Origin of the sequence: Kitasatospora sp. NPDC088264 (assembly GCF_040685715.1) — a bacterium.
In the GTDB taxonomy this organism is placed as follows: domain Bacteria; phylum Actinomycetota; class Actinomycetes; order Streptomycetales; family Streptomycetaceae; genus Kitasatospora.
The window spans coordinates 1-103,984 of the sequence record NZ_JBFBIR010000028.1 but is presented as its reverse complement, the minus strand read 5'-3'; the positions used below and the strand labels follow the sequence as shown (position 1 = coordinate 103,984).

Sequence of the window (103,984 nt, the reverse complement as noted above, 5' to 3'; positions counted from 1 at the left end):
CGCAGCAACTCGGCACGCTCGTCCTCAGACAGCGAGATCACCACGGCAGAAGGCCCAGGATGCGACACCATAAAAGGGTATCAACTTACCCTCATAATTTGTGGCGCATCACACTAGAGGACTTCGGTCTGCTGTGGGGCCACGCAGTGGGATTCCTCGCCGACCTGCACGACGTAGCCCTTCGGCGGCTCCAGGGACGTCGTCCACCAGATCCCGGTGACCTCCCCGACAGCGTCCGTCGTCGTGCCCGGCGTGTCCGACTCCGTGCGGATCCGGGCGCGGGTTCCTTCGGGCAGGTCGCTGCGGTAGCGCGGAGGCATGCCGGGGTGGAGTCCTCCTCGGGAGGCCAGGAACTCCGGCCGTAGCCGCCAGGGGCTGCCGTCCTCGGTCTCCACCGTGTAGAGAGGTCCGACGTGGTCATCGCGCTCGTCCTGCTCGACGACACACGCGACGATCACCCCGCGGGTGCCCACGATCTCCGGCCCGAGCCGGCCCAGTTCCGGAAGGGGCGGGTGCGGCGTCGCCAGTTCCACCAGCTCGCCGTAGGCCAGCGTGGCCTGCTCGGGCCAGGGAGTCTCGTCCACCGGCCACCGATGCCCGACCGTCATGAGGCCCTCCTGTCCATGGCCTCCGTGGACCCACCACACCATAACCGCGAGGCGGTCGGCCGACCCCGCCCGGCCGGCCCCGACCTGACCACGTACGACCTGGAACTGTCCGGCCGATCACTCTGCAGCAGCTGCATGAGGCCGGCCATCGCTGGCCGCCCGGCACCGGGCGGGCTCCGTTCGAGATCGAGATCGAGACCGAGGCTGAGACCGAGGTCGAGGCTGAGGCGGAGCCCGTGAACGAGGGCGTCGATTCCTGACCGCCACCGGCGGATGGCGCCGGGGCGGTGTCGCCCGTTCAGCCGATGTGGTGCTGGTTGAGCCAGGTGAGGGTGTGGTCGGCGAGTTCGGTCCAGCCGTGGTCGACGGTGAGGGAGTGGCCGCGGTCGTCGAAGCGGTGGTAGTCGGTGACGGCGGGGGACTTGCGGTACTGCTTGTGGGTGGAGCGGGTGAGGATGTCGGGCACGGTGTGGTCGAGTTTGCCGGAGAGGAGGAGGAGCGGTCCGCGGTTCTGGTTGTGGGTGTCGACCTTGGCGGGGGAGTGTGGGGCGAAGTTGCTCAGGGCGAGTTGGAAGAGGGGGCGGGCGGGGCTGGGGATGGTCCATTCGTCGAAGAGCTGGTCGGATTCCTGCTGGGAGACGGCGTTGGCGAACGCGTAGCGGAACTGGGCGGGGTTGAGTGAGACGGCGCGCTTGGTGTTGCCGGGGTTGCGCAGGAAGGCGAAGGCGGACTTGGCCTGGGCGGGGCCGACGGCTTTGACGCCCTTGATCTGGCCGGGGCAGATCGCGACGGCGGCCTGGGCGAGGTTCTGGCCGAGGAGGTGTTGGGCGATGAAGCCGCCGACGGAGTGGCCGACGAGGACGGGCGGGGTGTCGAGGTCGCGGATGATCCGGGCGTGGTGGGCGGAGATCTCGGCGAGGCCGATTCCGCCCTGGGGGTCGGGGTTCCTGCGGGCCTGGGCGATGGTGGCGGGGACGCCGGGCCATTCGGGGAGGATCGGTTCGTAGCCGGCGTCGCGGAACCGGTCGGCCCAGCCCTGCCAGCTCGTGGAGTGCAGCCAGAGGCCGTGGATGAACATGACCGGGGTGCGGTTGCTGGGCATGGCGGGGTCTCTCCTGGTGCGTGAGGGCTGGGGATCGGATCGGCGGCCGGTCGGGGCGCGGTCGTTCGATCCAAGAAGTAGAAAGAGCGTTCTCTCTACTCCTCCAAGGTAGAACGATCCTTCTGCTAGCGTCAAGCCATGACGACGAGAGATTCCGCGCCACCGCGCGCTCGCATCCTGGCCGCGGCGATGCGGCTCTTCTACGCGCAGGGCGTGCGCGGGGTGGGCATCGACCAGCTGATCCGCGAGTCGGCGGTCGCCAACGCGACCTTCTACCGGCACTTCCCGTCCAAGGACGACGTCGTGCTCGCCTATGTCCGCGAGCACGACCGCCTCTTCCGCGCGGCCGCCGCCACAGTGGCGGACCTTCCTCCGCGCGAGGCCGTGGCGGCCCTGTTCACCGGCATCGCCGACGAGTTCTGCGCACCCGGCTTCCGCGGTTGCCCGTTCATCAACGCCGCCGCCGACTACCCCGACCCGCACCATCCCGTCAGCCAGGCCATCCAGGAACACATGGACTGGTTCCGCGCCCTGCTGACCGGCCTGCTCGCCGACGCCGGCCACCCCGACCCCGACCGGGCGGCCGACACCCTGCTGATCCTGCGGCACGGCGCGATGAACCAGAGCCGCTTCACCGCCCCCGCGGCGGTGCGCGAGGCGCTGACGGCCGCCGTGGACGCCGTCCTCGGCTAGAAAGCAGGCAGAGTGCGCCACCGGTGGTGGCGCACTCTGCCCTCCCGGCCGCTACGCCCGGCGTGCGTGCCGTGTGCGTTGCGCGCGTCGCCGGGGCCGGCCCGGGTGGTGGAGGGTGGTCACTCTCCCGAGCGGTCCTGGCGCAGGCGGGCCGAGGCGAAGGCGGCGATGAGCCAGCCGAGGCCCAGCAGCGCGCCGCCGCCGAGGCCGACCGTGGCCACCGGGGCTCCGGCGCTCGCGAGCATCAGGGCGGGTTCCTGCACGGCGGGTTCCTGCACGGCGGTGTCGCGCGGGGGAACGGGCGCGGGGTGGGTGCCGGCGGGGTGTTCGGCGGCCGACGTGTCACCGGGGGCGGTGCCGTCGGGGTGGTTGTCCCACTGGCCGGGCCCGGGGTGGTGGTCGCCCCAGCCGCCGTGGCCGCCGGAGTTGTGGCCGTCGCAGCCGCCGTGGTCCTGGTCCTCGCAGGGGGTGCAGGCGACGATGGTGACGGTGTTGCTGGTCGCCGTCACCGGGGTGCCGTCGGGGGTGGTGCCGGTGACGGTAGAGGTGTCGGTGATCTTCCCGGCCTGCACGTCGGACTCGGCGGTGGAGTACGTCGCGGTGCAGGTCGTGGACGCGCCCGGGGCCAGGGTGGTCACCGGGCAGGAGACGGCCGGCGTGCCCGGGCCGGAGTCCGTCACGGCGAGCGAACTGATCGTCGTGTCACCGGTGTTGGTGACGGTGAAGGTGTAGTGCAGGGCCTGTCCGGCGGCGGAGAACGAGGTCTCCTGGACGGCCTTGACGATCTTCAGCCCGGCGTAGGGGACGGTCACCTTGTTGCTGGTGGAGGTGATGTTCTGGCCACTGGGGGTGGTGCCGGTGACCTGGGCGGTGTCGACGACCTTGCCCGCGGCGACGTCGGCGTCGGTGGTGACGTAGGTCGCGGTGCAGTTCTCCGAGGCGCCCGGCGCGAGCGGCCCGGTGGGGCAGGTGACGGTCGGCGTGCCGGGGCCGTTGTCGACCACGCCGATGTTGGTCAGCGGCTGGGCGCCGGTGTTGGTGACCGTGTAGGTGTAGTGGATGGTCTGCCCGGCGGCGGTGTACTGCGCCTCGGCGGCCTTCTTCACCACGCTGATGGCGACCAGGGGGGTGTTGACCTTGTTGCTGGTCGTGGTGACGGTCTGGCCGCCGGTGTCGGTGCCGGTGACCTGGCCCTGGTCGGGCACGTTCTGGGCGGCGACGTCGGCGGCGGTGGTGACGTACGTGGCCTGGCAGGTGGTGGACTGGCCGGGCGCGAGCTGGTTGGTTCCGCAGCCGGAGACGGTGACGCCGGGCGTCAGGTCGGTCACCGTCACGTTGGTCAGTGCGATCTGGCCGGTGTTGGTGACGGTGTACGTGTAGTTGAGGGTCTCGCCCGGGGCTGTGAAGTCCGGCTGGACGGCGGACTTGGTGATGGTCAGCGCCCGTAGCGGCACGACGACCTGGTTGCTCGTCCCGGTCACCGTCTGGGTGCCGACGGTGGCGGTGAGGTTCGCCGTGTCGGTGATCGTGCCCGTCGTCGCGTCGGCGGCGGTCGCGGTGTAGGTGGCGGTGCAGTTCTCCGTGGCGCCGGCCGCGAGCGGGCCGGGCGGGCAGGTGACCGTCGGGGTGCCGGGGCCGGTGTCGGTGACCGCGACGTTCGTCAGCGCCACCGGGGCGTTGTTGGTCACCGTGTAGGTGTAGTGGATGGTCTGCCCCGCGACGAACGAGGCCTCGGTCGCCGCCTTGGTGATCGTGGGGGCGGGGACGTTGACCAGCACGGTGGTGGTGCAGCCGCCGGTGGTGGCGCAGGTGCCGCCGGCGATGGTCGGTGCGAGGTTGTTGGTCAGGGCGAAGTTGCCGGTGTCGGGGTTGTTGACCTTGACCTGGTACGTCACCGTCACGGTGGAGCCGGCGGCGGGCGGCGCCGTCAGCGTGCCCGACCAGGTCAGGGTGTTCCCGGTGACGGCGGCCGTTCCGGAGCTGGCGGTGACGGAGCCCGGCACCAGCGTGCCGTCCGTCAGTACGGCGGAGAGGTCGTCACTGAAACCCGCGAAGGTGGCCGGGTTGGTGCCGGTGTTGGTGACGGTCTCGGTGTAGGTGAGGGTGTCGCCCTGGTCCACCGGGCCGGTCGGGGAGACCGACTTCGCGACGGTGTAGGAGGTGCCGGCCGGCAGGTTGCAGTTCCCGCTGTCCTGGGTGGCGGAGGCGCCGTAGAAGCGGTGCCCGGTGTTGGCGATGACGGTGGTGGGCAGCGTCGCGGTCGAGCTGGCGGTCGGCACCGAGTTCAGCTCCTCGATGGTGCCGTTCGCGCGGAAGATGTAGACGTTGCCGCCGGACTGCGCCAGACCGTAGATGGAGTTCGGGGTGGTGCCGATCTCGGTGATCGTGTTGTCCGGGTGGATGCGGAAGTAGCTGGTGGGGTTCTGGAAGAACGAATCGAACGCGACCCCGAGGATGTCGCCGTCGGACAGGGTGACGAAGTCGCCCGAGGAGACGAGCGTGGCGGGGTAGGCGACGGGGAACAGCGTGCTCACCCCGGTGGCCGGGTTGATCGTCCAGATCTGGTTCGAGAAGAACGACGCGACCAGCAGGGTGCCGTCCGGGCGGGCGCTCAACGCGTTGAAGTCGAATCCGTCGACCGCGGCCGGACCGGTGATCACCACCGAGCTGGTCTCCGCGCCGGTGGCTGGGTTGATCGTGTACAGCGTCGCCGGGGTTTCCTGCCAGGACACCCCGTACAGCGTCGTGCCGTCCGCACTCCACGCGATGTCCCCGTAGTCCCGCACCAGCGGCACGTCGGACAACTGCGTACCGGTCGGGCTGTACGAGTACAGCTGGTCACCGCCACCGCCGGTGTTCACCCACAGCGGCGTCGGCGGACAGGTCAGCGCCCGGGTCCCTGACTTCCCGTCCGCGCCGTTCGCGCGGTCTGCGCCGTCCGGGGACTTCCTGTCGGCGTCGTCCCCCGGCGAGGCGACGGCAGGGCTGACGGACGTCGCACCTCGTGCCGGGAAGGCGTGCGCCGGGAAGGCCTGCGCCGAACCGCCTCCCCAACCCGCCGTCATGCCGATGACCGCCAGCCCGATCGCCGCGGCGAGCCTGCCGCGCGACCGGCCGCGTCTGATCCCTGCCATACCGTCTCCGTTCCAGTCGGGCGTGATCACCACAGGGCCCCACGCCACAGAATTTTGATAACACGAAGTGTTTTTGTGAACACTTTGAGTAACTTGACATGGGTTGGCCCGGCCCGCCATCCGTACCCGAACTGGCTGCGTCCGCCGGATGTCGGCCACCTGGCCGCATCGCGGCCCCTCGCGCGGCGCCCCGGCTGCCGACGATCCTTCGGTCCGCGCCGAGGAATCCCCGACCTACCGTCGATTCCCGTGAACACCATGACGCCTGACAGCACACGCACTGACGCGCTCACTGACGCGCTCACTGACGCGCTCACTGACGCGCTCACTGACGCGCTCACTGACGCGCTCACCGATGGCTCGGTGAGCGCGGACCACGTGGCCATCGCGCCGAGCATCCTCTACTTCGGCACGCCCGTCGTCCTGCTCTCAACGGAGAACGGGGACGGCACCCCCAACCTCGCGCCGATGTCCTCGGCCTGGGCCCTTGGCCAGGTGATCGTCCTCGGCATGGGGGCCGAGGCGCAGACCGCGCACAACCTCCGCAGCCGACCCGAGCTGGTGATCAACCTGCCCGAGCCGACCCAGTGGCCGGCGGTCGAACGACTCGCGCCGCTCACCGGGCGCACCCCCGTACCCGCGAACAAGCAGGACACCTTCCGGTTCGAGCGGGACAAGTTCGCGGCCGCAGGCCTGCGGGCCGAGCCCTCCGAACTCGTCCGGCCGCCCCGGGTCGCCGAATGCCCCCTGCAACTGGAGGCCCGTGCCGCCCGGATCCAGCCCGACGCCTCCGGCGGGTTCCTCATCGTCGAAGCCCACGTGCTCAAGGTCCACGCCGATCCGGGCATCGTCGTCCCCGGCTCCCAGCACGTCGACCCGGCCCGGTGGAGCCCGCTGATCTACAACTTCCGCCACTACTACGGACTCGGCCCCGAGCTCGGCCACAGCTTCCGCACCCAGACGCCCCGTTGAAGCGGCTGAAGCCGTCCTGCTGTTTGCGCGAGAGAGTGTCAGTCCCGGCTGTCAGGGTGACGGGCATGGACCTCGACACCTTCTGGCAGATCATCGACGACACCCGCGCCGGCGCCGCCGACGAGAGCGAACACGCCGACGCGCTCACCGAACACCTCGCTGGTCTGGCGCCCGACCAGATCGCCGACTTCGACCGGCACTACGCGCAGCAGAAGGCCCGCTCCTGCACCTGGCTGCTCTGGGGCGCGGGCTACCTCATCAACGACGGATGCAGCGACGACGGCTTCGACTACTTCCGCGACTGGCTGATAGGCGCCGGCCGCACCCTCTTCGAACAGGCCCTCGCCGACCCGGACAGCCTCGCCGGACTCCTAGCCCCCGACCAGGAGGATCTGGAGGCCGAAGACCTCGCCTACGCGGCCACCCATGCATACCGCCAACTCACCGGCAACGACCTCCCCGACAACGGCATCGCCTCCGGCCCCCCGACCGGCGAACCCTGGGAGGACGAAGACCTCCCCACCCTCCTCCCCCACCTGTCAGCCCGCTTCGCCGACTAGTCCCCCGCCCGCCTCCCCACGCCCGGCGCCGTTTCCGCCTCAGAGAATTATGTAGACCGACCGTCATATTCCTAGCCCCGGCCCATCTGGGGCGCTGCGCAGGAGGTCGGCCCGGCCGACTTCCTGCGCGCAGGGGGGCTCGCGCCTGCCGTGAGCCGAATATGTAGACCGACCGTCACCGAAGGTGGTCGGCGGACGGCACGGGGGAGAGAATTCTGCGGGCCGTCCTGGCCGACGCCGATGCCGAGAGCCGAATCGACTGGGGCATGGTCAGCGTCGATTCCACGACTTGCCGCGCTCATCGGCACGCGGCTGGCGCCTTCACCCCCCCCGAGGGTTCCGGGTCAGCGGAAGGAGGCCGGCACGTCACCGTTCTGATGAGGACCTAGGGTGCTCGCGAGGCGGTCTCACCTGCAAGATTCACCTTGCTGGGGAGGGTGGGTGTCGCCCGCTCGGATTTGTGATCACGCCCGGCCAGGGGCGCCGCAGATGATTCCCGTGCACCCGGATAGTGGCGGCGAAGTTCGCCGAGTACGCGCTCGTCGACAGCCCTGACGTCCCACAGCGAGCTGTCTACTTCGGTCAGGGCGATCATCACCCCGTCCCCGGCGAACCCAAGTGCTTCGGCGTCGATCAGTTGGAGGAAGGGGGTCGTCAGCGACAACAGCGTCAACGTGTCCATGCCGCCGTCGGCAGACCGTCTCTCCATCTCGGCGCAACGAGGATCGACGATTTCGTCGAACTCGACGCGCCACTTCAGGTCCAGGCCGAAGCTGCCCAGGCGGACCAGTAGCTCAGCCAGCGTCACGTAGTGCTCTCCGTACCAGGCAGGAAACGTGATCCCCTTCATCCCCGCCTCTGCTTCGGCTGTATTGCGTGACAAGCGACCCCCTTCGTTCAACTGCAAACACTAGATCGCGGCCCTGACCAGCTCACACGACCCATCGGACAGGCCCTCGCCCCCGCCCGCTGGACGTCACACGCCGCCCCGCCCGCCTCCCCATGCCCGGCGCCGTTTCCGCCTCAGAGAATTATGTAGACCGACCGTCATATTCCTAGCCCCGGCCCACCTGGGGCGCTGCGCAGGAGGTCGGCCCGGCCGACTTCCTGCGCGCAGGGGGGCTCGCGCCTGCCGTGAGCCGAATATGTAGACCGACCGTCATATCCTGCGCTGCCCACGGTGGATTCCGCACAGGAAGTCGATCAGGCCGACTTCCTGTGCGCACCGGAGGTAGAGGCCGCGCTCGCCGGGCGCGTAGCTATGTAGACCGGTCTTCATATTCTCCGGCCCCCAGTCCGGGCTTGGGGTGCTGCGCAGGAAGTCGGCCAGATCGACTTCCTGTGCGCGAGCGGGGGGTGCTCATGCTTGCCGCGAGCCCAACTAGATAGACCGGTCGTCATATTTGGTTCGCTGCTGGGTGGGTGTCGCGCAGGAAGTCGGCCTGGCCGACTTCCTGCGCGAGGTGGGGTGGGTGGGCAGCGTGCGAGGGTGGGGATCAGTAGACCGGTCTGCATAATTTCCCGCGGGCGGTGCGCGGGCGGGGCCTGGTCAGTGGGTGTGGTGGTAGGTGGCGACGGTGGTGAAGGCGGCCTTGGGGTCCCAGGGGAGGTCGGGGTAGGTGGTGCCGGGGCGGTCCTCGTAGACCTTGACGATGCCGTAGCTGGCGAGGTCGAGGTCGTCGCGGGGGTCGGCGTCGGGGCGGTGCACGTGGTCGTAGAGGGCGAAGGTGAAGACGAAGGTGGCGTCGATGCCGCCGGCGTCGAAGGCCTCCAGCAGTTCGCGCAGGTAGGCGGCCTGGCCGGCCTCGTCGCGCTCGTGCGCGGCCTTCAGGCGGACGGGGCCCTCGGCGTCGTACTCGACGATGTCCAGGCCGAGCGCGCCCCGGTCGCCCGCGCCGCGGTAGCCGGCGGAGCCGAACTCGGTGATGGCGACGGGCTTTCCCTGCGAGGCCAGGCCGTGGACGCCGTCGGCGAACCGGTCGGCGGTCTCGGCGGAGCGGTAGAGGTCGAGGGAGATGAGGTCGAAGGGCGTCCAGTCGACGCGCTCCAGTGGTACGGCGGCGTAGGTGACGCGTCCGCCGAAGTGTTCGCGGACGGTGGTCACGGCCTGGTCGAGGAACGCGTTGACCCGGCCGCTGACCGGTCCGAGGTGTTCGCGGACTAGCTCGGGTCGGCTGAGCAGGGCGATGCGTTCGTCCGTGGTGTCGCCGGGCAGGAACCCCGGGTTCATCAGGCTGAGTTCGGCCCCGGTGACGAACACCACCTCGGCCCCGCGCCGCCGCAGCCGTTCCGCGCGCTCGGCGCAGTCGGCGAACAGGGCCAGGAGTTCGTCGGCGGCGAGTTCCAGCGGGTACGGGGAGTACCAGACCTCCAGTCCGAGGTCGGCGGCGAGTCCGGCGGCGAGTTCGATCCGGTCGGGGTCGCCGCCCATGATGCGGACCGCGTTGCAGTGCAGGTCGTCGCGGATGATGCGCAGTTCGCGTTCGACCTCCTTCGGGTCGAACCGGCTGCGGGAGTACGACCCGTTCCTGACGAATCCGGTGTCGTAGCTGATGCCTTTGGCGCGCACGGTGTCCTGCCTTCCTGGGGGTGGGACGGGGAGCAGGCAAATACGGTACGGCCAGTACCCTAGTTGGTGTGGGACGGAGAGGACAAGAAGGATGGGAGGGTAGGGGGCGGTATCGACGGCGGTACCGGCGACGGGGCCGGACTGGATCGGACGGGACGAGGGCCATGGCCGGGCAGACACGGCGGCGCGGGGCAGCGCTGGAGGAGGCGATCCTCCGGGCGGCGGTGGCGGAGCTCACCGAGTCCGGATTCGCCGGGCTGACCATGGACAAGGTCGCCGCCCGCGCCGGCACCAACAAGAACGCCCTCTATCGCCGCTGGCCCAACCGCCTGGCCCTCGGCATCGCCGCCTACAAGCAGCTGGCCACCGCCGCCGTGCCTCCCGACACCGGTGAACTACGTGGGGACGCCCTGGAGTTGCTCCGCCAGGCGAACCGGCACTGGAGCTCCCCGCTCGGCGCGATCCTGCGCGAACTCCTGGCCGCCGCCGGTGGCGCGGCGGAGTTTCTGGCGCAGCTCCAGGACCAGTCCGGCGAGGCCGCGGCCGCCCCCTGGCTCACCGTCCTGGGGCGCGCGGTCGCCCGCGGCGAAGCGGCCCCCGAGGCGCTCCACCCCAGGGTCGCCACGGTGGCGGTGGTGCTGCTGCGCAACGAGTTCGTGGTGCGGGGCGTGCCGACCGCGCCCGACGACGTCCTGATCGAGATCGTGGACGAGGTCTACCTGCCGCTGATCCGGCGCCGCGGGCCGTCGGACGTCTGAACGGACACGGCCCTGGAGCGGCGCCCAGCGGGACTCGTCGGTCGGGCTGAGGGCGGGCCGAGGGCGGGCGCGGGCCTCCGGGTTCAGGAACCGCCGAGGTGGCGGGCCTCCAGGTACACCGTCCGCTCGGTCTGCCCGGGGTCGGCCAGCACGCTGAAGCGGCTTCCGGTGGAGGTCGTGAAGTCGACGAAGAGGTCGTAGGTCACGTTCTTGTCGAAGGACCAGCCGAAGGTCCGGGTCTCGGTGTCGGAGTCGAAGCCCGTCCCGGCCCCCTGCCCGGGGCTCCAGGGGACGGGGCGGGCCAGGTCCACCGAGTGGTCGGCGAGGAAGCGGTCCACGCAGTCCTTCGGTGCCCGGAAGCTCAGGTTCAGGACCTCCCCGGGGTACTTCGCCGATCCGTGGAACCCGACGCCCTGAAGGTCGCACGCGGGCAGGTCCAGCCCGAACGCCTTCGTCACCTTTTCGAGGGTCTGCCCCTTCGGGCTGCCCGGGTACGCCCTCGGATCCGGATCCGGGTCCCCGGCCGCGCAGCCGGCCGCCAGGGCGACGGCGGCGGTCGCGGCCGCGACCAGCGCGGCCGAGCGTCGCGCCGGGCGGGATGTGAACGGCCTTGCTGCGCCTCGCCCTTGCATGAATGTCCCCTCCCCGGACGGGTGCCGTCCCGCAGGGAGGGCCCCACGGGACGGTACCGAAGGCGGATCGGATGATCAACCGGCGTGGGCGCCCGGCAGGATCCGCCGGAGGGGGCCTAACTGTTCCCGGCGACCAGGGAGTTGGTGAGCCGGTCGGCGACGGTGGCGTCGAGGGGGGCGTGGCCGAGGATGAAGCGGTACCAGAAGACGCCGTAGACCTGGTCGACGATCAGGTCGAGGTCGGTGTCGTCGGCGAGTTCGCCGCGTTCGCGGCCGCGGGCGAGGAGGTCGCGCAGGGTGGTGCGGCGGGTGGCGGTGAAGGTCTGCATGAGGTCGGCGAGGTGGGGGTCGCGGGCGGCTTCGCGGACGAGGGTGCGCAGGGCGGGGGCGGTGGTGTCGCGCTGGGAGCCGTCGAAGGTGGTGGCGATGAAGGCGCGGAGGTCGGTGCGCAGGGTGCCGGTGTCGGGGCCGGGGACGTCCTGGTCGGCGCGGTCGGTGAGGGCGTCGAGCAGGACGGCGCCCTTGGAAGGCCACCAGCGGTAGACGGTCTGCTTGCCGACGCCGGCGCTGCGGGCGATGGCGTCGATGGTGACGGGGGTGCCGTCGGACTCGGCGAGCAGGTGCAGGGCCGCATCGAGGATCGCCTGGTGGGCGGCCTCGTTGCGGCGGCGTCCGGTGTGCGGGCGGGCTTCGGTCATGGGGTTCCCTTTCTTCTTCCCCCGCTTGACAAGACTAGCAGTCTCGATAACATTATTGACGGAACTAGCGGTCTCGACAATATGAAGGACACGCCACCATGAGCACCACGTCAAACCTCTTCACCGGACAGCGCGTCGTCGTGATGGGCGGCAGCTCGGGCATCGGCGAGGCCGCGGCCACCGCCTTCGCCGCGGACGGCGCCGAGGTCGTGATCACCGGCCGCGGCCGGGACCGGCTGGACGCCGCCGTCGCCCGGATCGGCGGCAGGGCCACCGGCCACCAGCTGGACGCGGCCGACCCCGAGGCCGTCGCGGCCTTCTTCGCCCAGTCCGGCACCGTCGACCACCTGGTCGTCGCGGTCAGCGGCGCGGCCGGCAGCGGTCCGTTCGCCCAGCTCGACCTGGCCGACCTCGCCACCGGGTTCGACGCCAAGTTCTGGCCGCAGGTCCGCGTTCTCCAGGCGGCGCTGCCGCACCTGCGGTCGGACGGATCCGTCACGCTGATCACCGCGGCCTCCGCCCGCGCCGCGTTCCCCGGCACCGCCGGACTCGCCGCCATCAACGGCGCGCTGGAGGCGATGGTCCCGCCGCTGGCCGTCGAACTCGCCCCGCTGCGGATCAACGCCGTCTCGCCCGGCGTCATCGACACCCCGTGGTGGGACCGCGTCCCGGCCGGGCAGCGGACGGCGCTGTTCGACGGTCTCGCCGCCACCACCCCGGTCGGCCGCGTCGGCCGGGCCGAGGACGTCGCGCAGGCGATCCACCTGCTGGCCGCCAACACCTTCGTGACGGGCGTGGTGTTCGACTGCACGGGAGGGGCCAACCTGCCCACCGGGCGCTGAACGAACCGTCGGCCGACCGGGCCCGGCCCGTAGCCGGCTCCGGCCCGCAGCAGTGCCCGGCCCGGAGCCGTCTCCGGGCCGGGGGTTGTCACAGCTCAGCCGTACGGTTCGGTCATGAGCGTTCCCGACCTGATCCCCATCCGGTACGAGCCCGACTACCGCACCCGCACCATCGGCCGGTGCGAGGGCGGCCAGTTCCTCGCCTCCGTCACGGCGGCCTTCCCGGAGGTCGGGGCCGACGTCGAGAACTGGCAGGCGCAGAAGCGCTGGTTCGCGGTGCTCCACCGCTTCGACGACGCCGGCCGGCACCTCGACTCGCGCATCCACTCGACCGGCACGACGGCGGACGGCGAGAAGGCGGCCGTCGAGGCCGCCCGCGTACTCCTCGCCGACTGGCTCGACGCCCTCCCCGGCCGCGCGTACGGGGACATCGCCATCGCGCCGTTCGCCGTCCGGGTCGAGGGGTCGCTGTTCGGGCTGGTCATCGAGACGGACGAGGAGGACGAGACGGACGAGGAGGACGAGGACAAGGAAGAAGAGGGCGAGGACGGCGAGGGCGGGGTCTGGGCCGAGCTCTACCCCGACGGCCTCGGCTTCCACGCCCCGTGGGACGGCTGCTACGACACCTGAGCCGCGGCCACCGTCACCGCTTCGCCTCCTGGCGGCCCTTGAGGAACACCCCTGGCACCGGGCCGACCCCTGCCGAGGCGGGGGTCGGCCCGTGAGGTGCGGTCAGCCCGCGTACTGGGCGAAGATCTTCGCGAACTCGTACGGCTGCTGCGCGATGTTGGTGCACTTGGAGAGCGAGCCGCCGGTGCAGGCGTTGGCGTCGCGGGTGGCGTCCCAGAAGGCCAGCAGGCCGAGGTGGTTCTGCCGGGCGAAGGTCACCAACTGCTGGGCGGCGGCCTGGTTGTAGATCTGGTGGTCGTCGTTCTCGCCGATCATCGGGGTGACGCCGACCATGGCCCACAGCTGGGCGTCGGTCTTCGCCGGGTAGAGCGCCTTGAGCTGGCCGAACAGGGCCTGGGCGGCCTGCACGGCGGCGTTGCCGTAGTCGGTGCCGGTCCGGTAGTAGTCCATCGCCATGATGTTCACCAGGTCGACGGCGACCCCGGCGTCGCGGGCGGACTTGACGATGGCGACGCCTTCGGTGGTCAGGCCCTCGGGCAGGACGGGCAGGGTGAAGGAGACCTTGAGGCCGGGGTGGGCCTGCTGGAGCTTGGCGAGCGCGGCGGAGCGGCGGTCGTTGGAGGCGGTGTCGGCGATGGCCGCGCCCTCGATGTCGAAGTCGACGTAGCGCAGGTTGTAGGCGTTGACCACGGCGTCGTACTCGGCGAACAGCGAGTCCACGGTGGTGCAGGCGGCGGCGAGTTCGGTGCCGCTGGCGCCGCCGAAGGAGAGCTTGACGTCGCCGCCGGCCGCGCGCAGCGCGTCGATCTGGTCCTTGGCCCAGCCGGTGCGCGGGTCGTAGGCGTTGAACCAGCTGGCCTTGCAGCCGACGCCGGTGACGAAGCCCATGGTGTAGGCCTTGAGGTTGCCGGACTTGGCCATGTCGGGCATGGACGGGGTGGGCCAGGCGCCCATGTCGATGTAGGGCGCGACGGGGACGGCGACGTTCGGCGGCGGGGTGCTCGGGCCGCCGGTGGGCGTGCCGGTGGGGCCGCCGGTCGGGGTGCCCGAAGTGGGCGGCGGGGTGGTGGGGTTGCCGCCGCCGGGGCCGGTGAGCGTGATGTCGTCGGCGAGGTAGGCGCCCTGCCCGTACCAGCCGTGCAGGTAGACGGTGACGCTGGTGGTGGCCGGGCCGGTGGTGAAACTGGTGGACAGCTGCTGCCAGTTGGCGCCGCCCGGCGTCCAGATGGCCGGGTCGGTGACGCCGCTGCCGGTGGCACCCAGGTAGACGTACTGGCCCTGCACCCAGGCGCTGAGGTTGTACGTGGTGTTGGGCTGGACGGTGACGGTCTGGCCGCACTGTGCGGTGTCGCTCGCGCCGACCGTCCCCTTCAGTGCGTAGCTGCCGCTGTGCGCACCGGAGTTGACGACGCTGCCGGTCCCGCCGGAACAGCTCCACGGGCTGAGCGTGCCGCTCTCCAGGCCGGGGTTGGCCAGCAGGTTGCCGTCGGCGGCGCCGGCGTTCCCGGCGAGCGTGGCGAGGCCGCCGGCGGCGAGCGCGGTGGCGGCGGCGAGGCTCAGCAGCTTGGTGCGACCGGCGGTGCGGCGGTGCGTGGGGGCGGGCTGGGGCGCGCTGGGCATGGGGGTGCCTCTCGGGACGTGGGGCCGCCCGCGCCGCGAAGGGGGATACGCGGGGCGGGCGGCAGCATGGGGGCTGGTCCGGTGCGGGGGAGGAGCGCGGTGCTGAGCATCAAACTGGACTAGACCAGCTGTGCACGTCAAGCACTTCCGGGGCATCGGAAGCCCGCTGTGGGAAGGTTTTAGGAACGGTTTAAGGCTCTGGGATCCCGCTCCTGGAACACCGCTCCGCGCCCTCGGACGGCACCCCTGTCGACCTCCGGCGCCCTGGCAGGAGGATTTTCGGCTCCCGGCAGGAGGCGGCCGCGAAAGCGACGGCGGTGAAGGCCGGGCCGCGGAGTCGACCCGACGAACTTCGTGCCGCCCACGATTCCGTTGCCGCCGATGGCACTTGCCGTGATGGCGCCCGCGCCGATGGTCCGGGTCAGCGAACCCTGAGCGTCCCATTCGGCTTCGGCGTAGCTCTTCCGGTAACTGACCCTGTCAGGGCTCGTCGTGCGGGGTGAAGCACTTTAAGCGAGGGGGAAACAACGGTCGGCAAGGAGGAGAAGGCCCGCCCGCTGGTCTCGAACCGGCGGGCGGGCGGGCGGTTCAGTGGATCACCCGCAGCACGGCTTGCACTCCTTGACCTGGACGTCGTCCACGACCGGGCCGGCCGAGCCCGCGTTGGTGCTGGCGAAGGTCAGCGTGGTGGAGGCGTTCCGCGCGACGAAGCTGAACTGGCGCCCCACGTAACCCATGTTGGTCGGCGTCTTGCCGGTGATGTCGAAGGAGAAGTCCTGGAAGTCCTGGCCGTCGACGAGCACCCGGCCGGTCTTCACGGTCGGTGCGGCCGACGTGTTGCCGGCCAGCGCGTACGTCACGGAGTAGGTGGCGCCCGGGACGGTGGTGAAGGACTGGGCGACGGCGCCGGTGGTGGCGCCGTTGAGGTCCACCGACTGGTCGCCCTCGGCGGCCTGCCAGAACCCGGCGCCGATCAGGTCGACGCTGCCGGTGGTGACCGTCCACGGGCCGATGGTCTGTCCGGCGCTGAACTCGGCGAAGCTGTTCGCCGGGGCCTTGGGCGACTCGAAGCTACCGTCGTCGAAGCGGCTGAGGGCGCGGTGGCCGCCGGCGGCCTGCGCCGGGACGGTCACGGCGGTGGCGGCGGCCACGATCACGGCGACGGCGGCGAGGCGGGTGCGCGAGAACGTCATGGGTTCCTCCCCAACGGGATACGACTGGATGAGCCGATGATCGGCTGTGCCCAGAGGGTCCGCCGTCGCCGTGAGCCCTGCCAAGACCGGGCGGATGGCGCCCGGTGGTGCGGAGGTTCCGCCGACGGGCTCCCGCGCGCCGGTTTGACGGGTGATCACCTGGTGTCGGCCGGGCGGCCGGCCTGCGCCCGCCCGGCGGCGGGCCGTGGTGCGAACGCACGGTTCGGATGGTCGTGTCCGCTCGCATGGTGGTGAAGTCCGTCGCACGCGCTCCGCCTGCGCCTCGGGCGCATCGCACCCCCGGGTGAGCCGAGGGCCGCTCATATGATCAACGGCCCCTCTGGCGGTCGGCGGATCGGAAGTGGATCCGAGGCGGATCCGAGGCGCGTCCGGACGGGCTTGACCTTGAGTGCACTCCAAGGTGAAAGCTGGACGCGTTGATCCACCGCAGCACCCCGCGAGCGGCCAAGCACACCACCACGATCGGAGCACCGTCATGCGCAACGCCACGTTCGGTACCAACGGCCCGGAGACCGGCGTCATCGGCCTCGGCTGCATGGGGATGACCTGGGCCTACGACGTGCAGAACCGGGACGACGAGAACTCCGTCCGGGTGATCCGGCAGGCGCTGGACCTCGGTGTCACCCTGATCGACACCGCCGACATGTACGGCCCCTACACCAACGAGGAGGTGGTCGGCGCCGCGCTGGCCGGCCCGTACCGGGAACGCGCCTTCCTCGCCACCAAGGTCGGCATCGTCCCGGGCGGGTCCGGCCAGTCGGCCCGCGACGGCAGCCCCGAGCACGTGCGCCGCTCGATCGACGACAGCCTGCGCCGCCTCGGCACCGACCACGTCGACCTCTACCAGCTGCACCGGGTCGACCCGGCCGTCCCGATCGAGGAGACCTGGGGCGCCCTCGCCGAGACCGTCGCGGCCGGCAAGGCCCGCCGGATCGGGCTCTCCGAGGTGACCGTCGAGGAGATCAAGCGGGCCCAGTCGGTGCACCCGGTGGCGTCCGTGCAGTCCGAGCTCTCGCTCTGGACCCGGGACGTGCTGGCCGAGGTGCTGCCGTACACCGAGGAGCAGGGCATCGCCTTCCTGCCGTTCTCGCCGCTCGGCCGGGGCTTCCTGACCGGCAGCATCGCCTCCTTCGACGAACTGCCCGCCGACGACTTCCGCCGCCGGCTGCCGCGCTTCCAGCAGGACGCGCTGAAGGAGAACCTGGCACTGGTCGGCAGGGTCAAGGAGGTCGCCGAGCGGATCGGCGCGACGCCCGCGCAGGTCGCGCTGGCCTGGGTGCTGGCGCAGGGCCGGTACGTCTTCCCGATCCCGGGTACCAAGACGCCGCGCTACCTGGTGGACAACGCGGGCGCGGCCGAGGTCGTGCTCTCGGCTGCGGACCTGGCCGACCTGGACGCGCTGCCGACTCCGACCGGCGAGCGGTACTGAGCTGAGCGGCGAGCGGTACTGAACGGCGAGCGGTGTTGAGCGGCGAGCGGTACCGAGCGGCATGGGCCGTCCGGGTGGCCGGCCCCGCCTCGGAACGCCGTCAGGCCTCCCGGACCCAGATCAGCTGCCGCCCGGTCTCGGCGGGAGCCCGGACGGCGGCCTCGGCGACCCGGTCGAGCCGGTAGCCGAGCTTGCGCGGGACGGCCGCGCTGGCGCCGTTCGCCTCGTCGCAGTGGATCTCCACCCGCGCGATGCCGGGCAGCGCCAGGGCGGCCTCGGTCAGCGCCCCGGCCGTGGTGGTGGCGATGCCGCGGCCGGCGTGCCGGGCGGCGACCCAGTAGCCGATCTCCAGTGCGCCGGGGCCGATCCGGCCGTGCAGGCCGAGGGCGCCGACCACGCCGCCGGGTTCGGCGTCCAGGCCGACCAGGTACATGAAGTCGGTGCCGGCCTCCCAGGCGAGGGAGCCGGCCCGGGCCAGCTCGGCGGTCTGCGCCCGGGTGGGGGGCTCGGCCGCCCACTCCATCCAGGGCCGCAGGTGGTCCAGGTTGGCGCGGACGGCCTTGTTGAGCGCCACCGCGTGCGTGCTGCGGCGGCGCAGCAGCGAGATCCCGCCGGGCAGCCGCAGTTCCTCGGGCGGCCGCCCGGCGGTGACGGCGGCGGGAGCGGGCACGTGGAGCGGGGCGGGCGGGTACTTGCAGGACCGTGACTGCGGGTGGCTCATGGCCGCGATTATGTCCTTGGCCGGGACCTGTCACCAATGAATTCCAGACGGCCTCCCACCAGGCCTCTCACCGGTCCCCGCCACACCCCGGCGCGCCCGGCCGCACCCCCGGCGCACCGGGGCGCGCACACGCCCGGCGGTCAGAGCCGGATCAGCACCTCGTCCAGCTCCTTGCGCCGCAGATCCGGCACCCGCGCCCCCTCGGCCGGGTAGCCGACCGGGATGACGTACGCGGCGCGCTCCTCCAGCGGACGCTCGCAGACCTCGTTGAGGAACTTCATCGGGCTCGGCGTGTGGGTCAGCGTCGCCAGCCCGGCCTGGTGCAGCGAGGCCAGCAGCAGTCCGACCGCGATCCCCACCGACTCCTTGGTGTAGTAAGGCCGCGGCGAATCGGGCCCCTTGTGCACCTCGAACACCACGATCACCGCCGGCGCGTCCTCCAGGAACGGCTTGCGCCAGTCGGTGCCGATCGGCGCCAGCGCGGCCAGCCACTCCTCCGACGCCCGGTGCGCGTAGAACTCGCGCTCCTCGGCCTCGGCGGCCTCGCGCAGACGCCGCTTGCGCTCCGGGTCGGTGATCACCACGAACCGCCAGGGCTGGACGTGCGCACCGCTGGGCGCGGTGTTGGCGGTCCGGATCGCCCACTCGACGACCCCGTCCGGGATCGGGTGGGTCGCGTAGTCGCGGACGGTCCGGCGCTGCGCCATCACGTCGTGGAAGGACCTGCTGCGGGCCTCGGCCTCGTGGGCCGGCACCGTCATCGGGGTGAGGGGGACGGTCGGATAGGGCGTCCCTGCCACTGCACTGTCAACCATGGCCGACAGCACAGCACATGACGGCCGCGCCGGGAAGAGGTCGAGACCAATCCGCAGATCAGGTCCATCCGGCAGGGCTGCCCGGCACGCCCATCCGGCACGCCCATCCGGCAGGGCCGCCCGGCGGGGCCGCCCGGCCGGGCGGGACTACAGCTCGTGCACCCGCCCGTCCCGGACCTCGATCCGCCGGTTCACCGTGACGGTGTCCAGCATCCGCCGGTCGTGGGTGACCAGCAGCAGGGTCCCGGTGTACGAGCCGAGCGCCGCCTCCAACTGCTCGATCGCGGGCAGGTCCAGGTGGTTGGTGGGCTCGTCCAGCACCAGCAGGTTGACCCCGCGCGCCTGGAGCAGCGCCAGCGCGGCCCTGGTGCGCTCGCCGGGGGAGAGGGTGCCGGCCGGGCGCTTCACGTGCACCGCCTTGAGGCCGAACTTGGCCAGCAGGGTGCGCACCTCCTCCGGCGTGAACTCCGGGACGGCGGCGGCGAAGGCGTCCGCCAGCGGCTCGCCGCCGAGGAACAGCCCGCGCGCCTGGTCCACCTCGCCGACCACCACGCCGGAGCCCAACGAGGCGCTGCCGCCGTCGAGTTCGAGCCGGCCGAGCAGGGCGGCCAGCAGCGTCGACTTGCCCGCGCCGTTGGCGCCGGTGATGGCGACCCGGTCCGCCCAGTCGATCTGGAGGTCCACCGGGCCGAAGGCGAAGTCGCCGCGGCGGGCGACGGCCGCGCGCAGGGTGGCGACCACCGAGCCGGAGCGCGGCGCGGTGGCGATCTCCATCCGCAGCTCCCACTCCTTGCGCGGCTCCTCGACCACGTCCAGCCGCTCGATCATCCGCTGGGTCTGCCGGGCCTTGGAGGCCTGCTTCTCGGTGGACTCGGCGCGCTGCGCCTTTCCGATCTTGTCGTTGTCGGAGGACTTGCGGCGGGCGTTGCGCACGCCGTGCTCCATCCAGCCGCGCTGCATCCGGGCCCGGGCCTCCAGCCCGGCCTTGGTGTCGGCGTACTCGTCGTACTCCTCGCGGGCGTGCCGGCGGGCCACCGCGCGCTCCTCCAGGTACGCCTCGTAGCCGCCGCCGTACAGGTTGACCTGCTGCTGGTGCAGGTCCAGCTCCAGTACCTTGGTGACGGTGCGGGCCAGGAACTCGCGGTCGTGGCTGATCAGCACGGTGCCCGCGCGCAGGCCCTTGACGAAGGCCTCCAGCCGCTCCAGGCCGTCGAGGTCGAGGTCGTTGGTGGGCTCGTCCAGCAGGAAGACGTCGTAGCGGGAGAGCAGCAGCGAGGCGAGGCCGGCCCGGGCGGCCTGGCCGCCGGACAGCGCCGTCATCGGCAGGTCGAGCGAGACCTTCAGGCCGAGCGAGTCGGCGACCTCCTCGGCGCGCTCCTCCAGGTCGGCGCCGCCCAGCTCCAGCCAGCGGTCCAGGCTCGCCGCGTACGCGTCGTCGGCGCCCGGGCGGCCCTCGACCAGGCCCTCGGTGGCCTCGTCCAGCGCGGTCTGCGCGGCCGCCACGCCGGTGCGACGGGCCAGGAAGCCGCGCACCGACTCGCCCTCGCGCCGCTCCGGCTCCTGTGGCAGGTGGCCGATGTTGGCGGTCGCCGGGCTGAGCCGCAGCGAACCGCCCTCGGGGGTGTCCAGCCCGGCCAGCAGCCGCAGCAGCGTCGACTTGCCGGCGCCGTTCACGCCGACCAGGCCGATCACGTCACCGGGGGCGACGACCAGGTCCAGGCCGGAGAAGAGGGTGCGTTCGCCGTGACCGGCGGCGAGGTCCTTGACTACGAGTGTGGCGCTCATGATGAGCCCGATTGTAGGAGGAGCGGGCCGGGTGGCGGAAAAGCCCGGGGCCGCGGCGCGGCTGCCGCGACCCCGGGGACCGGCCGCGCGGGCCGGTCAGGAGGTCACTTGGACTTCTTCGAGAAGTAGTCGAACATCCGGGCCGCCACGTCGTCCAGGTACGGGCCGGCCTCCCAGGTGCTGGCGCCGTTGCCGATCGAGGTGTCGCTGACCAGGGCCGGCTTGCCGTCCTTGGCGGCGACCCAGCCGCCGCCGCTGCTGCCGCCGGTCATGTTGCAGCCGATCATCAGCATCGCCGGGCGGCTCGGGTCGCCGGTCTTCTTCACCGGCTTCCCGCTGTCGCAGTGGTCCAGCTCGACGCCGTCGAACGGCTTGCCGGCCGGGTAGCCGTAGGCGCTGACGCTGCTGAGCTGCTCACGCGGGGCGTTGAACCAGATCGGCACGGAGCCGCCGACGGTCTCCTCCAGCGACTTGCCGTCGCCGCTCGGGTTGGCGACCTTGATGATCCCGAAGTCGTACTGGCTCCACGGGCCGCCGTGCTCCGGGTCGGCCTCGGCCGACCACTGCGGCGAGACCATGCCGGCGGTCGCGCCCCACTCGCCGTACGGCTCGGCGGCGGTCTCGTTGGCCTGCTTGCCGCCGCTCAGCAGGCCGTTGCTGTTGTAGGCCGGGGCGAAGGAGATGTTGGTGTAGTACGTGCCGCCCTTGCCGCCGTTCAGGCAGTGGCTGGCGGTCCAGACCAGGTTGCTCTTGCCGGGGTTGGCCGGGTCGGAGACGACGGTGCCGGAGCACACGTAGTCCTCGTTCCCGTCCTTGAAGAAGAGCTTGCCATTGACGTGCAGGTTCTTCGCGAACGGGTGCTGGGTCGGCTTGGCCTCGATGACGGTGGGCAGTGCGTCGCCGGTGCTCGGGGGCTGGGCGGTGGTGGGCTGCGCCGGGGCCGGGGCGGCCGGCTTCGAGGTCGGCTGTGCCGGGGCCGCGCCGGTCGGCTGGGCGGGCGGCTGCGTCGGGTCGGGCTGCGGCTGCGGCATCGGCTTGGGCTTGGCGTTCAGGATCCGCTGCAGGGTCCAGTAGCCCTTGACCGCCGGAGTGATCACGTTCTGCTGGGCCCACTTGTCCCAGTCCTCGAACTTCCAGGTCTTCAGCTCTTCGGCGGTCGGCAGCTTGATCGGCGCCGCGCCCGGCTTGCCGGTGGCGCCGGCCGCGGCCGTCGGAGCCGTGGTCCGGGCCGTGACCGGGTCGCTGTTGTCCGGGCCGCACGCGGTCGCGGCCAGCACGGTCAGCGCGGCGACGGAGGCGCCCAGGACGGCACGGTTCGGCCGGTACATCGGTGACATGAGTTCAGATCCCCCTGTGAATAACCGCCACGCGACCCCTTCCTCGGGTACGGCTCCGGGGAGCCGCAGGCGTAGCAGGGGAGGAGTCTGCCATGCGGATAAAGGCCCCTTACGCACACCCCCGGACTGGGGCGGGGCCGTCACCGGATCGGCACCGGACCGGCACCCGCCCTCCTCCGGGCGCCCGGAATCCGGTCGGGCGAGCCGCTTCCCGACGCGTGTCCAGGGGTGCTTCCCGGTGCGCCGAAATTCGGTTGCCCGGGTCCGGCGCCGTGCGTAGCGTGGACGGAGTCACCCGCCAGACAAGGAGAAGGCCGTTGCTCTACTGAGGTCCCGAGACACCGCCCCCGCCGCGCAGGCCCTTCGCCGCGCGGTGTGCGAGTGTGCGACCTCAGTCACGGCCCCGTGGCGAGCCCGATCCGGCTGATCCGGATCCGCCCCGTCCTCCCCCGGCCGTACCGGCCCGCACCCGCGGTGTCTCCCCGTGTTGCTCATCGTTCCCTTCGGCAACCACCCGGGAGGCCCTCCATGGCACAACCCACCACCGCCGTCCTCTGCACCGATCTCACCTTCGAGTGGCCCGACGGCAAGCCCGTCCTGGACGGCTTCCACCTCGCCGTCGGCCCCGGCCGCACCGGCCTGATCGGGCTCAACGGCGCCGGCAAGTCCACCCTGCTGCGGCTGATCGCCGGCGAGCTGACCCCGACCGGCGGCACCGTCCGGGTCGACGGCGAACTCGGCTACCTGCCCCAGGGGTTGACGCTGGACACCACCGTGCGGGTGGACGAGGCGCTCGGCATCCGGGCCACCCGTGAGGCCCTGCACGCCATCGAGTCCGGGGACTCCGACCAGCGCCACTTCGACGCCGTCGGCGACGACTGGGACGTCGAGGAGCGCGCCCGCGCCACCCTCGACCGGCTCGGCCTGCACCGCCTCGGCCTCGACCGCACCACCGGGGAGCTCTCCGGCGGCGAGGCCGTCCTGCTGCGCCTCGCCGCCCTGCTGCTGCGCCGCCCCGACGTCCTGCTGCTCGACGAGCCCACCAACAACCTGGACCGGACGGCCCGGGAGCGGCTCTACGAGACGGTCGCAGGCTGGCACGGCGTCATGCTGATCGTCAGCCACGACCGCGAACTGCTCCAGCACGTCGACCAGATCGCCGACCTGCGGGACGGCGCGGTCACCTGGTACGGCGGCAACTTCGCCGAGTACGAGCGCACCCTCGCCGCCCAGCAGGAGACCGCCGAGCGGCTGCTGCGCAACGCCGAGGCCGACGTCGAGCGCCAGAAACGGGACTTGACCGAGGCCCGCACCCGGCTGGACCGCAGCGCCAGCTACGGCAAGAAGCGCTCGGTCACCCGCAACGACCCGCACATCTTCGCGGGCAAGCTCAAACGCCAGGGCCAGGAGACGGCCGGGCGGCTCCAGGGCATGCACACCGAGCGGCTGGAGGAGGCCCGGCAGCGGCTCACCGCCGCCGAGGAGGCGGTGCGCGACGACGCCGAGATCCGGATCGACCTGCCGCGCACGGCCGTCCCGGTCGGGCGCACCGTGCTCACCCTGCAGAAGGTCCGGCTGCCCTACGGCACCACCGCCGACCTCGACCTGCGCGGCCCCGAGCGGATCGCCCTGGTCGGCCGCAACGGCTCCGGCAAGACCACCCTGCTGCGCACCATCGCGGGCGAACTCGCCCCGCTGGAGGGCGAGGTCAGCACGCCGGTGCCGTTGCGCCACCTGCCGCAGCGGCTCGACCTGCTGGACGACAAGCTGACCGTGGCGGAGAACGTCAAGCTGTTCGCCCCCGCCGCCGGGGACAACGCGATCCGTGCCCGGCTGGCCCGCTTCCTGTTCCGCGGCGGCCGGGCCGACCAGCCCGCCGCCACCCTCTCCGGCGGCGAGCGGTTCCGGGCCACCCTGGCCGCGCTGCTGCTGGCCGACCCGCCGCCGCAGTTGCTGCTGCTCGACGAGCCGACCAACAATCTGGACCTCGCCAGCGTCCGCCAGCTCACCCAGGCGCTCGCCGCCTACCAGGGCGCGCTGATCGTGGCCAGCCACGACGTGCCGTTCCTGCGCGGCCTGGGCCTCACCCGGTGGCTGGAGCTGGACGGCGAACTGCGGGGGGTGGATCCGATGTAGGGGGACCGGTGCGGCGCGGGCGGCCCCGCCCGCGACGCGGCCGCTACTGCTCGCCGAGGACGCGGCGGGCCGTGCTCAGGGCGGAGTCCTTGAGCCCGGCCAACTCCTCATCGGTGAACACCGGTGTGCGGACGTCCGGCGGGATGCCGGGGCCGTCGAAGGTGCTGCCGTCGGGCGTGAGGTACTTCTCGTTCGGCAGCACCACCATGAAGTCCGGCGAGAGGGTCTTGATCAGCACGTCGGAGAAGACGCCCTGGGTGTTCTCGCCGATCCGGACGACGTGCGGGGAGCGGCCCATCAGGGTCTGGGTGAAGGTCTCGGCGGCGCTGATCGACAGCGAGGAGGTGAGCAGGGCGACGGGGCCGGTGAAGTGCTCGGTGCACGCGGGCCGCACCACGACCGGCTGCGGCCGGGTGAACTTCGTGGGGTCGGCCGGGTCGTCGCGGGCCACCTTGCGGTAGGCGACGTACGGGCGGTCGGTGAGCCGGGCGGCGATCTGCTGCCCGAGCGCGTCCGAGCCGCCGCCGTTCAGCCGGACGTCGATCACCAGGCCGTTGAGCCGGTCGGGGTCGGCGAGCAGGGCGTCCAGGGCCCGGTCGAGCTCCTTGGCCTGGGCGGCGAATCCGCCGGTCGCGTAACCGTCGAAGCCGCTCACCCGCAGGTAGCCGACGCCGTCCGGGAGCCGGCCCACGCCCAGCCGACTCGCCCCCTGCGCGTTGACGGCGAACTCCTTTTCGGGGCCGGTCAGTTGTGCGTCGACGGCCCTGCGGGCCGCGTCCCGCAGGGCGGGCGTCGACTTCAGCGAGCCGTCGCGCCGGCCGGAGTAGACGCCGGTCGGGCCGGTGCCGGTCACCCGGGCCAGACTGGTGTGCGCGTCCTTGAGCGGGGTCAGCAGGTCGATGAAGATCTGCTGGAGCTGGTCGGTGGTGGTCGCCGGAGTGATCTTCGCGCGCTGCTCGTCGCGGGCCGCGTGCCAGTCGATCCCCTTGGCGGCGAAGAAGGGGTAGTTCTCCTCGAAGGTCTCCCAGAACCGGTCGAAGACCGCGAGCGGGTCGTTGGGGGCGGGCCGGGTGCACAGCGCCGGCAGCGCGTCCAGGCGGCGCAGTGTCTTGGTGCCCGTCCCGCCCTCCTCGACGTCGATCGCCCGGCGCCCGCCCGGCTGCGGGGTGAGGGTGAGGGCGTTGTCGCCCAGGACGTACCGGACGGTGCCGTCCCGGCCGGGGGCGCCGTCCTGCGTCCCGGTGACCCACCCCGGCACGCAGCTGTGCGTCGTCACGTCGTAGGTGGCCAGGCTGCTCCCGGAGACCACGGCCACCAGGCCGTACCCGTCCATCTGCCAGACCCCCTGGAGGGACCCGCCCCGCCTGTCCTGGCCGTCGGCCTGCGTCGCGGCCACCCCCGGCGCCGCCACCACGACCGTCATCGCGAGCGCCACCGCCGTGGCCGCCACCGCCCTGCCGACCGCCGCCCTGCCCACGGCCGCCCCGCTCGCCGTCGTCCTGCTCGCTGCGGCCCTGCCCACTGCCCTGCGCGTCATCTCCGGCCTCCGTCGAACCGCCCGGCCTCCCCCGCGGAACCGCTCCGCCGCCTTGCCCCCGACGCTACGGCGGCCCCCACCGCCCCGGCGTCATCCCGCGCGCCCGACCCCCGCCCGACTTCGGGGCTACCCGCGGCTCCGCCGAAACCACTCCGTGGGGGTATCGACAGCAAACCCTTTTGACGGTGGGTGAAAATCCTCCGTCGGTGGTCCCAACTCCGGTGCGCTCCAGTACCATCGGCGCCATGCCTGCGCTCAACATCGAGTACACGGAGCACGAGCTCGCCGCGATCCGCGAGGCCGCCGCCGCGGACGGCAAGAGCATCAAGGCGTACATCCACGACCTGAGCGTGCGGGAGCAGCAGCGGCGGGTGTTCGTGGACCACGCGGTGGCGTTCTGGAAGTCGCACCGGGCGGAGTTCGACGCCGCGTTCCCGGAGGACGCGCCGGCGGCGTGAACGGCGCGGCGGGGGTGCGGGGATGATGCTGCTCCACGTCGACCTGCGCTGGCTGCTCGACGTGCAGGAGCTGGCCTCGCCGGAGGACCTCAGCGTGCGGGACTACTCCGCGCTCCAGGCCGCCGTCGCCCGGCACCGGGTGAACACCGCGCAACTCGGCCACGACGCCGACGCCGCCTGGTGCGCGGCCACCCTGATGCACACCATCGTGCTGCTGCGCCCCTTGCCGGTGCGCAACAACCTGTACGCCTGCGTGACGACGGCCGCGTACATGCACGCGGCCAAGGAGGGCATCGACCCGCCGTACGGGGCGCTGGTCGAGCTGGCCCGCGACATCGCGGCGGGCGGGGCGGACGTGTTCGCGGCGGCCGACCGGATCCGCTCCTGGCGGATCTGAGGCCGGCCGCCGCGCGGACGGTCACCCGGGAAGGGAGCCCCCGGGAGAGGGCGACCCCGGGAAGGGCGCCATCTGCGCCCGGGCATTCAGGACTTGGCGGACCTCAGCTTGCCCGCGACCAGCGTTCCCAGCCGGTCCAGGCCGACCACGGCGGCGGCCAGCACCACGAACTCGACCGTCAGCAGGGCTATCTGGCCCCAGACGTAGCCGTAGCCCTTGGTGGTGGGGTCGAAGAAGAAGTAGGGGTAGGGCGTCGGGTAGTCGTCGAACAGCGCGTTCCGGGCGAGCACGATCGCCGCGTAGCCGAGCGGGAAGGCCAGCCAGAGCGGGATGTCCTTCCAGGCCGCCGCGTTGCGCGGCTTCAGCACCAGCCAGTCGGCGATCACCATCACCGGCGTCACGTAGTGCAGGAAGAACGACGACCAGTGCGCGAGCTTGTCCGGCCCGCTGACCAGCCCGGGCAGCGGGTTGGCGCCGTGCTGGAGCAGGACGTGCGAGACCAGCCCGGTGATCAGTATGTACAGGGTGGCGGCGCCGCGCAGCCGGGGCGCGGGCGCGTCCACGGTGTCGCGCTTGAGCATCCAGTACACGGCGCCGATGAAGTAGCCGAGCACGATGACGTTGCTCTGCACGGTGAAGAACACCAGCGGCGCGGTTCCGAGGGTCAGGCCGAGGCCCGCCGAGAGCACGATGCCCATGCGCCACCACAGCGCGGGGCGGGTCCGGACTGTCATGCGGCCACCAGTTCGTTTCAGGCGATACGGGAGGTATCGGACGGCTAAGGGGGAACGCCGCACTCTACTCGCAGGTAGCGGGGGGACGGAAGAAACGGTCCTGCTCGGGACTGGACCCGCCGGACTCCGCAGCCCGGCTGGACTCCAACGGCCCCGTCGGCCTCTGAGGCCCCCTCGGCTCAACCCGGCAGGACGAAGCCCGACTCGTACGCCGCGATCACCACGCGGATCCCGTCGCGGGCCCCGTCGCGGCTTTCGCCGTGCACGCTTTCGCCGTGCGCGCTCCCGCCGTGGTCGTCCTCGTTCATCGTGTCCCTCCCACCGGCAGCCAGACGGCCAGCCGCCACGTCGTCCCGCACTCGCTCGGCCCCGCCGTGCTCCCGCCGCACAGGGCGGTCACGCGCTCCCCGATCCCGCGCAGCCCGCGCCCGCCGCCAGGGCGGCTCGGGCGGGCGGGGCCCAGCGGGTTGGTGAGTTCGATCTCCAACCGGCCCCCGGCCAGGACGACCCGCAGTCCGGCCGGCGCGGGCCCGGCGTGCCGCAGCACGTTGGTCAGGCCCTCCTGCACGATCCGGTACGCCTCCCGGGAGACCCTGGCGGGCAGCCGGGCCAGGCCCGGGGCCAGCTCGGCGTTCACCGTCACACCGGTGCGGGCGAGTTGGCGCAGCAGGTCGTCCAGCCCGCCGAGCGTCGGCCCGGCGGGCCGGTCGGCGTCGGCCTCCTCCTCGCGCAACAGCCCGAGCACGGCGTCCAGTTCGGCGACGGCCGCTCGCGTGGTCCGCTCGATCGCCTGGAGTGCCTCGGCGGCGAAGTCCGGGTCGGTGCGCAGCACCCGGGCGGCCGCCGAGGCCTGGATGCCGACCGCGCTGAGCGCGTGCCCGACCGAGTCGTGCAGTTCGCGGGCCAGCCGGTTGCGCTGGGCGAGCACGGTGGTCCGGCGTTCGGCGGCGGCCAGCCGCTCCTCCGGGGTCGGGCCGAGCAGGGCCGGCGCCCAGCGGGCCAGCAGGGCGCCGCAGCCGGCGCTGGTGGCGACGATCAGCAGCAGGAGGGCGAGGCCCAGCGCCGGGCCGGTGAGCATCCAGCCGGGGAAGCGGCCCTCCCAGTACCTCGCGAGATCCTCGGTGCCGGTGAAGGAGAACAGCAGCACCACCGCGAACGGCGTCCCGCCGAGCGTCATCCCGGCCACCACGCCGCCGAAGAAGAGGTGCAGCACGTACCAGAGCGCGGTGCGTCGGCGCGCCGCCCACGAGCGGGCCGGCCCAGCGGCCAGTTCCTCGGGCCGCTGCGCCGCGCACAGCGCCCGGGCCGCGGCCCCCTCCAGCGCCCGTACGGTCGGCACCAGCGCGGTGGCGGCGGCCATCGGCAGGGAGGTGAACAGCGCGGTGAGCTGTAGGAGCGTCTGGCGCAGTTGCCCCTGGTCCGGGTCGAGCGCCCCGAGCATCACCACCGAGAGCAGCCAGTACGGCATCAGCAGCGCGCCGCCCAGCACCAGGTGCACCCAGCGCAGCCGGGCCCACCGCCCCAGCAGCGCCCCCGCCGCCCGCCGCATCCGGCCGCCCGCCCCCGTGTTCACCCGGGTGACCCTGCGTCAGCGGGTGCGCGGCCCGCGGCCGCCCGTCCGGCCGGCGCCACCGCGCCCGCCGACGGGGCCGGCAGTAGCCCGGGCCGGCGCCGCGCGTCCTCCCTGGTCCTCATGCCGTCCACGGTCCCGCCGCCCCCCCCCGGGCCGACGCGTCAACCCGGCGAACGGTCCCCCTCCCCCTCCAGGGGGATCTTGCCCTGCGACCCTCCTCCCGGGCCGGGGGAGCGTCGTTGACCCGGACACACGCCTCACGAGACACGCAGGTGGACGGGAGAGGACACCGCCATGGCCGAACCGTCCGTACCGGTACCGCCGCCTCGGTACCCGCACCCGCACCCGCCCCTGCCACCGGTCGCCCCGACGGTGCCCGACCCGCTGCAGCAGCTCATCCAGGCCCAGACCGGCGCGCCGCGCGGCGACGCCACCGCCTACCTGCGGGCGGGGGCGCACCTCGACCCGGCCTTCCGGGACGCGGTGATCGAGGAACTCGCCGAACACCCGTACCGGGTACCGCCGCCGACCCCCGGGGTCGACCTGGCGGCGGTGCTCAAGGAGTGCTACGCGGCCCGGCGGCAGGCGGTGGGGCGGGCGGTGCTGGTCCTGCTGGCCGCGGCCGTGCTGCCCGTGCTCGCGGTGTGCGGCGCCGTCTCCCTCATGGCGTCCGGTCAGGCCGACGTGCCGCACGCGCTCGATGTGCTGCTGCGGTTCTGGCTGCTGCAACTGACCGTCCCCCTGGTGTTCGTGGCGGCCTGGCTGATCCGGTCCGACCGGCCCCGGCGCCGCCGGACCGGCAACTGGCTGGCCGTCGGCTGCCTGCTCGGCGCGGTCGGGGTGCTCGGGTGGCACTGGATCGCCGCCCTGCTGGCCGTCTGGTTCGCGGTGTCCCTGGCCGGTCGGCGGCGGCTCGAACAGACGCTGTACGAGCTCGGCACCGGCCGGGCCGCCGCCCCCGAGGACCCCCTCCGCAAGGACCTGTACCGGCGGCTCGCGCGGCAGCAGGCCGACCCCGACGTCGTCTACAGCGACTACGCGCCCTTCGTCGGCGCCGGGATCGAGATCGACCACTGGTCCTTCGCCGACGACCTGCTGCCCGACGGCCCGCTGCCCGAGGACCAGGCCGAACCGGCGGCCACCGCACAGGCGTTGACCGTCCCGGCCGTCCACGCCCGGCTGCGCACCGAACTCGCCCGCCTCGGCGCCGCCGACACACCCGCCTACCCGGGCGACCGCCTGCACGGGATCGCCGTGCACGACCTCGTGTTCAAGAGCGGCAAGCGCCTCGGCCCCGCCGCCGACTGGTGCGGCCACGGCCCCGGCACCGCGTTCGCCGCCCTCGCCCCGTACGCGGCCCACTGCGCCGCCGCGCTGAACGGGGGCGGGCCGGACCCGGAGCACTGGTGGGTGGAGAGCGTCGACCTCGCCGCCGAGGAACGGCTGCGGCACTACCTGGCGGTGCGGGTCGCGGGCTGGCGCGAGGAGATCGTCGTCACCGTGTTCGTGCGGGCCCAACTCCAGGGCGGGCAGCTGTTCCTGGAGAGCAGGGCCTTCGTGCTGCCGCCGATCGCGCGTGCCTACCACGCGATCGACACCGCGGCCCCGCCCGCCGATCTCGGCGACTGGCTCGGCCTCTGCGCGGCGTCCCTCGCGGCGCTGCCCGCTCTGGTGGCGGGCTCGGTCGGCGTGCTGCGCCGCGCCGCGTGCAGCCGGCGCGCCGTCGGGCGCAACGCGCTCCGCTACGCCCGGATGTGCCGGGAGAACCGGCTGGTCGACCACGGCCCCACGCTGTCCGTCCGGGAGCTGGGAGCGGAGCGCGCGTACCAGCAACTGTTCCAGGAGATGGACGTCCAGCGGTACGTGAAGTGCGTCAGGGCCCGGATCGTGTCGGCCGTCCGCGACTGCCTGCGGGACCACGGCTACCGGACGGACGGGGCGGAGCAGTTGCAGCACGTGGTGATCAACAACGGCGTGCAGGTGCACGGCGACGTCCACGGCGTCGTGCAGACCGGGGACGCGGCCAACGCCTCGTACCGGACGCTCACCACCCCGGCGCCGCGCGTCGGCGGCACCCGGCAGGACTGAACGGCACCAGGAACAGGGGAACAGCGTGAACGACGACGGCCAGGGGATCAGCATCACCGGGAACGTCACGGGCATCGTGCAGAGCGGCAGCCACGCCCGCGCCGAGTACACCCACCAGCAGACCGCCCCCACCCCGGGCGAGGCACCCGAACTGCGCGCCCTGCTCGCGGCGGCGGACGCGCTGCGCGAGCGGCTGCGGGCGCTCGCCCCGGACGAACTGCCGCCCGCCGCCGCGGAGGTGGCCGGGCAGGCGCTCGACGAGCTGGCGGCGGCCGCCCCCGAGGGCCGGCAGCCGGACGGCGGCCGAGTCGGGCGCGCCGTCTTCACGCTCACCGGCGCCCTCGGGGCCGCGACGGCCCTCACCGAGGGCCTGCGGGCCCTGACCTCGGCCGCCGCCCCCTGGTTCTGAGGGCCGCCCTCTGGCCTCTCGCTCGCCCGCTCGCCCGGCCCCCCGGCCTCCCGGCCCGGCCCCTGGGCTCAGGCCGTCCGGTGGATCAGCCGGTCCTCGTCGTCGGTGCGGCCGTCCGGGTCCGGCAGCAGCCCGAGCCGCTCGGCGAGCCGGCGGGACGGCACGTTGTCCGGGTGGATCAGGGCGACCACCGGCACGCCGGGGAAGCGCGGCAGCGCCTCCGCCATCGCCGCCCGGGCCGCCTCGGCGGCGTAGCCCAGGCCCCAGGCGGACGGCCGGAAGCGGTAGTAGAGGTTGAACACCCGCTCGCCGTCCAGCGTGTGCAGGTAGAGCCCGGCGAACCCGATGACCGCCTCCGGCTCCTCCCGGGTGGACACGGTGCAGTACCCCACCCCGTCCCGCGCCCAGTCGGCGACGAAGCCGTCCAGCATCTCCCGGCTCGCCGCCCGGTCGCGGTGGGGTCCGTTGGGGTTGTAGCGGTTGGTCTCCGGATCCCCGTGGATCGCGAACACCGCCTCCACGTCCCCCTCCTGGGGCCGGCCGAGGACCAGCCGCTCGGAGGCGGTGACGATCGTGCGGGTGGCGGGTCCGGTGGCGGGTCCGGTGGTGGTCATGGCGCTTCCCCCGTGTCGTGCGTAATAGGTCTACCGCACCATAGGCCATTACCCCGACAGTCGCCCGACCATTTCCGCCCACCCGCCCCGGCTACAGGATCGGTTCACACCCGATCGCCTTGCCCCCGGCGGTGAGGAACTGGCGCACCAGGTCCTTCTGATCGGGGAACAGGAAGGGCCTTTCGAGGCTGTGCTCGTACCCGCCGTTGACGGTGAAGAAGACGTCCTTGCCCTGACAGGTGGCGACGAGTGTCCCGCCGGCGACCCAGCTGGCTCGCCCGAACTCGGACGGCTCCTTGCCGTCCTTCTGGGCTAGGGCGGTGACCCGCGGCTCGGTGGTGATCGTGAATTCCTGTGACCGACTGTCGTGCCTCGGGTCCTCGCCGATCGTGCAGGACCAGATCGGGTTGGACGCGGTGGTGACCTGCTGCGGCATGGGCCACTGGGCCTCGGGGTTCTTCGCGGGTGCGAACCCGGGCAGGCCGCAGAGGTTGGTCCAGTCCGGTTCCGTCTGGGCCGCCTTCGCCGACAGGCTCTTCGGTCCTGAAAGTGTCCGGTTCGCGCACGAGCGGGCCTTGGCCACACTGTTGGCGAAGGCCACGGCCAGGCGGGCCCTGGCCTCGTCATGGCCCGCCTCGCTGGTGCTCACCTCGGCACGTACGCCCTTCTGGCACGCCTCGGGGAGCACGGCCCACGCGGCGCCCGGGGTGACCGAGCCGGCCGATTCGCCGGAGAACAGCCGGGCATCCGACGCGGCCAATGCGCCCGGGCCGTCAGCGGTGTTGAGGACGATGGTGAACCGCACGACCTTCTTGGAGGTCTCGAACAAGCCGGAGCTGACCGTGGCGGAGCAGCTGTTCCCGGTGGAGTTCTTCGTCGCCGAGTAGCCCTTCTTGTTCTCACTCATCGGTCCGGACCCCAGCAGGTCGTGCACCTGCTCCGCTGTGGCCGCTCCGTCGCACACGCTGTCGGGCCCGCCGATGTTCGTCAGCCGGTACAGCGCGAAGCCCGCCGCCCCTGCCAGGGCGAGGGAGAATGCCAACAGCACCGCCGTCAACCGCACCCGCAGGGCGCGCGTGGTGAACCCGCGCCGATTGAGTGCCGCGTCGACCCTGCCGGCCAGCCCTACGGCGTCGTCGGGACGCCCGCTCTTGCTCTTGCTCTTGGTCTCCATAGTCCTCACGCCCTGCCGAACACGGTGCGATAGGTGGTGTCGATTCCGTTGTTGTAGGCGGATCCCGCGGTCCTCTGGAGCTGCTGTGGCACGCCCCCGTCGAGGTCCATGGTCTGATGGTCGACTCCGGACATGATCAGCTTGTAGTCGATCATCGCCTTCAGCTGCTGCTGTCCTGCCGAGAAGTGGGAGCTCAGGTTGTCCTGGAGCTTGCTGTCGATCTTGGCCTTGGCGGCGTCGGCGTAGGTGGCCGTCCCGATATCGGCGTAGCGCTGCGCGATGTCGCCCACACCCGGAATCAAGTTCAGGGGTGTGCCGAGCAGGTGGTAATTCATCTTCGCCTGCCAGTCCTGGGCAGACTTGGCGGAGTCCGCGTGGTCGACGACGGAGTCGGCGTACACCGCGTCGAGCGCGCCGAGAGTCCTGCCGGACTCGTGGACGAGGGCATCCAGTCCGTGGTTCACACCACCCGTCGCATCGGGCTTCACCGCGTCGGGGCCGTACCCGTCCAGGCGGCGGGCGATCTCCTGGGTCTCGGCGTGCTGGATGACGGCGAATGCCGCCGGGTCCTCGACGGTGCCTCGGATCAGGCGCAACAGCTGCTCGCGGTTGACGGTGAGCCCGTCCGGCTGGGACGCGCCGTACAGGTCCTTGCCGAGGATCTCGTGCGTGTCCGCAGCGTAGTCGGCGATCATGTCGGCCATCGGCCGACGGAGTCCGGCCGGAAGGGACGTCTTGTCCCCGGGGCCGGTGCCCGCGAACGACTTCATCGTCTCGTCCATGATCTGCGACATGACCTTGTCGTGCGGGCGGACGACCGGTTGGTCGCTGTGTGGGTCCCGACCGGTCGTGGCCGCCTCCAGGGCATAGCCGAATGCGCTACGGGAGGGAGTGAAGTCGGCGGGAACGTTCTGCTCGTTTCCCTGGAAGGGCCACTTCCGGTCGTGCAGCAGGTAGTCCAGGTTCTTGCTCTTCCCGGGGTCGAAGAAGTCCTTCGACGCCTCGGGGTTGCGGCTGAACGCGTTCATCAGACCGCCCATCGGGTCGGACTGGTCGACCCGGCCGTTCCAGTTCGGGCCCCAGAGGTCCTCGCCCTTGGCCTTGCTGGTGCGCTCGTAGTCGACCAGGTCGTTGCCGACCTTGAGCAGGAACGCCTTGTCGTACGTCCCCTTCGCCCCCATCAGCGCCGTCAGCGCCGGGTAGTTGTCGTTGAACCCCGCCGCAGAGCCTCCCGGGCGGCGGGCGGCGGCCAGCAGGCCGTCCTCCCAGGCCTTGCCCATTCCTCCGTCATGGGTGGCCGTGGCGAGCACCACCGACAGGTTGCCGTAGACGTCCTGGTAGCCCTTGGCGTTGTGGTTGCCGTGGGCGAGGCCGTCGTAGACCTTGCTGTACTCCAGCAGGGCGTCCGGGCCGGTCTTCCCGCCGTAGTCGAGGCCGTTGAGCAGCGTGGTGGAGAAGTCCTTGTTGCCCGCGTTGGCGGCCATGATGTCCTGCAGTTGCTTCAGCTGCGGATCGCTGAGGCTGCCGGCCTTGGCCATCAGGTCCTTGGCCCGGTTGGCGTCGGCGACCGGGCCGCCGCCGTAGGGCGTGGGGTTGAAGGCCGTGGTGCTGGTGCCGATGTCGCCCTGGAGTGCGGCGGTGGCCCGCTGGTCGGCGGAGTCGGCCTTCTCGACGGCCTTCGTCAGCCGGGCCGCGATGGCCTCGGCCTTGGCCGCGAGCGTCTGAGCCAGCTTCTCGCCGTCGGGGTCGTTCCTCGTCTCCTTCGGCAGGGTCCAGTTGACCTGGCCGTCCGCGGCGACGGTCATGTTGTCGCTCTGGGCGTCGTGGATCGCCGTGTCGAGGTCGCGGCGGGCGGCGGCGAAGTCCTCGGCGGCGGTCTTCATGATCGCGGCGAGGGCGGTGGCGACGGCCGAGGCCTGCTTGAAGTCGCCGTCGACGGTCTGGAGCACCTTGGTCGCGTCGTCGGCCGCCGCGCCCTTCCAACCGGCCCGCTGCGCGGTGCTGGTGAGGTCCTTGGCGACCCGGCCGTCCAGGGCGGTGAGGGCCTTGGCGACGCCGGCCCAGGCTTCGGCGGCGTCGGTGATCCCGGAGAAGTCGGCCTCGTGCAGTTCCTTGAAGGACACCATGTGTCCGGGTTCCCCCTTCTGGTCTTCCAACTGCTGTTCTTCTGGGACCAAACAGGGCCAAACAGCGCCTAGCGGCCCGCGCGGAGGTCGGCGGCGGTCGCGGCTTCGTTGGCGCTGTAGGACTGCCGGGTCCTGTCGAGGTTGCCGGCGGCCTTGCCGAGCGTGTCGTGCAGGGCCTTGCACTGCTGCATCCAGCGCTCGGTGCAGCCGGTGAGGGCGCCGCCGAAGGAGAAGCCGCGGATCCTGGTCGACGCGGTGCTCGCGTACTCGGTGAGGCTGTGTGCGCCGGGCCCGGCCTTGCCGTTCGCGTTGTCGAGGTCGGTGGCGATCTGTCGGGCCATCCCGGCCGAGGCGTTGAGTTCGTGCGGGACGTCCAGCCGGGTGGTCACCAGACCCGGGGCGAGGACGGGCGCGGGCACGTTGCCGCCACCGGACTGGACGGGTGGGGCGTACGGCGCGGTCCTGGCCGAGCCGGGTGCCGGAGCCGAGGCCGGCGAGACCGGCCCGGTGGTGAAGTACGGGCTAACCATGTGTGTGCAACTCCTTCTCGTCGAGAAGGGGTCAATCCCCCTGTGGCATGACGACGGTACAGGGACCCTCCGTCAGTGCACTGACGCACCCTCCGTGTTCGCGGTCGCACGGCGGGTGGATGGGGGAGGAGGTCTTGTTACCGGCGGGTCGCTTCCCTATCATCACGGGTGTTACAGCTTTACTGTCAAACCCAGAAGGGTTCTGCAGCCAGTGCGTGACACGAGCAGTCCGCCGGGCGCCACGGCCGCCGGCCCCGGCCCGTTGGCGGGGGTGCGGGTGGTCGAGCTCGCGGGGATCGGGCCGGGGCCGTTCGCGGCGATGCTGCTGGCCGACCTGGGCGCCGACGTGGTGCGGGTGGACCGGCCGGATCCGTCGCCGCTGGGCATCGACCCGGCGTACGACGTGACCAACCGGAACAAGCGGTCGGTGCTGGTCGACCTCAAGTCCCCGGCGGGGCCCGGCCTGGTGCTGGACCTGGTCGAGCGGGCGGACCTGCTGATCGAGGGCTACCGGCCCGGGGTCGCGGAGCGGCTCGGGGTCGGGCCGCAGGACTGCCTGGCCCGCAACCCGGCGCTGGTGTACGGGCGGATGACCGGGTGGGGGCAGCAGGGCCCGCGCGCCGCCAGCGCCGGGCACGACCTCGGGTACGCGGCGGTGGCCGGGGTACTCGGCCTGGTCGCGGGGCCGGGCGGGCCCGAGGAGGCGCCCGGCATCCCGGCCAACCTGCTGGGCGACTACGCGGGCGGCTCGCTCTACCTGGTCGTCGGCCTGCTCGCCGGGCTGCAGCACGCCAGGAGCACCGGCGCCGGCCAGGTCGTCGACGCCGCGATCGTGGACGGCGCGGCGCACCTGTCCAGCATGCTGTGGGGGCTGCTCGCGGCCGGCCACTGGCAGGACCGCCGGGGCGCCAACCTGCTGGACGGTGGCGCGCCGTTCTACGCGGTCTACCGGGCGGCCGACGGCGGACACCTGGCTGTGGGGGCGCTGGAACCGCAGTTCTACGCCGAGTTCGCCCGCCTGCTGGACCTCGGCCCGCAGGCGCCCGGGCAGTACGACCTGGCCCGCTGGCCCGAACTGCGGGCCCTGATCGCCGACCGCTTCGCCACCCGGACCAGGGCCGAGTGGGAGGCCGTCTTCGCCGGGTCCGACGCCTGCGTGGAACCGGTGCTGACGCTGCGTCAGGCAGCCCGGGAGGAACACCTGTTGGCGCGCGGCACCTATGTCGAGGCGGGCGGCGTCACCCAGCCCGCCCCGGCCCCGCGCTTCTCCGCCACCCCCGGCACGCTGCGCCGCCCGCCGGCCCGGCCGGGCGCGGACACCGCCGAAGTGGCCCGCGACTGGGCCGTCCCGTCCCTCAACTCCGATGCAGGACAAGGAGCGTAGCGTTGCAGCGCGAGATCTTCACCGAGCAGCACGAGGACTTCCGGGCCGCCGTGCGGGCCTTCCTCGCCAAGGAGGTGCTGCCGCACTACGACCGCTGGGAGAAGGCCGGCATCGTCGACCGCTCCGCCTGGCTGGCGGCCGGCCGCCAGGGCCTGCTCGGGATGGCCGTCCCCGAGGAGTACGGCGGCGGGGGCGCCCCGGACTTCCGCTACGCCGCCGTGCTGGCCGAGGAGTTCGCCCGGGCCGGCGCCTCCGGGCTGGCCGTCGGCCTGCACAACGACATCATCGGCCCCTACCTCACCTCGCTCGCCACCGAGGAGCAGAAGCGCCGCTGGCTGCCCGGCTTCTGCAGCGGCGAGCTGATCACCGCGATCGCGATGACCGAGCCCGGCACCGGCTCCGACCTCCAGGGCATCCGCACCCAGGCCGTCGACCGGGGCGACCACTACCTGCTCAACGGCGCCAAGACCTTCATCTCCAACGGCATCCTCGCCGACCTGGTGGTCGTGGTCGCCCGCACCACCCCCGAGGGCGGCGCGCACGGGCTGAGCCTGCTGGTGGTCGAGCGCGGCACGCCCGGCTTCGAGCGCGGCCGCAACCTGGACAAGATCGGCCAGAAGGCCCAGGACACCGCCGAGTTGTTCTTCGAGGACGTCAGGGTGCCGAAGGCGAACCTGCTCGGCGAGCTCAACGGCGGCTTCGTCCACCTGATGCAGAACCTCGCCCAGGAGCGGCTGACCATCGCGGCCGCGGCGATCGCCGGCGCCGAGTACCTGGTCGAGATCACCACCGACTACGTCAAGCAGCGCGAGGCCTTCGGCCGCCCGCTGGCCAAGCTCCAGCACGTGCGTTTCGAGATCGCCGAACTCGCCACCGAGTGCGCCGTCACCCGGGCCTTCGTCGACCGCTGCATCACCGAGCACAACCGCTACGCGCTCACCCCGGTGGACGCCTCGATGGCCAAGTGGTGGGCCACCGAACTGCAGAAGCGCACCGCCGACCGCTGCCTCCAGCTGCACGGCGGGTACGGGTACATGAGCGAGTTCCCGGTCGCCCGGGCGTTCACCGACGGCCGGATCCAGACCATCTACGGCGGCACCACCGAGATCATGAAGGAGATCGTCGGCCGGTCCGTCCTCGGCTGAGACCTCCCGCGAAACCCCCTGCCCCGAAAGGCGTTTGACCGTGACCACCGAAGCGTACGTCTACGACGCGATCCGCACCCCGCGCGGCCGGGGCAAGGCCACCGGCTCGCTGCACGGCACCAAGCCGATCGACCTCGTCGTCGGCCTGATCCACGAACTGCGCAACCGGCACCCGGAGTTGGACCCGGCGGCGATCGACGACATCGTGCTCGGCGTGGTCAGCCCGGTCGGTGACCAGGGCTCCGACATCGCCCGGATCGCGGCCATCGCGGCCGGCCTGCCCGACACGGTGGCCGGCGTCCAGGAGAACCGCTTCTGCGCCTCCGGCTTGGAGGCCGTCAACCTGGCCGCCGCCAAGGTCCGTTCGGGCTGGGAGGACCTCATCCTGGCCGGCGGCGTCGAGTCGATGTCCCGGGTCAAGATGGCCTCCGACGGTGGCGCCTGGTTCGCGGACCCGATGACCGCGTACGAGACCAACTTCGTCCCGCAGGGCATCGGCGCCGACCTGATCGCCACCATCGAGGGCTTCTCCCGCACCGACGTGGACGCCTTCGCCGCCGAATCCCAGGCCCGCGCCGCCAAGGCGCAGGCGGACGGCCTGTTCGACCGCTCGGTGGTCCCGGTCCGCGACCGCAACGGCCTGGTCGTGCTGGAGCGCGACGAGTTCATCCGTCCCGGCACCACCGTCGAGACCCTGGCCGGCCTCAAGCCCTCCTTCGCCGGCATCGGCGAGGCCGGCGGCTTCGACGCCGTCGCCCTGCAGAAGTACCACTGGGTCGAGGCCATCGACCACGTCCACCACGCCGGCAACTCCTCCGGCATCGTCGACGGCGCCGCGCTCGTCGCCATCGGCAGCCGGGAGATCGGCGAGCGGTACGGGCTGCGCCCGCGCGCCCGGATCGTCTCCGCCGCCGTCTCCGGCTCCGAGCCCACCATCATGCTCACCGGCCCCGCCCCGGCCACCCGCAAGGCGCTCGCCAAGGCCGGGCTCACCGCCGCCGACATCGACCTGGTCGAGATCAACGAGGCCTTCGCGGCGGTCGCCCTGCGCTTCATCCGCGAACTGGGCTTCCGGCCCGAGCAGGTCAACGTCAACGGCGGCGCGATCGCCCTCGGCCACCCGCTCGGCGCCACCGGCGCGATGCTGCTCGGCACCGTGATCGACGAGTTGGAGCGGCGCGACCTGCGCTACGGCCTGATCACCCTCTGCGTGGGCGGCGGCATGGGCGTCGCCACCATCGTCGAGCGCATCTGACCCACTGTCCCTCGGATCCCCTCGGAGACCCTGAACTCATGAGCGACACCACCACCATCCGCTGGGAGCAGGACCAGGACGGCGTGGTCACCCTCGTCCTCGACGACCCGACCCAGTCCGTCAACACCATGAACGAGGCCTTCACCGCCGACCTCGATGCCGTCGTCGACCGGCTGGCCGGCCTCGCCGCCGCCGACGGGCTGCGCGGCGTCGTCGTCACCTCCGGGAAGAAGACCTTCTTCGCCGGGGGAGACCTCCGGCTGCTCTCCGCCGCCCGCCCCGAGGACGCCGCCGCCGTCTTCGAGAAGTCCCAGCGGATCAAGCGCGCGCTGCGCAGGCTGGAGACCCTCGGCAAGCCGGTCGTCGCCGCCGTCAACGGCAGCGCGCTCGGCGGCGGCCTGGAGATCGCCCTCGCCTGCCACCACCGGATCGCCCTGGACAACCCCGCCAGCCGGCTCGGCCTGCCCGAGGTCACCCTCGGCCTGCTGCCGGGCGGCGGCGGAGTGGTCCGCACGGTACGGCTGTTCGGCATCACCGACGCCCTGCTGAAGTTCCTCCTGGAGGGCCGCCAGTACCGCCCGGCGCAGGCCCTGGAACACGGGCTGGTCCACGAACTCGTGGCCACCCCGGAGGAGTTGACCGCCCGGGCGCGGGCCTGGATCGAGGCCAACCCGACCGCCGTCCAGCCCTGGGACGTCAAGGGCCACAAGATCCCCGGCGGCACCCCGGCGAACCCGGCGTTCGCCGCCAACCTGCCCGCCTTCCCGGCCAACCTGCGCAAGCAGCTGAACGGCGCGCCCTACCCGGCCCCGCGCAACATCCTGGCCGCCGCCGTGGAGAGCGCCCAGGTCGACATCGACACCGCGATGGCGATCGAGGCCCGCTACTTCACCGAGCTCGCCTGCGGACAGACCAGCAAGAACATGATCCAGGCGCTGTTCTTCGACCTCCAGGCGGTCAACTCCGGCGCCGGCCGCCCCCAGGGCGTCGAGAAGCGACTCGTCCGCAAGGTCGCCGTGCTCGGCGCCGGGATGATGGGCGCGGGCATCGCCTACACCTGCGCCAAGGCCGGCATCGAGGTCGTGCTCAAGGACGTGAGCATGGCCGCCGCCGAACGCGGCAAGGCCTACTCCGCCGGGCTGCTGGACAAGGCGATCGCCCGCGGCCGCTCCACCGAGGCCAAGCGGGACGCGCTGCTCGCCCGGATCACCCCCACCGCCGAGGCCGCGGACCTGGCCGGCTGCGACGCGGTGATCGAGGCCGTCTTCGAGAACACCGAGCTCAAGCACAAGGTGTTCCAGGAGGTCGAGGGCGTCCTCGCCCCCGACGCGCTGCTCTGCTCCAACACCTCCACCCTGCCGATCGGGCTGCTCGCCGAAGGCGTCGAGCGCACCGCGGACTTCATCGGGCTGCACTTCTTCTCCCCGGTCGACAAGATGCGCCTGGTCGAGATCATCCGCGGCCCGCAGACCGGCGACGAGGCCCTCGCCCGCGCCTTCGACCTGGTCCGGCAGATCGACCGGACCCCGATCGTGGTCAACGACTCGCGCGGCTTCTTCACCTCACGGGTCATCGGCCAGTTCCTCAACGAGGGCGTCGCCATGGTCGGCGAGGGCGTCCCCCCGGCCAGCATCGAGCAGGCCGCCGCCCAGGCCGGCTACCCGGCCAAGGTGCTCTCGCTGATGGACGAGCTCACCCTCACCCTGCCGCGCAAGATCCGCGACGAGTACCGGCGCGCGGTCGAGGCCGCCGGCGGCGGCTGGACGCCCCACCCGGCCGACGCGGTGGTCGACCGGATGGTCGACGAGTTCGGCCGCCCCGGGCGCAGCGGCGGCGCCGGCTTCTACGAGTACGGCGAGGACGGCAAGCGCGGGCGGCTCTGGCCGGGGCTGCGCGAGCACTTCGGCGAGCCGGCCGCGGACGTCCCCTTCGAGGACCTCCCCTTCGAGGACCTCAAGGAGCGGATGCTGTTCAGCGAGGCGCTGGACTCGGTGCGCTGCCTGGAGGAGGGCGTGCTGACCTCGGTCGCCGACGCCAACGTGGGCTCCATCCTGGGCATCGGCTTCCCGGCCTGGACGGGCGGCGTGTTCCAGTACATCAACGGGTACGAGGGCGGCCCGGCCGGCTTCGCGGCCCGGGCCCGCGAACTCGCCGCCGCCTACGGCGAACGGTTCGCGCCGCCGGCGCTGCTGGAGCGGATCGCGGCGGAGGGGCGCACCTTCACCGACTGACCGTCAGGCCTGAGCGGGTGGGGCCGGGTGCCGGACGGCCCCACCCGGCTCCTCCTGCGGTTGCCCGCCCAGGTCCTTGCTCAGCTTCCCGCCCAGCTCCTCGCCGAGTTCCTTGCTCAGCTTCCCGCTCAGCTCCCCGCCGAGTTCCTCCCGCAGCGAGCGCTGGAACGCCGTGACCAGTGCCTGCGCCACCATCGGCTGGATGTGGTCCGTCAGCGCCCTCATCCGGGCCAGCTCGTCCGGCGCCGGCTCGCTCTCCCGGTAGGGCCGCCACACCGTCTCCCGGAACAGCCGCTGCAACTCCCGGGCCGTCGCCCGGCTGTGCTCCAGCACCACCGCCCGCGCGGCCAGCAGCGTCTCCAGCGGGATCGGCACGTCCAGGATCCGCACCCCCAGCGGCAGCAGGCCCGGATCCACCCGGAACAGCTCCGGATCGGCCGTCCGCTCCAACGCCCCCATCGCGACCAGGCGTTGCACCTGTTCCTCCGACAGCCCCCGCCCGGCCCGCCGCTCCAACTGCGCCCGGCCCAGTTCCTCCGCCGCCTCGGGCGTCCAGGACGCCACCAGCGCCCGGTGGATCGCCAGGTCCAGCGGCGTGCTGTCCTCCGGCAGCCGGGACAGGTACCGCTCGATCGCGGCCAACGTCAGCCCCTGGCGCTGCAACTCCTCGATCAGCTCCAGCCGGTCCAGGTGCGCCGCCCCGTACAGCCCGACCCGGCGCGGCCCCAACTCCGGTGGTGGCAGCAGGCCCTTCGTCCCGTAGAACCGCACCGTCCGGACCGTCACCCCGGCCCGCGCCGCCAGTTCGTCGACCGTCAGCCGCACACCGCCCCCGTCTCCCACGGCCCCGCGCTCCCCCATCTGCCGCCTCCTGCACTGGCACACTTCCACTGTGACAGCAGCAGTGTGACAGTGCCCGTCCCCCTGGTCCACCGGCTGGTCCACCGGCGACGGCGGCCCGCCGCGCACGTGAGTCCGCCCCCGCCGCTGGGGAGCGGCGGGGGCGGACTCGGGGTGCCGGTGACTCTGGCGGCGCCGCTTCTGGCCGGAGTCTGCTCTGACCGGCGCTGCTCCTGCGCTGTGGCGCGGCTGGTCCCGGCCTCCGCGGCGTGGGGCTACCGGGAGGCGGCGTCGGCCAGGTCGGCGTGGTGGCGGCGGGTGACCTCGGGATGGGCCCTCGTGTAGCCCTTCCACTCGTTGAGGCCGAACTCGGCGAACAGCGGGTTGTCCGGATCCTCGGTGGCGCCGGGGGCGTGCCGGGCGAACGGGAAGTCCAGCGGCTCGATGTGGGCGTCGAGACGGGGGTTGTAGAAGAACGGGACGGAGAAGCGCTCGCGGGCGCCGACCGGGCTGACCACGCGGTGGTTGGTGGCCTTGAGGTAGCCGTCGGTGGCCACCTCCAGCAGCTCGCCGAGGTTGACGACGAAGGCGCCCGGCATCGGCGGGACCTCCAGGAAGGTGCCGTCCGGGCGCTCGACCTGGAGGCCGCCGACGGTGTCCTGGAGCAGCAGCGTGATGAAGCCGTAGTCCTTGTGGGCACCGACGCCCTGGCCGGCGCCGTTCGGAGCGGTACCGGGGTAGCGGACCAGCTTGAGCCGCAGGTGGGGGTGGCCGGCGAAGGCCTCGTCGTAGAAGTCGGGGCGGGCGCCGATCGCGGTGAGGAGCTCGTGCAGCAGTCGGCGGGCGGTGCCGCTGAGGTGGTCGATCCAGCCGAGCGCGGCGGTGCGCAGCTCGGGGAGCGCAGCGGGCCACTGGTTGGGGCCCTCCAGCCACCAGTACGGGGGCTCGTCGGTGCCGGGGACGTGCGGGGGCAGCTCGGCGCCGATGTCCAGCTGGTCGCGCCAGTCCTGGCTGCCGCCGGTGCGCTCGTCGCCGGTGCGGGTGTAGCCGCGGTAGTGGGGGGAGTTGAGGTTGCTCACGGCGAGCCGGTCGGCCTCGGGGAGGGCGAAGAAGGCGCGCATCGCGTCGGTGAGCGCGGCCGTCTCCTCCGGGGTGATGCCGTGGCCGACGAGCTGGAAGAACCCGACGTCGGTGGCCGCGGCACGGAGCCCGTCGTGCAGCCGGCGGCGGTCGTCCGGGCCGCCGTCGGCGAGCGAGAGGTCGATCACCGGGAGGGAGTCGGATATGGGGGTGTACTGCTGCGACATGTGTGACATCCGCTGGTCTCGTCCCGGCCGGTCCCGGTGATCGACCGGGGGAAGGCCGGAGTGGCCGCCTGGTGCGGCGGGTGCTCCGGGAGCCGGGAGGCGGAGGCGGCCGGGTGGAGGCTGCCCTTGAGGGTGGTGGCGCGAGGTTCAGCTGGAGCGTCGACAGGACATGCTTGTCACGCGGAGCAGGTCCACGTGGCGACGGCGAACAAGGATGAGCACGTCACCAGCGTAGATGACCTTGACCGGAGCGGGCGAGCCCCCTGCGGCGGAGGGCTGCCTCTCACTTGGCAGTGGCCCTTCAAGAGTGGAAAGCCTTCGTGTGTCGCCCCTCTCAGCCGTTGTTGAGGTAGGCCAGCACGGCCAGGACACGGCGGTTGTCGTCGTCGGAGGGCTGGAGGTCGAGCCGGACGAAGATCGACGCGGTGTGCTTGGCGACGGCCCGCTCGGTGATCACCAACTGCTGGGCGATCGCCGCGTTGGAGCGCCCCTCGGCCATCAGCGCCAGCACCTGCCGCTCGCGCGGGGAGAGGGTGGAGACCGGGCCGGCCGAGGAGTTGTGGGCGAGCAGCCGGGTGATCACCTCCGGGTCCATCACGGTGCCGCCCCGGGAGACCCGCTGCACCGCGTCGATGAACTGGGCGCCGTCCAGCACCCGGTCCTTCAGCAGGTAGCCGATCCCGCCGGTGCTGCCGGCCAGCAGCTCGCGCGCGTACAACTGCTCCACGAACTGCGACAGCACCAGGACGGGCAGCCCGGGGTGTGCCTGGCGGGCGGCCAGCGCCGCCCGCAGCCCCTCGTCGGTGAAGCCGGGCGGCAGCCGGACGTCGACCACGGCGATGTCCGGCCGGTCGGCGGCCACTGCGGCGAGCAGTTCGTCGCCGGTCTCGACCGCCGCGGTGACCTCCATGCCGCTGGCCTCCAGCAGCCGAGTCAGGCCGTCCCGGAGGAGGAAGAGGTCTTCGGCGATGACAACGCGCACGGGATCTCCAGGTTCACAATGGTCGGGCCACCGGATGGGCTGCTGATCGCGAGCACCCCGTCGAAGGCGGCCAGTCGGCGTTCGGTTCCGCTGAGGCCGGTCCCCCGGGACGGGTTGGCGCCACCGCGCCCGTCATCGGTGACCGATATCCGCAGCAGCCCGCCACTGTGCCCTATCTCGATCCACACGTGCGAGGCGCCGGCGTGTTTCACCACGTTGGCCAGCAGCTCGCTCACCGCGAAGTAGACGGCGGACTCCACCGGAGCGGGCGCCCGGCCGGGCAACCCGCCGGTGAAGGTGACCGGCAGCGGGAGGTCCAGCGCGGTCGCCTCGACCGCGTCGGCCAGGCCTCGGTCGGCGAGCACCGGCGGATGGATGCCCCGGACCAGGTCGCGCAGCTCGCTCAGGGCCTTGACCGAGGACATCCGGGCCTCGACCAGCAGGGGTTGCAGGGCCTTCGGGTCGTCCTTCACCTGCTCGGCCACGGTCAGCAGCATGCCCAGGGCGACCAGCCGGGCCTGCGCCCCGTCGTGCAGGTCCCGCTCGATCCGGCGCAGCTCGGCCGCCCCGGCGTCGATGGTGTCCGCCCTGGTCCGGGCCAGATGACTGACCTGGCGGGCGAGTTCGCTCCGTCGGGACGGGCCGAGCAGGGCGCGGGCGGCCCGCTCGTGCACCCGCAGGACCACCGGCGCGGCCCACAGGGCGGCCAGCGGGGAGATGTAGAGCCCCATCAGGTAGACGGGCCCCAGCGGGAGGAACGGCCCGTTCCGGCCGAGCACCTGGAGGGCGATCGGGGTCAGCACGACGATCACGGCGGTGATCGGGATGGCGCAGCCGGAGACGAGCACCCAGAGGAGGTCCCGCCACGTCGCCGGATCGGCCAGCCAGCCGCCGGCGCGCAGCCGCTGCCACGGCCCGGCGTCGACGCGGTGGTACGGCACCGGGATCGGTCGGCCGCTCCACCGGCCGACGATCCGCCGGTTCTCCGTCGCGATCCAGCGCGTGCCGAGCAGGCCGAGCACCAGCATCGCCGGCCCCAGGCAGAGGGATCCGGACCGGCCGCCGGGCGGGGCGCCGCCGTAGAGGTCGGTGGCCATCAGCGCGAGCGAGCCCGGCGCGAACAGGACGGCCCCGGCCGCCCGGCCGCCGCCCCCGGTGGCCCAGCAGAGCGCCCAGAGGGCGACCGGCGCCAGCGGCACCAGCAGGATCAGCGGCCCGCCCGGACCGTGGGCGAACGGCTCGGTGTCGTCGGGGCCGAGCAGGGCGGCGGCCAGCAGGACCGGCCCGGCCAGCAGCGCCATCAGCCCCGTGACGGCCAACGTGACCATGTAGAGCGCCCGCACGCCGGCCACGACGGCCCCCTCCAGCTGCGCGACGGCCCTGGACACTGCGCTCGTCCTCATCCCGCGCCTCCCCTCCGGTCGGTGGCCCCGCGGCCCCGGTTGATCATCCGGCGTCAGTCTGCCGCGCCGTGACGTGCGGCGCTCTAGGTCTGCGCCCCCAATCCGGGGTGTACCTGGATACACCCCCGAGAGGCCGTCCAGACGGCTGTCCGCGCCCCGCCCCGGATTCGTAGCGTCATGTCCCGTCAGCCGGCCCGGACTTCCGGCGCCGGACCTCGAATCGTGGAGGGCCCGTGAACGCGCCGATCATCCGGATCCGCGGCGTCAGCAAGACGTACGACCGATCCGACGCCGCCCACCCCGCGCTGGCCGGGCTCGACCTGGAGGTCCGGGCCGGCGAGGCGCTGGCCGTGCTCGGCCGCTCGGGCAGCGGCAAGTCCACCCTGCTGAACCTGGTCGCCGGCCTCGACCGCCCGAGCGAGGGCGCCGTCGAGGTGGACGGCGTGGCCGTCCACGAGCTCGGCGAGGCCGCCCTGGCCGAGTACCGGCGGAAGCGGATCGGCATGGTGTTCCAGTTCTTCAACCTGCTGGACGACCTGAACGTCGAGGACAACGTGCTGCTCCCGGCCCAGCTCGCCGGGATGCGGCGGGAGCCGGCCCGGGTCCGGGCCGGCGAGCTGCTGGAGCGGCTCGGGGTGGCCCGGCACGCCAAGGCCTTCCCCGGTCGGCTCTCCGGCGGCGAGCGCCAACGCGTCGCGGTGGCGCGGGCCTTGATGAACCGCCCGCCGCTGCTGCTCGCCGACGAGCCGACCGGGGCGCTGGACACCGCCTCGGCCGCCGACGTCCGCGACCTGCTCCGGGGGCTCAACGCGGAGGGCCAGACGATCCTGCTGGTCACCCACGATACCGCGCTCGCCGAGGCCTGCGCCGACCGGACCATCGAACTGCTCGACGGCCGGCTGGTCCGGGACACGGCGGCCGTGCCGGCCCCCGGCGGTGCGCGATGAGCGAGCGGTGCGCGATGAGCGAGTGGTGGGGGTGCCCCCGGCCGGAGGCTGGGGGAGAGCGGATCACGGGAGGGCGCGTGCGGGCGAACGCCCCCGCCGGGCGAAGGGAGGCGGGCGCATGAGCGTACTGGGCAAGGTGGTTCGCGCCGGCGTCGGCCGCAAGCGGGTGCAGACCCTGGTCATGGTGCTCACCACGATGGCGGCCGTGACGGCGTGCATCCTCGCCACGGGCCTGCTGGTCGCCTCCCAGGGCCCGTACCAGCGCACCTTCGCCGACCAGCGCGGCGCGCACCTCAACGCGCTGTACGACCCGGCCAGGGCGAGCCCCGCCCAACTCGCCGCGACCGCGCACGCCCCCGGCGTGACGGCCTCGGCCGGCCCCTACCCGGCGCTCACCGTCCAGCCGCGCGCCAGTGACGAGCTGCGGATCCCGCCGGCCGGCAGCCTGCTCCCGCCGGTGACGCTGGTCGGCCGGGCGAAGGACGGCCCGCTGGACGGTCTGCGGATCACCATGGGCCGCTGGCTCGCCGGCCCCGGCGAGGTGGTGTTCCTGGACGGCCACTCGCCGCTGGGCGTCGGCGACAGCATGCAGTTCCCCGACCTCCCCGGGCACCCGGTCCTCAAGGTCGTCGGCCTGGCCGCCTCCCCCTCCTGGAGCGCGGACGGCTGGATCGCCCCCGAACAGGTCGCCGGGCTCACCGCGCCCGGTGCGGCGCCCGCCGCCCAGTACCTCTACCGCTTCGCCCACGCCGACACCGACGCCGAGGTGGAGGCGGACCGCGCCGCGCTCGCCGCCGCGGTGCCGGGCGGCGCCCTCGCCAGGGCCACCTCGTACCGGCCGGCCCAGGCGGAGGCCAACCGGACGGCCGCGACCTTCGTCCCGTTCGTGACGGCCTTCGGGGTGCTCGGCCTGGCCATGTCGGTGCTGATCATCGGCGTCGTGGTCAGCGGCGCCGTCAGCGCCGCCACCCGGCGGATCGGCATCCTCAAATCCCTCGGCTTCACCCCGTCCCAGGTGGCGCGCGCCTACGTCGGCCAGGCACTGATCCCGGCCGGGGTCGGCACGGCGCTCGGCGTGCTCGGCGGAAACCTGTTGTCCGTGCCCGTCCTCGGGATGGCGCACAAGGCCCTGCGCGGCGGCCTGCTCGGCATCCCGCTCTGGGTGGACGTCGCCGTTTCGGCGGTGGCCCTGGCGGCCGTGGCGGGCACCGCCCTGGTGCCCGCGCTGCGGGCCGGCCGGCTGCGCACGGTGGAGGCGCTCGCGGTCGGCCGGACGGCGCCGGGCGCCCGGCGGGCAGCCTCCCGCGGCGGCCCGGGTCCGGCCGGGGCGTCGGGTCCGGCCGCCAGGATCCAGCAGCTCATCGGCCGCCTACCGGTGCCGCGCGCCCTGAGCCTCGGGCTGGCGACCCCGCTCACCCGGCCGGGCCGCTCGGCGACCACGGCCGCCGCGGTGGTGCTCGGCACGGCCGGAGTCACCCTGTGCGTCGGCCTGACGCTCTCGCTCGGCTCCTTCCAGGACGGCCTCCAGGCCGGGCGCTCCGGCAAGGTCGTGCTCCAGACCCCGATCGAGAGCTCGACGAAGGCCCCCGACCACGTGGACGAGGCCGCCGCGACCAGGGCGATCACCGGCCGCCCCGGTACCCGGGCCTGGTACAGCACCGCTCCGACGCCGGTCGCCGTGGCCGGGAACACCGGGCGCACCGCGGTGATCGCCTTCACCGGGGACGCCTCCTGGGGCGGCTACCAGCTGATCTCCGGCCGGTGGTTCCAGGGCCCCGGCGAAGTGGTCGTCGCCACCGCCTTCCTGCGCGCCAACCAGGTGCGCGTCGGCGACACCGTCACCCTCACCGACCACGGGCGCAGCACCCCGGTGCGGATCAGCGGTGAGGTCCTGACCACCAGCGACCAGGTGTTCGTCGACCGGGCCGCACTGGCCCCGCTCGGCACCGCCGTCCAGGCCGACGCGGTCGCCTTCCAGATCGACCTCACCCCGGGCACGGACGCGAAGGCGTACGCGGACGGGCTCGACGACGCCGTCCGGCCGCTGGGCCTGAGCGCCGAAGCGGGCGGGCAGCAGATCAGCATCGTGATGCTGGCCATGAACACCCTCGCCGGGACGCTCACCCTGCTGCTGGCCGTGGTGGCCGGCCTGGGCGTGCTCAACACGGTGCTGCTGGACACCCGGGAGCGGGTGCACGACCTCGGGGTGCTCAAGGCGCTGGGGATGTCGCCCCGGCAGACGGTCGGCATGGTGCTCACCTCGGTCTGCGGCAGCGGGCTGACGGCCGGGCTGATCGGGGTACCGATCGGGATCCTGCTGCACCACCAGGTGATGCCGGCGATGGCCCGCGCCGCCGGGGTCGGGGTGCCGGAGGCGGACCTCACCGTGTTCCACCCCTCGGTGGTGGGGCCGCTGATACTCGGCGGCCTGGTGCTGGCGCTGCTCGGGGCCCTCCTCCCCGCCGCCTGGACGGTTCGTGCCCGGACGGTCACGGCGCTGCGCACCGAGTGACGGCGGGGCGGGGCGGTAGGGAAGGCCCGCTCCGCCGGTGACTCAGACCAGCCGTGCCGCCGCGTACGCCTCCAAGGCGGCCCGCTGGTACGCGGCCAGGCCCGGGGTGATGGCCTCGTACGCGGCGCTCCACTGGGCGTTCTCCGTGCAGGAGCGCGCGATCGCGCGGAACTCCTCGACGGAGACCGTCCGGAGCGCGCTGAGCGCCCGGTACTCGGCGTCGATGTGGTTCTGCACGGGCTCGGCGTCCGCCGGGTGGCCGGCCGTCAGCAGCTCCGCCAGGCGGATCATCCGCGCCGTCCGCTCGCGCTGTCCGGCCTCGACGTCGGCCTGGCTCATCGCGGCGGTGGCGCGCCGCGCCGCCTCGGCGTGCTCGGGGAAGTCCCGCAGGCTCTCCTCGACGTCGCCGGGCTGGATGCCCTCGAACAGGTTCTCCGGTCGGTTGATGCTGGTCATGGGTGTGCCGTCCTCTCGGGAACGTTCCAGGTCGGCGATCGTGCGGGAGACGGTGGCGGCCAGGGTGCCCAGCCGGTCGCGCTCGGCGAGCAGCCGGTGCCGGTGGTCCCGCAGGGCCTCCAGCTCGTCCACCTGGTCGCCCAGGATCCGGGCGATCTCGGTCAGCCCGACCCCCAGCGCCCGCAGTACGAGGATCTGTTGCAGCTGGAGCAACTGCCGTTCCTCGTAGTAGCGGTGGCCGTTGGAGCCGATCCAGGCCGGTGGCAGCAGTCCGATCTCGTCGTAGTGCCGCAGGGTCCGGGCGGTCACGCCCGACATCCGGACGACTTCCGCGATCGGCCAGACCACTGCCATGCGCCGTCTCCCTCGTTCACGTTCGCTTGGACCAGGGCCGGTTCCTCCGGCCCTGGTCACGACGGTAGAAGCTGACGCTGCGGCAGCTTCAAGCCCCGAGACCGTCCCGGGGCTGGAACCAGTCGAGGGACTGCCCGTGCGGTCCGGTGAAGGCCACCGGCCGCTCGTCCAGGGCGAGCGCGAACAGCCCGGATCCGACGGGCGCGGGGTGGGGGAGACGTCGCTCGACGGTCGGCAGCACCGAGACGGCCTCGTTGGAGATCCAGTGCCCGGGCAGGCCGCGCATGGTCACCGCGAACTCCTCCCGCGCCTCCGGGGACAGGTAGGCGAGCACCGCGCTGTGGAACACCACCGGCGTGGCACCGGCGGGCACCTGTGCCACCAACTCCCTCACCGTCGCGTTGAGGTCGCCGCGCACCAGGTGCGGCGGCTCGGCCCGGGCGACCTGGACGGCGCCGCGCAGCCGCTCCAGCCGGTGGGCCTGCTCGGGCCAGACCAGCGACTCCAGCCAGCGCATGTCCTCCTCGTCCCGGACGTCCAGCGGGTTGAGGTCGATCCCGGCGCGCCACACCACCTCGGGCAGCCGCTCCCGCAACGACGCCGACAGCGGTACCGGCCCGCGCACCGCGCACTCCAGCGTCACCGGGCTCTCCTGGGCGCCGAACTCGATCGCCGGGCCGCCTGCTTCACCCGCTTCGCCTGCTTCGCCCACCTCAACCGTGTATCGGTACCGATACCGGTCCGGGTAGAGGCAGAGCCCCGCCGAGGCCCCCACCTCGATCAGCGCGAGGGGCTGCGGCAGCGCCGCCAGCAGCGGCAGCAGGGTGGCGCACCGGCCGGCCTCGTTGGTCTGCGTCCGCCGTCGCAGCATCGTCGCCGCAACCTCGTCCCAGTGCGCCGACACCCAGGTGCGGAAGGCCGGATAGCCGGCCGTCACCGGTCCGCCGAGGTGGCGGGCCGAGCCGAACAGCAGGTTCGGCTGCCGCTTCGCGGCCGGCAGCCCGTCCAGCAGGGCGCACAACTCATCGTCCCCGGCGGCGCGTTCGGCGAGGCCCTGGTAGCTCGCCGAGTTGCCGCGCGCCTCCCGCTCCGCGAAGGCCCGGTAGAGGTCCCCGATAGCACTGTCCACGTCCCGTACTTCCTTTCTCTTCGACTCTCTTCAGCTCTCTTCAGCTCTCTTCAACGAATTGGCACAGCCTTGTCCGTGCCTTTCCGGTCGGGCCGGTGGTCCTACGGCTGCGCCGCCGCCCGCAGCGCGGACACCAGCGCGCCGAGCGCCGGCTGTCCCCAGGCGCCCTCGCGCACTGCGGCGTGCAGCGCACGGACCGGCTCCGGGCCGCGGAGCCGGCGCACGGTGACGCCCGGGTGGCGCTGGGCGAGCCCGAGGGCGGGGACCAGGGCGACGCCCAGTCCGGCCGCGACGAAGCCCTGCGCCGTCGCGTAGTCGGCGCTGTCCACCGCGACGGACGGCCCGAACCCGGCCGCGTCGCAGGCCCCCCGGACGACCTCCCGGCACGGGCCGGGCGGCTCGGCCCCCACCCAGGGCTCGTCCGCGAGCTCGGCGAGGTCCAGGACGCGTTTCGCGGCGAGCCGGTGGCCCTTGGGCAGCACCGCCCGGTACGGGTCGTCGCGCAGGTGGACCAGCCGCAGGCCCGGGTGCGCGGCGCCGTCGGACCGGACCACCACCGCGAGGTCGGCCCGGCCGTCCAGCACCTCGGTGAGCGGGTCCTCCGGGTCGGTCATGCCGAGGTCGAGTCGTACGCCCGGGTGCGTCCGGCGGAACGCGGCCACCGCCGGGGCCACCAACGCGGCGCCGGCCGTGGCGAAGTAGCGCACGGTGAGGCTGCCGCTGCGCCCGGCCCGCAGGTCGGCCAGCGCCGCGCCGGCCTCCGCGACCTGCCGCTCGATGACGGCGGCGTGCCCGGCGAGCAGCAGTCCGGCGGCGGTCGGCCGAACGCCGCGCCCGACGCGTTCCAGCAGGGCCGTCCCGGTCTCCCGCTCCAGCGCCGCCACCTGCTGGCTGACGGCGGACGGGGTGTAGCCGAGCGCGCCGGCCGCCGCGCTCACCGAGCCGTGGTCGACCACGGCCCGCAGGACCTGCATCCGTCGGACGTCGAGCACCTCATTCATGTAGCTCAGCTTAAAGGTGGTGAAGAACATTTCGCTTGTGCTACCGGATCCCGTCGCGGGACCGTCGTCGAACGCCCCGACACCCCCTGACACCCGCCCCCCGACACCCGCCCCCTGACACCCGACACCCGACATCGACACACCCGACACCGTCACCTCGACAGAAGGAGCACCGCCCGTGCTGCGGATGGCCGTTCTCGCCCTGTTCTGGGGCTCGGGCTTCCTCTGGATCCGGCTCGCGCTCCAGCACGGGCTCACCCCCGTGCAGATCACCGTGCTCCGCTCGGTCCTCGGCGCCGCCGTCCTGCTGCTGCTCGCCCGTTCCGCCCGGCAGCGCCTGCCGCGCGGTGCCGCCGTCTGGCGCCGGCTCACGCTGGCGGCGCTGCTCTGCAACGCGCTGCCGTTCCTCCTGACCGCGTACGGCGAGCGCGGCGTCGGTTCCGGCCTGGCCGGGGTGCTGCACGCGACCACCCCGCTCTGGTCCCTGCTGGTCGGTCTCGCCCTCGGCACCGAACGCGCCCGCGGCCCGCTGCGGTCGGGTGGTCTGGTGCTCGGCTTCGCGGGCGTGCTGCTGATCTTCTCCCCGTGGCGGGACGGCGGTGGCCTCCCCGCCCTGCCCGCACTCGCCCTGCTCGGTGCGGCGGCCAGCTACGCCATCGCCTTCGCCTACATGGCCCGTGCCCTCACCGGCACGGGAGCGGCCCCGTTGGCCCTCTCCGCCGCCCAGCTCACCGCCGCGGCCGGGCTGAGCACGCTCGCGCTCCCGGTCGGCGGCTCGCTCGACCCGGTCGCGGGCGCCGATCCGCTCGGACTCGTCGCCGTCGCCGTCCTCGGCGTCGCCTGCACCGGGCTCACGTTCCACCTCAACTACCGCCTCATCGCCACGGAGGGCCCCACCAGTGCGGCCACCGTCGGCTACCTGCTGCCGGTGGTCTCCACCGCGCTCGGCGCGCTCGTCCTCGGCGAGGAGCTGACGATCCGGACCGTTGCCGGAATGATCGTCGTACTCGCCGGTGTTTTCCTGACGAAACATCACAGGGCCCAGGCCCCCGCCCTCATGCCGACCCCCACCGCTTCACGCGACTGAACGGACCATGCACCCCCACTCCCTCTGGCGAACCGCCGACTTCCGCACCCTCTTCACCGCGACCGCCCTCGCTCAACTCGGCACCAACGTCGGCTACGTCGCCGTCCCGCTGATCGCCGTCGAGGCGCTCGACGCGGGCCCGGGGCAGGTCGGCGTCCTCGCCACCCTGAGCACCCTCGCCTTCCTGCTCATCGGCCTGCCCGCCGGCGCCTGGGTGGACCGGATGCGCCACCGCCGCGTGCTGATCGTCGCCGACCTGGTGAAGGCCGCGCTGTACGCCTCCATCCCGCTCGCCTGGTGGCTGGGCGGGCTCACCCTCTGGCAGCTGTACACGGTCGCGCTGCTCACCGGCTGCGCGACGGTCTTCTTCGACGTCGGCTCGCAGAGCGTGCTGCCCCGGTTGGTCGGTCGCGGGCACCTGGTGCAGGCGAACGCCGCCGTCGTCGGCCTGATGGCGGTCGGCAACGTCGCCGGGCGCGGCGCGGGCGGCCTGCTGGTCCAACTGCTCACCGCGCCGTTCGCGATCGTCGCGACCGCGCTCAGCCACCTCGGCTCGGCGCTTCGCCTGATCGGGCTGCGCCGCACCCCCGCCTCCGAACCGATCGCCGACAGGGGCAGGGGCAGGGGCGAGGGCGGGGACGGGGACGCCGACAGGGGCAAGGGCAAGGGCAAGGGCAAGGGCAGGGGCGAGGGCGGCGGGCTCGGAGCGCAGATCGCCGAGGGGCTGCGGCACGTCCTCGGCAACCGGGAACTGCGCGCGCTCGCCCTCACCGCGGCCCTCACCAACCTGGGCTTCCAACTCGTCAACACGCTGCTCCCGGTGCTGTTCGTGCGGGAACTGGGCCTTTCCGCCGGGGCGTTGGGCCTGTTCTGGGCGGTCGGCGGGGTCGGCATCCTGCTCGGCTCGCGCTGCGCCCGCCCGATCGCCGCCCGACTCGGCTACGGACGTACGCTCGGCCTGGCCGGCGTCTGCGTGGCGCCCGCCGGGCTGCTGGTGCCGCTGATCGGGCACGGCCCCTGGCTGTTCGCGGCGGGGGCGGGCTGGCTGCTGGTCTCGCTCAAGACCGGGATGGACAACGTCCTCGGGGTGAGCCTGCGCCAGCGGATGACCCCGGACGCGCTCCTCGGCCGGATGAACGCCACCTTCCGCTTCCTGCTCACCGGAGCGCTCGCGATCGGCTCCGCGCTGTCCGGGCTGCTCGGCGAACTCGTCGGCCTGCGGGCCACCCTCTGGTGCGGCGGAGCCGTCCTCGCGGTGGCCTTCCTGCCGGTCTTCCTCTCCCCGATCCGCACCCGCCGCCGGCTCCCCGAAGCCGAAGCCGAAGCCTCCGAAGGCCCCGTCCCCGCGCAGACTCCCACCCAGCTCCCCGCGCAGCCCCGACAGGCCTGAGACCTACCAGCCCGGCCCGTGCCCCGGCTGCCAGTCCAGCCCCAGGTGCGGGCGCGGGTGGTGGATCCGCAGCAGCGCGGTCACCGACCAGACGACCAGGGTCAGCAGGGCGTAGAACAGCAGCAGCGCCCAGAACGGCGTGGTGGACATGCTCCCGTCCTCGAACCGGCACCACGCGTCCGGCGGCAGCCAGGACGCGCCCGTCTCCAGCAGCCGTCCGCCGCCGGGTACCAGGCCCTGCTCGCAGCGCTCGCCGAAGTCCAGTGACCGCACGTACAGCAGCCCGTACAGCGAGCCCGCCGCCGCGAGGGACAGGACGGCGCCGAAGGTGAGCAGCACCGCCCGCCGTCGCCCGGTCGCCGTACGGATGTTCGTCACCGGGGCAGCGTACCGGCGCCCCAGCCGGGGCGCCCCGTGATCACCCGAGCAGGCCGCCCATGTGCGCGTCCTCGGCGAGCAGCCGCCACGAGCACCCGGGCGAGGCGAACGCCTCCGGGTCGACGGCCTCGACGAGCCGGTCCACCACGGTGCTCAGCAGCGACTGCGGGTCGAACACCGCCCAGGTGTCCCGGTCCCGCCCGCAGTCCCAGCGCTCCCACTCGGCGCGCAGCCGCTCGTACGTCCACAGCGCGTACAGCAGGGCGGACAGGTCGCGGTTGAGGTAGGCCTCCGGCTGGCCGTCGTCGTACCAGTCCGGCAGCTCCAGGCGGCCGGTGACACCGTCCAGGGCGATCGTCAGATCCGTCGGCCAGTCCCCGAGGGCCAGGAACTCCCGCTGGTACGGGCGCTCCTCCTCGCCGTCGAAGTACTCCGGGTACGCCTCCGCCATCGTGACCAGCGGTTCCTCGCAGACCCCGAACATCGCCCCGCCCAGCGGCAGTCCGATCTCGGTCAGCAGCCGCCGGGTCGGCTCGTGCACCAGCCCGGCGGGCAGCTCCTGCGCCCGGTAGCGGTGCACCAGGCCCGCGCCGCCCTCCTCGCCCGTCAGCGCGGCGAGCTCCGCCACCAGCTCCGGGCCGACCTCGTACGCCGGACCGCCCGGACCGCCCGGCAGCGCGCCCCAGCCCAGTGCTCGCACGAGCAGCGCCGTGCCCCAGTGCGCGGGCGGCGTCGCGGACCGCCCGAACAGCCCGGGGTCGATCTCCCGCATCCGCCGTTCGGCCCCGGCCGTCACCTCGGCGACCACCGCGGGGCCGCGCCGCCCGTCCAGCGCGTCCGCCCGCCGGGCCGACTCGGCGACCGCCTCCACCTCCCGCACCAGCCCGGCCAGCGCGGGCAGACCGGAGGCCAGCAGGTCCCGCCGCGGGCCGGGTTCGCCGAGGAACACCTCGCCGGTCGTTCCGTCGAGCAGCACCAGGCCGCCGGCCGCGGCGAACGGCGCGCAGTACTCCGTCTCGCCCAGGACGAACAGCCGCTCCGCCTCCGGCAGTGCCGCCAACGCCCCGCCGCCGAGCACCCCGAAGTCCAGGAACGCCCCCGAGAGCGGCAGCCCCTCCCGGATCAGGAACTCCCGGCTCCCCGGATGCACCACCCCACTCGGCAACCTGTCCGCCGCCACCCGCGCACACCCCGCGTCCCCCACGTCCCCCCGCCCTCCACCGCCCCGACCCTTGACCCCCAGACCCTAGCCGCCCCATCCGACACCAGAGCCGGCAAGCCGCCGCAAGCCGCCGCAGGGCTCCAGCTGGACCAGAGCGGACCAGGGCGGACCAGGGCGAGCCGGTTTCCCGGATCCGCCCCCCACCCCACCCGGGCGCCGTACGGGGCGGGTCAGACGAGCCCGCCGGCCTCCCGGGCGGCCCGCTCCACGCGGGCGTGGTGGGCCTGCCACCAGGCCGCGTCGCCGGGGGCGGTGTTGATCCCGTCCGGGCGCTGGCCGGTGGTGCCGTCGACGAGTTCGCGGAGGAAGTCGGCGTGGCCGGCGTGGCGGTGGGTCTCGGCGATCATGTGGACGAGGACCCGGTGCAAGGTCTGCTCGGCCCGCCGGCCGAACGGTATCCGGCCGATCGCGTCCAGCGGCAGCGCCTCGATGGTGGCGTCGGTGTGCGCCCAGACCCGGCGGTAGCGTCCGGTGATCTCCTCCGTGGTCTCGTCCGCCCGCGCCCACAGGTCGGCGTTCGGCTCGGCGTCGCCGGTGAACCACAGCGGCGTCGGTTCGGGGAACGGCCGCCCGAAGGTGTCGCCGAAGTACATCGCCTCGGCCCCGGTGACGTGTTTGACCAGCCCCAGCAGATTGGTCCCGGTCGGGGTCAGCGGGCGCCGGAGGTCGTATTCGGAGAGGCCGTCGAGCTTCCACAGCAGGACGTCGCGGGCGTCCTGGAGATAGATCCGGAGGTCGGTCCTGGGATCGGTCTTGGGATCGGTTGCCGTCATGGCATCAGTCTGTTGATCGCGTCGGACCTGTCCACCGAATTCCGCGCACCCAGGGGCCGGCAAGGGGGACTACGGAGTGTGACGGGTTGGGCGGGGAGGGTGTGGACTTGAATCTTTGCGAACGAATGTTCGATCCTGGGGTTGTGTCCGTTTTCGAACCTGTTTTCGATTCCATCGCCGAGCGACCGACGCTCCGGCCGGTGGCGTCGGCCGCCGTGCCGGCGGAAGGGCGGGCCGGGCGGGGCGTGGTGCCGGTGGTGCCGGCGCTGCGGGAGGTGCTGCCGGACGGCGGGCTGCGGCGGGGGACGGCGGTGTCGGTGGCGGGCGGGGACACCGGGCTGCTGCTGGCGCTGGCAGCCGGGGTGAAGGAGACCGAGGGCGGCTGGGCGGCGGCCGTCGGGCTGCCGGACCTGGGGCTGGCCGCGGCCGAGGGGTACGGGCTGGACCTGCGGCGGCTGCTGGTCGCGGACGACCCGGGGCCGCACTGGGCCGAGGTGGTGTCGGTGCTGGCCGGCGCGGTCGAACTGGTCATGCTGCGCCCGGACGGCCCGGTGCCGCCGAAGCTGGCCACCCGGCTGGCGGCGGTGCTGCGGCGCAGCGGCTGCGTGCTGCTGGTGGCCGGGCCGTGGCCGGGGGCGGCCCTGCGGCTCGGGGTCCGGTCCGGGCGCTGGTTCGGGCTGGGGGACGGTTACGGGCAGCTCGCCGGGCGGCAGGTGGAGGTGGTGGCCGAGGGGCGCGGTTCGGCGGTGCGCGGGCGGACCGCCCGGCTCTGGCTGCCGGACGAGCACGGCGCGGTACGGCCGGTCCCGGACAGACCGGTCCTGGACCGGCCGCCCCTGGAGCGCCCCGTCCTGGAGCGCCCCGTTCCGGGGCGGCCCGGGGTCGTCGGGCAGCCGCTCGAACGGGTAGCGGTGGTGTGAGCGATGGCGGACGACAGGACACCGCGGGTGCTGGTGGTCTGGTGCCCGGACTGGCCGGTGGCGGCCGTCACCGGCGACGACCCGGTGGCGGTGACCGAGGGCGGGCGGATCCTCGCCTGCTCGGCGGGTGCCCGGGCGGCCGGGGTGCGGCAGGGGCAGCGGCTCAAGCTGGCCAAGCGGCTCTGCCCGGCGCTGGAGCTGCGCGACCGCGACCCGGAGGCGGAGGCCGGCCGCTTCGAGCCGGCGGTCGCGGCGGTGGAGGCGTTCACGCCCCGGGTGGAGGTGGTCCGCCCGGGCCTGTGCGCGATCCCGGTGAAGGGGCCGGGCCGCTACTTCGGCGGTGAGGAGGCGTTGGCGGCCAAGGTCCGGACGGCGGTGGCGGACGCGCTGGCGCGGGAGCCGGTCCCGGACGCCGCCCCCGGCGCGGTCTCCGTGCCCGGTACGGACGCCACCCCCGCCACCCCCGCCGCCACGCCCCCCGCCCCCACCGCGACCGAGCACCCCCCGCCCCCGCCCGCCCAGGTCGGGGTCGCCGACGGCCTGTTCGCCGCCGTGCTCGCCGCCCGCGCCGGAGTGCTGGTGCCGGCCGGGCGGACGGCGGAGTTCCTCGCGCCGTACCCGGTGGGCGTGCTCGGCGACGAGGCGCTGGCGGAGGTGCTGGGGCGGCTCGGCCTGCCGACCGTCGGGGCGTTCGCCGCGCTGCCGCCCGAGGCGGTCGTGGACCGCTTCGGCCCGGCCGGGGCGGTGGCGCACCGGCTGGCCCGGGGCTTGCAGCCGCGTCCGCTGGTGCCGCGCGACCAGGAGCCGGACCTCGCCGTCGAGCAGCGCTTCGACCCGCCCGAGCCGCTGGCGGAGCCGCTGGTGTTCGTCGCCCGCACGCTGGCCGAGCAACTGCACCAGCGGCTGGCCGGGGCCGGGCTGACCTGCCGCCGGGTGGCCGTCGAGGTGGCCTGCGCGGACGGGCGGACGGCCTCGCGGCTGTGGCGGTACGAGGGCGGGCTGTCGGCGACGGCGCTGGCCGAGCGGGTCCGCTGGCAGCTCCAGGCCTGGCAGGGCGCGGGCACGTTCGCCGCGTCCGGGGAGGCGCCCGACGCCGGGTTCGCCCTGCTCCGGCTGGCCCCCGACGGCCTCTCCCCGGACCAGGGCCGGCAGTTGGCGCTGTGGGGCCAGGCGGTCGCGGACGACCGGGTGGAGCGCGCGGTGGCCCGGGTGCAGGCGGTGCTCGGACACGCCGGGCTGCGCCGGATCGAGCCGGCCGGCGGGCGCGGTCCGGGCGAGCAGGCGGTCAAGGTGCCGTGGGGCGAACCGTACGAGGCGGCGGGGCCGGCCGGCGCGCCCTGGCCCGGGCGGCTGCCGGACGTGTGGCCGGCGGTGGTGCTGCGGGAGCCGGTGCCGGTGCGGGTGCTGGACGAGGCCGGGCTGCCGGTCACGGTGGACGGCCGGGCGGGGGTGTCGGCCCGCCCGGCCCTGGTGGTGTTCCAGGGTGGACGGCCGGGCCGCGGGGGACAGGGGCGACAGGAGCGGGTGGACGGCTGGACCGGCCCCTGGCCGGCGGTCGAGTACTGGTGGGACCAGTCGCTCGCCCGCCGCCGGGCCCGGTTCCAGGTCGTGCTGGGCGGTGGCCGGGCGCTGCTGCTCACGGTGGAGGGGGGCGCGTGGTACCTGGAGGCCGGCTACGACTGACGGCCGCCGGCCCGAGGGGGGGATCCGAGGGGGATCCGAGGGGGATCCGAGGGGGGAGAGGTGACGAACCGCGAGAACGAAGGCGACCCCCGATGGGCTTCACCAGCCACCCCACCCTCCCCTGGAGCGAGCTGCACCGCCGCCTGACCGGCGCCGTGCCGGACCGTACGGTCGTCCCCCTGCGCCGCCCCGCCCAGGAGGAGCCGGCCCCCGGAGTCCCCGGAGCCCCCGCCCCCGGAGCCCCCGGCGACGGCGGCGAGCCCTGGGCCGAACTGCACGTCCACTCCGCCTTCAGCTTCCTGGACGGCGCCAGCGACCCGGAGGACCTGGTCGCCGAGGCGGCCCGGCTGGGCGTGGAGACGCTGGCGATCACCGACCACGACGGCCTGTACGGCGCGGTCCGGCTGGCCGAGGCGGCCCGGGGGACGGGCGTGGGCACCGCGTTCGGCGCCGAACTGACGATCCGTCACAACGGCGCAGAGGTGGAACACTTGCTGGTCCTGGCCCGAGACCCGGCCGGCTACCGCCGACTGTCCGCCGCGATCGCCGCCGCCCAGCTGGCCGGCGGCGCGAAGGGCCGCCCGGCGTACGACCTCGCGGCACTGGCCGGGGCGCACGACGGGCACTGGGCGGTGCTCACCGGCTGCCGCCTCGGCCGCGTCCCGGCAAAACTCGATGACGGCACGGCCGGGCACCAACTCCGCACCCTGACCGAGGCGTTCGGCCGCGACAACGTCCACGTGGAGCTGATCGACCAGTGGCTTCCCGGCGACGACCGGCGCAATGACGCCCTCGCCGCGCTCGCCGCCGAGCAGGGCCTCCCGGTGGTCGCCTCCACCAACGCCCACCACGCCGGCCCGGCCCAGGGCCGGCTGGCACAGAGCCTGGCCGCGCTGCGCGGTCGCCGCACCCTCCAGGACGCGGTCGGCTGGACGCGGGCCGCGGGCACCGCGCACCTGCGCTCCGGCCGGGAGATGGCCGCCCGGCTGGCCCGCTTCCCGGGGGTGCGGCGGGCCACCGCCGAACTCGGCCGTTCCTGCGCCTTCGACTTCACCAGGCTGGACCCGGAGCTCCCGGGCTTCCCCGTCCCGGAGGGCGAGAGCGAGATCAGCCACCTGCGCGCCCTGGTCGCCGCCGACGGCCCGGTCCGCTTCGGGCCCGGCAACGCCGCCGCCCGACGCCAGCTGGCCCTGGAACTGGACGTCATCGAGGACCTCGACCTGGCCGGCTACTTCCTGATCGTGCACGACATCGTCGACTTCTGCCGGAGCCAGGACATCTGGTGCCAGGGCCGCGGCTCGGCCGCCAACTCGGCGGTCTGCTACGCCCTGGGGATCACCGCCGTCGACCCGGTCCACTACAAACTGCTGTTCGAACGCTTCCTGTCCATCGCCCGGGACGGCCCGCCCGACATCGACCTGGACATCGAGAACCGCCGCCGCGAGGAGGTCATCCAGTACGTCTACCGCCGCTACGGCCGCGAGCACGCCGCGCAGGTCGCCAACGTGATCACCTACCGGCCCCGGCTGGCGATCCGCGACGCGGCCAGGGTGCTCGGCTACCCGCAGGGCCAGGTGGATGCGTTCAGCCGGCAGACCGACTTCCGCTCCGCGCCCGGCGCGGACGCCGTGATCCCCGCCGACGTGCTCTCGCTCGCCGGCCAACTCCACGGCCTGCCGCGCCACCTGGGCATCCACTCGGGCGGCATGGTGCTCACCAGGGAGCCGATCGGCGAGATCTGCCCGACCGAGTGGGCCCGGATGCCCGGGCGCTCGGTGCTGCAGTGGGACAAGGAGTCCACGGCCGGCGCCGGGCTGGTGAAGATCGACCTGCTCGGCCTCGGCATGCTCGCCGCGCTGCACGACGCCTGCGACCTGGTCGCCGAGCACCACGGCCTGCGCTACGACCTGGCCACCATCCCGGACGGCGACGCGGGCGTGTACGCGATGCTGCGCCGGGCGGACACCGTCGGCGTGTTCCAGGTCGAGTCGCGGGCCCAGATGGCGACGCTGCCCCGGCTCAAGCCGGACCACTTCTACGACCTGGTGGTCGAGGTCGCGCTGATCCGGCCCGGCCCGATCCAGGGCGGCTCCGTCCACCCGTACCTGCGCCGCCGGGCGGGCGCCGAACCGGCCGGCTGCCCGCACCCGTTGATGGAGAACGCGCTCGGCAAGACCCTCGGGGTGCCGCTGTTCCAGGAGCAGATGATGCAACTCGCCATCGACTGCGCCGGGTTCACGCCCGCCGAGGCGGACCGGCTGCGGCAGGCGATGGGCGCCAAGCGCTCGCACGAGCGGGTCGCCCGGCTGCGCGAGCGGCTGCTCGGCGGGATGGCCGAGCGCGGCATCCCCGAGGAGGTCGCCGAGGACGTCTACGGCAAGATCGAGGCGTTCTCCAACTACGGCTTCCCGGAGAGCCACGCGATCAGCTTCGCCTACCTGGTGTACGCCAGCGCCTGGCTCAAGTACCACTTCCCGGCGGCCTTCACCTGCGCCCTGCTGGCCAACCAGCCGATGGGCTTCTACTCGCCGCTGAGCCTGGTCGCGGACGCCCGGCGGCACGGCGTGCGGGTGCGCGGGGTGGACGTCAACGCCAGCGCGCCGCGCCCCACCCTGGAGCCGCACCGGGGGCCGACGCCGGAGCCGCCGCTGACCGCGGGCCGCCCGCAGCCGGCGATCCGGCTGGGCCTGGAGACGGTGCGCGGCATCGGCGCCCCGCAGGCCGCAGCGATCGCGGCCGGTCAACCGTACGCCGACCTGGAGGACTTCGCGCGCCGTACCGGTCTGCCCGCGCCGGCGCTGGAGGCGCTGGCGACGGCCGGCGCCTTCGACTGCTTCGGACTGACGAGACGTCAGGCGCTGTGGACCGCCGGTGCGTTCGCCGGTATCTCGGCCGCACTGATCCCGGGGACCACCCCCGGGACGGAGGCGCCGCCGCTGCCCGGCATGAGCCCGGTCGAGGAGACCATCGCCGACCTGTGGGCCACCGGAACCTCCGCCACCAGCCACCCGCTCCAGCACCTGCGCGCCCGCCTGGAGCGCGGCGGCGCCCTGTCCGCCGCCGAACTCCCGGACGCGGCACCGGGATCGGAGGTGGTGGTCGGCGGCCTGGTCACCCACCGGCAGCGGCCGCCGACGGCCGGCGGGGTGCTCTTCCTCAGCCTGGAGGACGAGACCGGCCTGATCAACGTGGTCTGCAACCGCCCGGTCTGGGAGTCCCAGCGCCGTACGGCCCTCGACCGGGCCGGCCTGCTGGTCCACGGCCGCATCGAGCGCGACCGCGGCGCCACCAACCTGATCGCCACCCGGCTCACCCCGCTGCGGATCGGACTCTGAGCGGGGCAGGGGGGTGGCCTCCAGGCCTGCCGTCCGCACCGCCGCAGATGGCGACCCGGTCGGCTCAGGCGGGCGTCCGCCCCTTGCCCGGGGCGCCGGCGAAGACCTGGGCGATGGGGAGCCAGGCGGTCGCGGTGGGGCCGGTGGCGGTGAGGGCGAGGTCGTCGCGGTGGCGGCGCTGGGTCACCAGGAGGCAGAAGTCCAGGGCCGGTCCGGTCACCCGGTCCGTGGCGCCGTCCGGCCCGAAGGTCCACAGGCCGCCGTCGGGCGCGGTCAGTTCGAGCCGGACGGGCGACTCGGGGGCGGGCAGCCCGTGCAGGGTGAACGCGAAGCCGAGGGTGCGCAGCCCCAGGTGGGCGATGTGCCGCAGCCGGGCGGTGGGCTCGCGGGCGGCGCCGAGCGCGTCGGCGACGTCCTGGCCGTGCGCCCAGGTCTCCATCAGCCGGGCGGTGGCCATCGAGGCGGGCTTCATCGGCGGGCCGAACCACGGCAGCCGGGTGCCGGCCGGGGTGGCGGCCAGTGCGGCCGACACCTCCTCCCGGCCGGCGCGCCAGCGGGCGAGCAGGTCCGCGGGTGCGGCGGCCGCGCCGCCGGCCGCGCCCTCGTCCACCGGGTCGACGCCGGCGGCCGGCAGCGTGCCGAAGCGCTCGTCGCGCGCGGCGGCGAAGCCGTCCGCGTCGCGTGCGGCCAGCGCCGTCCAGTCGTCGGTCCAGGCGAGGTGGGCGATCTGGTGCGCGATCGTCCAGCCCTCGGCGGGCGTCGGGCGCGCCCAGCCGGCCGGGTCCAGCCCGGCCACCAGAGCGTCCAGCGCCGCGCTCTCGGCCCGCAGGTCGTCCAGCAGCGCGGTCAGGACGTCCGCCGCGGGCGTCGTCGGGGCGTTCGGGTCCGTCATCGGTTTCCCTCCTTCCGGGTCCGGCGCGTTACCCGCCGGTAAGCCACGGCCGCACCCTACGCCCGGCCCGGCCGCCGCGCCCGCCACTCCGTCGAAGACGCGGGGAACACCCACGTCAGCACTCTCGCCAGCGGCCGTGCCGCGTGTGACAATCTCGCGATGACAAGGGCGAAGACGGGCCCCGGGGCCGCGGACACCCTCACCACCCCGGCGCACCCGGACGATCCCGGGCTCGCCGCCCGCGCCGCCGAGTTGGTGCGGGACGCCGTGCTCGGCGACCTCGCGCGGCGGGTGGTGGCCGAGTGCGGGGCCGACGTCGGACTGGTCGGCGTGCCGCAGCCGCCGTCCGGACCCCGGGGGAGCGACGCGGGCATGGTGCTGCGCCACTGGGCCGGCACCCGGGCCGACCTGCTGCACGACCGGGCCGTCCCGACCGGCACCGGCCTGGGCGGGCGGGCACTGGCCGAGCGGGCGCCCAGCTGGGTGCCCGACTACCGTGCCGCCACCACGATCTCGCACGACCACGACGCCGCCGTCAGCGCCGAGGACCTGTACGCGATGCTCACCGTGCCGCTGCTGCACGGCGACACCGTGTACGGCGTGGTGTACGCGTCGCTGCGCGCCGTCGTCCCGTTCGGGGACGTGCGGATCGCCGCCGTCGGCGAACTGGCCGCGACCGCGACCCGGGCCCTGGCGGGGGCGGCCGCCTGGCGCTCCGCGCCGCCCCGACGGGCCGCCCCCGTACGGCCGTTGACCCCGCGCGAGCACGAGGTGCTGCGCTGGGCGGCGACCGGCCGGACCAACCCGGAGATCGCCGCCCGGCTGGGCCTCACCTGCAACACCGTGACGGGCTACCTGAAGTCCGCGATGCACAAGCTCGGTGTTCGCAACCGCACCGAACTCGCCCTGGCGGCGCGCGAGTCCGGCCTGGTCGACCGGTGAGCGCACCCGGTCGGCCGGTGGGCGTACCCGGTCGGCCGGTGGCGGGCCTCAGCCGACCTGCCGATCCCGCCCCGTCCAGTACGGCTCGCGCAGCCGGAACTTCTGTAGCTTCCCGGTGGCGGTCCGCGGCAGGGCCGCCCGGAACTCCACCGAGGTGGGCGACTTGTAGCCGGCCAGCCGCTGCTTGCAGTGCGCGATCAACTCGGCCTCGGTGACGGCCTCCTGGCCCTCTCGGAGGACCACCAGCGCCTTGACGGTCTCGCCCCACTTCTCGTGCGGCACTCCGATCACCGCGGCCTCGGCGACCGCCGGGTGGCCGTACAGGCAGTCCTCCACCTCGATCGAGGAGACGTTCTCCCCGCCGCTGATGATGACGTCCTTCTTCCGGTCCGAGATGGTCAGTTGGCCGTCCTGGCCGAGGACGCCGCCGTCGCCGGTGTGGAACCAGCCGTCCCGCAGGGCGTCGGCGGTGGCCGCGGGCTGCTGCCAGTAGCCGTCCAGCACGGTGTTGGAGCGCACCAGGACCTCGCCGGAGGCGTCGACCCGCAGCCGGGTGCCGAGCGCCGGGGCGCCCGCCTGCACCAGCTTCTCGGCCCGTTCGGCGGCGGGCAGGGCGTCCCACTCGGCGCGCGAGCGGTTGACCGTGACCGCCGGGGAGGTCTCGGTCAGGCCGTAGAGCTGCATGAACTCCCAGCCCAGCTCGGACTCGACCTGCTGCACCACCGAGGTCGGCGGCGGCGCGCCGGCCACCACGATCCGCACCCGGTCCCGGCCCGGCACCGGGCCGTCCCACTCGGCGGCCGCGTCCAGCACCATCTGGACCACGGCGGGCGCGCCGCTGAGGAAGGTCACCCCGTGCCGCTCGACCCGGCGCAGGATCTCCGCGCCGTCCACCTTGCGCAGCACGATGTGCCGGGCGCCGAGCCCGGTGAGGGCGAACGGCAGGCCCCAGCCGTTGGCGTGGAACATCGGCAGGGTGTGCAGGTAGACGTCCCGGTCGCCGACGCCGTAGTGCAGGCCCATCAGTACCGCGTTCAGCCAGATGTTGCGGTGGGTGAGCTGAACGCCCTTGGGGCGGGCGGTGGTTCCGCTGGTGTAGTTGATCGTGGCGGTGTCGTTCTCGGCGATCTCGTACCGCCGGGGGGAGTTGTCGAAGTCGTGCAGCAGCGCGTCGCTGTCCGCGCCGAGCACGAACTTGTGCTTGGCCGCCACCCCGTCCAGCGCGTCGGCGAGTTCGGGGTCGACCAGCAGGACGGACGCGCCGCTCTGCTCGACGATGTACGCCACCTCCTCGGCCTTCAGCCGGAAGTTCACCGGGACCAGCACCCGCCCGTGCCCGCTCACCCCGAACAGGGAGGTCAGCAGCCGGGCCGAGTTGTGCGACACGACGGCGACCCGCTCGCCCGGCCCGACGCCCAGCCGGTCCAGCCCGGCCGCCTGCGCCCGGGCCAGTTCGGCGACCCGGCGGTAGCTCAGCTCGCCCCAGGATTCGGCCGGCTGCACCGGCTCGTCGACGATGCCGACCCGGTCGCCGTAGACCAGCTCGGCCCGGTCGAGGAAGTCCATCACGGAGAGTGGAATCTGCATGCGCCCACTGTCCTCTCCCGGCCGCCCGCCGGACACCCCCGATCGGGGGTGTCACCTGCGGAAGGGCGGAAGGAGGGTGAAAGTCGGGCGGAAGGGGCGGATTCCGTCTGCTGAGCCCGTCGCGAACGGACGGGCGACCAATGCGGTGGGCCGGCCGGCCTCCTGCTGGGAAGATCGCGGCGAACGGCCACACACCCACGGGGAGAAGCACCATGAGCGACCGACGACCCGGGCACCCTCCACGAGGCCGGGGGACTGCGGTGACCGCCCCCGCCACCGCGCACCCGAGGGCCGAGGGCCTGCTGCTGCGCCCCTTCGAGGACGCGGACGCACCGGCCCTGATAGCGGCGTACCGGGACGAGACGCTGCGCCGCTTCACCCGCGTCCCGGTGGGGAACGCCGAGGAGGCCGCGCACTGGCTCGGGTTGCAGTACCGGGGCCGGGCGGAGGGCCGCCGGTACAGCTTCGCGGTGCTGGAGCCCGGCACGGGCGAACTGCTCGGCAACGTCGCGCTCAAGCGCGGCACCCCGGGCGGGGAGGCGGCCGAGGTGGGCTACTGGACGGCGGCCGCCGCCCGCGGCCGGGGGGTGGCCCCGCGCGCGGTGGTGGCGCTCACCGCCTGGGCCTTCGACGTGCTCGCCGACGATGGCCTGGTCCGGATCGACCTGCTGCACCAGGTGGACAACCCGGCCTCCTGCCGGGTCGCGGAGAAGAGCGGCTACGCCTTCCAGGAGGTGCTGACGGCCTTGCCGCCGGAGTTCCCGTCGGACGGTCACCGGCACTCCAGGAAAAGGCTGGACGGAACCGAACACGGCAGGTCAGAGTAGCCGGATGGGATCTCTGGTACGACACGTGACGATCGACTGCGCCGACCCGTACGGCCTCGCGCAGTTCTGGGCCCAGGCGCTGGACGGCACCCTGGCCGAGGACGACAACCCGGGTGACGAGGAGGCGGTGGTGCAGTCCGCCGGCGCCTCGCTGCTGTTCATCCGGGTGCCCGACGGCAAGTCGGTGAAGAACCGGGTCCACCTCGACCTCCAGCCGCAGGACCGCAGCCGGGACGAGGAGGTGGAGCGCCTGGTCGCGCTCGGCGCGACGGTGCTCGGCGACCACCGCACCCCGGACGGCAAGGGCTGGGTCACCCTGGGCGACCCCGAGGGCAACGAGCTGTGCGTCGAGCGCAGCCAGGCCGAGCGCATCGCCACCGGCAACGCCTGAGCCAACGCCTGAGCCAACGTTCGGGCCACCGCCTGGGCCACCGCCTGAACGAACGGCCGCCGAGTCCACGAGGACCCGGCGGCCGTTCGTTTCGCCCCGCCCGGTGCACCCGTCACACGACAGGCCGATGTCTCGGGCCGTCGCAGTGGAACCGTCCGATAATCGAACCTGGCTGATGCCACGTCGCGGCGATTTTCCCCGACCCCACCACCCGAGAGACAGGCAGGTACCCCATGGCCAGGATCGCCGTGATCGGCGCCAACGGCACCATCGGCAGCGCCGCCGTCGCGGAGGCGGCCGCGCGCGGGCACGAAGTCACCGCGGTGGTCCGCGACCCGGACCACTACCGGGGTGAGGCGGCCTTCGTCGAACGCGCGGACGTCCTGGATCGGGCCCAGGTGGCCCGGGTGGCGGCCGGCCAGGACGTCCTGGTGAGCGCGGTCGGCGGCGGCGACGGCCCGGGCCACCTGGCGCTGATCGAGCCGGCCGCGCGGTCGCTGGTGGAGGGCCTGCGCTCGCTCGGCGACGCCGCACCCCGGCTGATCGCGGTCGGTGGCGCGGGCAGCCTGGAGACCGCGCCAGGGGTGCGGGTCTGGGACGCGCCGGGACTGCCGGAGCCGGTGCTGGAGATCATGCACGCGCACGGCGCGGCGCTGGACTACTACCGGGCGGTCTCCGACGTCCGCTGGACGGTGCTCAGCCCGGCCGCCGAGATCGGCCCGGGGGAGCGGACCGGCCGCTACCGGACGGGCCTGGAGCAGCTGCTCACGGATGCTGCCGGGCGCAGCCGGATCTCGGTGCCGGACTACGCGGTCGCCCTGGTCGACGAGGCCGAGCAGCCCGAGCACATCGGCGAGCGCTTCACCTGCTGCGCGCTGTGACTCTCGGTTACGGCGAGCCCGGTCAGCCCAGCTGGATCGACCGCTTGGCGAGCCCCATCCAGAACCCGTCGATGACGCTGCGCTGGCTGCCGAGGTCGGCCTCACCGGCGCCGAGGGTGACGAAGAGCGGGGCGAAGTGCTCGGTGCGCGGGTGGGCGAGCCGCCCGGCGGGGGCCTTGCGCTCGAAGTCGAGCAGCGCGTCCAGGTCATGGGCGTCCAGGGCGCGCCGGCCCCAGTCGTCGAACTCGGCCATCACCGAGCTGATCCGGCCGTCGTTGCTGAGCGCCCGCAGGTTGTGGGTGAAGAAGCCGCTGCCGACGATCAGCACGCCCTCGTCGCGCAGCGGGGCGAGCCGGCGGCCGATCTCCAGCAGTCGCTGCGGGTCGAGCGTGGGCATGGAGATCTGGAGGACGGGGATGTCGGCCTCCTGGAACATCTCCACCAGCGGGACGTACGCGCCGTGGTCGAGGCCGCGGTCGGGGATGTCCTGGACGGGCGTGCCGGGGGCGCGCAGCAGCTTGCGGACGCGGTCGGCGAGCGCCGGTGCGCCGGGAGCGGCGTACTGGACCTGGTAGTAGTGCTCGGGGAAGCCCCAGAAGTCGTACACCAGCGGCACGGTGGTGACGGCGCCGAGGGCGAGCGGTGCCTCCTCCCAGTGGGCGGAGACCATCAGGACGGCCTTGGGCCGGGGCAGGTCGGCGGACCAGGCGGCCAGTTCGCCGGGCCAGACCGGGTCGTCGGCGAGCGGCGGCGCGCCGTGCGAGAGGTACAGGGCGGGCATACGCTCGGGGGCCGCGGTGCTCATGGCGTCCTCCTCCTGGGTCGAACGGAACGGGTGGCTCAGAAGAGTAGTTCAAATTTGAACCTCTACTCGCTGACCGTACACCTTCGTTCGAATTTGAACAACAGGAGTAGACTTCACCACATGTCCACACTGAACGAACCCCGCTGGCTGGACCAGGACGAGATGGCTGCCTGGCGGGGCTTCGTCGTCGCGAGCAACCTGCTCAACCGCCGACTGGAGCGCCAGCTCAAGGAGGACTCCGGCCTCTCGCACCAGCAGTACGAGATCCTGGTGCACCTGTCCGCGGCCCCGGCCCACGCGCTGCGGATGACCGAACTCGCCGACAAGCTGGTCACCTCCAAGAGCGGCCTCACCTACCAGGTCACCCAGCTGGAGCGGATGGGCCTGGTCGCCCGCCGCTCCTGTCCCAGCGACGTGCGCGGCGTCATCGCCGAACTCACCGACCAGGGGCGGGAGTCGCTGCGGCAGGCCGCACCCGGGCACGTCGCCCTGGTCCGCGAGCTGCTGATCGACGTGCTCACCCGCGAGCAGCTGGCCGTGCTCGCCGAAAGCCTCGGCGAGGTCAGTGCCCGGCTGCGCCTCGACGACACACCCTGAATTCCTGAAGCCCCGAGCCCCTCAGTCGGTCCCCCCCCCGCGCCGCTCCCCGCAGCAGCAACTGCCGCTCCCGTTCGGCGATCTACCGAGCCGGAGCCGGAGCCGGAGCCTGAGCCCGGGCCCGGGCCGGCTGCGGGGCGCAGAGCAGGGCGGTCCGCAGGTCGAGCCGGTCCCGCAGCCTGGCCAGGCTGCGGCCGGTCAGCTCCTCGATCCGGCGGATCCGGTAGTGCACGGTGTTGACGTGGATGCACAGCGCCTCGGCCGTCCGCGCCCACGAGCCGTCGTGGTCCAGGAAGACCGCCAGGGTGCCCAGCAGCGAGACGCTGTTCTCCCGGTCGTGGGCGGCCAGCGGGGCCAGCAGCCGGACGTGGAAGGCGGCCGTCACCTCCGGCGGGATGCCGCGCAGCAGTCCGTCCAGCGAGTCCAGTTCGGCGGCGCTGCCGACCGGGCCGGCCGAGCCCTCCAGGACGTAGCGGGCCTGCACCAGCGCCGCCCGCAGTGCGGCGGGGGCGGGCGGGGCGGCCGGGCCGACGCCGACCCGCAGGGTGCGCCGGCCGGTCAGCCGGCTCTGCAGCGCGGGCCGGGCCCGGCGCAGCCGTTCGGCGACCTGCTCGACCGGCGCGGCGACCAGCGCGGCGGACCGCCCGTCGCGGTCGGTCCCGGCGGCGTACGGCGCGCCGAGCGAGTGCAGTGCCTCGGCCAGTGCGTGCGCCGCCCAGGCGGCGGGCGGGCCGTCGCCCGGCGCGGCACCCGCCTCGCCCGCCCGGCCGCCGTCGATCCGCGCGGTGACCGCCACCAGCGACTCGGCCCCGCCCAGCCCGCAGGCGGCGAGCGGCTCGGTGAGCCCGGCCTCCCCGGCGAGCGCGTCCAGTAGCCGCCCGGCGGCCCGGCGCCGCGCGCTCGCGTCGGCGTGGGCACGGGCGGCGAGCGGGGCGAGCAGTTCGGCCAGGGACTGGAGCGCCGGTTCGGCCGCCGCCGAGCGCAGGTGCGGGCGCAGCCGCCAACCGTCGAACGGCGAGCCGTCCTGGGGCCCGACGGGCAGCCCGGTGTCGCCGCGCCCGGCGGGCGGGACGGATGCGGCGGTGGTAGGTGCGGCATTGGCGGGTGCGGGTGCGGGTGCGGCGGTGGCGGCGACGGCCCGGCCGCCGGCGGTGGTGATCGAGCAGTCCGGTACCCCGAGCCGGCCGACCGCGTGGGCCAGCACCTCGCCGGCCCCGGCGTCCGCGTGCAGCAGGTCGAGCAGCTCGTGCCGGACGGTCTCCGGGATTGCCGCGGTGTCCTGGGCGCCGGCCCGCAGGTCCCCCCAGAGCCGCAGGTGGACGCGGTCGGTGACGGCGCGGAAGCTGACTCCGGCGGGCACCGTCAGCAGCGGGATGCCGTGGGTGCGACAGGCGTCGGCGAGGCCGTCCGGGACGCTGCCGTGGGTGCCCTCGCCGGCCAGCAGCGCCGCCACGCCCGCGCTGCGCAGGGCGGTGGCGAAGCGCAGCGCGCCGGAGGCGTCGGCGGGCCGCCACCAGACCAGGCCGGTGAGGACGAGTTCGCCGGGCTGGAGGTAGCGGGCCGGGTCCTGGAGGTCGGTGGAGCTGAGCCCGGTGACCGGGCGGTCGAGCAGGTCCGGGGTGCCCCAGGCCAGGCGGATGTCCAGGTCGTCGAGGTGCAGCAGGTCGCCGACGATCATCTCTCGCTCATCTCGCTCTCGCCCTTGTGTGCCGCGCCCGGCTGTGCCTCGCAAGTGCAAGGTTCAGGTGCTCGTGGGCATCGTAAATGCAAGTCATGCGGCAGTGATTCTTCTTGTCGGATCATCCAGCGTGGGCCCCTCGGCGGGTGTGCGGAACCAGTCGTCCACCCGATTGCGGTGCTGCTTCCAGCGGTTTCCGCCGGCTTCGATCGGCTTCCGCCGGTGCGGGGCGCGTCGAGCCGTCTCCTCGGACATGCCCGCCCGTGCCATCGCAGCTGCTGGCGGTAAGCGGCTTCACCCATCGCAGATACCGCTGAAATCATCCTTTCGGTGCCGCAGCTGCGAATGCCCGGGCCCTCCCTCGGGTAACCCCCTCCCGGGTCGCGGCGGCGCGGCCCGGGAGGAGGGAGCGCCATGACCCCGTCGAGCCCCACCGTCCGGTTGCACGGCCACTTCGACCGGCCCGCCGAGCTGTCGGTCGACCAGCTGCGTGCCCTCCCCGCGCACCGCGTCGAGGTCAGCTTCGACTGCCTGGCCGAGGGCGAGCAGCGGCACGACTACGAGGGGCCCGCGCTCTGGGACGTGCTGCGCGCGGCCCGGCCCCGGATCGACTTCTCCGGCCGCAAGCAGCGGCTGCGCTTCCTGCTGTCGGTCAGCGGCGCGGACGGCCACCGGGCCGTCGTCTCCTGGGCCGAGATCGACCCCGACTTCGGTGGCCAGCGGATCCTGCTGGCCACCAGCATGGACGGCGCCCCGCTGGACGCCGCCGGCCCGCAGCTCGTCGTCCCCGACGACCACTGCGGCGCCCGCTACGTCAGCGGGGTCACGGCCGTGTGGCTCGGCCCGCTGGGTGAACCGGCGGCCTGAGCCCCGGCCGCGGGCGGGCCTTGTCCCCGCCCCGGGGCCCGCTCTCGCCGAGTGCTCCGCGGTGGAGCATCGTCGCTGCTCGGAGGGGGTGCGGGCGATCGCGGGGAATACCGGAAAACAGCTCGCCGGATGCCTGTTTCCGTGCCAACATGCCCCATATGGGGACGATTCTGCACGGCACCCTGGTGACCCTCCGCACCGCCGACACCGACGACATCCCGGCGCTCGCGGCCATCCGCGGCACGCCCGAGGTGTTCGCCCGCTGGCGGGGCGGTGACGACCTCGCCGACGCCGTCGCCAGCGACCTGGAGGAGCCCGACACCGAGACCCTCGCCGTCGAGGTGGGCGGGAAGATCGTCGGCGCCATCCAGTGGTACGCCAACAACGACGACGAGTACCGGCACGCCGGCATCGACATCTACCTCGACCCGGAGGTCCACGGCGTCGGCCTCGGCACCGACGCCGTCCGCACGCTGGCCCGCCACCTCGTCGACCACCACCACTACCACCGGCTGATCATCGACCCGGCGGCCGACAACACGGCCGCGATCCGCTGCTACGCGAAGGTCGGCTTCCGCTCCGTCGGCACCATGCGCCAGTACGAGCGCGGCCCGGACGGCACCTGGCACGACAACCTGCTGATGGACCTCCTCGCGGACGAACTCCGCTGACCGGTGCGCCCGCGCGGTGGTGGGCGGCCCGGCAGCGGCTCGACCGAACCGGAGCGCGCGTGACGCGGAGTCAGATCACGGCTGCGCCCGCGGTCGCCCGCTCCGGCGCCGGGCACCCGCAGGTGCGTCGCAGCACCAGCCGGGCCGGGAAGGTCCGCGCGCCGGTGGAGCGCCGCTCGGCCCCGCCGAGGACCAGGTCCACCGCGGCGCGGGCCATCTCGTCCTGCGCGGTCGCGACGGTGGTCAGCGCCGGGCCGGCGATCACCGCCTCGGCGATGTCGTCGAAACCGGCCACCGCGAGCTGCTCCGGCACCCGGATGCCCAGGTCGTCGGCGGCCCGCAGCAGGCCGATCGCCTGGTCGTCGGTCGTGCAGAACACGGCGGACGGCCGGTCGGGCCGGGCCAGCAGGGCGAGCGCCTCGGCGTGCGCCCGGACGCGGTCGAACGGCGCCGGCACCAGCCGCCCCTCGGTCGCCAGCCCGGCCTCGGCCAGCGCGGCGGCCCAGCCGGCCGTCCGCCCGGTGACCGGGTCGTGCGGGCTGAGCGCGAGGGTGCCGCCGAAGCAGTGCACCTCGGCGTGGCCGTGCCCGAGCAGGTGCCGGACCACCTCGCGGGCGCCGCCCTCGTCGTCCGCCACCACCGCGACGCCGTCGGCGGTCTCCGCCCGGTGGTGCAGCAGCACGACCGAGGTGCCGTCACCCACGTCGAAGCCGGTGAGCCCGGGGGTGGCCGGGTCCTGGGTGACCAGGATCAGCCCGTCGACCTGCATGCCGAGGAACGCGCGGATGTAGTGCGCCTCGCGCTCGTCCACGTAGTCGGAGTTGCCGATCAGCAGGAGCCGGCCGTGGTCGGCGGCGGCCTGCTCGACGGCGTGCGCGAGCCCGGCGAAGAACGGCTGGCGGGCGTCCGGCACGACCATGCCGAGCAGGTTGGTCCGCCGCCGTGCCATCGCCTGGGCGACCCGGTTGGGGCGGTAGCCGAGCTCCTCGACCGCCGCGAGCACCCGCGCCCGGGTCGCGGGCGCCACCGGCCGCGGCCCGTCGTTGATCACATAACTCACGACCGCCGTGGACGTCCCCGCCACCCGCGCCACATCGTCCCGTGTCACCCTCGCCATGCCCGCGAGCCTACACAGCGCCTCCGACGGCTCCGGGCTGCCGTCGCCGCCGGACGCCCGCCGCGGTCAGTACGTGTGGTCCGCGGTGATGTCCGCCGAGAGGCCGAGGGCCTGTTCGGCGGGTCGCCCGCGCAGCGCCAGCAGGGTCTGGGCCAGCGCGTCGACGGCGGCCAGGTGGGCGAGCCGGCTGGCCGTGGTCTCCAGGCCGAAGACCAGGTCCTGCCCGCCCGCGACCAGGGTGTGGGTGGCCGTCTCGGTGAGCGGTGAGCGGGCGTAGCTGGTGAGCGCGACCACGGCCGCCCCGGCCGCCCGGGCCCGGCGCGCGGCGTCGATCACCAGCGGGGTGGCGCCGCCGTGGCTGACCGCGAAGCAGACGCCGCCGGGCGGGAGCTGGGCGGCGGCCAGCTGGGCGGTGAGCGGGTCGGCGGGGGCGTCGACGCGCAGGCCGAGCGCGCGCAGCCGGTAGGCGAGGTCGAGTACCACCGCGCCGGACAGTCCGGAGCCGACCAGTACCACCTGGCCGGCGCCGGCCAGCACCTCGGCGGCCGCCCGCAGGTCGTCGGCGGTGAGCGTGGCGGTGATCCCGTCCAGGGCCGCGCGGGCGGCCCGCAGGGTGTCGGCGAGGGCCCGGGCGGCCGGGTCGCGCGCGTCGTCGGCGGGGGCCGGGGCCGTGGCGGGGGAGTGCCGGGCGGCGGCGATCTTCAGCTCCTGGTAGCCGCGGAAGCCGAGCCGCTGGCAGGCCCGGACCACGGAGGAGGGGGCGGTGCCGGCCAGTGCGGCGACGTCGCTGACGCTCAGGTGCACCAGGCCGGCGCCCCGGTCGAGCACCACCTCGGCCACCCGCGCCTCGGCGCCGCGCAGGTCGCCGAGCCGGGCCCGGATCCGCGCGGCGAGCTGGGACTCCAGGGGCGTCATGTCGGAATGTCCTTCCATGGCGCTAGGGTAGCGTGGAATTCGGTTCCAGGCCGTGCCGGATCGCCGGAAGGCCGTCGGAGGGGAGCTTCGCCATGTCCGAGATCGTGCCGGCCGTGCCGGTGGCCGTGCTCGCCGCGGCCGTGCTGCACGCTGTCTGGAACGGCCTGGCCCACCGGATCGCGGACAAGCTGGTCGGCTTCGCGCTGATCAACCTGACCTACACCGCGTGCGCGCTCGTCCTGGTGCTGCTCAACCCGCTGCCGGCGGCCTCGTCCTGGCCGTACCTGCTGGCCTCGGTCGCCGTCCAGACGACGTCGACGGTCCTGCTGCTACGCGCCTACCAGCTGGGCGACTTCGGGCAGATGTACCCGATCGCGCGCGGCTCGGCGCCGCTGCTGGTGGCCCTGCTGTCGGCCACCGTGCTCGGTCAGCACCCGGGCGCGGGCGAGCTGCTGGGCGTGGTGGTGATCTCCTGCGGCCTGATCGGGCTGGCCTTCGCCAAGGGCGTCCCGGGGCGGGCGCAACTGCCCGCGCTCGGGGCCGCCGCCGGGACGGGCGTGATGATCGCCGTCTACACGGTGCTGGACGGCAGCGGCGTCCGGCACGCCGGGACGGTCGGCGGCTATGTGGCCTGGTTGTTCCTGTTGCAGGGGCCGACGCTCGCGCTGATCGCCTGGGCCCGGCGCGGCCGTTCGCTGCTGACCGGGGTCGGCAAGGTGGTGCCGGTGGGGATCGCGGGAGGCGTGCTCTCGCTGACGGCCTACGGCCTGGTGGTGTGGGCGCAGTCCCGGGGGGACTTGGCGACGATCGCGGCGCTGCGCGAGACGAGCATCGTGATCGCCGCCCTGATCGCCACCGTGGTGTTCCGCGAGCGGCTCGGCCGTCTGCGGCTGAGCGCCAGCCTCACCGTGTTGGCCGGGATAGCCGTCCTGGAGCTGGCCCGGCCGTAGGCCCTGTCCGGCCGATCGCGGGCCGATCCCCCGAGACCGGCCGGACAGGGCCCGGTGGCCGTCAGCCCTTCTCCGGCACGATCACGGTCAGCGCGGTGCTCAGCAGCTCGAAGCCCAGGGACTCGTAGAGCCGGCGGGCCGGGTTGCCGTCGGTGACGGCCAACTGCACCTCGACGAGCCCGCGTTCGGCGGCGTCGGCGAGGGCGCGGCGCAGCAGGTCCGCGCCGAGGCCCCGGTAGCCGAGCTCCGGGTGCCGGAAGACGTCGGCGATCCACGGCAGGCCGCCGCGGTCGGTGAGGACGATCCCGGCCACCACCCGGTCCTGCGCGTCCACGGCGAGCAGGCTGGACGGCAGCACCGGCCCGATGACCTCGCCGGCGAGCAGCGGGGCGATCCGTTCCGCCAACGCCTGCCGGTCGTCGCCCGCGAAGTGGTCCGGGTGCCCCGGGGCGAACGCGGCCCGCCAGGCCTCGAACAGGTCCTCGGGCGCGCGGTCGCAGGGCACGGCCCGCAGGCCGCCGCGCAGCGGGGCCCCGGTCCAGTCGGCGGGCGGCGGGTCGGCGACCAGGTCGCGCCGCATGGCGTGGGCGTGCCGGAGCACGGTGGCGCCGTGCTCCAGCAGGGCGAGGCCGAATTCGGGCGTCCCGGAGACCACCCACCCGGCCATCTCGGTGCGCACGAACTCCACCGGGTCGATGCCGCCGGTCTCGTCCACCACCTCCAGCAGGTCGGCCCAGGGCCGGCCCTCCCGCTCGCCCGGGAGGTAGCGCACCACCGGTACGCCCTCGCCGTTACGCCCGATCATCAAATCCGTCTCGGTCACACCAAGCCCCATTCGTACGGTCGTTCGTCCGCTGTCATGGTCGACGAGAGCGCTCCCGGGGGCAACCGAATTGTCAGGCCACCACCGCGGCGCGGACGCAGAGCACGTCCGGCAGGTGGGAAGTCAGCAACGACCAGCTCTCGCCCTCGTCATGGCTGCCGTAGACGTCGCCGGTCCGGTTGCCGAAGTAGATCCCGGCCGGTTCGGCGTCGTCGGTGCGCAGCGCGTCGCGCAGCACGATGCCGTAGTGGTCGTCGCCGGGCAGGCCGTCGGCGAGCGGCTGCCAGTTGGTGCCGCCGTCGGTGGTGCGGAAGACCCGGCAACGGCGGTCGGGCGGGATGCGGTCGTCCGCGCCGCCGAGCGGGAACAGGTAGGCGGTGTCGCCCCGGCGCGGGTGGGCGGCGACGGCGAAGCCGAACGCGGCGGGCAGTCCGTCGGCGACGGAGCGCCAGCTCGCGCCCCAGTCGTCGCTGCGGTAGACACCGCCGTGGTTCTGCAGGTACAGCCGGTCGGGGTCGACGGGGTCGGGGGCGATCTTGTGCACGCACTGGCCGAACTCGGGGTACTGGCCCTCCTCCGGGAGGAACTCGGCGCGCAGACCGGTGTTGGCGGGCTCCCAGCTGTCGCCGCCGTCCTTGCTGCGGTAGACGCCGCCGGTGGAGACGGCGACCAGCAGCCGCTGCGGGTCGCGGGGGTCGGTGACGACGGTGTGCAGGCCCTGGCCGCCGTAGCCGGCGCCCCAGTCGGTCCGGTGCGGGTGGTTCCAGAGCGACTCGACCAGGCGGAAGGTCTCGCCGCCGTCCTCGGAGCGGAACAGCGCGGCGGGCTCGGTGCCCGCGTAGACGACGCCGGGGGCCTCCGGGCCGGCCGGCTGGAGCTGCCAGACCCTGGTGAGCGAGGCGCCGGTGGCTTCGGGGAAGCGGATCGCCGGCCGCGGCGGCTCGTACCAGGTGGCGCCGAGGTCGTCGGAGCGCCAGACGGAAGGCCCCCAGTGGCTGCTGTCGGCGCCGACCAGCAACCGGGTGCGGCCGTCGCGGCGGTCGATGGAGACGGAGTAGATCGCGTTCATCCGGAAGTGCGGCCCGCTGAACTCCCAGTCCAGCCGGTCGCGGCTGCGGCCGAGAAAGAGGCCCTTCTCGGTTCCGACGGCCAACAGCACTTCGGTCATGCCCCACACCACCTGGTGACGAGTACGGCCCCCCGGGACGGCCCCCGGCGCCCAGTGTCCCGCCGTCCACCGGTGGCCACATCTCGCCGCGCCCGATCACCCGGAAGGCCCGCTCACCAGGAAGGCCCGTGCGTCCGGCTCACCCGTGCGTCCGGCTCACCCGTGCGTCCGGCTCACCCGTGCGTCCGGCTCACCCGCCCGGCTCACCCCCGGCAGCCCTCCAGCAGCCGCAGCCACACCTCGCTGATCGTCGGGTAGGAGGGCACGGCGTGCCAGAGCCGGTCGATCGGCACCTCGCCGACCACGGCGACGGTCGCCGAGTGCAGCAGTTCGGCGACCCCGGGGCCGACCAGGCAGGCGCCGACCAGCACCTCGCGGTCCAGGTCGAAGACCACCCGGGCCCGGCCGCGGTAGTGGTCGCCGTACAGCGAGGCCCCGGCGACGGCGCCGAAGTCGTGGTCGACGGCCTTGACCCGCAGACCGGCCCCTTCGGCCGCCGCCAGGGTCAGTCCGACGGCGGCGACCTCCGGATGGGTGAACACGACCTGCGGCGCGCCCGCGCTGTCGGCCGACGCGGCGTGCGCGCCCCAGCGGGAGGTGTCCAGCGCACGCCCCTGGGCGCGGGCCACGATCGCCGCACCCGTGATCCGGGCCTGGTACTTGCCCTGGTGGGTGAGCAGCGCCCGGTGGTTGACGTCCCCGGCGGCGTACAGCCACTCGCCGTCGACGCCGAGCACGGTGCAGCTGTCGTCCACCTCCAGCCAGCCGCCCGGCTTCAGCCCGACCTGCTCCAGCCCGACGTCGGCGGTGCGCGGGGCCCGTCCGGTCGCGTACAGCACCTCGTCCACGGTCAGCCGCTCGCCGCCGCCGAGCGTCAGGACCACCGGCCCGGCGCCGTCCGCCCGCTCCAGCGCGGTGGCCTCCGTCCCGAACCGGAGGTCCACCCCGGCCTCGCGCAGGCCCTCCGCGACCAGCTCGCCCGCGAACGGTTCCATCCGCGGCAGCAGGTGGTCGCCGCGCACCAGCAGCACCACCTCGGAGCCGAGCGCCCGCCAGGCGGTCGCGAGCTCCACCCCGACCACGCCGCCGCCGACCACCGCCAGCCGCCCGGGCACGGCCGGAGCGGCGGTCGCCTCCCGGTTGGTCCACGGGTGGGCCTCCGCCAGCCCCGGCACGCCCGTGGGCAGCACGGGACGGCTGCCGGTGCACACGGCGACGGCGTGCCGGGCGGTGAGCACCCGTTCGGTGCCGTCCTCGGCCTCCACGGTGACGGTCCGCACGCCCGCCAGCCGGCCGTGGCCGCGCACCAGCTCGATGCCGGCGTCCCGCAGCCACTGCACCTGGCCGTCGTCGTTCCAGTGCGAGGTGAAGGAGTCCCGCCGGGCCAGCACCGCGGCCGGGTCCAGCCGCCTGCCGCCGACCGCCTCCCGGGAGCCCGCCACCGCGCGGGCCTCGGCCAGCGCGGCCACCGGGCGCAGCAGCGCCTTGCTCGGCATGCAGGCCCAGTACGAGCACTCGCCGCCGACCAGTTCGGCCTCAACGACGACCGTGCGCAGCCCGGCGGAGGCCGTCCGGTCGGCGACGTTCTCGCCGGTCGGGCCGCCCCCCAGGACGATGACGTCGTACTCCTCGGCGCTGCTGGTCATACCCGGTCCTCCGTGGTGTCGATGGCCACCCCGGCCCGCAGGGCCAGGGTGACGGGCGTGTGGTCGCGGACGTCGAGCAGCCGGGCGCGCCGGGCGTCGGCCGGCGCGCCGGTGAGGGAGACCTTCCGGGAGGTCGGCCCGCGGCTGCCGTTCGTCTCGTACCCGAGCCTGACCCGAACGGCCTCCGGCGGCCACTTCTCGCGCTCCGCGTGCATCCGCAGGGACTCGCCTTCCCGTGGGATCCGGCCCCCGGCCGGACGGGCGCCGGGCCGCGTGCCCGGCGCCGTGCCCATCCTGCGACGCCGGCGGGGCTTCGCGCAGTCGAACCCGCCGACGGGTCCGAGCCGGAGGGCGGGTGGGAGCCGAGGGCGGGTCAGAGCGCCGCGAGCTCGGCCAGCACCGCCGCCGTGTCGGCCGGCCGGGAGAACATCGGCCAGTGCCCGGTGGGCAGTTCGCGCAGCTCCCAGTTCGGCCCGTCGAGCCCGGCGAACCACGGGTGCCCGGCCGTGATCATCGCCTGCACCTGGGCGAGCGGGAAGGAACAGGTCACCAGCGCCTGCGGCAGCGCGGCCGAGGCGCCCGTCAGCCGCAGCCGGTCCCGGTACGCCCCGGCCGGGTGCGGGGTGGCCCGCTCGCGGATCCGGGCGAGCGCGGCCTCGTCCAGGCCCTCCACGTCGGCGCCGTCGGCGGCGAGGTCGGCCCAGGAGGGCATCGGGAGGCGGCCGTCGACCACCGAGGCATCGGCCGCCGCACGGTGGTCGGGCTGCCAGAGGTCGTACAGCGAACCGCCGTCGATCATCGGGCCGCTGTCCAGGTAGACCACCCGGCGGATCCGCTCCGGCATCCGGTCCGCGATACCGCCGGCCGGGGCGCAGGCACCGCTGTGCGCGACCAGCACCACCTCCCAAAGGTCCTCGCGGACCAGCAGGTCGGCCAGCGCGGCGATGTGCTCCGCCAGCCCGATCGGCTCGGCCTCGCCCGCGCGCTCCGCCAGCCCGGGCAGGGTCACGGGGCGGACGGTGTGCCCGGCGGCGCGCAGCGGCGCGGCGACCTCGTCCCAGGCCCAGGCGCCGAGCCAGAAACCGGGGACCAGTACGAACGTGCTCATGGTGGGTCGCTCCTCGCGGTCGGGCGGGATCTCCGTCGCGGACGACTCTAGGACCGACCCCGGCCGGACTTCGTCCGGATTTCCGAGCGGCCGGGCCCGGGGAGCATGACTCCCCGGGCCCTCGGACGAACGGACGCCCGGACGCCCGGGCGCCCGGGCGGGTCAGGCCTGGCCCCCGGCCGCCTGCTCCTGCGCCACCTTGCGCTTCACCTCGGCCATGTCCAGCTTCCTGGCCTGGCCGATCAGGTCCTCGAACACCGACTCCGGCAGCGCACCGGCCTGCGAGAAGACGAGCACGCCCTCACGGATGATCGCCAGCGTGGGGATCGACTGGATCCCGAACGCGGCGGCCAGCTCCACCTGCGCCTCGGTGTCCACCTTGGCGAAGACGAGGTCCGTGTGGCGCTCGGCCGCCTTCTCGTACACCGGGGCGAACTGGCGGCACGGCCCGCACCACCCGGCCCAGAAGTCGATGAGGACGAAGTCCTGGCCCTCCGGACCAGGGACGATGTCGTCGAAGTTCTCCTTGGTCAGCTCGACCGTGCTGCTCATCTCGCGATTCCTTCCCTTCCGGAGGCGGCGCTACCGATCACGTGCTCGCGACAACCGCGCGCCCCGACGGGGTATTCCGCGGCCGCGCGCCGGTGGCCGCCTCTGCCGGCAGCTGCCCGCGCCGGTTCAGCGCCCGGGCGCCACACACCGTGCGGAGCGGAAACCCCACGGGCGGGAGACCTCGTACACCGCCAGCCGCTCGACCCGGGCCGGCCCCTGCACGCCGGGCCAGCGCGGGTTCGGCGTGCCGTCGCCGATCAGGTGCTGCCGTTGCCAGATGCGGTTCCAGCCGACCCGCAGGGCGGGCTCGAAGCTGTGCCACCGTCCGCAGGGGCACGGCTGTCGCACCCAGGCGCAGGTCCGGCAGAGTTCGGCCAGGCCGTGGCCGGTCGAGCGCGACAGCACCGGCTCCTCGTCCCCGCAGGCCGGGCAGCCGGGCAGTTCGGCGCCGTCCAGCAGCGCGTTCTGCCGACGGACGTAGTCGGGCAGCCGCAGCGGCGGGTGGAGGAAGGGGTCCGCCCGCCAGGCCGCGTCCGGTGCGCCCCACCAGGGGCGGTTCCACCACACCGGCTCGGGCGGTTGCCGCCGCCCGGCCCGCTTCTCCGCCCGGCGCCGCGCCGCGTACTCCTGCGCCCCGGCCAGCCACAGGACCCGTGCCTCGTGCAGTTCCTCCACGGCCCGCACCAGCGAGTCCGGGTCGGCCTCCAGCAGCCGGGGCATCCGGGCGCTGAGCGTGAGGTGGTGGTAGGTGGCCCGGAAGCCGTACGGCGCGAAGCAGGTCAGGCAGGTCCGCAGGGCGTTGAACCGGCGGCGCGCCGGCAGCCGCTCGTCGTGCACCCGGGCCCGGTGGGTCAGGAAGCTGGTCACGGCTGCCCCGCGGCGACATCGAGGGCCGACTGTGTGCGCATCACCGGGTGATCATGTCGGACGGCCCGCCCGTCGGGCCAAGGCGTTACCCCGCGTCCGCCGCGATCCGGGCCAGGACCCGGCCGCAGCGCCGGGCGAAGGCCCGTTGCGCGAGCGGCAGCAGCGGCCCCGCCAGCCGGGCGTACCGGGCGACCGGACGGCTGAAGGCGGTCACGCTGAACCAGACCGCCCCGTCCGCCTCCAGTTCGACCAGGAACGTCTCCTCGCCGCGGGCCAGATGGCCGGCCCGGGTGCCGTAGGTGAAGCCGTACCGGTCCGGGCCGTCGACGGTGGCCAGCACCCGGTTGGGGGCGCCGGCCCGGAGCGGGCCGACGCCGATCGCGCAGTGCACGGCGACGCCGGGGGCGGCCCGGTCCGCGTCGGCGTCGATCCGCACGCCGGCCAGCCGGTGCATCCGCCAGCCGAGCAGGGCGGCCCCGGCCACCTCCAGGGCGGGGCGGCCCCGGCCGACGAGCGCCCGGTGGCGCAGGTGGCGGTACCCGCCGGGCAGGTGGCCGGTGGCGCTGGCGCCCTGCTCCGGGTAGCTGAGGTCGGTCATCGGTGGTCCTCCGCGGTGGTGATCCGGCGCCAGGCGAGCAGCGAGCAGAGCGCGAAGCCGAGCGCGTTGCCGACGCCGTGGGTGGCGGCCATCCAGGCCAGGGTGGGGTGGGGGAGCCCGGACGCCTGGCCGAGGGCCCACCACAGGGCGAGCAGCATGGTGAGGGCGAGGACGGCCGAGGAGGCGGTGAGCAGCCGGGCGGTGACCGGGTCGGCGGCGCGCGGCCGCAGGTCGCGCCAGGTGACCAGGCCGACCAGCCACATCCCGGTGGTGAGCACGCTGGCCCCGGCGAACTGGACCCAGGTGCCGAGGAAGTACCCGGCGAGCACCAGCAGCGTCCCGGCCGGCACGCTGAGCGCGGCGCAGCGGGCGGCGCCGGAACCCGCCGGGGTGCTGCGGCAGACCAGCCCGGCGACGAGGGCGGCGGTGAATCCGGCGTAGTGGAAGTGCGGGACGGTCAGCGCCAGGACGTGTGGTTCGAAGTCGAACAGCGGGTAGCCGGAGCGCTCGGCGACCAGGGCGGTGCCGGCCACCGCCGGGGCGGCGAGCGCGGTGAGGACGGCGAGTTCGGCGGGCGCGAGCGAGCGGGTCCGGCGCAGCCGCAGCGGTGCGTGGAGGGCGACGGCCAGGGTGCCGAGCGCGTAGAGGGCGGCGCTGCCGGTGGCGAGGCCGCCGCGCGGGAGCCAGAGCGAGAGCGCGCCGGGGACGGCGGCGAGCGGCCAGAGCCGGCGGACGCGGGCGAGGCCGGGTTCGCCGATCAGGGCGAGGCCGAGCGGGACGACGGCGCCCATACCGAGCAGGACCAGCAGGTTCACCAGCTCCGTCGTGCCCTTGCCCATGCCGGAAGCGCCTCCTTGAACGCGTTCAAATCTTGGTCGTCGACGACTCTACGCCGCAGAGTTGAACGCGTTCAACTCGCCCCCGGTCCGCCTGCCCTGGTGTTCACGGTGGGTGCGGCGCACTCTGGAGGAGTAACCGATGGAGGTGATCCGCCATGCAGACTCTGGTCGGTTGGCACATCGAGATGGAGTTCCGCGAGGACGGCCCGCGCACGACCGCCGCGGCCATGCTGCGGCTGCGCGACGGCAGGGAACTACGGGCCCACGGCTACAGCAGCCGCCACCCCTCGGACCCGGAACAGCTGCGGGTCGGCGAGGAGATCGCGGGGGCCAGAGCCCTCAACGACCTGGCCTCGCAGCTGCTCACCAAGGCCCACGGCGAGATCCAGGAGGTCAGCCCGGTCCCGACCCACCCGTTGACGTGAGCGCCCCGCACCCGGACGGCGGCCACGCCGGCGGCCGGGAGCACCGTCCGCGCATCCCGCTGATCTGCCCGCGCTGCGGGCACGAACAGCAGGTCGTGCCCGGCGGCCCCGACCGGGCGGTCAGGGTCGTGCACGTGGCGACGGGCCGGGAGGCGTGCGAACCCGGGGACCTGGCGAAGGCGCCGGACGACGGGCCCTGACAGCGCTCCCCGGCAGCGCGAACGCTTCACCACGCGAACGGCGCCGGGGGCCGGGCCGGTCCGTGCCCGGTCCTGCCCCCGGCGCCATCAGGTGGCCCGACGGGGTCAGTTGACGCAGTACGTCGTCGGCAGCTGCCACTCGGGCCCGACCAGCCGCTGCTCCAGCTCGTTGAGCGTGATCCGGATGCCGACCGTCCCGGCCAGTCCGACCCGGAACCGGCTGCGGGCCAGGGCGATCAGCGCCGTCAGGCCGTACTTGTTGATCAGCGAGGTGCGGTAGCGGGCGGTGTCGTCCGGGTCGCAGAGCCGTGCGCGGGCCGGCACCGGCCGCCCGGTCGGGCGCCCGTGGGAGTCGCACGGGCCGACCAGCACCCGGGGGTGGCGCCGGATCCGTTCGGCCTCGCCGGAGTGGGCCGGGGTCCAGACGCCGAGCGCCGTGCCGTCGGGCACCACCCAGATCTGCGAGTCCTGGCGGGTGCCGTCCTCGCCGAAGGTGGTGAGCAGGAGGTATCTGTTGTCGGCGAGCTGGTCGGATCGGTCGTGCATCTGTCCTCCCTCTGGCGTGGGGACCGGGGTCGTGGGTCAGTGCCCGTGGCCCTCGGTGATCTCGCGGTACTCCTCGGCGGTGGGCTTGACGATCCGGGCGTGTTCGCCGTGGAATCCGCGGGACAGCCGGGCGCGGGTGCGGGTGAGCACGTCCGCGCTCCGGGCGACTCCATTCTCGTCGACGGGGGCCGGCAGTTCGAGGGGGCGGGGCTGCTCGTGTGCGGTGAGCCGGTGCAGTTCGGCGGGCGCGAGCCCGGCGTGCACCTCGGTGAACTCGCCGTGCGGCAGGCGCTTGACGACGCCGGTCTCGCGTCCGTGCAGCACCTTGTCGCGGTCGCGGCGCTGGAGGCCGAGGCACCAGCGCTTGGTGATGACGAAGACGGCCACCGGGACGGCGAAGAAGCCGATCCGCACCGCGTAGGTGATGGTGTCGAGCGACAGGTGCAGATGGGTGGCGATGAGGTCGTTGCCGCCGCCGGCCAGCATCGCCAGGTAGAGGCTGATCCAGGCGGCGCCGAGCGCGGTGCGGACGGGCGCGTTGCGCGGCCGGTCCAGCAGGTGGTGTTCACGCTTGTCGTCGGTCACCCAGCTCTCGATGAACGGGTGGACCGCGATCGCGCCGAGGATCACCGGGAACAGCGTGAACGGGATCAGCACGCCGAGGTTGAGGGTGTGCCCCCAGAGCCCGACCTCCCAGCCGGGCATCACCCGGATCAGGCCCTCGGCGAAGCCCATGTACCAGTCGGGCTGGGCGTCGGTGGAGACCTGGTCGGGGCGGTACGGGCCGTACGCCCAGATCGGGTTGATGGTGGCGACGGCGGACATCAGCGCGACGATGCCGAAGACCAGGAAGAAGAACCCGCCGGCCTTGGCCAGGTAGACCGGCATCAGCGGCATGCCGACGACGTTCTTCTCGGTCCTCCCGGGCCCGGCCCACTGGGTGTGCTTGTGGTGGAAGACCAGGATCAGGTGCGCCACCAGCAGGCCGAGCATGATGCCGGGCACGAGCAGCACGTGGACGGTGAAGAACCGCGGGATGATGTCGTGCCCGGGGAACTCGCCGCCGAACAGGAACATCTGGAGGTAGGTGCCGACCAGCGGGATGGCCAGCAGCACGCCCTCGATGAACCGGATGCCGGTGCCGGAGAGCAGGTCGTCCGGGAGCGAGTAGCCGAAGAAGCCGTCCAGCATGCCGAGGAAGAGCAGCAGGAAGCCGAAGACCCAGTTGACCTCGCGCGGCTTGCGGAACGCGCCGGTGAAGAAGACCCGCATCATGTGCACGAACATGGCCGCGACGAAGACCACGGCGGCCCAGTGGTGGATCTGCCGGATCAGCAGCCCGCCGCGGACCTCGAAGCTGATGTCCACCGTCGAGGCGTAGGCCTGCGACATGGGCACGCCCTTGAGCGGCACGTACGAGCCGTCGTAGATCACCTCGCCCATGGAGGGCTTGAAGAACAGGGTCAGCCAGACGCCGGTCAGGATGATGATCAGGAAGGTGTACAGGCAGATCTCGCCCAGCATGAAGGACCAGTGGTCCGGGAAGATCTTGCGCAGGTTGGCCCTGGCCAGGGTGTGGATCCCCAGCCGGCCGTCCGCCCAGTCGACGGCCCGCCGCCCCCGTCCTGGGTTCTGATTCCGGGTCATGTGCACGCACCTCGGTCGGAAGGAAGTGGGGATAGTTCCCCGCTTCTCGCTGGGGCCACCATAATCGGGGAGCGGTCCCCACTTCTACCCGGGGTCGCTGTGATCCAGACCCCGAATGGCCGACCCCGGAACCGTCGACCCCGGAACCGTCGACCCCGGAACCGTCGACCCCGGAACCGTCGACCCGGAACGGCGAGCGGCCCGCCCGGAGCCCCAGGAAGGGGACACCGGACGGGCCGCGTACGCACCCGAGCAACCCGCAGGCGTCAGTGCACCAGCACCGGCACCTCGTCGTTCTTCGCCGCACCGGCACCCGACGCCGACGCCGCGTCCGGGCGACCGGCGTTCACGAGGGTGAAGGCGATCGCGGAGGCCGCCACCAGGATCCCGAAGGACACCCAGATCGCGGTCGTGAAGCCGTGCACCATGCCCTGGAACTGCAGGGTCTGGGCGGCGGCCGGCGACGCGGCCGCCGCGGCGGCCGCGTGCGAGGCCAGCCAACTGGTGGTGGCACTGGCCGCGATGGTGTTCAGCAGCGCGGTGCCGATGGCGCCGCCGACCTGCTGCGAGGTGTTGACCATCGCCGAGGCGACGCCCGCGTCGCGCGGCTGGACGCCGTGCGTGGCCAGGCTCATCGCCGGCATGAACGCGGTGCCCATGCCGAGGCCCATCAGGACCAGGCCGGGCAGGATCAGCATCGGGTAGGAGGTGTCCAGGCCGATGTTGCTCAGCAGCAGCATGCCGATCGAGGCGACCAGGAAGCCGGGGGCCATCAGGAACCGCGCCGGGACGCGGGTCATCAGCCGGGCGCCGATCTGGGTCGAGCCGGTGATCATGCCCGCCACCATCGGCAGGAACGCGACGCCGGTCAGCACCGGGCTGTAGCCGCGCACGAGCTGCAGGTAGTAGGTCAGGAACAGGAACAGGCCGAACATGCCGATCACGGCCAGGCCGAGCGACAGGTACACCCCGCCGCGGTTGCGGTCCAGCACCACGCGCAGCGGCAGCAGCGGGGCCTTGACCCGGCGCTCCACCAGGACGAACGCGGTCAGCAGCACGGCGGCCGCGACGAACAGCGCCAGCGTGCTGGCGGCCGTCCAGCCGCTGGACTCGGCGCGGGTGAAGCCGTACACCAGCGAGACCAGGCCGGTGGTCACCAGCAGCACGCCGGGGACGTCCAGCCGGTTGCGGTTGCGGCCCTCGGCGGGCTCGCGGATCACCAGGACGGCGCCCGCGGCGGCGACGATGGCGAACGGGACGTTGACGAAGAAGGTCCAGCGCCAGTTCATGTACTCGGTCAGCAGGCCGCCGAGGATCAGGCCGATCGCGCCACCGCCACCGGCGATCGCGCCGTAGATACCGAAGGCCTTGGCGCGCTCCTTGGCCTCGGTGAAGGTCACCGCCAGCAGCGACAGCGCGGCCGGGGCGAGCAGTGCGCCGAACACGCCCTGGAGGGCGCGGGCGCCGAGCAGCATCGCGGTGTTGGCCGCGGCGCCGCCGAGCGCGGAGGCGAGGGCGAAGCCGGCCAGGCCGACCACGAAGGTCCGCTTGCGGCCCCAGAGGTCCGCGATCCGGCCGCCGAACAGCAGCAGGCCGCCGAAGGCCAGCGCGTAGGCGGTGATCACCCACTGGCGGTTGCCGTCGGAGATGCCCAGGTCCCGCTGGGCGGACGGAAGGGCGATGTTCACGATGGTGGCGTCCAGGACGACCATCAGCTGGGCGAGGCCGATGAATATCAGCGCCTTCCAGCGCCGAGGATCGGGCAGCGTCGCCGGTCGGGCGTCGGTTTCAGGCATGGGGGTACTCACTTCACGGTGCGTGGCGTGCGACAAGGGTCGACCGCCGTACGGGGACGGCTGGTCGCCGTACGGGGCGTCGGTGCGGGGCGTGCGGGGATCGGCTCCTGGCGGGCCGGTGGTCGGCCTGGTCCGGAGGGCGGGTCGGTCGGTCGGGGTACCGCTGGTGGGTCAGTGGTGGGGTTGGAAGTCCTCGAAGGTTGCGGCCCGGCCGGGCAGCACCGAACGGGCCGGCGTGCGCAGCCCGTCCAGGAACAGCTGCAGGTGCCGGTGGACGAAGTCGTCGAGCAGTTGGCAGGACGTCCCCGGCAGCGGCCGGGTCAGCTGGCTGATCGCGATGAACAGGTCACCGTGGTCGACGTCCGCCCGCAGTTCACCCGCCGCCCGGGCGCGCTCCATCAGACCGCCCACGGCGGCCGTCAGACGCTCGCGGGCCTCGGTGAGGTCCGGGTCGAACGGGTCGACATGGCTGGTGAACATCGGGCAGAGCGCGCCGAGCTTCTCCGCGACGGTCGCGTGCGCGAACCGCTGCAGGGCGTCGAACGGGACGCCGTCAGGGGCGTCCGCCTCGACCGTCGCCGTCTCGGCGAGGGCCAGGATACGGCTCTTGACGAGCAGTGCCACCTCGCGGACCAGCGCCGAGCGGTCCGGGAAGTTCCGGTACAGCGTGGCGTTGCCGACCCCGGCCCGCTTCGCGATCTCGTCCAGCGGCACGTCCGCGCCGTGCTCGACGAAGGCGTCGCGAGCCGCCAGGACGATCCGCTCCCGGTTGCGGGTCGCGTCAGCGCGCAGCTTGGGCGCACGGACGGTCTCCACGGGTCGGACCGGCTCGGTGGCGGCGGTGGTCACGGCGACTGCTCCTTCAGGATACCGGGGAAGTTCTCCCCGCTTCTGTCTACGAAAGACCAAACGGGGATTCCCTCCCCGGAAATTTCGCCTTTCTATGTGACCTGGGTCACATTTACCCGCTCTGGTGTGACCGGGAGGGCCGGGCGGTGGGCGCTATCGTCGGAATCCAGATGGCCCGTGACCACTTGCCGGTGTGTTCGTTGCCCCACAGGGTGCCCAGGCGAAGGAGGAAAGCCCGTGACCGCGATCTCCGACCGCCCGCAGATGCTGCCCGAGGAGTTCGAGGAGTTCGCTCGTCTTCTGGCTCGAACTGCCGAACGCATCCGGCCGGAGCTCATCAACGGGAAGCTGGGGGTCAAGCCCGTGCCAGGCGGCGACCACGGCCGCATGATTCAGTGGCTGCTGCGGATCTGCATTCAGGCTCGGCCTGAGCTCTATCTGCACGATCAGGGGCTGAAGATCCAGGGCTACCGTGGCAGTTTTGCCCGCCCGGACGGCACGTTGGCGCACGCAGACGCCTTCGTCGGCACGGCGGAGTGGGCCGAGACCAGCGACGTGCTGATGGTCGCCGAGGTCACCTCCTACGACTCCGATACCAATCAGCGGGACCGTGTCGAGAAGCCTCGGGCCTATGCGGAGGCCGGCATCCCCGTCTACCTGTTGATCGACCGCGACTCCGCCGAGGTCACCGTCTACAGCCAGCCCGACGGCGTCCGTTACGAGACCGCGCAGATCCTCCCGTTCGGCAAGACCGTCCACCTCCCCGAGCCGGTGGGGATCTCGCTGGACACCGAGCCGCTCAAGAACTGGGTGTGCTGATCCCGGCCATGCCTCCCGGAACGCGCTACGCCCTTCGGCCTAGGCTGTGGGCGTCCCGGGCGGCCGGTGGGCCGTGGGAGTCGGGAGGGGCCCGGCGGCCGGGTGGCGAGGAGGTCCGCGATGGGCAGCGGTGAGACCGCCGAGGTGCGCTGCGTGGCGGCCGTTCCGTGCTGGGTGAGCCTGACGGCCCGGGATCTGGAGGGGGCGAAGGCGTTCTACGGGCCGCTGCTCGGCTGGGAGTTCGAGCCGGGGCCGGACCGTTTCGGCCCGTACCTGCACGCGGTGACCGGCGGGGAGGCGGTGGCCGGGCTGGGGGTCGCGGGCAGCGACTGGGCGATGCCGGTGGCGTGGACCAGCTACTTCGGTACGGAGAGCGCGGACGAGGCCGCCGACGCGGTGCGCGAGCGCGGCGCGACCCTGGCGGTGGGCCCGCTGGCCTTCGACGCCGGGCGGGTGGCCTTCGCGGCGGACCCGGCCGGGGCGGTGTTCGGCATCTGGGAGGGCCCGCTGGGCCGGGCCCGGCGGCTGGACCTGCCGGGCGCACCGGTCTGGATCGAGCTGCGCACGCCGGACCCGTTCGCGGCGGCCCTGTTCTACGGGCAGGTGTTCCGCTGGGACGGCCGTGACCCGGAGCGGTTCGACGTCCGCTGGGAGCACGACCGGGTGGTGCTGCGGGCGGAGGGCCACAGCGTCGCCGCACTGGCGAGGGAGCAGGCGGGCGGTGCGGCGGGGCTGCCGCCGCACTGGGAGGTGTCCTTCGCCGTCCCGGACGCGGACCGGGCGCTGGCCCGGGCCGTGGAGCTGGGCGGTTCGGCGGTGGGAGCCGCCTTCGACTCCCCGTACGGGCGGGTGGCCCGGTTGCAGGACCGGGAGGGCGGCCGCTTCGCGGTGATCAGCCCGAAGAACTGAGGCTCACGGCTCGGCGGTGCCTGCCTCGGCGGTGCCTGCCTCGGCGGGCCCGGTGGCCTCGGCGTCTTCGGCGTCTTCGGCGGTTTCCGCGCGTTCGGCCCGCAGCCGGTCGCCGAGCGCGGCTCGGGTGGTGGCCGGCAGGGCCTTGCGGGCGGCCGGGAAGAGCTGCTTCTCCTCGACGGCGAGGTGGCGCCGCAGGGTGTCGGCGAGGCCGCGCAGCAGGGTGTCGAAGGCCGGGTCGGCCGGGCCGAGCCCCTGGAGGTCGGAGAGGTACTGCCCGATCGCCAGGTGCTCGTGGATACTGCCGAACACCAGCGCCCCGCCGTCCGGCACGTCGTGCTGCACGAGCGGGAAGAGGTGTTCCTCCTCGGCCGCGCAGTGGGTGAACAGCAGGTCGGTCAGCCGGGTCAGCAGGTCGGTGCGCTCGGCGGCGCCGGTGGGTGCCTGCTCGATCCGGTCGAGCAGCTCGGTGACCGCCCGGTGGTCGGCGGTGAACTCGCCGAGGATGTCCGGCCTGCGGCTCATGGCGTGCCCGCCTCTCGCACGGATCGCGGCCCCCGCTCCTTCCAGTATCCGGCGTCCGGCACCACGCCGGTCGCCGCAGGTCAGGGCCGGTCGCGCCGCCCGGTGAGGGCGAGCAGGCGGGTCTGCGGACCGGCGTCGTCGGGGACGGGCAGGGGCGGGTCGAACAGGCCGCTCCCGGAGAGGTCCCCGTAGCCGGCGAACTCGCCGAGGGCGAAGTCGACGAGTTCCGCCGGGAGCCGGGTGTGCCGTCCGATGGCTTCGGCGAGGTCCCAGCTGTGGATGACCAGGTCGGTGGTGAGCTGGTCCAGGTAGTACTGCCCGGAGACGTCCCCGAAGGAGAGGTGGACGGTGAGTTCGGTGGCGCCGGGGACGGCGAAGGCGTCCCGGGCGGCGTCGGCGGCTTCCGTCCAGGTGGTGACCGGGTCGTCGCCGAGGACGTCGCCGTCGAAGCGGCCGCCGACCTCGGAGATGGTGGCGCCCATCAGCAGTTCGGGGATCCACAGCTGTTCGCCGGTGAGGTGGTTGACGAGCTCGCGGACGGACCAGCCGGCGCACGGGGTGGGGGCGTCCCACTGGCGGGGGGTGATCAGCCGGACGCGTTCGCCGAAGGCGGCGAGGGCCTCGGGGTAGGGCGTGCCGGGTTTCGCGGTCCGCCGGTGCTGCCTGCGTTGAGCCATGTCTCCACCCTGCCCCGGGCGGGGTCCGGCCCGCGAGTTGTCCACGATGCGTCAGTTGTTCAAATTCGAACTCCAAGGTACGGTCGAGGAGTGGCCGGTTCAAATTTGAACAACAGTCGCGGGGCGACCCGCCCGGCCGCGCCACCACACCCCTACGACCGATCCCGATCGATGGAGACGCGCATGCCGAGCAGCAGCCCGAGCACGACCGCCCCCACCACCACCGTCCTCCCGGGCCGGGTGACCCCCGACTCCGCGACGACCTCCCCGCACGCCTACGACGCCGGACTCCTGCTCCTGCGCCTGGCCCTCGGCCTGACCATGGCCGCGCACGGCAGCCAGAAGCTGTTCGGCTGGTTCGGCGGCGGCGGGATCGACGGCACCGGTCAGTTCTTCACCATGAGCGGCTACCCGGCGGGCAACGCCATGGCCGTGGTCGCGGGCCTCACCGAGACGCTCGGCGGACTCGCCCTCGCCGTCGGCCTGCTGACCCCGCTGGCGGGCGCCGCGATCGTCGGCACGATGGTCAACGCGATCGCCGTCACCTGGGGCGGCGGCTTCTTCGCCCCGAAGGGCAGCGAGTACGAGCTGCTCCTCACGGCGGGTGCCGCCGCGCTCGCCCTGACCGGCCCGGGCCGCTACGCCGTGGACCGCTTCCTGCCGGTGCTGCGCGCGCACCGGCTGGCGTACGGCGCGGCGGCGGTCCTGGTCGGCCTGGTGACGGCCGGCGTGATCCTGCTGCTGCGGAAGTAGTCGAGCGGGGCGTCAACCCCCAAACGCAGGGGCCGTGGTGGCGATTCGCCATCACGGCCCCTGCGTCGTTCCCCCGCCAATCGCTCACATGAGCGGGGCTATCCAACGTCATGTGATGTGTGCCATGGTACATGTCACACTCCCCACCGTGTGCACGACGGAGCCGCCCACGAGGCGCCGTCGCCAACGGTCCTCACCACCCCACCGGCCGCACCCCCAATGCGGCCGACGACGGCCCGGAGGCCCCCACGTGAGTTCCGCGCGTCTGCTGCGACTCCCACAGCTGGCAAGGCTGTTAGTACTCGCCCTGACCATGTTCCTGACGATCGGCCTGTTCGCCCCGCAGAGCAAGGCCGCCCCCGCCGCCGCCCCCGGCGGCGGCGCGTCCGCCCCCACCACCCCCGCCGGACCGGCGCCGCAGCCCGCCGCCGGCGCCCCCGAACGCGGCCACACCGACCGGCAGTTCGCCTCTGCCGACCAGCGAGCCCCGCTCCCGCTCGACACCCGGCCGGCCGAGGCCCGGCCGACCGCCAAGGCCTTCGCCCTCGGCGCGGCGGCCGCACAGCCCTGCAATGTCGGCGACTTCACCGGCCGGACGGGCGGCGACCTGGTCCAGCACATCAAGGCCGCCGACATCCAGTGCATCAACGGGCTCTTCCAGCTCACCGGCGCGGACGCGAGGGGCGCGTTCCGTGAGGAGCAGATGACCACCGTGGCGTACGCGCTGCGCGACGCGTCCGGCAGCTACCCGGGCGACAACTCGACCTCCGTCGAGCAACTGGTGCTGTACCTGCGCGCCGGGTACTTCGCGCAGTGGTACCACAAGGACGACGTCGGCACCTACGGCACCGCCCTCCAGACGGCGATCCGCTCCGGGCTGGACGCCTTCTTCGGCGGCGCGCACGTGCGGGACGTCGCCGCGGGCAACGCGCCCATCCTGGGCGAGGCCGTCACCCTGATCGACAGCGCGCAGGAGAACATCCGCTACCTCCCGGTGGTCAAGCAGCTGCTGAACGACTACAACAGCGCCACCTGGAACCCGGCCGGCATGGCCTGGGCGGTGAACCCGGTCTTCACGGTGCTGTTCCGCGGCCACCAGGTGACCGGCTTCGACGCGGCGGTCGAGGCCGACCCGAGCGTGCTGGACGCGCTGTCCGGCTTCGCGACCCGCAACAACGACCAGCTCGGTGGCGACTTCGGCGTGCTGGTCTACAACGCGGCCAAGGAGCTGACCCGCTTCCTGAAGGACACGGCGCTCCAGCCCAAGGTCCGTCCGCTCGCCAAGTCGCTGGTCGCGCAGTCCGCGCCGAACGGTCGCACCGTCTACCAGTGGGCCGCGGTCGCGGACGGGGTCGGCTACTACGACGCCGCCAACTGCGCCTACTACGGCACCTGCAACGCCTCCGACCAGCTCAAGGCGGGCGTGCTGACGGTCAACTACACCTGCAGCCCGAGCATCAAGCTGATCGCCCAGGCGCTGGACAACACCCAGCTGGGCACCGCCTGCACCAGCCTCACCGGCCAGGACGCGTACTTCCACTCGGTGGTGCGCGACAACGGTCCGGTCAAGGACGACAGCAACACCACGATCGAGGTCGTGGTCTTCCACTCCTCCTTGGACTACCAGGTGCTGGCCGCGGCCATCTACGGCATCGACACCAACAACGGCGGCATGTACCTGGAGGGCGACCCGGCCAAGGCCGGCAACCAGCCGCGCTTCCTCTGCTACGAGGCCGAGTGGGCCCGCCCGTCGTTCGAGATCTGGAACCTCAACCACGAGTACACCCACTACCTCGACGGCCGGTTCGACATGTACGGCGACTTCAACGCCGGCATGACCACCCCGACCGTCTGGTGGGTCGAGGGCTTCGCCGAGTACATCTCGTACTCGTACCGCAAGGTGACCAACGACGCCGCCATCGCGGCGGCCGCCCAGCACACCTACAAGCTGAGCGACCTCTTCGACACCGCCTACGGTGACCAGGACCGGGTCTACCGCTGGGGCTACCTCGCCGTCCGCTACATGCTGGAGCAGCACCGCGGCGACCTGGACTCCGTCCTCGCCAAGTACCGCGCGGGCGACTGGGCCGGCGCCCGCACCCTGCTCAAGACCACCATCGGCACCCGCTACGACGCCGGCTTCGACAGCTGGCTGACGGCGTGCGCCAACGGCGCCTGCGCCTCCGGCGGTGGCACGCCCACCCAGCCGCAGCTGCCGGAGTGCGCCGGCACCGACATCCGCAAGCTGGACGCCAACTGCGCCCGCAGCAACATCGCGGCGACCACCGGCAACTACGCGCACTTCTACCTCCTGGTGCCGGCCGGCACCAAGCAGGTGAAGGTCACCACCAGCGGCGGCACCGGCAACGGCGACCTCTACTACAACCCGGCCTCCTGGGCGTACACCGACGCCAGCACGGCGCACTCGGCGGGGCCGGACAACTCCGAGACCCTGACGATCACCAACCCGCCGGCCGGCTACGTCTACTTCAGCCTCTACGCCCAGCAGGGCTTCAGCGGGGTGAGCGTCACGAGCGAACTCTGACCGGACGCTCGTCGAGCGACCGAACACGGACAGGTGACCGCCCCGGCGGAGCGCTTCGGCGCCCCGCCGGGGCGGGTCCGTTCCCGTCGGCGGCCAGGTGTACTGACCACGGAGGTCGGTGACAGGGCCTATTCGCCGATCCGGACCAGCGCCAGGGTGATGTTGTCCGGCCCGCCGGCCGCGATCGCCGCCTTCCAGAGCTCGAACGCGGCCCTCCCGTCGGCGCGGTCGGAGCCGTCGTGCGGCCGGGCGAGCAGCGCGGCCAGCTCCTCCTCCGGCACCGGGTCGGTCAGGCCGTCGCTGCACACCAGGTAGCGGTCGCCGGCGGCCAGCGGTGCGGCGCGCACGTGCGGCTCGACGAAGGTCAGTCCGAGCGAGCCGCCCAGGGTCTGGGTGACCACCGAGGTGGTGCGCCGGCCGGGCGGCAGCGGCGGGCTGTCGTCCACGCTCACCCGGCGCAGCCCGTCCGGGGTGACCTGGTAGACCCGGCTGTCGCCCACGTTGAAGGCCACCGCCCGGTCGGGCAGCAGTACCAGGCCGGCCACCGTGGTGCCCATCGCGGCCAGCTCGGGTTCGCCGGCGGCGGCCGCGTACACCGCCCGGTTGCACTCCTGGAGTTCCTCCCGGACGGCCTCCTCGCCGTCCAGTCCGGTGCCGTCGGCGGCCAGCCGGCGGGCCACCAGGGCGCTGGCGACCTCGCCGCCGGGGTGGCCGCCCAGGCCGTCCGCCACGGCGACCACGCAGGGCGGGCCGAGCGGGAACAGCAGGGTCTGCGGGTTGCCGGTCACGGTGGCGCAGAGTGTCCACGGCCCGACCGTGAGGCTGTCCTCGTTGTGCTGCCGCACCAGGCCCTCGTGGCTCAGCGCGCTCACCGCGATGTACGTCGCCATCGGTTCGCCGCCCTTCCGGAGCCCCCCCTCAATTGTGGGCGGGAATAACGATCCGCACCCGGGTGCTAAGGTGGTTGAAAGTTTAACGATCCGCCCCGAGAGCCCCGTGCGCCCCGAGCGCCCGGGCGAGGGGCCGACCTGGAGTGTGGTGAGCAGCATGCAGTTCGGAATCTTCACCGTCGGCGACGTCACCCCCGACCCGACCACCGGCCGCACCCCGAGCGAGCACGAGCGGATCAAGGCCATGGTGGCCATCGCGCGCAAGGCCGAGGAGGTCGGCCTCGACGTCTTCGCGACCGGCGAGCACCACAACCCGCCGTTCGTCCCGTCCTCGCCGACGACCATGCTCGGCTACATCGCCGCGCAGACCGACCGCATCATCCTCTCCACCTCGACCACGCTGATCACCACCAACGACCCGGTGAAGATCGCCGAGGACTTCGCGATGCTCCAGCACCTCGCCGACGGCCGGGTGGACCTCATGATGGGCCGCGGCAACACCGGCCCGGTCTACCCGTGGTTCGGCAAGGACATCCGCCAGGGCATCCCGCTCGCGATCGAGAACTACGCGCTGCTGCACCAGCTGTGGCGCGAGGAGGTGGTGGACTGGCAGGGCCGCTTCCGCACCCCGCTGCAGTCCTTCACCTCCACCCCGCGCCCGCTGGACGGCGTCGCGCCGTTCGTCTGGCACGGCTCGATCCGCAGCCCGGAGATCGCCGAACAGGCCGCCTACTACGGGGACGGCTTCTTCGCGAACAACATCTTCTGGCCCAAGGAGCACTTCCAGAAGCTGATCGCCCTCTACCGCGAGCGCTACGCCCACTACGGCCACGGCACGCCCGAGCAGGCGTACGTCGGCCTCGGCGGGCAGGTGTTCATGCGGCGCAACTCGCAGGACGCGGTGCGGGAGTTCCGCCCGTACTTCGACAACGCGCCGGTGTACGGGCACGGGCCCTCGCTGGAGGAGTTCACCGAGCAGACCCCGCTGACCGTGGGCAGCCCGCAGGAGGTCATCGAGAAGACGCTGGCCTTCCGCGAGTCCTTCGGCGACTACCAGCGCCAGCTGTTCCTGATGGACCACGCCGGCCTGCCGCTGAAGACCGTGCTGGAGCAGCTGGACCTGCTCGGCGAGGAGGTCGTACCGGTGCTGCGCGAGGAGTTCGCCAGGAACCGCCCGGCCGCGGTGCCGGACGGGCCGACGCACGCCGCGCGGGTCGCGGCCCGCGACGAGGAGTCCGCCGACGGGAAGTCCGCCGACGGGGAGAGCGTGGAGGTGGCCAAGTGAGCGCGTACCGGCTGGTGGTGGTGAGCGCCGGGCTGAGCAAGCCGTCCTCGACCCGGCTGCTGGCCCACCGCCTCTCCGAATCGACGATCCGTCAACTGTCCGATGACGGAGGGCAGGTGGACGTCACGGTGGTCGAACTGCGCGACCTGGCCACGGAGATCGCCCACCACTTCGTCACCGGCTTCCCCGGCGCGGCGCTGCGCGGGGCGATCGACGCGGTGACCGGGGCGGACGCGGTGATCGCGGTGACACCGATCTTCACCGCCTCCTACAGCGGCCTGTTCAAGTCCTTCTTCGACCTGGTCGACCACGACGCGCTCACCGGCAAGCCGGTGCTGATCGCCGCCACCGGCGGCACGCCCCGGCACTCGCTCGCCCTGGAGCACGCCGTCCGGCCACTGTTCAGCTACCTGCGCGCGGTGGTGGTGCCGACCGCCGTCTACGCGGCCACCGACGACTGGGGCGCGGCGGGGGACGGGCTCACCGACGGCCTCCCGGGCCGGATCGACCGCGCGGCGGGCGAACTGGCGGCACTGCTGGCCGGCCGCGGCCCGGCGGCGCCGGCGCTGCCCGAACAGGTGGTGCCGTTCGCCGAGCAGCTGGCGGCCCTGCGGGTCTGACAGCCGGGGTGGAAGGGGCGGGCGCGTGACGGCGCGTCCGCCCCTTCCGCGTGCCCACCGGCCGCGGGCGCCCCCGAACGGCCTCGGCGGACGGCGCGTCCGGGAGGGCCGTTCGGGGGAGTGCCGCCCGCGCCGAATGGTCCGCTATGGGGTGTAATCGTACGCATGATCAGATGTCCGTTGGTCCGTCACGCCGCTGGTCCGTCACACCGTCGGCCCGCCCGGTCGGCGGCAGCCGCGGCACGCTGACCACCGGCCATGAGCGGGACGCCGCCCGGCCTCCCGCGCCACCGTGGAGGAACCCTCGCCATGCAGGCCGAACCGCAAGCCGTGCTCTCCCCGCTGACCAGCGCGGCGGTCTTCCTGGTCCTCACCGTCGAGCCCGGCGGCGAGGACGCCGTCCGCGACCTGCTGCCCGACCTCGCCGGGCTGCGCCGCGCGGTCGGCTTCCGGGTCCCCGAGGGGGGCCTCACCTGCGTCACCGGCGTCGGCTCGGACGCCTGGGACCGGCTCTTCGACGGCCCCAGGCCGGCCGGCCTGCACCCCTTCCGGGAGGTGGCCGGCACCCGTCACCGGGCCCCGGCCACCCCCGGTGACCTGCTGCTGCACCTGCGGGCCGCCCGGATGGACCTCTGCTTCGAGCTGGCCGGCCAGCTCACCGGCCGGCTGGCCGGGGCGGCCACCGTGGTGGACTCCGTCCAGGGCTTCAAGTACTTCGACGACCGGGACCTGCTCGGCTTCGTCGACGGCACCGAGAACCCCGAGGGCCGGGCCGCCGAGACCGCCGCCGTGGTCGGCGCCGAGGACCCGGACTTCACCGGCGGCAGCTACGTCATCGTCCAGAAGTACCTGCACGACCTGGACGCGTGGAACGCGCTGAGCGTCGAGGACCAGGAGCGGGCGGTCGGCCGCACCAAGCTCACCGACATCGAGCTCGACGACGCCGTCAAACCGGCCGACTCGCACGTCGCGCTCAGCACCGTGACCGGGCCGGACGGCGAGGAACGGAAGATCGTCCGCTACAACATGGCCTTCGGCTCGTTCGACCGCGGCGGCGAGTTCGGCACCTACTTCATCGGCTACGCGCGCGATCCCGAGGTGACCGAGGAGATGCTGCGCAACATGTTCGTGGGCCGCCCGCCCGGCACCACCGACCGGCTGCTCGACTTCTCCACCGCCGCCACCGGCTCGCTGTTCTTCGTCCCGACCGCCGACTTCCTCGACGCCCCGCCGCCCGCGCCATCGGCGCCCCCGGTGCGGTCGGCGCCGCCCGCGCCGCCCGCTCCACCCGCACCGAGTACTCCCCCCGCGACCGGCTCACTCGGCATCGGCAGCCTGCGCGGCACGCCCTGAACCGGACCTCCCGACAAGGACCCGCACCATGAACAACCTGCACCGCGACCTCGCCCCCGTCTCCGCCGCAGCCTGGGCGGAGATCGAGGAGGAGGCCCGCCAGACCTTCAAGCTCCACATCGCCGGCCGCCGCGTGGTCGACCTGAACGGCCCCGACGGCTCCACCCTCGCCGCCGTCGGCACCGGCCACCTGACCGGCATCGAACCGCCCGCCGACGGCGTCCAGGCCCACGCCCGCGCCGCCCAGCCGGTGGTCGAGCTGCGCGTCCCCTTCACCGTCCGCCGCGAGGCCGTCGACGACGTCGAGCGCGGCTCCCGCGACTCCGACTGGCAGCCGGTGAAGGACGCCGCCCGCACCATCGCCCTCGCCGAGGACCGCGCCGTCTTCGAGGGCTACCGCGCCGCCGCCATCGAGGGCATCCGAGCCGGCTCCACCAACCCGCCGGTCCAGCTCCCCGAGGACGTCCGCGAGTACCCCGAGGCGGTCAGCCGCGCCCTCACCGCGCTGCGCCTGGCCGGCGTCGGCGGCCCCTACTCGCTCCTGCTCGGCGCGGACACCTTCACCGCCGTCAACGAGACCAGCGACCACGGCTACCCCGTCCACAACCACCTCGCCCGCCTCCTCGACGGGGACATCATCTGGGCCCCCGCCATCGAGGGCGCCCTCCTCCTCTCCACCCGGGGCGGCGACTTCGAACTCTTCCTCGGCCAGGACGTCTCCGTCGGCTACCTCTCCCACGACGCCGACACCGTGCGGCTCTACCTCCAGGAGTCCCTCACCTTCCGCGTCTACACGGGAGAGGCCGCCGTGGTGCTGGCCGCCTGAGGGCGTCCTGAGGCCCAGCACACACCGGGAAGGGTACTGAGTTCCTTTACCAGGGGTACTGAGTGCCGTATCCTCTTCACGGAGCCTCCGACACCAGTCGAAGAGCGCCGACACGGCATGCCGGTCCAGGCGGCGCCCACGGCGCGCAGGGCGCGGCCGGGCCGGGATTGGCACTCAGTACCCTCGGCATGACGTGAGGCCATCGACCAGCGCGACCGTGACAGGAGAACCACTCATGAGCTTGAGGATCGTCGTCTGTGTGAAGTACGTGCCGGACGCGACGGGTGACCGTCGGTTCGCGGACGACCACACCACCGACCGGGAGGGCGTGGACGGCCTTCTGTCGGAGCTCGACGAGTACGGCGTGGAGCAGGCGCTGCGGATCGCGGCGGCGAACGAGGGCGCCGAGGTGACGGTGCTGACGGTCGGGCCGGACGACGCGAAGGACGCGCTGCGCAAGGCGCTGTCGATGGGTGCGGACAAGGCCGTGCACGTGAACGACGAGGACATCCACGGTTCGGATGTGATCGGGACGTCGGCGGTGCTGGCGAAGGCGCTGGAGAAGACCGGGTTCGACCTGGTGATCGGTGGGATGGCGTCGACGGACGGTTCGATGGGTGTGCTGCCGGCGCTGCTGGCGGAGCGCCTCGGTGTGGCGCAGGTGACGCTGCTGTCGGAGGTGTCGGTCGAGGGCGGTGTGGTGCGGGGCCGTCGTGACGGTGACGCGGCGACGGAGCTGGTGGAGGCGGCGCTGCCGGCGGTGGTGTCGGTGACGGACCAGTCGGGTGAGGCCCGGTACCCGTCGTTCAAGGGGATCATGGCGGCGAAGAAGAAGCCGGTCCAGTCGCTGGATCTGGACGATCTGGGCATCGAGGCGGACGAGGTCGGTCTGGCGGGTGCGTGGACGGCGGTGGAGTCGGTGGCGGCGCGTCCGGCCCGGACCGCGGGCACGGTCGTCAAGGACGAGGGCGAGGGCGGCAGGCAGCTCGCCGGCTTCCTCGCCGACCAGAAGTTCATCTGAGCCGGCCCGGCCGAGCCACCCACCCCCTGCCACAGCGAAACACGGAGACATTGAGCAATGGCTGAGATTCTCGTCCTGGTGGACCACGCCGACGGTGCGGTCCGCAAGCCGGCCCTCGAACTGCTGACCCTGGCCCGCCGGATCGGCGAGCCGTCCGCGGTCGTGCTCGGCGCCGGCGCCGGTGCCGCCGCCGACCTCGCGGCCAAGGCCGCCGAGTACGGCGCGGCCAAGGTGTACGTCGCCGACGGCGCGGAGTTCACCGACCAGCTGGTCGTCCCGAAGGTGGACGCCCTCACCCAGATCGCCAAGGCCAACGACGCCGCCGCCGTCCTGGTCACCTCCTCCGGCGAGGGCAAGGAGATCGCCGCCCGCGTCGCACTGCGGCTGGGCTCCGGCATCATCACCGACGCCATCGACCTGCGTGCGGGCGACAGCGGCCCGATCGCCACCCAGTCGGTGTTCGCCGCCTCGTACACCGTCGACTCGCGCGTCAGCAACGGCGTGCCGGTCATCACCGTCAAGCCGAACGCGGTGGCCCCCGAGGCCGTTGCGGGCGCGGGCGCGGTGGAGAACGTGGCGGTGGAGTTCACCGGGAACGCGGCCAAGGTCACCTCGCGCACCCCGCGGGTCTCGACCGGCCGTCCGGAGCTGACCGAGGCCGCGATCGTGGTCTCGGGCGGCCGTGGCGTCGGTGAGGCGGCCGGCTTCGGCGTCGTCGAGGAGCTCGCGGACGTGCTGGGCGCGGCCGTCGGCGCCTCGCGTGCCGCCGTCGACGCGGGCTGGTACCCGCACAGCAACCAGGTCGGCCAGACCGGCAAGCAGGTCTCGCCGCAGCTGTACGTGGCCAACGGCATCTCCGGCGCCATCCAGCACCGGGCGGGCATGCAGACCTCGAAGACCATCGTGGCCGTCAACAAGGACCCGGAGGCCCCGATCTTCGAGCTGGCGGACTACGGCGTGGTCGGCGACCTGTTCGCCGTGCTGCCGCAGCTGACCGCCGAGGTGAAGGCCCGCAAGGGCTGATCCCCGCACACGGCAGTGGGAGGGCGTGGCACCGGGTACCCGGTGCCACGCCCTCCGCCGTGCGGTGGACGCTATTCGGCGAAGGCCGCGAGGTGCTGGGTGAACCCGCCCTGGACGGGCGGCAGCGGGCGCGGCTCGACGTCCACCGGCGGCTGCGGCCCCTCCATCGGCAGCAGCCGCAGCTCGGGCTGGTCGGAGCCGGGGGCGGACAGCAGCCGCACCCGCGTCCCGACCGGGACGGTGCTGCGCAGCCCGTCGACGATGCACCAGACGTCGAAGCCCTCGGCCATCCGGATCAGGGACTTCTGGCGGACCAGCGGCGTCCGGGCCTGCTCGACCTCGCAGCGCCGGACCACGCCGGTGCCCTCGCTGGGCTCCAGCCGCAGCTCGGTGGAGCCGCAGGTGGGGCAGAGCAGCCGCTGGAAGGTCGGATTGCAGCACCACGAGCAGCGCTGGAAGTACAGCGTGGTGCTCCGGGTGTCGGCATCGATGGCTGAGTGGACCACGCTGTCATCTCCCTGCGCTCGGACCGGCTTGTTCGGCAGAAGTTCGGCAGAAAAAAGGATAGGGAACTCAGTGCCGCCATGTGAAGGCACTGAGTTCCCTTTTTGCCGCGTGGGTGCATAATGAAGGGTACTGAGTACCGTCGTGAAACAGGAGTGGCGATCATGAGCCAGGAGTTCGATCTCTTCCGTATCTCCGAGGAGCACGAGATGCTCCGTGAGGCGGTGCGTTCGCTGGCCGAGGCGAAGATCGCTCCGTTCGCGGCGGAGGTGGATGAGCAGGGGCGGTTCCCGCAGGAGGCGTTGGACGCGTTGCGGGGGAGTGATCTGCATGCGGTGCACGTGCCGGAGGAGTTCGGTGGTGCGGGGGCGGACGCGCTGGCGACGGTGATCGTGATCGAGGAGGTGGCGCGGGTGTGTGC

96 protein-coding genes and 2 pseudogenes are annotated in these 103,984 nt (G+C 73.5%); 45 read left to right on the top strand and 53 right to left on the bottom strand.

What is annotated here, in order from left to right; genetic code table 11:
- Positions 1 to 113: 113 nt before the first annotated feature.
- Both AB0O82_RS22235 and AB0O82_RS22230 read right to left on the bottom strand, forming a co-directional pair.
- Positions 114 to 608, bottom strand: coding sequence for a hypothetical protein (locus tag AB0O82_RS22235; protein WP_363585708.1), 495 nt, complete (start codon positions 606 to 608; stop codon positions 114 to 116).
- Positions 609 to 906: 298 nt separating this feature from the next.
- On the bottom strand, positions 907 to 1,710 hold the full coding sequence (locus tag AB0O82_RS22230; RefSeq protein ID WP_363585707.1) for an alpha/beta hydrolase: 804 nt from the start codon (positions 1,708 to 1,710) through the stop codon (positions 907 to 909).
- Positions 1,711 to 1,848: 138 nt separating this feature from the next.
- Between AB0O82_RS22230 and AB0O82_RS22225 the strand changes: the two genes are divergently transcribed.
- Entirely contained in the window at positions 1,849 to 2,403 is a 555-nt protein-coding gene (locus AB0O82_RS22225; RefSeq protein WP_363585706.1) for a TetR/AcrR family transcriptional regulator, read from the top strand.
- Between the two features lie 119 nt (positions 2,404 to 2,522).
- Here AB0O82_RS22225 and AB0O82_RS22220 read toward each other — a convergent pair whose 3' ends face one another.
- On the bottom strand, positions 2,523 to 5,537 hold the full coding sequence (locus tag AB0O82_RS22220) for a CARDB domain-containing protein (RefSeq protein ID WP_363585705.1): 3,015 nt from the start codon (positions 5,535 to 5,537) through the stop codon (positions 2,523 to 2,525).
- 249 nt (positions 5,538 to 5,786) lie between these two features.
- On the opposite strand from AB0O82_RS22220, the gene AB0O82_RS22215 reads away from it, so the two are divergent.
- The 3 genes and pseudogenes from AB0O82_RS22215 to AB0O82_RS22205 all read left to right on the top strand — a co-directional run.
- Entirely contained in the window at positions 5,787 to 6,509 is a 723-nt protein-coding gene (locus AB0O82_RS22215) for a flavin reductase family protein (RefSeq protein ID WP_363585704.1), read from the top strand.
- A gap of 65 nt (positions 6,510 to 6,574) precedes the next feature.
- Positions 6,575 to 7,069, top strand: a complete 495-nt coding sequence (locus AB0O82_RS22210) for a DUF4240 domain-containing protein (RefSeq protein ID WP_363585703.1) — start codon at positions 6,575 to 6,577, stop codon at positions 7,067 to 7,069.
- A 170-nt stretch (positions 7,070 to 7,239) separates the two neighbouring features.
- Positions 7,240 to 7,570 (top strand): annotated as a pseudogene (locus tag AB0O82_RS22205) (IS5/IS1182 family transposase); the annotation flags it as partial.
- Positions 7,571 to 8,618: 1,048 nt separating this feature from the next.
- On the opposite strand, the gene AB0O82_RS22200 reads toward AB0O82_RS22205, so the two are convergent.
- Positions 8,619 to 9,638: a hypothetical protein gene (locus AB0O82_RS22200; RefSeq protein ID WP_363585702.1), complete on the bottom strand. Its 1,020-nt coding sequence runs from the start codon at positions 9,636 to 9,638 to the stop codon at positions 8,619 to 8,621.
- 164 nt (positions 9,639 to 9,802) lie between these two features.
- Between AB0O82_RS22200 and AB0O82_RS22195 the strand changes: the two genes are divergently transcribed.
- Positions 9,803 to 10,396 carry a TetR/AcrR family transcriptional regulator gene (locus tag AB0O82_RS22195; RefSeq protein WP_363585701.1) on the top strand — a complete coding sequence of 198 codons (594 nt, stop codon included), beginning with the start codon at positions 9,803 to 9,805 and terminating at the stop codon, positions 10,394 to 10,396.
- Between the two features lie 83 nt (positions 10,397 to 10,479).
- Here AB0O82_RS22195 and AB0O82_RS22190 read toward each other — a convergent pair whose 3' ends face one another.
- Positions 10,480 to 11,028 (bottom strand): hypothetical protein, encoded by a 549-nt coding sequence (locus AB0O82_RS22190; RefSeq protein ID WP_363585700.1) that lies wholly within the window; start codon positions 11,026 to 11,028, stop codon positions 10,480 to 10,482.
- 116 nt (positions 11,029 to 11,144) lie between these two features.
- On the bottom strand, positions 11,145 to 11,726 hold the full coding sequence (locus AB0O82_RS22185) for a TetR/AcrR family transcriptional regulator (protein WP_363585699.1): 582 nt from the start codon (positions 11,724 to 11,726) through the stop codon (positions 11,145 to 11,147).
- Between the two features lie 98 nt (positions 11,727 to 11,824).
- Here AB0O82_RS22185 and AB0O82_RS22180 point away from each other — a divergent pair, with 98 nt between their 5' ends.
- Positions 11,825 to 12,568, top strand: a complete 744-nt coding sequence (locus tag AB0O82_RS22180; protein ID WP_363585698.1) for an SDR family oxidoreductase — start codon at positions 11,825 to 11,827, stop codon at positions 12,566 to 12,568.
- Between the two features lie 114 nt (positions 12,569 to 12,682).
- Positions 12,683 to 13,198 (top strand): hypothetical protein, encoded by a 516-nt coding sequence (locus AB0O82_RS22175; protein ID WP_363585697.1) that lies wholly within the window; start codon positions 12,683 to 12,685, stop codon positions 13,196 to 13,198.
- Positions 13,199 to 13,300: 102 nt separating this feature from the next.
- Here AB0O82_RS22175 and AB0O82_RS22170 read toward each other — a convergent pair whose 3' ends face one another.
- The gene (locus AB0O82_RS22170; RefSeq protein ID WP_363585696.1) at positions 13,301 to 14,818 is read right to left on the bottom strand and encodes a carbohydrate binding domain-containing protein; all 1,518 of its coding nucleotides are present in this window, start codon (positions 14,816 to 14,818) and stop codon (positions 13,301 to 13,303) included.
- 596 nt (positions 14,819 to 15,414) lie between these two features.
- A complete protein-coding gene (locus tag AB0O82_RS22165) occupies positions 15,415 to 16,011 on the bottom strand; it encodes a choice-of-anchor C family protein (RefSeq protein ID WP_363585695.1) in 597 nt (198 codons plus the stop codon).
- 496 nt (positions 16,012 to 16,507) lie between these two features.
- Here AB0O82_RS22165 and AB0O82_RS22160 point away from each other — a divergent pair, with 496 nt between their 5' ends.
- Positions 16,508 to 17,461: an aldo/keto reductase gene (locus AB0O82_RS22160; RefSeq protein WP_363585694.1), complete on the top strand. Its 954-nt coding sequence runs from the start codon at positions 16,508 to 16,510 to the stop codon at positions 17,459 to 17,461.
- Positions 17,462 to 17,561: 100 nt separating this feature from the next.
- Here AB0O82_RS22160 and AB0O82_RS22155 read toward each other — a convergent pair whose 3' ends face one another.
- The 4 genes from AB0O82_RS22155 to AB0O82_RS22140 all read right to left on the bottom strand — a co-directional run bounded on the left by AB0O82_RS22155 (position 17,562) and on the right by AB0O82_RS22140 (position 22,119).
- The gene (locus tag AB0O82_RS22155; RefSeq protein ID WP_363585693.1) at positions 17,562 to 18,182 is read right to left on the bottom strand and encodes a GNAT family N-acetyltransferase; all 621 of its coding nucleotides are present in this window, start codon (positions 18,180 to 18,182) and stop codon (positions 17,562 to 17,564) included.
- A 140-nt stretch (positions 18,183 to 18,322) separates the two neighbouring features.
- The gene (locus tag AB0O82_RS22150; RefSeq protein WP_363585692.1) at positions 18,323 to 18,997 is read right to left on the bottom strand and encodes a nitroreductase family protein; all 675 of its coding nucleotides are present in this window, start codon (positions 18,995 to 18,997) and stop codon (positions 18,323 to 18,325) included.
- A gap of 147 nt (positions 18,998 to 19,144) precedes the next feature.
- Complete coding sequence (locus AB0O82_RS22145) at positions 19,145 to 20,782, bottom strand: ABC-F family ATP-binding cassette domain-containing protein (protein ID WP_363585691.1); 1,638 nt, start codon at positions 20,780 to 20,782, stop codon at positions 19,145 to 19,147.
- A 104-nt stretch (positions 20,783 to 20,886) separates the two neighbouring features.
- Positions 20,887 to 22,119, bottom strand: a complete 1,233-nt coding sequence (locus tag AB0O82_RS22140; protein WP_363585690.1) for a hypothetical protein — start codon at positions 22,117 to 22,119, stop codon at positions 20,887 to 20,889.
- A gap of 528 nt (positions 22,120 to 22,647) precedes the next feature.
- On the opposite strand from AB0O82_RS22140, the gene AB0O82_RS22135 reads away from it, so the two are divergent.
- The gene (locus AB0O82_RS22135) at positions 22,648 to 24,255 is read left to right on the top strand and encodes an ABC-F family ATP-binding cassette domain-containing protein (protein WP_363585689.1); all 1,608 of its coding nucleotides are present in this window, start codon (positions 22,648 to 22,650) and stop codon (positions 24,253 to 24,255) included.
- 43 nt (positions 24,256 to 24,298) lie between these two features.
- On the opposite strand, the gene AB0O82_RS22130 is transcribed toward AB0O82_RS22135, so the two are convergent.
- On the bottom strand, positions 24,299 to 25,792 hold the full coding sequence (locus AB0O82_RS22130) for a S41 family peptidase (protein ID WP_363585688.1): 1,494 nt from the start codon (positions 25,790 to 25,792) through the stop codon (positions 24,299 to 24,301).
- 245 nt (positions 25,793 to 26,037) lie between these two features.
- Between AB0O82_RS22130 and AB0O82_RS22125 the strand changes: the two genes are divergently transcribed.
- Both AB0O82_RS22125 and AB0O82_RS22120 read left to right on the top strand, forming a co-directional pair.
- Positions 26,038 to 26,250, top strand: coding sequence for a hypothetical protein (locus tag AB0O82_RS22125; RefSeq protein WP_063351004.1), 213 nt, complete (start codon positions 26,038 to 26,040; stop codon positions 26,248 to 26,250).
- Positions 26,251 to 26,275: 25 nt separating this feature from the next.
- A complete protein-coding gene (locus AB0O82_RS22120; RefSeq protein ID WP_363585711.1) occupies positions 26,276 to 26,647 on the top strand; it encodes a toxin Doc in 372 nt (123 codons plus the stop codon).
- An 86-nt stretch (positions 26,648 to 26,733) separates the two neighbouring features.
- Here AB0O82_RS22120 and AB0O82_RS22115 read toward each other — a convergent pair whose 3' ends face one another.
- From AB0O82_RS22115 to AB0O82_RS22105, 3 genes are all read right to left on the bottom strand, one after another.
- Positions 26,734 to 27,381, bottom strand: coding sequence for a Pr6Pr family membrane protein (locus AB0O82_RS22115; RefSeq protein ID WP_363371201.1), 648 nt, complete (start codon positions 27,379 to 27,381; stop codon positions 26,734 to 26,736).
- A gap of 179 nt (positions 27,382 to 27,560) precedes the next feature.
- Positions 27,561 to 27,689, bottom strand: coding sequence for a hypothetical protein (locus tag AB0O82_RS22110; protein WP_363585687.1), 129 nt, complete (start codon positions 27,687 to 27,689; stop codon positions 27,561 to 27,563).
- Positions 27,686 to 28,954 (bottom strand): histidine kinase, encoded by a 1,269-nt coding sequence (locus AB0O82_RS22105; protein WP_363585686.1) that lies wholly within the window; start codon positions 28,952 to 28,954, stop codon positions 27,686 to 27,688. The genes AB0O82_RS22110 and AB0O82_RS22105 overlap by 4 nt, the downstream gene beginning before the upstream one ends.
- A gap of 294 nt (positions 28,955 to 29,248) precedes the next feature.
- Between AB0O82_RS22105 and AB0O82_RS22100 the strand changes: the two genes are divergently transcribed.
- Complete coding sequence (locus AB0O82_RS22100; protein WP_363585685.1) at positions 29,249 to 31,042, top strand: hypothetical protein; 1,794 nt, start codon at positions 29,249 to 29,251, stop codon at positions 31,040 to 31,042.
- A 25-nt stretch (positions 31,043 to 31,067) separates the two neighbouring features.
- Positions 31,068 to 31,451, top strand: a complete 384-nt coding sequence (locus tag AB0O82_RS22095) for a DUF5955 family protein (protein WP_363585684.1) — start codon at positions 31,068 to 31,070, stop codon at positions 31,449 to 31,451.
- Positions 31,452 to 31,519: 68 nt separating this feature from the next.
- On the opposite strand, the gene AB0O82_RS22090 is transcribed toward AB0O82_RS22095, so the two are convergent.
- The 4 genes from AB0O82_RS22090 to AB0O82_RS22075 form a co-directional block, all read right to left on the bottom strand.
- Entirely contained in the window at positions 31,520 to 32,065 is a 546-nt protein-coding gene (locus AB0O82_RS22090) for a GNAT family N-acetyltransferase (RefSeq protein ID WP_363585683.1), read from the bottom strand.
- Between the two features lie 91 nt (positions 32,066 to 32,156).
- On the bottom strand, positions 32,157 to 33,239 hold the full coding sequence (locus AB0O82_RS22085; RefSeq protein WP_363585682.1) for a hypothetical protein: 1,083 nt from the start codon (positions 33,237 to 33,239) through the stop codon (positions 32,157 to 32,159).
- A gap of 5 nt (positions 33,240 to 33,244) precedes the next feature.
- A complete protein-coding gene (locus AB0O82_RS22080; RefSeq protein WP_363585681.1) occupies positions 33,245 to 35,365 on the bottom strand; it encodes a hypothetical protein in 2,121 nt (706 codons plus the stop codon).
- A gap of 68 nt (positions 35,366 to 35,433) precedes the next feature.
- Entirely contained in the window at positions 35,434 to 35,895 is a 462-nt protein-coding gene (locus tag AB0O82_RS22075; protein WP_363585680.1) for a hypothetical protein, read from the bottom strand.
- Between the two features lie 211 nt (positions 35,896 to 36,106).
- Between AB0O82_RS22075 and AB0O82_RS22070 the strand changes: the two genes are divergently transcribed.
- The 4 genes from AB0O82_RS22070 to AB0O82_RS22055 are packed head-to-tail and all read left to right on the top strand — an operon-like array spanning position 36,107 to position 41,910.
- Entirely contained in the window at positions 36,107 to 37,279 is a 1,173-nt protein-coding gene (locus AB0O82_RS22070; protein ID WP_363585679.1) for a CaiB/BaiF CoA-transferase family protein, read from the top strand.
- Between the two features lie 2 nt (positions 37,280 to 37,281).
- Positions 37,282 to 38,424 (top strand): acyl-CoA dehydrogenase family protein, encoded by a 1,143-nt coding sequence (locus AB0O82_RS22065; RefSeq protein ID WP_363585678.1) that lies wholly within the window; start codon positions 37,282 to 37,284, stop codon positions 38,422 to 38,424.
- Between the two features lie 40 nt (positions 38,425 to 38,464).
- On the top strand, positions 38,465 to 39,679 hold the full coding sequence (locus tag AB0O82_RS22060; protein WP_363585677.1) for an acetyl-CoA C-acetyltransferase: 1,215 nt from the start codon (positions 38,465 to 38,467) through the stop codon (positions 39,677 to 39,679).
- 38 nt (positions 39,680 to 39,717) lie between these two features.
- A complete protein-coding gene (locus AB0O82_RS22055) occupies positions 39,718 to 41,910 on the top strand; it encodes a 3-hydroxyacyl-CoA dehydrogenase NAD-binding domain-containing protein (RefSeq protein ID WP_363585676.1) in 2,193 nt (730 codons plus the stop codon).
- Positions 41,911 to 41,913: 3 nt separating this feature from the next.
- Here AB0O82_RS22055 and AB0O82_RS22050 read toward each other — a convergent pair whose 3' ends face one another.
- The 4 genes from AB0O82_RS22050 to AB0O82_RS22035 all read right to left on the bottom strand — a co-directional run bounded on the left by AB0O82_RS22050 (position 41,914) and on the right by AB0O82_RS22035 (position 46,442).
- On the bottom strand, positions 41,914 to 42,771 hold the full coding sequence (locus AB0O82_RS22050; protein ID WP_363585675.1) for a MerR family transcriptional regulator: 858 nt from the start codon (positions 42,769 to 42,771) through the stop codon (positions 41,914 to 41,916).
- Positions 42,772 to 43,025: 254 nt separating this feature from the next.
- Positions 43,026 to 44,066 carry a 2-oxoglutarate and iron-dependent oxygenase domain-containing protein gene (locus tag AB0O82_RS22045; RefSeq protein WP_363585674.1) on the bottom strand — a complete coding sequence of 347 codons (1,041 nt, stop codon included), beginning with the start codon at positions 44,064 to 44,066 and terminating at the stop codon, positions 43,026 to 43,028.
- A gap of 325 nt (positions 44,067 to 44,391) precedes the next feature.
- Positions 44,392 to 45,039, bottom strand: coding sequence for a response regulator transcription factor (locus AB0O82_RS22040; RefSeq protein WP_363585673.1), 648 nt, complete (start codon positions 45,037 to 45,039; stop codon positions 44,392 to 44,394).
- On the bottom strand, positions 44,991 to 46,442 hold the full coding sequence (locus tag AB0O82_RS22035) for a sensor domain-containing protein (RefSeq protein WP_363585672.1): 1,452 nt from the start codon (positions 46,440 to 46,442) through the stop codon (positions 44,991 to 44,993). Before AB0O82_RS22035 ends, AB0O82_RS22040 begins: the two co-directional genes overlap by 49 nt.
- Positions 46,443 to 46,675: 233 nt before the next feature.
- On the opposite strand from AB0O82_RS22035, the gene AB0O82_RS22030 reads away from it, so the two are divergent.
- Both AB0O82_RS22030 and AB0O82_RS22025 read left to right on the top strand, forming a co-directional pair.
- Positions 46,676 to 47,389 (top strand): ABC transporter ATP-binding protein, encoded by a 714-nt coding sequence (locus AB0O82_RS22030; RefSeq protein WP_363585671.1) that lies wholly within the window; start codon positions 46,676 to 46,678, stop codon positions 47,387 to 47,389.
- Positions 47,390 to 47,507: 118 nt separating this feature from the next.
- Positions 47,508 to 49,901 carry an FtsX-like permease family protein gene (locus AB0O82_RS22025; RefSeq protein WP_363585670.1) on the top strand — a complete coding sequence of 798 codons (2,394 nt, stop codon included), beginning with the start codon at positions 47,508 to 47,510 and terminating at the stop codon, positions 49,899 to 49,901.
- A 42-nt stretch (positions 49,902 to 49,943) separates the two neighbouring features.
- Here AB0O82_RS22025 and AB0O82_RS22020 read toward each other — a convergent pair whose 3' ends face one another.
- From AB0O82_RS22020 to AB0O82_RS22010, 3 genes are all read right to left on the bottom strand, one after another.
- The gene (locus AB0O82_RS22020; RefSeq protein WP_363585669.1) at positions 49,944 to 50,711 is read right to left on the bottom strand and encodes a MerR family transcriptional regulator; all 768 of its coding nucleotides are present in this window, start codon (positions 50,709 to 50,711) and stop codon (positions 49,944 to 49,946) included.
- A gap of 88 nt (positions 50,712 to 50,799) precedes the next feature.
- Positions 50,800 to 51,840 carry a DUF2332 domain-containing protein gene (locus AB0O82_RS22015; RefSeq protein WP_363585668.1) on the bottom strand — a complete coding sequence of 347 codons (1,041 nt, stop codon included), beginning with the start codon at positions 51,838 to 51,840 and terminating at the stop codon, positions 50,800 to 50,802.
- Between the two features lie 101 nt (positions 51,841 to 51,941).
- Complete coding sequence (locus AB0O82_RS22010; protein WP_363585710.1) at positions 51,942 to 52,814, bottom strand: LysR family transcriptional regulator; 873 nt, start codon at positions 52,812 to 52,814, stop codon at positions 51,942 to 51,944.
- A 214-nt stretch (positions 52,815 to 53,028) separates the two neighbouring features.
- Here AB0O82_RS22010 and AB0O82_RS22005 point away from each other — a divergent pair, with 214 nt between their 5' ends.
- Both AB0O82_RS22005 and AB0O82_RS22000 read left to right on the top strand, forming a co-directional pair.
- On the top strand, positions 53,029 to 53,928 hold the full coding sequence (locus AB0O82_RS22005; RefSeq protein ID WP_363585709.1) for a DMT family transporter: 900 nt from the start codon (positions 53,029 to 53,031) through the stop codon (positions 53,926 to 53,928).
- A gap of 7 nt (positions 53,929 to 53,935) precedes the next feature.
- Positions 53,936 to 55,318 (top strand): MFS transporter, encoded by a 1,383-nt coding sequence (locus tag AB0O82_RS22000; protein ID WP_363585667.1) that lies wholly within the window; start codon positions 53,936 to 53,938, stop codon positions 55,316 to 55,318.
- Positions 55,319 to 55,321: 3 nt separating this feature from the next.
- Here AB0O82_RS22000 and AB0O82_RS21995 read toward each other — a convergent pair whose 3' ends face one another.
- The 3 genes from AB0O82_RS21995 to AB0O82_RS21985 form a co-directional block, all read right to left on the bottom strand.
- Complete coding sequence (locus AB0O82_RS21995; RefSeq protein ID WP_363585666.1) at positions 55,322 to 55,696, bottom strand: hypothetical protein; 375 nt, start codon at positions 55,694 to 55,696, stop codon at positions 55,322 to 55,324.
- Positions 55,697 to 55,736: 40 nt separating this feature from the next.
- Positions 55,737 to 56,900 carry an SUKH-4 family immunity protein gene (locus AB0O82_RS21990; protein WP_363585665.1) on the bottom strand — a complete coding sequence of 388 codons (1,164 nt, stop codon included), beginning with the start codon at positions 56,898 to 56,900 and terminating at the stop codon, positions 55,737 to 55,739.
- A 188-nt stretch (positions 56,901 to 57,088) separates the two neighbouring features.
- Positions 57,089 to 57,691, bottom strand: a complete 603-nt coding sequence (locus AB0O82_RS21985; protein ID WP_363585664.1) for a DinB family protein — start codon at positions 57,689 to 57,691, stop codon at positions 57,089 to 57,091.
- Between the two features lie 200 nt (positions 57,692 to 57,891).
- Between AB0O82_RS21985 and AB0O82_RS21980 the strand changes: the two genes are divergently transcribed.
- The 3 genes from AB0O82_RS21980 to AB0O82_RS21970 all read left to right on the top strand — a co-directional run bounded on the left by AB0O82_RS21980 (position 57,892) and on the right by AB0O82_RS21970 (position 63,629).
- Positions 57,892 to 58,611 carry a hypothetical protein gene (locus AB0O82_RS21980; protein ID WP_363585663.1) on the top strand — a complete coding sequence of 240 codons (720 nt, stop codon included), beginning with the start codon at positions 57,892 to 57,894 and terminating at the stop codon, positions 58,609 to 58,611.
- A 3-nt stretch (positions 58,612 to 58,614) separates the two neighbouring features.
- A complete protein-coding gene (locus AB0O82_RS21975) occupies positions 58,615 to 60,294 on the top strand; it encodes a DNA polymerase Y family protein (protein WP_363585662.1) in 1,680 nt (559 codons plus the stop codon).
- A gap of 92 nt (positions 60,295 to 60,386) precedes the next feature.
- Positions 60,387 to 63,629, top strand: a complete 3,243-nt coding sequence (locus AB0O82_RS21970; protein ID WP_363585661.1) for an error-prone DNA polymerase — start codon at positions 60,387 to 60,389, stop codon at positions 63,627 to 63,629.
- A 64-nt stretch (positions 63,630 to 63,693) separates the two neighbouring features.
- On the opposite strand, the gene AB0O82_RS21965 is transcribed toward AB0O82_RS21970, so the two are convergent.
- A complete protein-coding gene (locus AB0O82_RS21965) occupies positions 63,694 to 64,521 on the bottom strand; it encodes a TIGR03084 family metal-binding protein (RefSeq protein WP_363585660.1) in 828 nt (275 codons plus the stop codon).
- Positions 64,522 to 64,680: 159 nt separating this feature from the next.
- Between AB0O82_RS21965 and AB0O82_RS21960 the strand changes: the two genes are divergently transcribed.
- Positions 64,681 to 65,463 carry a LuxR C-terminal-related transcriptional regulator gene (locus AB0O82_RS21960; protein WP_363585659.1) on the top strand — a complete coding sequence of 261 codons (783 nt, stop codon included), beginning with the start codon at positions 64,681 to 64,683 and terminating at the stop codon, positions 65,461 to 65,463.
- Positions 65,464 to 65,511: 48 nt separating this feature from the next.
- On the opposite strand, the gene AB0O82_RS21955 is transcribed toward AB0O82_RS21960, so the two are convergent.
- On the bottom strand, positions 65,512 to 67,050 hold the full coding sequence (locus AB0O82_RS21955) for an AMP-binding protein (RefSeq protein WP_363585658.1): 1,539 nt from the start codon (positions 67,048 to 67,050) through the stop codon (positions 65,512 to 65,514).
- A gap of 260 nt (positions 67,051 to 67,310) precedes the next feature.
- Here AB0O82_RS21955 and AB0O82_RS21950 point away from each other — a divergent pair, with 260 nt between their 5' ends.
- The 3 genes from AB0O82_RS21950 (at position 67,311) to AB0O82_RS21940 (ending at position 69,149) form a co-directional block, all read left to right on the top strand.
- Positions 67,311 to 67,877, top strand: a complete 567-nt coding sequence (locus AB0O82_RS21950) for a GNAT family N-acetyltransferase (RefSeq protein ID WP_363585657.1) — start codon at positions 67,311 to 67,313, stop codon at positions 67,875 to 67,877.
- 4 nt (positions 67,878 to 67,881) lie between these two features.
- On the top strand, positions 67,882 to 68,268 hold the full coding sequence (locus AB0O82_RS21945) for a VOC family protein (RefSeq protein WP_363585656.1): 387 nt from the start codon (positions 67,882 to 67,884) through the stop codon (positions 68,266 to 68,268).
- Between the two features lie 233 nt (positions 68,269 to 68,501).
- Positions 68,502 to 69,149 carry an NAD(P)H-binding protein gene (locus tag AB0O82_RS21940; protein ID WP_363585655.1) on the top strand — a complete coding sequence of 216 codons (648 nt, stop codon included), beginning with the start codon at positions 68,502 to 68,504 and terminating at the stop codon, positions 69,147 to 69,149.
- Between the two features lie 22 nt (positions 69,150 to 69,171).
- Here the strand turns inward: AB0O82_RS21940 and AB0O82_RS21935 are convergent, their stop codons facing one another.
- Positions 69,172 to 69,954: a class III extradiol ring-cleavage dioxygenase gene (locus tag AB0O82_RS21935; protein ID WP_363585654.1), complete on the bottom strand. Its 783-nt coding sequence runs from the start codon at positions 69,952 to 69,954 to the stop codon at positions 69,172 to 69,174.
- A gap of 129 nt (positions 69,955 to 70,083) precedes the next feature.
- Between AB0O82_RS21935 and AB0O82_RS21930 the strand changes: the two genes are divergently transcribed.
- Positions 70,084 to 70,551, top strand: coding sequence for a MarR family transcriptional regulator (locus AB0O82_RS21930; protein ID WP_063350998.1), 468 nt, complete (start codon positions 70,084 to 70,086; stop codon positions 70,549 to 70,551).
- 82 nt (positions 70,552 to 70,633) lie between these two features.
- Here AB0O82_RS21930 and AB0O82_RS21925 read toward each other — a convergent pair whose 3' ends face one another.
- Positions 70,634 to 72,229: a PucR family transcriptional regulator gene (locus tag AB0O82_RS21925; protein ID WP_363585653.1), complete on the bottom strand. Its 1,596-nt coding sequence runs from the start codon at positions 72,227 to 72,229 to the stop codon at positions 70,634 to 70,636.
- A 414-nt stretch (positions 72,230 to 72,643) separates the two neighbouring features.
- On the opposite strand from AB0O82_RS21925, the gene AB0O82_RS21920 reads away from it, so the two are divergent.
- Both AB0O82_RS21920 and AB0O82_RS21915 read left to right on the top strand, forming a co-directional pair.
- Complete coding sequence (locus AB0O82_RS21920; protein WP_363585652.1) at positions 72,644 to 73,096, top strand: molybdopterin-dependent oxidoreductase; 453 nt, start codon at positions 72,644 to 72,646, stop codon at positions 73,094 to 73,096.
- 158 nt (positions 73,097 to 73,254) lie between these two features.
- Positions 73,255 to 73,767: a GNAT family protein gene (locus AB0O82_RS21915; RefSeq protein WP_363585651.1), complete on the top strand. Its 513-nt coding sequence runs from the start codon at positions 73,255 to 73,257 to the stop codon at positions 73,765 to 73,767.
- A 70-nt stretch (positions 73,768 to 73,837) separates the two neighbouring features.
- Here AB0O82_RS21915 and AB0O82_RS21910 read toward each other — a convergent pair whose 3' ends face one another.
- Positions 73,838 to 74,884, bottom strand: a complete 1,047-nt coding sequence (locus tag AB0O82_RS21910) for a LacI family DNA-binding transcriptional regulator (RefSeq protein ID WP_363585650.1) — start codon at positions 74,882 to 74,884, stop codon at positions 73,838 to 73,840.
- 66 nt (positions 74,885 to 74,950) lie between these two features.
- Complete coding sequence (locus AB0O82_RS21905) at positions 74,951 to 75,817, bottom strand: MurR/RpiR family transcriptional regulator (RefSeq protein ID WP_363585649.1); 867 nt, start codon at positions 75,815 to 75,817, stop codon at positions 74,951 to 74,953.
- 74 nt (positions 75,818 to 75,891) lie between these two features.
- On the opposite strand from AB0O82_RS21905, the gene AB0O82_RS21900 reads away from it, so the two are divergent.
- A complete protein-coding gene (locus AB0O82_RS21900) occupies positions 75,892 to 76,749 on the top strand; it encodes a DMT family transporter (RefSeq protein ID WP_363585648.1) in 858 nt (285 codons plus the stop codon).
- 61 nt (positions 76,750 to 76,810) lie between these two features.
- On the opposite strand, the gene AB0O82_RS21895 is transcribed toward AB0O82_RS21900, so the two are convergent.
- The 9 genes and pseudogenes from AB0O82_RS21895 to AB0O82_RS21855 all read right to left on the bottom strand — a co-directional run bounded on the left by AB0O82_RS21895 (position 76,811) and on the right by AB0O82_RS21855 (position 84,350).
- Positions 76,811 to 77,572: a GNAT family N-acetyltransferase gene (locus tag AB0O82_RS21895; RefSeq protein WP_363585647.1), complete on the bottom strand. Its 762-nt coding sequence runs from the start codon at positions 77,570 to 77,572 to the stop codon at positions 76,811 to 76,813.
- 73 nt (positions 77,573 to 77,645) lie between these two features.
- Positions 77,646 to 78,740 (bottom strand): exo-alpha-sialidase, encoded by a 1,095-nt coding sequence (locus AB0O82_RS21890; protein WP_363585646.1) that lies wholly within the window; start codon positions 78,738 to 78,740, stop codon positions 77,646 to 77,648.
- A 203-nt stretch (positions 78,741 to 78,943) separates the two neighbouring features.
- Positions 78,944 to 80,386 (bottom strand): NAD(P)/FAD-dependent oxidoreductase, encoded by a 1,443-nt coding sequence (locus AB0O82_RS21885; RefSeq protein ID WP_363585645.1) that lies wholly within the window; start codon positions 80,384 to 80,386, stop codon positions 78,944 to 78,946.
- Positions 80,383 to 80,601 (bottom strand): hypothetical protein, encoded by a 219-nt coding sequence (locus AB0O82_RS21880; RefSeq protein ID WP_363585644.1) that lies wholly within the window; start codon positions 80,599 to 80,601, stop codon positions 80,383 to 80,385. Before AB0O82_RS21880 ends, AB0O82_RS21885 begins: the two co-directional genes overlap by 4 nt.
- A gap of 158 nt (positions 80,602 to 80,759) precedes the next feature.
- Positions 80,760 to 81,494: an alpha/beta hydrolase gene (locus AB0O82_RS21875; protein WP_363585643.1), complete on the bottom strand. Its 735-nt coding sequence runs from the start codon at positions 81,492 to 81,494 to the stop codon at positions 80,760 to 80,762.
- Between the two features lie 162 nt (positions 81,495 to 81,656).
- Positions 81,657 to 82,058: pseudogene (locus AB0O82_RS21870) on the bottom strand (thioredoxin domain-containing protein); the annotation flags it as partial.
- 114 nt (positions 82,059 to 82,172) lie between these two features.
- Entirely contained in the window at positions 82,173 to 82,913 is a 741-nt protein-coding gene (locus tag AB0O82_RS21865) for a hypothetical protein (protein WP_363585642.1), read from the bottom strand.
- A gap of 85 nt (positions 82,914 to 82,998) precedes the next feature.
- A complete protein-coding gene (locus AB0O82_RS21860) occupies positions 82,999 to 83,511 on the bottom strand; it encodes a DUF1990 domain-containing protein (protein WP_363585641.1) in 513 nt (170 codons plus the stop codon).
- Positions 83,508 to 84,350: a YndJ family protein gene (locus AB0O82_RS21855; RefSeq protein ID WP_363585640.1), complete on the bottom strand. Its 843-nt coding sequence runs from the start codon at positions 84,348 to 84,350 to the stop codon at positions 83,508 to 83,510. The genes AB0O82_RS21860 and AB0O82_RS21855 overlap by 4 nt, the downstream gene beginning before the upstream one ends.
- A gap of 155 nt (positions 84,351 to 84,505) precedes the next feature.
- Between AB0O82_RS21855 and AB0O82_RS21850 the strand changes: the two genes are divergently transcribed.
- Entirely contained in the window at positions 84,506 to 84,775 is a 270-nt protein-coding gene (locus tag AB0O82_RS21850) for a DUF1876 domain-containing protein (protein ID WP_063346968.1), read from the top strand.
- A complete protein-coding gene (locus AB0O82_RS21845; RefSeq protein ID WP_363585639.1) occupies positions 84,772 to 84,975 on the top strand; it encodes a hypothetical protein in 204 nt (67 codons plus the stop codon). Before AB0O82_RS21850 ends, AB0O82_RS21845 begins: the two co-directional genes overlap by 4 nt.
- A gap of 105 nt (positions 84,976 to 85,080) precedes the next feature.
- On the opposite strand, the gene AB0O82_RS21840 is transcribed toward AB0O82_RS21845, so the two are convergent.
- From AB0O82_RS21840 to AB0O82_RS21825, 4 genes are all read right to left on the bottom strand, one after another.
- The gene (locus tag AB0O82_RS21840) at positions 85,081 to 85,521 is read right to left on the bottom strand and encodes a PPOX class F420-dependent oxidoreductase (protein ID WP_363585638.1); all 441 of its coding nucleotides are present in this window, start codon (positions 85,519 to 85,521) and stop codon (positions 85,081 to 85,083) included.
- Positions 85,522 to 85,557: 36 nt separating this feature from the next.
- On the bottom strand, positions 85,558 to 87,168 hold the full coding sequence (locus tag AB0O82_RS21835; protein WP_363585637.1) for a cytochrome bc complex cytochrome b subunit: 1,611 nt from the start codon (positions 87,166 to 87,168) through the stop codon (positions 85,558 to 85,560).
- Positions 87,169 to 87,434: 266 nt separating this feature from the next.
- Positions 87,435 to 88,964 (bottom strand): MFS transporter, encoded by a 1,530-nt coding sequence (locus AB0O82_RS21830; RefSeq protein WP_363585636.1) that lies wholly within the window; start codon positions 88,962 to 88,964, stop codon positions 87,435 to 87,437.
- 171 nt (positions 88,965 to 89,135) lie between these two features.
- Positions 89,136 to 89,813, bottom strand: a complete 678-nt coding sequence (locus tag AB0O82_RS21825) for a TetR/AcrR family transcriptional regulator (RefSeq protein ID WP_363585635.1) — start codon at positions 89,811 to 89,813, stop codon at positions 89,136 to 89,138.
- 237 nt (positions 89,814 to 90,050) lie between these two features.
- Here AB0O82_RS21825 and AB0O82_RS21820 point away from each other — a divergent pair, with 237 nt between their 5' ends.
- On the top strand, positions 90,051 to 90,632 hold the full coding sequence (locus AB0O82_RS21820) for a Uma2 family endonuclease (RefSeq protein WP_363585634.1): 582 nt from the start codon (positions 90,051 to 90,053) through the stop codon (positions 90,630 to 90,632).
- Positions 90,633 to 90,752: 120 nt separating this feature from the next.
- A complete protein-coding gene (locus AB0O82_RS21815) occupies positions 90,753 to 91,541 on the top strand; it encodes a VOC family protein (RefSeq protein ID WP_363585633.1) in 789 nt (262 codons plus the stop codon).
- A 3-nt stretch (positions 91,542 to 91,544) separates the two neighbouring features.
- Here the strand turns inward: AB0O82_RS21815 and AB0O82_RS21810 are convergent, their stop codons facing one another.
- Positions 91,545 to 92,066 carry a hemerythrin domain-containing protein gene (locus tag AB0O82_RS21810; protein WP_363585632.1) on the bottom strand — a complete coding sequence of 174 codons (522 nt, stop codon included), beginning with the start codon at positions 92,064 to 92,066 and terminating at the stop codon, positions 91,545 to 91,547.
- Between the two features lie 80 nt (positions 92,067 to 92,146).
- Entirely contained in the window at positions 92,147 to 92,743 is a 597-nt protein-coding gene (locus AB0O82_RS21805; RefSeq protein WP_363585631.1) for a TIGR03086 family metal-binding protein, read from the bottom strand.
- Between the two features lie 183 nt (positions 92,744 to 92,926).
- Here AB0O82_RS21805 and AB0O82_RS21800 point away from each other — a divergent pair, with 183 nt between their 5' ends.
- Both AB0O82_RS21800 and AB0O82_RS21795 read left to right on the top strand, forming a co-directional pair.
- Positions 92,927 to 93,496 carry a DoxX family protein gene (locus AB0O82_RS21800; protein ID WP_363585630.1) on the top strand — a complete coding sequence of 190 codons (570 nt, stop codon included), beginning with the start codon at positions 92,927 to 92,929 and terminating at the stop codon, positions 93,494 to 93,496.
- 313 nt (positions 93,497 to 93,809) lie between these two features.
- On the top strand, positions 93,810 to 96,041 hold the full coding sequence (locus AB0O82_RS21795) for a M9 family metallopeptidase (RefSeq protein WP_363585629.1): 2,232 nt from the start codon (positions 93,810 to 93,812) through the stop codon (positions 96,039 to 96,041).
- Between the two features lie 128 nt (positions 96,042 to 96,169).
- Here the strand turns inward: AB0O82_RS21795 and AB0O82_RS21790 are convergent, their stop codons facing one another.
- Entirely contained in the window at positions 96,170 to 96,931 is a 762-nt protein-coding gene (locus AB0O82_RS21790; RefSeq protein ID WP_363585628.1) for a protein phosphatase 2C domain-containing protein, read from the bottom strand.
- 157 nt (positions 96,932 to 97,088) lie between these two features.
- On the opposite strand from AB0O82_RS21790, the gene AB0O82_RS21785 reads away from it, so the two are divergent.
- The 6 genes from AB0O82_RS21785 to AB0O82_RS21760 all read left to right on the top strand — a co-directional run bounded on the left by AB0O82_RS21785 (position 97,089) and on the right by AB0O82_RS21760 (position 103,059).
- Positions 97,089 to 98,216 (top strand): LLM class flavin-dependent oxidoreductase, encoded by a 1,128-nt coding sequence (locus AB0O82_RS21785; protein WP_363585627.1) that lies wholly within the window; start codon positions 97,089 to 97,091, stop codon positions 98,214 to 98,216.
- Positions 98,213 to 98,836 (top strand): FMN reductase, encoded by a 624-nt coding sequence (locus AB0O82_RS21780; protein WP_363585626.1) that lies wholly within the window; start codon positions 98,213 to 98,215, stop codon positions 98,834 to 98,836. The genes AB0O82_RS21785 and AB0O82_RS21780 overlap by 4 nt, the downstream gene beginning before the upstream one ends.
- Before the next feature lie 309 nt (positions 98,837 to 99,145).
- Positions 99,146 to 100,189, top strand: a complete 1,044-nt coding sequence (locus AB0O82_RS21775) for a Dyp-type peroxidase (protein WP_363585625.1) — start codon at positions 99,146 to 99,148, stop codon at positions 100,187 to 100,189.
- Between the two features lie 28 nt (positions 100,190 to 100,217).
- Positions 100,218 to 101,015, top strand: a complete 798-nt coding sequence (locus tag AB0O82_RS21770) for a family 1 encapsulin nanocompartment shell protein (protein WP_350884446.1) — start codon at positions 100,218 to 100,220, stop codon at positions 101,013 to 101,015.
- A gap of 235 nt (positions 101,016 to 101,250) precedes the next feature.
- On the top strand, positions 101,251 to 102,036 hold the full coding sequence (locus AB0O82_RS21765) for an electron transfer flavoprotein subunit beta/FixA family protein (protein ID WP_363585624.1): 786 nt from the start codon (positions 101,251 to 101,253) through the stop codon (positions 102,034 to 102,036).
- Positions 102,037 to 102,093: 57 nt separating this feature from the next.
- Positions 102,094 to 103,059, top strand: coding sequence for an electron transfer flavoprotein subunit alpha/FixB family protein (locus AB0O82_RS21760; RefSeq protein WP_363585623.1), 966 nt, complete (start codon positions 102,094 to 102,096; stop codon positions 103,057 to 103,059).
- Positions 103,060 to 103,130: 71 nt separating this feature from the next.
- Here the strand turns inward: AB0O82_RS21760 and AB0O82_RS21755 are convergent, their stop codons facing one another.
- Positions 103,131 to 103,565: a hypothetical protein gene (locus AB0O82_RS21755; RefSeq protein ID WP_363585622.1), complete on the bottom strand. Its 435-nt coding sequence runs from the start codon at positions 103,563 to 103,565 to the stop codon at positions 103,131 to 103,133.
- 162 nt (positions 103,566 to 103,727) lie between these two features.
- Between AB0O82_RS21755 and AB0O82_RS21750 the strand changes: the two genes are divergently transcribed.
- Positions 103,728 to 103,984: acyl-CoA dehydrogenase family protein (locus tag AB0O82_RS21750; RefSeq protein ID WP_363585621.1), on the top strand; the 257-nt coding region annotated here is incomplete at its 3' end.

Bases quoted from the DNA above. Each gene is read 5' to 3' on its own strand.
- AB0O82_RS22110 (WP_363585687.1), bottom strand. From the start codon at position 27,689: ATGAACGAGGACGACCACGGCGGGAGCGCGCACGGCGAAAGCGTGCAC.
- AB0O82_RS21835 (WP_363585637.1), bottom strand. From the start codon at position 87,168: ATGACCCGGAATCAGAACCCAGGACGGGGGCGGCGGGCCGTCGACTGG.
- AB0O82_RS22085 (WP_363585682.1), bottom strand. From the start codon at position 33,239: ATGGAGACCAAGAGCAAGAGCAAGAGCGGGCGTCCCGACGACGCCGTA.
- AB0O82_RS21960 (WP_363585659.1), top strand. From the start codon at position 64,681: ATGACAAGGGCGAAGACGGGCCCCGGGGCCGCGGACACCCTCACCACC.
- AB0O82_RS22210 (WP_363585703.1), top strand. From the start codon at position 6,575: ATGGACCTCGACACCTTCTGGCAGATCATCGACGACACCCGCGCCGGC.
- AB0O82_RS21860 (WP_363585641.1), bottom strand. From the start codon at position 83,511: ATGACCGACCTCAGCTACCCGGAGCAGGGCGCCAGCGCCACCGGCCAC.
- AB0O82_RS21975 (WP_363585662.1), top strand. From the start codon at position 58,615: ATGGCGGACGACAGGACACCGCGGGTGCTGGTGGTCTGGTGCCCGGAC.
- AB0O82_RS22010 (WP_363585710.1), bottom strand. From the start codon at position 52,814: ATGCAGGTCCTGCGGGCCGTGGTCGACCACGGCTCGGTGAGCGCGGCG.
- AB0O82_RS22100 (WP_363585685.1), top strand. From the start codon at position 29,249: ATGGCCGAACCGTCCGTACCGGTACCGCCGCCTCGGTACCCGCACCCG.
- AB0O82_RS22045 (WP_363585674.1), bottom strand. From the start codon at position 44,066: ATGTCACACATGTCGCAGCAGTACACCCCCATATCCGACTCCCTCCCG.
- AB0O82_RS22115 (WP_363371201.1), bottom strand. From the start codon at position 27,381: ATGACAGTCCGGACCCGCCCCGCGCTGTGGTGGCGCATGGGCATCGTG.
- AB0O82_RS21770 (WP_350884446.1), top strand. From the start codon at position 100,218: ATGAACAACCTGCACCGCGACCTCGCCCCCGTCTCCGCCGCAGCCTGG.
- AB0O82_RS22055 (WP_363585676.1), top strand. From the start codon at position 39,718: ATGAGCGACACCACCACCATCCGCTGGGAGCAGGACCAGGACGGCGTG.
- AB0O82_RS22120 (WP_363585711.1), top strand. From the start codon at position 26,276: ATGCTGCTCCACGTCGACCTGCGCTGGCTGCTCGACGTGCAGGAGCTG.
- AB0O82_RS22130 (WP_363585688.1), bottom strand. From the start codon at position 25,792: ATGACGCGCAGGGCAGTGGGCAGGGCCGCAGCGAGCAGGACGACGGCG.
- AB0O82_RS21775 (WP_363585625.1), top strand. From the start codon at position 99,146: ATGCAGGCCGAACCGCAAGCCGTGCTCTCCCCGCTGACCAGCGCGGCG.
- AB0O82_RS22175 (WP_363585697.1), top strand. From the start codon at position 12,683: ATGAGCGTTCCCGACCTGATCCCCATCCGGTACGAGCCCGACTACCGC.
- AB0O82_RS21880 (WP_363585644.1), bottom strand. From the start codon at position 80,601: ATGCACGCGGAGCGCGAGAAGTGGCCGCCGGAGGCCGTTCGGGTCAGG.
- AB0O82_RS22220 (WP_363585705.1), bottom strand. From the start codon at position 5,537: ATGGCAGGGATCAGACGCGGCCGGTCGCGCGGCAGGCTCGCCGCGGCG.
- AB0O82_RS21925 (WP_363585653.1), bottom strand. From the start codon at position 72,229: ATGATCGTCGGCGACCTGCTGCACCTCGACGACCTGGACATCCGCCTG.
- AB0O82_RS22230 (WP_363585707.1), bottom strand. From the start codon at position 1,710: ATGCCCAGCAACCGCACCCCGGTCATGTTCATCCACGGCCTCTGGCTG.
- AB0O82_RS22000 (WP_363585667.1), top strand. From the start codon at position 53,936: ATGCACCCCCACTCCCTCTGGCGAACCGCCGACTTCCGCACCCTCTTC.
- AB0O82_RS22145 (WP_363585691.1), bottom strand. From the start codon at position 20,782: ATGAGCGCCACACTCGTAGTCAAGGACCTCGCCGCCGGTCACGGCGAA.
- AB0O82_RS21915 (WP_363585651.1), top strand. From the start codon at position 73,255: ATGGGGACGATTCTGCACGGCACCCTGGTGACCCTCCGCACCGCCGAC.
- AB0O82_RS22235 (WP_363585708.1), bottom strand. From the start codon at position 608: ATGACGGTCGGGCATCGGTGGCCGGTGGACGAGACTCCCTGGCCCGAG.
- AB0O82_RS21940 (WP_363585655.1), top strand. From the start codon at position 68,502: ATGGCCAGGATCGCCGTGATCGGCGCCAACGGCACCATCGGCAGCGCC.
- AB0O82_RS21905 (WP_363585649.1), bottom strand. From the start codon at position 75,817: ATGGAAGGACATTCCGACATGACGCCCCTGGAGTCCCAGCTCGCCGCG.
- AB0O82_RS22005 (WP_363585709.1), top strand. From the start codon at position 53,029: ATGGCCGTTCTCGCCCTGTTCTGGGGCTCGGGCTTCCTCTGGATCCGG.
- AB0O82_RS22185 (WP_363585699.1), bottom strand. From the start codon at position 11,726: ATGACCGAAGCCCGCCCGCACACCGGACGCCGCCGCAACGAGGCCGCC.
- AB0O82_RS21815 (WP_363585633.1), top strand. From the start codon at position 90,753: ATGGGCAGCGGTGAGACCGCCGAGGTGCGCTGCGTGGCGGCCGTTCCG.
- AB0O82_RS21945 (WP_363585656.1), top strand. From the start codon at position 67,882: ATGGGATCTCTGGTACGACACGTGACGATCGACTGCGCCGACCCGTAC.
- AB0O82_RS21920 (WP_363585652.1), top strand. From the start codon at position 72,644: ATGACCCCGTCGAGCCCCACCGTCCGGTTGCACGGCCACTTCGACCGG.
- AB0O82_RS21985 (WP_363585664.1), bottom strand. From the start codon at position 57,691: ATGACGGCAACCGATCCCAAGACCGATCCCAGGACCGACCTCCGGATC.
- AB0O82_RS21965 (WP_363585660.1), bottom strand. From the start codon at position 64,521: ATGACGGACCCGAACGCCCCGACGACGCCCGCGGCGGACGTCCTGACC.
- AB0O82_RS22020 (WP_363585669.1), bottom strand. From the start codon at position 50,711: ATGGCAGTGGTCTGGCCGATCGCGGAAGTCGTCCGGATGTCGGGCGTG.
- AB0O82_RS22165 (WP_363585695.1), bottom strand. From the start codon at position 16,011: ATGACGTTCTCGCGCACCCGCCTCGCCGCCGTCGCCGTGATCGTGGCC.
- AB0O82_RS21855 (WP_363585640.1), bottom strand. From the start codon at position 84,350: ATGGGCAAGGGCACGACGGAGCTGGTGAACCTGCTGGTCCTGCTCGGT.
- AB0O82_RS22160 (WP_363585694.1), top strand. From the start codon at position 16,508: ATGCGCAACGCCACGTTCGGTACCAACGGCCCGGAGACCGGCGTCATC.
- AB0O82_RS22080 (WP_363585681.1), bottom strand. From the start codon at position 35,365: ATGGTGTCCTTCAAGGAACTGCACGAGGCCGACTTCTCCGGGATCACC.
- AB0O82_RS22035 (WP_363585672.1), bottom strand. From the start codon at position 46,442: ATGAGGACGAGCGCAGTGTCCAGGGCCGTCGCGCAGCTGGAGGGGGCC.
- AB0O82_RS21790 (WP_363585628.1), bottom strand. From the start codon at position 96,931: ATGGCGACGTACATCGCGGTGAGCGCGCTGAGCCACGAGGGCCTGGTG.
- AB0O82_RS22050 (WP_363585675.1), bottom strand. From the start codon at position 42,771: ATGGGGGAGCGCGGGGCCGTGGGAGACGGGGGCGGTGTGCGGCTGACG.
- AB0O82_RS22090 (WP_363585683.1), bottom strand. From the start codon at position 32,065: ATGACCACCACCGGACCCGCCACCGGACCCGCCACCCGCACGATCGTC.
- AB0O82_RS21875 (WP_363585643.1), bottom strand. From the start codon at position 81,494: ATGAGCACGTTCGTACTGGTCCCCGGTTTCTGGCTCGGCGCCTGGGCC.
- AB0O82_RS21785 (WP_363585627.1), top strand. From the start codon at position 97,089: ATGCAGTTCGGAATCTTCACCGTCGGCGACGTCACCCCCGACCCGACC.
- AB0O82_RS21760 (WP_363585623.1), top strand. From the start codon at position 102,094: ATGGCTGAGATTCTCGTCCTGGTGGACCACGCCGACGGTGCGGTCCGC.
- AB0O82_RS22135 (WP_363585689.1), top strand. From the start codon at position 22,648: ATGGCACAACCCACCACCGCCGTCCTCTGCACCGATCTCACCTTCGAG.
- AB0O82_RS21830 (WP_363585636.1), bottom strand. From the start codon at position 88,964: ATGCCTGAAACCGACGCCCGACCGGCGACGCTGCCCGATCCTCGGCGC.
- AB0O82_RS22225 (WP_363585706.1), top strand. From the start codon at position 1,849: ATGACGACGAGAGATTCCGCGCCACCGCGCGCTCGCATCCTGGCCGCG.
- AB0O82_RS21970 (WP_363585661.1), top strand. From the start codon at position 60,387: ATGGGCTTCACCAGCCACCCCACCCTCCCCTGGAGCGAGCTGCACCGC.
- AB0O82_RS22025 (WP_363585670.1), top strand. From the start codon at position 47,508: ATGAGCGTACTGGGCAAGGTGGTTCGCGCCGGCGTCGGCCGCAAGCGG.
- AB0O82_RS21810 (WP_363585632.1), bottom strand. From the start codon at position 92,066: ATGAGCCGCAGGCCGGACATCCTCGGCGAGTTCACCGCCGACCACCGG.
- AB0O82_RS22150 (WP_363585692.1), bottom strand. From the start codon at position 18,997: ATGGTTGACAGTGCAGTGGCAGGGACGCCCTATCCGACCGTCCCCCTC.
- AB0O82_RS21840 (WP_363585638.1), bottom strand. From the start codon at position 85,521: ATGCACGACCGATCCGACCAGCTCGCCGACAACAGATACCTCCTGCTC.
- AB0O82_RS22190 (WP_363585700.1), bottom strand. From the start codon at position 11,028: ATGCAAGGGCGAGGCGCAGCAAGGCCGTTCACATCCCGCCCGGCGCGA.
- AB0O82_RS21900 (WP_363585648.1), top strand. From the start codon at position 75,892: ATGTCCGAGATCGTGCCGGCCGTGCCGGTGGCCGTGCTCGCCGCGGCC.
- AB0O82_RS21765 (WP_363585624.1), top strand. From the start codon at position 101,251: ATGAGCTTGAGGATCGTCGTCTGTGTGAAGTACGTGCCGGACGCGACG.
- AB0O82_RS22170 (WP_363585696.1), bottom strand. From the start codon at position 14,818: ATGCCCAGCGCGCCCCAGCCCGCCCCCACGCACCGCCGCACCGCCGGT.
- AB0O82_RS21795 (WP_363585629.1), top strand. From the start codon at position 93,810: ATGTTCCTGACGATCGGCCTGTTCGCCCCGCAGAGCAAGGCCGCCCCC.
- AB0O82_RS21805 (WP_363585631.1), bottom strand. From the start codon at position 92,743: ATGGCTCAACGCAGGCAGCACCGGCGGACCGCGAAACCCGGCACGCCC.
- AB0O82_RS21885 (WP_363585645.1), bottom strand. From the start codon at position 80,386: ATGACCAGCAGCGCCGAGGAGTACGACGTCATCGTCCTGGGGGGCGGC.
- AB0O82_RS21890 (WP_363585646.1), bottom strand. From the start codon at position 78,740: ATGACCGAAGTGCTGTTGGCCGTCGGAACCGAGAAGGGCCTCTTTCTC.
- AB0O82_RS22125 (WP_063351004.1), top strand. From the start codon at position 26,038: ATGCCTGCGCTCAACATCGAGTACACGGAGCACGAGCTCGCCGCGATC.
- AB0O82_RS21935 (WP_363585654.1), bottom strand. From the start codon at position 69,954: ATGAGCACCGCGGCCCCCGAGCGTATGCCCGCCCTGTACCTCTCGCAC.
- AB0O82_RS22075 (WP_363585680.1), bottom strand. From the start codon at position 35,895: ATGGTTAGCCCGTACTTCACCACCGGGCCGGTCTCGCCGGCCTCGGCT.
- AB0O82_RS21800 (WP_363585630.1), top strand. From the start codon at position 92,927: ATGCCGAGCAGCAGCCCGAGCACGACCGCCCCCACCACCACCGTCCTC.
- AB0O82_RS21850 (WP_063346968.1), top strand. From the start codon at position 84,506: ATGCAGACTCTGGTCGGTTGGCACATCGAGATGGAGTTCCGCGAGGAC.
- AB0O82_RS21955 (WP_363585658.1), bottom strand. From the start codon at position 67,050: ATGCAGATTCCACTCTCCGTGATGGACTTCCTCGACCGGGCCGAGCTG.
- AB0O82_RS22180 (WP_363585698.1), top strand. From the start codon at position 11,825: ATGAGCACCACGTCAAACCTCTTCACCGGACAGCGCGTCGTCGTGATG.
- AB0O82_RS22140 (WP_363585690.1), bottom strand. From the start codon at position 22,119: ATGTCACCGATGTACCGGCCGAACCGTGCCGTCCTGGGCGCCTCCGTC.
- AB0O82_RS22195 (WP_363585701.1), top strand. From the start codon at position 9,803: ATGGCCGGGCAGACACGGCGGCGCGGGGCAGCGCTGGAGGAGGCGATC.
- AB0O82_RS21910 (WP_363585650.1), bottom strand. From the start codon at position 74,884: ATGGCGAGGGTGACACGGGACGATGTGGCGCGGGTGGCGGGGACGTCC.
- AB0O82_RS22155 (WP_363585693.1), bottom strand. From the start codon at position 18,182: ATGAGCCACCCGCAGTCACGGTCCTGCAAGTACCCGCCCGCCCCGCTC.